The sequence below is a fragment of the Herbiconiux dendrobii genome, from assembly GCF_052048175.1.
In the GTDB taxonomy this organism is placed as follows: Bacteria; Actinomycetota; Actinomycetes; order Actinomycetales; family Microbacteriaceae; genus Herbiconiux.
The window spans coordinates 1-111,649 of sequence record NZ_JBLZQV010000008.1; the positions used below are offsets into that span (position 1 = coordinate 1).

The 111,649-nt window shown below is 71.1% G+C and carries 105 protein-coding genes, 1 tRNA gene and 1 other RNA gene (1 of these 107 cut by a window edge); 38 read left to right on the forward strand and 69 right to left on the reverse strand.

The window, feature by feature from the left end; all coding sequences use genetic code 11:
• Window positions 1–266 precede the first annotated feature (266 nt).
• The 3 genes from ACN4JJ_RS18715 to guaB1 all read right to left on the reverse strand — a co-directional run bounded on the left by ACN4JJ_RS18715 (window position 267) and on the right by guaB1 (window position 4,283).
• The gene (locus ACN4JJ_RS18715) at window positions 267–1,301 is read right to left on the reverse strand and encodes a hemolysin family protein (protein WP_440711414.1); all 1,035 of its coding nucleotides are present in this window, start codon (window positions 1,299–1,301) and stop codon (window positions 267–269) included.
• Entirely contained in the window at window positions 1,294–2,718 is a 1,425-nt protein-coding gene (locus ACN4JJ_RS18720; RefSeq protein ID WP_440711532.1) for a hemolysin family protein, read from the reverse strand. The genes ACN4JJ_RS18715 and ACN4JJ_RS18720 overlap by 8 nt, the downstream gene beginning before the upstream one ends.
• Window positions 2,719–2,843: 125 nt before the next feature.
• Complete coding sequence (gene guaB1 / locus ACN4JJ_RS18725) at window positions 2,844–4,283, reverse strand: GMP reductase (RefSeq protein WP_440711415.1); 1,440 nt, start codon at window positions 4,281–4,283, stop codon at window positions 2,844–2,846.
• Window positions 4,284–4,431: 148 nt separating this feature from the next.
• Here guaB1 and ACN4JJ_RS18730 point away from each other — a divergent pair, with 148 nt between their 5' ends.
• The gene (locus tag ACN4JJ_RS18730; RefSeq protein ID WP_440711416.1) at window positions 4,432–8,286 is read left to right on the forward strand and encodes a multifunctional oxoglutarate decarboxylase/oxoglutarate dehydrogenase thiamine pyrophosphate-binding subunit/dihydrolipoyllysine-residue succinyltransferase subunit; all 3,855 of its coding nucleotides are present in this window, start codon (window positions 4,432–4,434) and stop codon (window positions 8,284–8,286) included.
• Window positions 8,287–8,455: 169 nt separating this feature from the next.
• On the opposite strand, the gene ACN4JJ_RS18735 is transcribed toward ACN4JJ_RS18730, so the two are convergent.
• Window positions 8,456–8,695: a zf-HC2 domain-containing protein gene (locus ACN4JJ_RS18735; RefSeq protein ID WP_440711417.1), complete on the reverse strand. Its 240-nt coding sequence runs from the start codon at window positions 8,693–8,695 to the stop codon at window positions 8,456–8,458.
• Entirely contained in the window at window positions 8,692–9,333 is a 642-nt protein-coding gene (locus tag ACN4JJ_RS18740) for a sigma-70 family RNA polymerase sigma factor (RefSeq protein ID WP_440711418.1), read from the reverse strand. The genes ACN4JJ_RS18735 and ACN4JJ_RS18740 overlap by 4 nt, the downstream gene beginning before the upstream one ends.
• A gap of 65 nt (window positions 9,334–9,398) precedes the next feature.
• Between ACN4JJ_RS18740 and aroA the strand changes: the two genes are divergently transcribed.
• The 4 genes from aroA (at window position 9,399) to ACN4JJ_RS18760 (ending at window position 13,386) form a co-directional block, all read left to right on the forward strand.
• Window positions 9,399–10,757: a 3-phosphoshikimate 1-carboxyvinyltransferase gene (aroA, locus tag ACN4JJ_RS18745; RefSeq protein ID WP_440711419.1), complete on the forward strand. Its 1,359-nt coding sequence runs from the start codon at window positions 9,399–9,401 to the stop codon at window positions 10,755–10,757.
• Window positions 10,754–11,800 carry a ribosome small subunit-dependent GTPase A gene (gene rsgA / locus ACN4JJ_RS18750; protein ID WP_440711420.1) on the forward strand — a complete coding sequence of 349 codons (1,047 nt, stop codon included), beginning with the start codon at window positions 10,754–10,756 and terminating at the stop codon, window positions 11,798–11,800. The genes aroA and rsgA overlap by 4 nt, the downstream gene beginning before the upstream one ends.
• 122 nt (window positions 11,801–11,922) lie before the next feature.
• Window positions 11,923–12,777 (forward strand): inositol monophosphatase family protein, encoded by an 855-nt coding sequence (locus ACN4JJ_RS18755; RefSeq protein WP_440711421.1) that lies wholly within the window; start codon window positions 11,923–11,925, stop codon window positions 12,775–12,777.
• A 90-nt stretch (window positions 12,778–12,867) separates the two neighbouring features.
• Window positions 12,868–13,386, forward strand: a complete 519-nt coding sequence (locus tag ACN4JJ_RS18760; RefSeq protein WP_440711422.1) for a septum formation family protein — start codon at window positions 12,868–12,870, stop codon at window positions 13,384–13,386.
• 63 nt (window positions 13,387–13,449) lie between these two features.
• On the opposite strand, the gene ACN4JJ_RS18765 is transcribed toward ACN4JJ_RS18760, so the two are convergent.
• The gene (locus ACN4JJ_RS18765) at window positions 13,450–14,997 is read right to left on the reverse strand and encodes a S1C family serine protease (RefSeq protein ID WP_440711423.1); all 1,548 of its coding nucleotides are present in this window, start codon (window positions 14,995–14,997) and stop codon (window positions 13,450–13,452) included.
• A 95-nt stretch (window positions 14,998–15,092) separates the two neighbouring features.
• Here ACN4JJ_RS18765 and ACN4JJ_RS18770 point away from each other — a divergent pair, with 95 nt between their 5' ends.
• Both ACN4JJ_RS18770 and ACN4JJ_RS18775 read left to right on the forward strand, forming a co-directional pair.
• Window positions 15,093–15,755 (forward strand): histidine phosphatase family protein, encoded by a 663-nt coding sequence (locus tag ACN4JJ_RS18770; protein ID WP_440711424.1) that lies wholly within the window; start codon window positions 15,093–15,095, stop codon window positions 15,753–15,755.
• The gene (locus tag ACN4JJ_RS18775; protein ID WP_440711425.1) at window positions 15,752–16,255 is read left to right on the forward strand and encodes a MarR family winged helix-turn-helix transcriptional regulator; all 504 of its coding nucleotides are present in this window, start codon (window positions 15,752–15,754) and stop codon (window positions 16,253–16,255) included. The genes ACN4JJ_RS18770 and ACN4JJ_RS18775 overlap by 4 nt, the downstream gene beginning before the upstream one ends.
• Before the next feature lie 27 nt (window positions 16,256–16,282).
• Here ACN4JJ_RS18775 and ssrA read toward each other — a convergent pair.
• Window positions 16,283–16,681: a transfer-messenger RNA gene (gene ssrA / locus ACN4JJ_RS18780) on the reverse strand.
• A 126-nt stretch (window positions 16,682–16,807) separates the two neighbouring features.
• Here ssrA and ACN4JJ_RS18785 point away from each other — a divergent pair.
• Both ACN4JJ_RS18785 and ACN4JJ_RS18790 read left to right on the forward strand, forming a co-directional pair.
• A complete protein-coding gene (locus ACN4JJ_RS18785; protein WP_440711426.1) occupies window positions 16,808–17,491 on the forward strand; it encodes an SIMPL domain-containing protein in 684 nt (227 codons plus the stop codon).
• Window positions 17,488–18,429 carry an SDR family NAD(P)-dependent oxidoreductase gene (locus ACN4JJ_RS18790; protein WP_440711427.1) on the forward strand — a complete coding sequence of 314 codons (942 nt, stop codon included), beginning with the start codon at window positions 17,488–17,490 and terminating at the stop codon, window positions 18,427–18,429. The genes ACN4JJ_RS18785 and ACN4JJ_RS18790 overlap by 4 nt, the downstream gene beginning before the upstream one ends.
• 33 nt (window positions 18,430–18,462) lie before the next feature.
• On the opposite strand, the gene smpB is transcribed toward ACN4JJ_RS18790, so the two are convergent.
• From smpB to prfB, 4 genes are all read right to left on the reverse strand, one after another.
• Window positions 18,463–18,939 (reverse strand): SsrA-binding protein SmpB, encoded by a 477-nt coding sequence (smpB, locus tag ACN4JJ_RS18795; protein WP_440711428.1) that lies wholly within the window; start codon window positions 18,937–18,939, stop codon window positions 18,463–18,465.
• A 60-nt stretch (window positions 18,940–18,999) separates the two neighbouring features.
• Window positions 19,000–19,914 (reverse strand): permease-like cell division protein FtsX, encoded by a 915-nt coding sequence (gene ftsX, locus ACN4JJ_RS18800; protein ID WP_440711429.1) that lies wholly within the window; start codon window positions 19,912–19,914, stop codon window positions 19,000–19,002.
• Complete coding sequence (ftsE, locus tag ACN4JJ_RS18805; protein ID WP_440711430.1) at window positions 19,911–21,041, reverse strand: cell division ATP-binding protein FtsE; 1,131 nt, start codon at window positions 21,039–21,041, stop codon at window positions 19,911–19,913. Before ftsE ends, ftsX begins: the two co-directional genes overlap by 4 nt.
• A 111-nt stretch (window positions 21,042–21,152) precedes the next feature.
• A complete protein-coding gene (gene prfB, locus ACN4JJ_RS18810; RefSeq protein ID WP_440711431.1) occupies window positions 21,153–22,259 on the reverse strand; it encodes a peptide chain release factor 2 in 1,107 nt (368 codons plus the stop codon).
• A gap of 73 nt (window positions 22,260–22,332) precedes the next feature.
• Here prfB and ACN4JJ_RS18815 point away from each other — a divergent pair, with 73 nt between their 5' ends.
• From ACN4JJ_RS18815 to ACN4JJ_RS18825, 3 genes are all read left to right on the forward strand, one after another.
• Window positions 22,333–23,583 (forward strand): MFS transporter, encoded by a 1,251-nt coding sequence (locus ACN4JJ_RS18815; protein WP_440711432.1) that lies wholly within the window; start codon window positions 22,333–22,335, stop codon window positions 23,581–23,583.
• A gap of 73 nt (window positions 23,584–23,656) precedes the next feature.
• Window positions 23,657–23,738 (forward strand) — tRNA-Leu (locus tag ACN4JJ_RS18820).
• A 31-nt stretch (window positions 23,739–23,769) separates the two neighbouring features.
• Complete coding sequence (locus ACN4JJ_RS18825) at window positions 23,770–24,522, forward strand: DedA family protein (RefSeq protein WP_440711433.1); 753 nt, start codon at window positions 23,770–23,772, stop codon at window positions 24,520–24,522.
• Window positions 24,523–24,534: 12 nt separating this feature from the next.
• Here ACN4JJ_RS18825 and ACN4JJ_RS18830 read toward each other — a convergent pair whose 3' ends face one another.
• From ACN4JJ_RS18830 to murI, 4 genes are read right to left on the reverse strand one after another with little or no spacing between them, the layout of a single operon-like run.
• On the reverse strand, window positions 24,535–25,548 hold the full coding sequence (locus tag ACN4JJ_RS18830; RefSeq protein WP_440711434.1) for a cation diffusion facilitator family transporter: 1,014 nt from the start codon (window positions 25,546–25,548) through the stop codon (window positions 24,535–24,537).
• 46 nt (window positions 25,549–25,594) lie between these two features.
• Window positions 25,595–26,191, reverse strand: coding sequence for an RdgB/HAM1 family non-canonical purine NTP pyrophosphatase (gene rdgB, locus ACN4JJ_RS18835; RefSeq protein WP_440711435.1), 597 nt, complete (start codon window positions 26,189–26,191; stop codon window positions 25,595–25,597).
• An 11-nt stretch (window positions 26,192–26,202) separates the two neighbouring features.
• A complete protein-coding gene (gene rph, locus ACN4JJ_RS18840) occupies window positions 26,203–26,970 on the reverse strand; it encodes a ribonuclease PH (RefSeq protein WP_440711436.1) in 768 nt (255 codons plus the stop codon).
• Complete coding sequence (gene murI / locus ACN4JJ_RS18845; RefSeq protein ID WP_440711437.1) at window positions 26,967–27,803, reverse strand: glutamate racemase; 837 nt, start codon at window positions 27,801–27,803, stop codon at window positions 26,967–26,969. The genes rph and murI overlap by 4 nt, the downstream gene beginning before the upstream one ends.
• Before the next feature lie 71 nt (window positions 27,804–27,874).
• Between murI and ACN4JJ_RS18850 the strand changes: the two genes are divergently transcribed.
• Window positions 27,875–29,182, forward strand: coding sequence for a nicotinate phosphoribosyltransferase (locus ACN4JJ_RS18850; RefSeq protein WP_440711438.1), 1,308 nt, complete (start codon window positions 27,875–27,877; stop codon window positions 29,180–29,182).
• A gap of 36 nt (window positions 29,183–29,218) precedes the next feature.
• Here ACN4JJ_RS18850 and ACN4JJ_RS18855 read toward each other — a convergent pair whose 3' ends face one another.
• The 3 genes from ACN4JJ_RS18855 to ACN4JJ_RS18865 are packed head-to-tail and all read right to left on the reverse strand — an operon-like array spanning window position 29,219 to window position 32,318.
• Window positions 29,219–29,515: a DUF3039 domain-containing protein gene (locus tag ACN4JJ_RS18855; protein WP_440711439.1), complete on the reverse strand. Its 297-nt coding sequence runs from the start codon at window positions 29,513–29,515 to the stop codon at window positions 29,219–29,221.
• A gap of 35 nt (window positions 29,516–29,550) precedes the next feature.
• Window positions 29,551–31,122: a hypothetical protein gene (locus tag ACN4JJ_RS18860; protein WP_440711440.1), complete on the reverse strand. Its 1,572-nt coding sequence runs from the start codon at window positions 31,120–31,122 to the stop codon at window positions 29,551–29,553.
• Window positions 31,098–32,318: an ABC transporter ATP-binding protein gene (locus ACN4JJ_RS18865; protein ID WP_440711441.1), complete on the reverse strand. Its 1,221-nt coding sequence runs from the start codon at window positions 32,316–32,318 to the stop codon at window positions 31,098–31,100. Before ACN4JJ_RS18865 ends, ACN4JJ_RS18860 begins: the two co-directional genes overlap by 25 nt.
• 315 nt (window positions 32,319–32,633) lie before the next feature.
• On the opposite strand from ACN4JJ_RS18865, the gene ACN4JJ_RS18870 reads away from it, so the two are divergent.
• From ACN4JJ_RS18870 to ACN4JJ_RS18885, 4 genes are all read left to right on the forward strand, one after another.
• Window positions 32,634–33,326: a phosphocholine cytidylyltransferase family protein gene (locus tag ACN4JJ_RS18870; RefSeq protein WP_440711442.1), complete on the forward strand. Its 693-nt coding sequence runs from the start codon at window positions 32,634–32,636 to the stop codon at window positions 33,324–33,326.
• Between the two features lie 88 nt (window positions 33,327–33,414).
• Entirely contained in the window at window positions 33,415–34,209 is a 795-nt protein-coding gene (locus ACN4JJ_RS18875) for an ABC transporter permease (RefSeq protein WP_440711533.1), read from the forward strand.
• Between the two features lies 1 nt (window position 34,210).
• Entirely contained in the window at window positions 34,211–34,951 is a 741-nt protein-coding gene (locus ACN4JJ_RS18880; RefSeq protein WP_440711443.1) for an ABC transporter ATP-binding protein, read from the forward strand.
• A gap of 80 nt (window positions 34,952–35,031) precedes the next feature.
• Window positions 35,032–35,337, forward strand: a complete 306-nt coding sequence (locus ACN4JJ_RS18885; protein WP_440711444.1) for a hypothetical protein — start codon at window positions 35,032–35,034, stop codon at window positions 35,335–35,337.
• A gap of 10 nt (window positions 35,338–35,347) precedes the next feature.
• On the opposite strand, the gene ACN4JJ_RS18890 is transcribed toward ACN4JJ_RS18885, so the two are convergent.
• From ACN4JJ_RS18890 to ACN4JJ_RS18900, 3 genes are all read right to left on the reverse strand, one after another.
• Window positions 35,348–35,659 (reverse strand): helix-turn-helix domain-containing protein, encoded by a 312-nt coding sequence (locus ACN4JJ_RS18890; protein ID WP_440711445.1) that lies wholly within the window; start codon window positions 35,657–35,659, stop codon window positions 35,348–35,350.
• 94 nt (window positions 35,660–35,753) lie between these two features.
• Window positions 35,754–38,153, reverse strand: coding sequence for a GNAT family N-acetyltransferase (locus ACN4JJ_RS18895; RefSeq protein WP_440711446.1), 2,400 nt, complete (start codon window positions 38,151–38,153; stop codon window positions 35,754–35,756).
• Window positions 38,154–38,169: 16 nt separating this feature from the next.
• A complete protein-coding gene (locus tag ACN4JJ_RS18900; RefSeq protein ID WP_440711447.1) occupies window positions 38,170–38,664 on the reverse strand; it encodes an SRPBCC family protein in 495 nt (164 codons plus the stop codon).
• Between the two features lie 75 nt (window positions 38,665–38,739).
• On the opposite strand from ACN4JJ_RS18900, the gene ACN4JJ_RS18905 reads away from it, so the two are divergent.
• Window positions 38,740–39,030 (forward strand): hypothetical protein, encoded by a 291-nt coding sequence (locus ACN4JJ_RS18905; RefSeq protein WP_440711448.1) that lies wholly within the window; start codon window positions 38,740–38,742, stop codon window positions 39,028–39,030.
• Here ACN4JJ_RS18905 and ACN4JJ_RS18910 read toward each other — a convergent pair.
• Complete coding sequence (locus tag ACN4JJ_RS18910) at window positions 38,990–42,718, reverse strand: TM0106 family RecB-like putative nuclease (RefSeq protein WP_440711449.1); 3,729 nt, start codon at window positions 42,716–42,718, stop codon at window positions 38,990–38,992. The genes ACN4JJ_RS18905 and ACN4JJ_RS18910 overlap by 41 nt on opposite strands.
• 97 nt (window positions 42,719–42,815) lie before the next feature.
• Entirely contained in the window at window positions 42,816–43,442 is a 627-nt protein-coding gene (locus tag ACN4JJ_RS18915; RefSeq protein ID WP_440711450.1) for a TetR/AcrR family transcriptional regulator, read from the reverse strand.
• Between the two features lie 162 nt (window positions 43,443–43,604).
• Between ACN4JJ_RS18915 and ACN4JJ_RS18920 the strand changes: the two genes are divergently transcribed.
• On the forward strand, window positions 43,605–45,131 hold the full coding sequence (locus ACN4JJ_RS18920) for an MFS transporter (protein WP_440711451.1): 1,527 nt from the start codon (window positions 43,605–43,607) through the stop codon (window positions 45,129–45,131).
• Between the two features lie 243 nt (window positions 45,132–45,374).
• On the opposite strand, the gene ACN4JJ_RS18925 is transcribed toward ACN4JJ_RS18920, so the two are convergent.
• Together ACN4JJ_RS18925 and ACN4JJ_RS18930 are read right to left on the reverse strand one after the other, a co-directional pair.
• Entirely contained in the window at window positions 45,375–46,073 is a 699-nt protein-coding gene (locus tag ACN4JJ_RS18925; protein ID WP_440711452.1) for a PhzF family phenazine biosynthesis protein, read from the reverse strand.
• A 70-nt stretch (window positions 46,074–46,143) separates the two neighbouring features.
• Window positions 46,144–46,614, reverse strand: coding sequence for a hypothetical protein (locus ACN4JJ_RS18930; RefSeq protein ID WP_440711453.1), 471 nt, complete (start codon window positions 46,612–46,614; stop codon window positions 46,144–46,146).
• Window positions 46,615–46,781: 167 nt separating this feature from the next.
• On the opposite strand from ACN4JJ_RS18930, the gene ACN4JJ_RS18935 reads away from it, so the two are divergent.
• The gene (locus ACN4JJ_RS18935) at window positions 46,782–48,068 is read left to right on the forward strand and encodes a M18 family aminopeptidase (protein ID WP_440711454.1); all 1,287 of its coding nucleotides are present in this window, start codon (window positions 46,782–46,784) and stop codon (window positions 48,066–48,068) included.
• Here ACN4JJ_RS18935 and ACN4JJ_RS18940 read toward each other — a convergent pair.
• The 7 genes from ACN4JJ_RS18940 to ACN4JJ_RS18970 form a co-directional block, all read right to left on the reverse strand.
• Window positions 48,050–48,781, reverse strand: a complete 732-nt coding sequence (locus tag ACN4JJ_RS18940) for a response regulator (protein WP_440711455.1) — start codon at window positions 48,779–48,781, stop codon at window positions 48,050–48,052. The genes ACN4JJ_RS18935 and ACN4JJ_RS18940 overlap by 19 nt on opposite strands.
• A gap of 13 nt (window positions 48,782–48,794) precedes the next feature.
• Window positions 48,795–51,338 carry a DUF4118 domain-containing protein gene (locus tag ACN4JJ_RS18945; RefSeq protein ID WP_440711456.1) on the reverse strand — a complete coding sequence of 848 codons (2,544 nt, stop codon included), beginning with the start codon at window positions 51,336–51,338 and terminating at the stop codon, window positions 48,795–48,797.
• A 146-nt stretch (window positions 51,339–51,484) separates the two neighbouring features.
• Window positions 51,485–52,336, reverse strand: a complete 852-nt coding sequence (locus tag ACN4JJ_RS18950; protein ID WP_440711457.1) for an HpcH/HpaI aldolase/citrate lyase family protein — start codon at window positions 52,334–52,336, stop codon at window positions 51,485–51,487.
• A 38-nt stretch (window positions 52,337–52,374) separates the two neighbouring features.
• Window positions 52,375–52,497 (reverse strand): hypothetical protein, encoded by a 123-nt coding sequence (locus ACN4JJ_RS18955; RefSeq protein WP_440711458.1) that lies wholly within the window; start codon window positions 52,495–52,497, stop codon window positions 52,375–52,377.
• A gap of 78 nt (window positions 52,498–52,575) precedes the next feature.
• Entirely contained in the window at window positions 52,576–53,925 is a 1,350-nt protein-coding gene (locus ACN4JJ_RS18960; RefSeq protein WP_440711459.1) for an ion channel protein, read from the reverse strand.
• 169 nt (window positions 53,926–54,094) lie between these two features.
• The gene (locus ACN4JJ_RS18965) at window positions 54,095–55,828 is read right to left on the reverse strand and encodes a cation:proton antiporter (RefSeq protein ID WP_440711460.1); all 1,734 of its coding nucleotides are present in this window, start codon (window positions 55,826–55,828) and stop codon (window positions 54,095–54,097) included.
• Window positions 55,829–55,885: 57 nt separating this feature from the next.
• Window positions 55,886–56,359, reverse strand: coding sequence for a DUF2000 domain-containing protein (locus tag ACN4JJ_RS18970; RefSeq protein ID WP_440711461.1), 474 nt, complete (start codon window positions 56,357–56,359; stop codon window positions 55,886–55,888).
• 75 nt (window positions 56,360–56,434) lie between these two features.
• On the opposite strand from ACN4JJ_RS18970, the gene ACN4JJ_RS18975 reads away from it, so the two are divergent.
• Window positions 56,435–56,890, forward strand: coding sequence for an Lrp/AsnC family transcriptional regulator (locus ACN4JJ_RS18975; protein WP_440711462.1), 456 nt, complete (start codon window positions 56,435–56,437; stop codon window positions 56,888–56,890).
• Between the two features lie 3 nt (window positions 56,891–56,893).
• Here ACN4JJ_RS18975 and ACN4JJ_RS18980 read toward each other — a convergent pair whose 3' ends face one another.
• Window positions 56,894–57,346 carry a DUF3817 domain-containing protein gene (locus ACN4JJ_RS18980; protein WP_440711463.1) on the reverse strand — a complete coding sequence of 151 codons (453 nt, stop codon included), beginning with the start codon at window positions 57,344–57,346 and terminating at the stop codon, window positions 56,894–56,896.
• Between the two features lie 105 nt (window positions 57,347–57,451).
• Between ACN4JJ_RS18980 and ACN4JJ_RS18985 the strand changes: the two genes are divergently transcribed.
• Both ACN4JJ_RS18985 and ACN4JJ_RS18990 read left to right on the forward strand, forming a co-directional pair.
• Window positions 57,452–57,913, forward strand: coding sequence for an SRPBCC family protein (locus ACN4JJ_RS18985; RefSeq protein WP_440711464.1), 462 nt, complete (start codon window positions 57,452–57,454; stop codon window positions 57,911–57,913).
• A 61-nt stretch (window positions 57,914–57,974) separates the two neighbouring features.
• Window positions 57,975–58,649: a DnaJ family domain-containing protein gene (locus ACN4JJ_RS18990; protein WP_440711465.1), complete on the forward strand. Its 675-nt coding sequence runs from the start codon at window positions 57,975–57,977 to the stop codon at window positions 58,647–58,649.
• Window positions 58,650–58,693: 44 nt separating this feature from the next.
• On the opposite strand, the gene ACN4JJ_RS18995 is transcribed toward ACN4JJ_RS18990, so the two are convergent.
• From ACN4JJ_RS18995 to ACN4JJ_RS19010, 4 genes are all read right to left on the reverse strand, one after another.
• Window positions 58,694–60,175: a WD40 repeat domain-containing protein gene (locus ACN4JJ_RS18995; protein ID WP_440711466.1), complete on the reverse strand. Its 1,482-nt coding sequence runs from the start codon at window positions 60,173–60,175 to the stop codon at window positions 58,694–58,696.
• A complete protein-coding gene (locus ACN4JJ_RS19000; protein ID WP_440711467.1) occupies window positions 60,165–60,971 on the reverse strand; it encodes a TIGR03943 family putative permease subunit in 807 nt (268 codons plus the stop codon). Before ACN4JJ_RS19000 ends, ACN4JJ_RS18995 begins: the two co-directional genes overlap by 11 nt.
• Complete coding sequence (locus ACN4JJ_RS19005; protein ID WP_440711468.1) at window positions 60,964–62,019, reverse strand: permease; 1,056 nt, start codon at window positions 62,017–62,019, stop codon at window positions 60,964–60,966. The genes ACN4JJ_RS19000 and ACN4JJ_RS19005 overlap by 8 nt, the downstream gene beginning before the upstream one ends.
• Before the next feature lie 162 nt (window positions 62,020–62,181).
• The gene (locus ACN4JJ_RS19010) at window positions 62,182–64,521 is read right to left on the reverse strand and encodes an acyltransferase family protein (protein ID WP_440711469.1); all 2,340 of its coding nucleotides are present in this window, start codon (window positions 64,519–64,521) and stop codon (window positions 62,182–62,184) included.
• A gap of 238 nt (window positions 64,522–64,759) precedes the next feature.
• Here ACN4JJ_RS19010 and ACN4JJ_RS19015 point away from each other — a divergent pair, with 238 nt between their 5' ends.
• Window positions 64,760–65,977: a Na+/H+ antiporter NhaA gene (locus tag ACN4JJ_RS19015; RefSeq protein ID WP_440711470.1), complete on the forward strand. Its 1,218-nt coding sequence runs from the start codon at window positions 64,760–64,762 to the stop codon at window positions 65,975–65,977.
• Window positions 65,978–65,994: 17 nt separating this feature from the next.
• On the opposite strand, the gene ACN4JJ_RS19020 is transcribed toward ACN4JJ_RS19015, so the two are convergent.
• From ACN4JJ_RS19020 to ACN4JJ_RS19040, 5 genes are read right to left on the reverse strand one after another with little or no spacing between them, the layout of a single operon-like run.
• Window positions 65,995–66,660 carry a signal peptidase I gene (locus ACN4JJ_RS19020; protein WP_440711471.1) on the reverse strand — a complete coding sequence of 222 codons (666 nt, stop codon included), beginning with the start codon at window positions 66,658–66,660 and terminating at the stop codon, window positions 65,995–65,997.
• Window positions 66,657–67,400: a hypothetical protein gene (locus ACN4JJ_RS19025; protein ID WP_440711472.1), complete on the reverse strand. Its 744-nt coding sequence runs from the start codon at window positions 67,398–67,400 to the stop codon at window positions 66,657–66,659. Before ACN4JJ_RS19025 ends, ACN4JJ_RS19020 begins: the two co-directional genes overlap by 4 nt.
• Window positions 67,397–68,410, reverse strand: coding sequence for a hypothetical protein (locus ACN4JJ_RS19030; RefSeq protein WP_440711473.1), 1,014 nt, complete (start codon window positions 68,408–68,410; stop codon window positions 67,397–67,399). The genes ACN4JJ_RS19025 and ACN4JJ_RS19030 overlap by 4 nt, the downstream gene beginning before the upstream one ends.
• Window positions 68,407–69,015, reverse strand: a complete 609-nt coding sequence (locus ACN4JJ_RS19035) for a hypothetical protein (RefSeq protein WP_440711474.1) — start codon at window positions 69,013–69,015, stop codon at window positions 68,407–68,409. Before ACN4JJ_RS19035 ends, ACN4JJ_RS19030 begins: the two co-directional genes overlap by 4 nt.
• Window positions 69,016–69,043: 28 nt before the next feature.
• Window positions 69,044–69,610: an alternate-type signal peptide domain-containing protein gene (locus ACN4JJ_RS19040; RefSeq protein ID WP_440711475.1), complete on the reverse strand. Its 567-nt coding sequence runs from the start codon at window positions 69,608–69,610 to the stop codon at window positions 69,044–69,046.
• A 370-nt stretch (window positions 69,611–69,980) separates the two neighbouring features.
• On the opposite strand from ACN4JJ_RS19040, the gene ACN4JJ_RS19045 reads away from it, so the two are divergent.
• Window positions 69,981–70,883 (forward strand): helix-turn-helix domain-containing protein, encoded by a 903-nt coding sequence (locus ACN4JJ_RS19045; RefSeq protein ID WP_440711476.1) that lies wholly within the window; start codon window positions 69,981–69,983, stop codon window positions 70,881–70,883.
• Window positions 70,884–70,923: 40 nt separating this feature from the next.
• Here ACN4JJ_RS19045 and ACN4JJ_RS19050 read toward each other — a convergent pair whose 3' ends face one another.
• Complete coding sequence (locus ACN4JJ_RS19050; RefSeq protein ID WP_440711477.1) at window positions 70,924–71,586, reverse strand: CYTH domain-containing protein; 663 nt, start codon at window positions 71,584–71,586, stop codon at window positions 70,924–70,926.
• 34 nt (window positions 71,587–71,620) lie between these two features.
• On the opposite strand from ACN4JJ_RS19050, the gene ACN4JJ_RS19055 reads away from it, so the two are divergent.
• Window positions 71,621–72,517: an aminodeoxychorismate lyase gene (locus tag ACN4JJ_RS19055; RefSeq protein ID WP_440711478.1), complete on the forward strand. Its 897-nt coding sequence runs from the start codon at window positions 71,621–71,623 to the stop codon at window positions 72,515–72,517.
• On the opposite strand, the gene ACN4JJ_RS19060 is transcribed toward ACN4JJ_RS19055, so the two are convergent.
• Window positions 72,514–72,882, reverse strand: a complete 369-nt coding sequence (locus ACN4JJ_RS19060) for a winged helix-turn-helix transcriptional regulator (RefSeq protein ID WP_440711479.1) — start codon at window positions 72,880–72,882, stop codon at window positions 72,514–72,516. The genes ACN4JJ_RS19055 and ACN4JJ_RS19060 overlap by 4 nt on opposite strands.
• Before the next feature lie 113 nt (window positions 72,883–72,995).
• Here ACN4JJ_RS19060 and ACN4JJ_RS19065 point away from each other — a divergent pair, with 113 nt between their 5' ends.
• Complete coding sequence (locus tag ACN4JJ_RS19065; protein WP_440711480.1) at window positions 72,996–73,859, forward strand: SDR family oxidoreductase; 864 nt, start codon at window positions 72,996–72,998, stop codon at window positions 73,857–73,859.
• 16 nt (window positions 73,860–73,875) lie between these two features.
• Here ACN4JJ_RS19065 and ACN4JJ_RS19070 read toward each other — a convergent pair whose 3' ends face one another.
• From ACN4JJ_RS19070 to budA, 3 genes are all read right to left on the reverse strand, one after another.
• A complete protein-coding gene (locus ACN4JJ_RS19070) occupies window positions 73,876–74,841 on the reverse strand; it encodes an LLM class F420-dependent oxidoreductase (RefSeq protein WP_440711481.1) in 966 nt (321 codons plus the stop codon).
• A 94-nt stretch (window positions 74,842–74,935) separates the two neighbouring features.
• Window positions 74,936–75,565: an MOSC domain-containing protein gene (locus ACN4JJ_RS19075; protein ID WP_440711482.1), complete on the reverse strand. Its 630-nt coding sequence runs from the start codon at window positions 75,563–75,565 to the stop codon at window positions 74,936–74,938.
• On the reverse strand, window positions 75,525–76,259 hold the full coding sequence (gene budA, locus ACN4JJ_RS19080) for an acetolactate decarboxylase (protein WP_440711483.1): 735 nt from the start codon (window positions 76,257–76,259) through the stop codon (window positions 75,525–75,527). The genes ACN4JJ_RS19075 and budA overlap by 41 nt, the downstream gene beginning before the upstream one ends.
• 48 nt (window positions 76,260–76,307) lie before the next feature.
• On the opposite strand from budA, the gene ACN4JJ_RS19085 reads away from it, so the two are divergent.
• On the forward strand, window positions 76,308–77,183 hold the full coding sequence (locus ACN4JJ_RS19085; RefSeq protein WP_440711484.1) for a hypothetical protein: 876 nt from the start codon (window positions 76,308–76,310) through the stop codon (window positions 77,181–77,183).
• A 124-nt stretch (window positions 77,184–77,307) separates the two neighbouring features.
• Complete coding sequence (locus ACN4JJ_RS19090; RefSeq protein WP_440711485.1) at window positions 77,308–77,550, forward strand: hypothetical protein; 243 nt, start codon at window positions 77,308–77,310, stop codon at window positions 77,548–77,550.
• Window positions 77,551–77,590: 40 nt separating this feature from the next.
• On the opposite strand, the gene ACN4JJ_RS19095 is transcribed toward ACN4JJ_RS19090, so the two are convergent.
• From ACN4JJ_RS19095 to ACN4JJ_RS19115, 5 genes are all read right to left on the reverse strand, one after another.
• The gene (locus ACN4JJ_RS19095; protein WP_440711486.1) at window positions 77,591–78,877 is read right to left on the reverse strand and encodes a CDP-glycerol glycerophosphotransferase family protein; all 1,287 of its coding nucleotides are present in this window, start codon (window positions 78,875–78,877) and stop codon (window positions 77,591–77,593) included.
• Window positions 78,878–79,009: 132 nt separating this feature from the next.
• On the reverse strand, window positions 79,010–79,885 hold the full coding sequence (locus ACN4JJ_RS19100; protein ID WP_440711534.1) for a glycosyltransferase family 2 protein: 876 nt from the start codon (window positions 79,883–79,885) through the stop codon (window positions 79,010–79,012).
• Window positions 79,882–80,715: a CDP-alcohol phosphatidyltransferase family protein gene (locus tag ACN4JJ_RS19105; protein ID WP_440711487.1), complete on the reverse strand. Its 834-nt coding sequence runs from the start codon at window positions 80,713–80,715 to the stop codon at window positions 79,882–79,884. The genes ACN4JJ_RS19100 and ACN4JJ_RS19105 overlap by 4 nt, the downstream gene beginning before the upstream one ends.
• Window positions 80,712–81,788, reverse strand: a complete 1,077-nt coding sequence (locus tag ACN4JJ_RS19110; RefSeq protein ID WP_440711488.1) for a glycosyltransferase family 2 protein — start codon at window positions 81,786–81,788, stop codon at window positions 80,712–80,714. The genes ACN4JJ_RS19105 and ACN4JJ_RS19110 overlap by 4 nt, the downstream gene beginning before the upstream one ends.
• Before the next feature lie 110 nt (window positions 81,789–81,898).
• The gene (locus ACN4JJ_RS19115) at window positions 81,899–83,695 is read right to left on the reverse strand and encodes a S1C family serine protease (RefSeq protein ID WP_440711489.1); all 1,797 of its coding nucleotides are present in this window, start codon (window positions 83,693–83,695) and stop codon (window positions 81,899–81,901) included.
• Between the two features lie 185 nt (window positions 83,696–83,880).
• Here ACN4JJ_RS19115 and ACN4JJ_RS19120 point away from each other — a divergent pair, with 185 nt between their 5' ends.
• Window positions 83,881–85,077, forward strand: coding sequence for an aminotransferase class I/II-fold pyridoxal phosphate-dependent enzyme (locus tag ACN4JJ_RS19120; RefSeq protein ID WP_440711490.1), 1,197 nt, complete (start codon window positions 83,881–83,883; stop codon window positions 85,075–85,077).
• On the opposite strand, the gene ACN4JJ_RS19125 is transcribed toward ACN4JJ_RS19120, so the two are convergent.
• The 6 genes from ACN4JJ_RS19125 to ACN4JJ_RS19150 all read right to left on the reverse strand — a co-directional run bounded on the left by ACN4JJ_RS19125 (window position 85,074) and on the right by ACN4JJ_RS19150 (window position 91,907).
• On the reverse strand, window positions 85,074–85,961 hold the full coding sequence (locus ACN4JJ_RS19125; RefSeq protein WP_440711491.1) for a carbon-nitrogen hydrolase family protein: 888 nt from the start codon (window positions 85,959–85,961) through the stop codon (window positions 85,074–85,076). The genes ACN4JJ_RS19120 and ACN4JJ_RS19125 overlap by 4 nt on opposite strands.
• 44 nt (window positions 85,962–86,005) lie before the next feature.
• On the reverse strand, window positions 86,006–87,040 hold the full coding sequence (locus ACN4JJ_RS19130; protein WP_440711492.1) for a zinc-binding dehydrogenase: 1,035 nt from the start codon (window positions 87,038–87,040) through the stop codon (window positions 86,006–86,008).
• A 10-nt stretch (window positions 87,041–87,050) separates the two neighbouring features.
• The gene (locus tag ACN4JJ_RS19135; RefSeq protein ID WP_440711493.1) at window positions 87,051–88,262 is read right to left on the reverse strand and encodes a cytochrome P450; all 1,212 of its coding nucleotides are present in this window, start codon (window positions 88,260–88,262) and stop codon (window positions 87,051–87,053) included.
• A complete protein-coding gene (locus ACN4JJ_RS19140) occupies window positions 88,259–89,377 on the reverse strand; it encodes a 3-oxoacyl-ACP synthase III family protein (RefSeq protein WP_440711494.1) in 1,119 nt (372 codons plus the stop codon). Before ACN4JJ_RS19140 ends, ACN4JJ_RS19135 begins: the two co-directional genes overlap by 4 nt.
• A complete protein-coding gene (locus ACN4JJ_RS19145) occupies window positions 89,374–90,405 on the reverse strand; it encodes an NAD-dependent epimerase/dehydratase family protein (protein ID WP_440711495.1) in 1,032 nt (343 codons plus the stop codon). Before ACN4JJ_RS19145 ends, ACN4JJ_RS19140 begins: the two co-directional genes overlap by 4 nt.
• A gap of 83 nt (window positions 90,406–90,488) precedes the next feature.
• The gene (locus ACN4JJ_RS19150) at window positions 90,489–91,907 is read right to left on the reverse strand and encodes a F390 synthetase-related protein (RefSeq protein ID WP_440711496.1); all 1,419 of its coding nucleotides are present in this window, start codon (window positions 91,905–91,907) and stop codon (window positions 90,489–90,491) included.
• 72 nt (window positions 91,908–91,979) lie between these two features.
• On the opposite strand from ACN4JJ_RS19150, the gene ACN4JJ_RS19155 reads away from it, so the two are divergent.
• Both ACN4JJ_RS19155 and ACN4JJ_RS19160 read left to right on the forward strand, forming a co-directional pair.
• Window positions 91,980–92,720, forward strand: a complete 741-nt coding sequence (locus tag ACN4JJ_RS19155; protein ID WP_440711497.1) for a GAP family protein — start codon at window positions 91,980–91,982, stop codon at window positions 92,718–92,720.
• 188 nt (window positions 92,721–92,908) lie between these two features.
• On the forward strand, window positions 92,909–95,314 hold the full coding sequence (locus ACN4JJ_RS19160; RefSeq protein ID WP_440711498.1) for a glycoside hydrolase family 15 protein: 2,406 nt from the start codon (window positions 92,909–92,911) through the stop codon (window positions 95,312–95,314).
• 54 nt (window positions 95,315–95,368) lie between these two features.
• On the opposite strand, the gene ACN4JJ_RS19165 is transcribed toward ACN4JJ_RS19160, so the two are convergent.
• Entirely contained in the window at window positions 95,369–97,108 is a 1,740-nt protein-coding gene (locus ACN4JJ_RS19165) for a M20/M25/M40 family metallo-hydrolase (protein WP_440711499.1), read from the reverse strand.
• 162 nt (window positions 97,109–97,270) lie between these two features.
• Here ACN4JJ_RS19165 and ACN4JJ_RS19170 point away from each other — a divergent pair, with 162 nt between their 5' ends.
• Entirely contained in the window at window positions 97,271–97,594 is a 324-nt protein-coding gene (locus ACN4JJ_RS19170; protein WP_440711500.1) for a hypothetical protein, read from the forward strand.
• Between the two features lie 43 nt (window positions 97,595–97,637).
• A complete protein-coding gene (locus ACN4JJ_RS19175; protein ID WP_440711501.1) occupies window positions 97,638–98,573 on the forward strand; it encodes a DMT family transporter in 936 nt (311 codons plus the stop codon).
• On the opposite strand, the gene ACN4JJ_RS19180 is transcribed toward ACN4JJ_RS19175, so the two are convergent.
• From ACN4JJ_RS19180 to ACN4JJ_RS19190, 3 genes are read right to left on the reverse strand one after another with little or no spacing between them, the layout of a single operon-like run.
• Window positions 98,574–101,249 (reverse strand): MGH1-like glycoside hydrolase domain-containing protein, encoded by a 2,676-nt coding sequence (locus tag ACN4JJ_RS19180; RefSeq protein WP_440711502.1) that lies wholly within the window; start codon window positions 101,247–101,249, stop codon window positions 98,574–98,576.
• Window positions 101,250–101,269: 20 nt separating this feature from the next.
• Complete coding sequence (gene sufU / locus ACN4JJ_RS19185; RefSeq protein ID WP_440711503.1) at window positions 101,270–101,710, reverse strand: Fe-S cluster assembly sulfur transfer protein SufU; 441 nt, start codon at window positions 101,708–101,710, stop codon at window positions 101,270–101,272.
• Window positions 101,710–103,011, reverse strand: coding sequence for a cysteine desulfurase (locus ACN4JJ_RS19190; RefSeq protein ID WP_440711535.1), 1,302 nt, complete (start codon window positions 103,009–103,011; stop codon window positions 101,710–101,712). The genes sufU and ACN4JJ_RS19190 overlap by 1 nt, the downstream gene beginning before the upstream one ends.
• Before the next feature lie 207 nt (window positions 103,012–103,218).
• Between ACN4JJ_RS19190 and ACN4JJ_RS19195 the strand changes: the two genes are divergently transcribed.
• Window positions 103,219–103,683, forward strand: coding sequence for a DUF8821 family protein (locus ACN4JJ_RS19195; protein ID WP_440711504.1), 465 nt, complete (start codon window positions 103,219–103,221; stop codon window positions 103,681–103,683).
• Here ACN4JJ_RS19195 and ACN4JJ_RS19200 read toward each other — a convergent pair.
• Window positions 103,667–106,273 (reverse strand): excinuclease ABC subunit UvrA, encoded by a 2,607-nt coding sequence (locus ACN4JJ_RS19200; protein ID WP_440711505.1) that lies wholly within the window; start codon window positions 106,271–106,273, stop codon window positions 103,667–103,669. The two genes, ACN4JJ_RS19195 and ACN4JJ_RS19200, sit on opposite strands and share 17 nt — an antisense overlap.
• A gap of 73 nt (window positions 106,274–106,346) precedes the next feature.
• Between ACN4JJ_RS19200 and ACN4JJ_RS19205 the strand changes: the two genes are divergently transcribed.
• Window positions 106,347–106,769 (forward strand): arsenate reductase ArsC, encoded by a 423-nt coding sequence (locus ACN4JJ_RS19205; RefSeq protein ID WP_440711506.1) that lies wholly within the window; start codon window positions 106,347–106,349, stop codon window positions 106,767–106,769.
• Window positions 106,770–106,810: 41 nt separating this feature from the next.
• A complete protein-coding gene (gene chrA / locus ACN4JJ_RS19210; protein ID WP_440711507.1) occupies window positions 106,811–107,986 on the forward strand; it encodes a chromate efflux transporter in 1,176 nt (391 codons plus the stop codon).
• A 54-nt stretch (window positions 107,987–108,040) separates the two neighbouring features.
• On the opposite strand, the gene ACN4JJ_RS19215 is transcribed toward chrA, so the two are convergent.
• The 5 genes from ACN4JJ_RS19215 to ACN4JJ_RS19235 all read right to left on the reverse strand — a co-directional run bounded on the left by ACN4JJ_RS19215 (window position 108,041) and on the right by ACN4JJ_RS19235 (window position 110,728).
• Window positions 108,041–108,517, reverse strand: coding sequence for an SRPBCC family protein (locus ACN4JJ_RS19215; protein WP_440711508.1), 477 nt, complete (start codon window positions 108,515–108,517; stop codon window positions 108,041–108,043).
• Window positions 108,518–108,562: 45 nt separating this feature from the next.
• Window positions 108,563–108,727 carry a hypothetical protein gene (locus ACN4JJ_RS19220; RefSeq protein WP_440711509.1) on the reverse strand — a complete coding sequence of 55 codons (165 nt, stop codon included), beginning with the start codon at window positions 108,725–108,727 and terminating at the stop codon, window positions 108,563–108,565.
• Window positions 108,728–108,790: 63 nt separating this feature from the next.
• Window positions 108,791–109,318, reverse strand: coding sequence for a hypothetical protein (locus tag ACN4JJ_RS19225; protein ID WP_440711510.1), 528 nt, complete (start codon window positions 109,316–109,318; stop codon window positions 108,791–108,793).
• Window positions 109,315–110,463 (reverse strand): serine/threonine-protein kinase, encoded by a 1,149-nt coding sequence (locus tag ACN4JJ_RS19230; RefSeq protein ID WP_440711511.1) that lies wholly within the window; start codon window positions 110,461–110,463, stop codon window positions 109,315–109,317. The genes ACN4JJ_RS19225 and ACN4JJ_RS19230 overlap by 4 nt, the downstream gene beginning before the upstream one ends.
• A 4-nt stretch (window positions 110,464–110,467) precedes the next feature.
• Window positions 110,468–110,728, reverse strand: coding sequence for a DUF6458 family protein (locus ACN4JJ_RS19235; RefSeq protein ID WP_440711512.1), 261 nt, complete (start codon window positions 110,726–110,728; stop codon window positions 110,468–110,470).
• A gap of 180 nt (window positions 110,729–110,908) precedes the next feature.
• Between ACN4JJ_RS19235 and ACN4JJ_RS19240 the strand changes: the two genes are divergently transcribed.
• Window positions 110,909–111,580: an arsenate reductase/protein-tyrosine-phosphatase family protein gene (locus ACN4JJ_RS19240; RefSeq protein ID WP_440711513.1), complete on the forward strand. Its 672-nt coding sequence runs from the start codon at window positions 110,909–110,911 to the stop codon at window positions 111,578–111,580.
• Window positions 111,581–111,598: 18 nt separating this feature from the next.
• Here the strand turns inward: ACN4JJ_RS19240 and ACN4JJ_RS19245 are convergent, their stop codons facing one another.
• Window positions 111,599–111,649, reverse strand: the end of a protein-coding gene (locus tag ACN4JJ_RS19245; RefSeq protein WP_440711514.1) for a VIT1/CCC1 transporter family protein. Its footprint extends 687 nt past the window's final position; the window shows 51 of its 738 coding nt (coding positions 688–738); the start codon falls outside the window, past its right edge — the gene reads right to left on this strand; its stop codon occupies window positions 111,599–111,601.

The window sequence follows — 111,649 nt, forward strand, 5'->3', positions numbered from 1 at the left end:
CAACCGGGCAACCGCCACCATCTTGTCCGCCTCGAGTGCGGCTTGCCGACGGGTGATGTCCTCGACGTGATCAAGATCAGCATCGAAGGCGGCACGCGCGCCGATCTGACGCCGAGGCCCGGCATCCGTCGCGTCCGTCATCTCTATCATGAGATAAATTCAACCATCGACCACCGACACCGACCCCCGACAACCCGACCACACCCATCGAAGGCAAGCGCGAAGCGCGCGGCAGCCCCTTACGACCACCGCGCCACCCCGCGAACCTACCGCCGAGTAGCGTCCTGAACCTCGCCCACCAACTCCTCGATGATGTCCTCGAGGAACAGCACACCGGTAGTCGACCCCGACTCGGTGAACGACCGCGCCAGGTGCGCTCCCGACTTGCGCATCGAGGCCAGAGCATCCTCGAGGTCGGTCTTCTCGAACAGCGACGGCAGCTGCCGGATGCGCTTGGCGGGGATCGGGTCGTCGAACTCGTCGTCGTCGAGATCGATCACGTCTTTCAGGTGCACGTATCCCGAGGGCAGCCCCTCCGCATCCACGAGCACGTAGCGCGAGAACCCGTACTTGGCGACGGCACGCTCGACGTCGGCCGGCGTGGCCGAGTCGGGCAGGCTGACCAGCGACGAGAGCGGCACCGCCACCTCGGCCACGGTCTTGGTGGTGAACTCGAACGCCGCCGACAGCGTGCCGGTGTTGTCGGAGAGCACGCCCTCCTTCGTGGACTGCGCCACGATGGTCGACACCTCGTCGAGCGTGAACGCACTCGCGGCCTCGCTCTTGGGCTCCACCTTGAACACACGCAGCACGCCGTTCGCCGTGGAGTTCAACGCCACGATGATGAAGCGGAAGATGCGCGCGAATCCCACCAGCGGGGGCGCCAGCAGCAGCACCGCACGGTCGGGCACCGAGAACGACAGGTTCTTCGGCACCATCTCGCCGAACACGACGTGCAGGAACGACACGAGCGTGAGCGTGATGACGAACGCGACCGTGCCGATCACTTCTTCCGGCAGCCCGGTGAGGTGCAGTGGCACCTCGAGCAGGTGGTGGATGGCCGGCTCCGACACGTTCAGGATGAGCAGCGAGCACACGGTGATGCCCAGCTGGCTGGTCGCGAGCATGAGGGTGGCGTGCTCCATCGCCCAGAGGGCGGTCTTGGCACTGGCCTTGCCCTGCTCGGCGAGCGGCTCGATCTGCGAGCGGCGGGCCGAGATGACGGCGAACTCCGCGCCCACGAAGAAGGCGTTGCCGATCAGCAGCAGAACGAGCCAGAGGATCCCGAGCCAATCAGACATGGTCGGCTCCCTTCTCGTTGGTCACTGCTTCTCGTCTTGCAGCTTCGGTCGTGGCGGCTTCCTTCGTCACGGCCCGGTCGAAGTCGGCCCGGCTCTTGGCCAGGCCCGACCTGCTGCCGTCGGCATCCGGAACCTCCTCGGCGGGGGCGGGCATGAACCGGATGCGATCGATCCGCCGCCCGTCGAGACGCTCCACCCGCAGCGCTCCATCGGGAAGCACCACCGTGTCGCCGACCGCGGGAAGCCGGCCGAGCTCGCTCATCACGAACCCGGCGACGGTCTCGTACGGCCCGTCCTCCGGCACCTGGATGCCGGCCTGGTCGGCCAGCTCGTCGGGCCTGAGCGAACCGGGGAACGTGGTCGCTCCCCGGGATCGCACGACTCCAGCCCGGCTGCGGTCGTGCTCGTCGACGAGCTCGCCGACGATCTCCTCCACCAGGTCTTCGAGGGTGACGACGCCGGCGGTTCCGCCGTACTCGTCCATCACCACGGCCATCTGGTAGCCGCGCCCGCGCAGTTCGCCGAGCAGCACGTCGAGCTTCATGGTCTCCGGCACGCGGACGGTCTCGGTCATGATGGCCGTCACCGGCACCTCGGAGCGGCGCTCGCGCGGGATCGCCACCGCCTGCTTGACGTGCACGAGGCCCACGATGTCGTCGATGCCCTCGTCGATCACCGGGAACCGGGAGTGCCCGTTGGAGCGGGCGAGTGCCAGCACGGTCGCCGCGGTGTCGTCGCGCTTGACGCTCGCGATGCGGGGGCGCGGCGTCATCACGTCGGAGGCGTCGTGCGACGAGAACAGCAGCGTGCGGTTCAGCAGCGTCGCGGTGTCGAGATCGAGGCTGCCCTGCATCGCCGAACGGCGCAGCAGGGAGGACAGCTCCTCGGCCGTGCGCGCACCCGACAGCTCCTCCTTCGGCTCGATGCCGAAGGCGCGCAGGATGCCGTTGGCGCTGTTGTTGAGCAGCGCCACGGCGGGCCGGAACACGGCCGTGAACACCAGCTGGAACGGCACCACGATGCGCGCGGTCTTCAGCGGCAGCGCCAATGCGAAGTTCTTCGGCACGAGCTCGCCGATGATCATCGACAGCAGGGTGGCGAACACGATGCCGACGGTCGCGCTGAGGACGGGCACCACGGTCTCGGGGATGCCGAGCCCCAGCAGCGGGTCGCGGAGCAGGCTCGAGATGGCCGGCTCCATCGTGTACCCGGTGAGCAGCGTGGTGAGGGTGATGCCCAGCTGTGCGCTGGAGAGGTGCGTCGAGGTGTGCTTCAGCGCGCTGATGGTCGGCTGCATCCCCTTCTCACCGCGCTCGGCACGCGCTTCGAGATCGGAGCGGTCGAGGTTGACGAGCGAGAACTCGGAGGCGACGAAGAAACCGGTGCCGACGGTGAGCAGGAGCCCCACGCCGAGCATGATCAGCTCAAAGGCCACGGGAGCCTCCCGCGAGGAGGCGGCCGGAGGCGACTACCGCCGGCGGAGAGAGGAGGAACGGATGATGGGCAGAAGGAGGGTCGTCCATTGTCCCGCCGATTATACAGTCACCAGCTGACCGGCAACGCCTTCCCCTCCTCATAGCCCGCGGCCGACTGCGTGCCCACCACGGCGCGATCGTGGAACTCCGCCATCGTGGCCGCTCCCGCGTACGTGAACGAACTGCGCACCCCCGAGGTGATCATGTCGAGCAGGTCTTCGATCGACGGTCGCAGCGGATCCAGGTAGATGCGGCTCGACGAGATCCCCTCGGCGAACAGGGTCTTGCGCGCCAGCTCGTAGGCGTCGAGGCGGCCGAAGCGCTCCTGCACCGCCTTGGTCGAGGCCATCCCCCAGCTCTCCTTGTACAGCCGGCCGTCGGCATCCGCAGCCAGGGTGCCGGGCGCCTCGATGGTGCCGGCGAACCACGAGCCGATCATGACGGATGCCGCACCGGCGGCCAGGGCGAGCGCCACGTCGCGGGGGTACCGCACGCCCCCGTCGGCCCAGACGTGGGCGCCGAGCTCGCGCGCGGCCCCGGCCGTCTCGAGCACGGCCGAGAACTGCGGACGCCCGACCGCGGTCATCATGCGGGTCGTGCACATCGCACCCGGCCCCACTCCGACCTTCAGGATGTCGGCTCCCGCGTCGACCAGGTCGGCCACGGCTTGCGCCGTCACCACGTTGCCGGCCGCGATCGGCACGCCCAGGTGGGCGTCGCGCAGCGCCCGGAGCGCACGCAGCATCCCCTCTTGATGACCGTGGGCGGTGTCGACCACGAGCACGTCGACGCCGGCCGCCACCAAGGCGCGCGCCTTCTCGACCACGTCGCCGTTGATGCCCACGGCGGCGGCCACGCGCAGGCGCCCGTCCCCGTCGACCGCCGGACGGTAGATCGTCGCGCGCAGAGCGCTCGTGCGGCTCAGCGTCCCCACCAGGGCGCCGTGGCGCAGGATCGGCGCGAAGTCGATGTCGGCGGCCACCATGGCGTCGAAGGCCTCGCGCGGCCCGTCGATGTCGTCGGCCGAGATGGCGGTCAGTGCACCGTGCAGGAGGTCGCCGAGTCGAGCATCCGGAGGCGCCGTCGCCAGGCGGGACGCGGCGATGCAGCCCACGAAGGTGCCGTCGCTCTCGTGCAGCACGAGACCGTGACCGGGCACCGCGGGCACCAGGCGCAGCGCCTCCTCCACCGTCTGCGCCGGGTGGAAGGCGAAGGGCGTGTCGAACTCCACGGGCTGGTCTTTCACCCAGCGGATGGCGGCGGCCAGTTCTTGCAGCGGCATGTCCTGCGGGAGAACCCCGAGCCCGCCGCGCCGGGCGAGGGATGCCGCCAGGCGGGGACCGGTGACGGAGTTCATGTTGGCCGAGACGATCGGGATCGTCGCCCCCGTGCCATCCGTCGGCGCGAGCGAGACGTCGAGGCGGCTCGTCACCGCCGAGCGCGAGGGAATGAGGAACACGTCGGAATAGGTCAGATCGTTGCGCCCGGGATCGCCTGAAAACTGCATACGAACCACGCTAGCCCGCACCGCTGTGGCCCGAACAGGTGCCAGGAAGGTTTAGGCTTGAATACGCACGTGTCACGCGTGAAGACGCAGCGCAGCAGACACCGGCACGTGCCACGGACGTGAGGCAACGGAAAGTGGGCGATCGGCTTTGACCAGCCAGTTGACGGGTACGAGCACAGACGACGGAGCATCGGGAGAATTCGGGGCCAACGAGTGGCTCGTCGATGAACTCTACGAGCAGTATCTGACCGACAAGAATTCGGTCGACCAGTCTTGGTGGCCGGTTCTGGAGAGCTACCGCTCCCATGTCTCGTCGAAGGCGCAGTCCGAGGGCCAGGCCCCGGCCGGCAGCGCGACGCCGGCCGAGAGCGACGCCCCCGCCCAGGCGCCCGCCGCCGAGCAACCCGCGGCACCCGCCGGCCCCGACGCCGCCTCCCCGGCTCCGGTGGAGTCGGCCCAGACCGTGACCCCGCCCGTGCAGAGCGAGTCGGGTCAGATCGCGCAGGCCTCGGGGGCGGATGCCCGCCCCGCCACCCAGCCGATCGCCAAGACCACGAGCGTGGAGGCGAAGCCCCAGCCGATCCCTGCTGAGGCTCCGGCGCCCGCCGCCGCAGCCGACGCGAAAGCGGCCGAGCAGGACACGATCACCCCGCTCCGCGGCATGTCCAAGACGCTGGCCAGCAACATGGATGCCAGCCTCACCGTTCCGACGGCCACGAGCGTGCGCTCCATCCCGGCCAAGCTGATGATCGACAACCGGATCGTCATCAACAACCACCTGCGTCGCTCGCGCGGCGGGAAGGTCTCGTTCACCCACCTCATCGGCTGGGCGCTCGTGCAGGCGCTCAAGGAGTTCCCGAGCCAGAACGTCTACTACGACGAGGTCGACGGCAAGCCCTCGGTCGTCGCCCCGGCCCACGTGGGCCTCGGCATCGCGATCGACCTGCCCAAGCCCGACGGAACGCGCGCGCTCATGGTGCCCGGCATCAAGCGCGCCGACACCATGGGCTTCAACGAGTTCCTCTCCGCCTACGAAGACCTGGTGAAGCGCGCCCGCGCCAACAAGCTCACCGCGGCCGACTTCCAGGGCACCACGATCTCGCTCACCAACCCGGGCGGGATCGGCACCGTCCACTCCGTGCCCCGCCTGATGAAGGGCCAGGGCGCCATCATCGGTGCCGGTGCCCTCGAGTATCCGGCCGAGTTCCAGGGCTCCTCGCAGAAGGTGCTCTCCAACCTCGGCATCGGCAAGGTCATCACGCTCACCAGCACCTACGACCACCGGGTCATCCAGGGCGCCGGATCGGGCGAGTTCCTGAAGAAGGTGCACGAGCTGCTGCTCGGCCAGCGCGACTTCTACGAGAACATCTTCGCCGAGCTGCGCATCCCCTACGAGCCCATCCGCTGGGCCGCCGACATCGAGGTCGACCTCGCCTCGGCCATCGACAAGACCGCCCGCGTGCAGGAGCTGATCAACGCGTTCCGCGTGCGCGGCCACCTGATGGCCGACATCGACCCGCTCGAGTACCGCCAGCGCATCCACCCCGATCTCGACATCGCGACGCACGGACTCACCTTCTGGGACCTCGACCGCGAGTTCGTGACGGGCGAGTTCGGTCTCACCCGCCAGTCCTACCTGCGCGACATCCTGGGTGTTCTGCGCGACTCGTACTGCCGCAAGATCGGCATCGAGTACATGCACATCCAGGATCCCGCGCAGCGTCGCTGGATCCAGGAGAAGATCGAGAGGCCCTACGCCAAGCCCGGCCACGACGAGCAGATGCGCATCCTCGAGAAGCTCAACGAGGCCGAGGCCTTCGAGACCTTCCTGCAGACCAAGTACGTCGGCCAGAAGCGCTTCTCGCTCGAGGGCGGGGAGTCGACGATCGCGCTGCTCGACCGCATCATCCAAGGCGCCGCCGAGGAGGGCCTCGACGAGGTCGCGATCGGCATGGCCCACCGCGGCCGCCTGAACGTGCTCACCAACATCGCCGGCAAGACCTACGGCCAGATCTTCCGTGAGTTCGAAGGCACCCAAGACCCGCGCACCGTGCAGGGCTCGGGCGACGTGAAGTACCACCTCGGCACCGAGGGCACCTTCACCGCCAGCGACGGCAAGGAGATCCCGGTCTACCTGGCCGCGAACCCCTCCCACCTCGAGGCCGCCGACGGCGTGCTCGAGGGAATCGTGCGCGCGAAGCAGGACAGGAAGCCGATCGGCACCTTCTCCACCCTGCCGATCCTGATCCACGGCGACGCCGCCCTCGCGGGCCAGGGCGTCGTGGTGGAGACGCTGCAGATGTCGCAGCTGCGCGGCTACCGCACCGGCGGCACCATCCACATCAACATCAACAACCAGGTGGGCTTCACGACTCCCCCGTCGGAGTCGCGCTCCTCGGTGTACTCCACCGACGTGGCCAAGACCATCCAGGCGCCGATCTTCCACGTGAACGGCGACGACCCCGAGTCGGTCGTGCGGGTGGCGCAGCTGGCGTTCGAATTCCGTCAGCAATTCCACCGCGACGTGTTCATCGACCTGATCTGCTACCGCCGCCGTGGTCACAACGAGGGCGACGACCCCTCGATGACCCAGCCGCTGATGTACAACCTGATCGAGGCCAAGCGCTCGGTACGAAAGCTCTACACCGAGGCCCTCCTCGGCCGCGGCGACATCACCGAGGAGGAGTACGAAGACGTCCACCGCGACTTCCAAGACCGCCTCGAGCGCGCCTTCGCCGAGACGCACGCGGCGCAGACCTCCTCGATCCCGGTGATCACCGAGGACACGCAGGCGGTCTCCGACCTCGAGCGCCCCGAGTCGCAGCGCGACGACAGCACCACCGCTCCGTTCGAGACCGCGGTGGCGACATCCGCGATCCACCTGATCGGTGACGCCTTCGACAACAAGCCGGCCGGCTTCACGGTGCACCCGAAGCTGCAGCAGCTGCTCACCAAGCGCGTCGACATGAGCCGCAACGGCAGCATCGACTGGGCCTTCGGCGAGCTGCTCGCGCTCGGTTCGCTGCTCGTGGAGGGCACCCCGGTTCGTCTCGCAGGTCAGGATGCCCGCCGCGGCACGTTCGTGCAGCGGCACGCCGTGCTGCACGACCGGGAGAACGGCCAGGAGTGGCTGCCGCTCGCGAACCTCACCGAGAGCCAGGCCCGCTTCTGGATCTACGACTCCCTGCTGAGCGAATACGCGGCGATGGGCTTCGAATACGGCTACTCGGTGGAGCGACCGGATGCCCTGGTGCTCTGGGAGGCGCAGTTCGGCGACTTCGCCAACGGCGCCCAGACCATCATCGACGAGTTCATCTCGTCGGCCGAGCAGAAGTGGGGCCAGCGCTCCTCGCTCGTGCTGTTGCTGCCGCACGGCTACGAGGGCCAGGGTCCCGACCACTCCTCGGCGCGCATCGAGCGGTTCCTGCAGCTCTGCGCCGAGAACAACATGACCGTGGCGCGTCCGTCGACCCCGGCGTCGTACTTCCACCTGCTGCGCCGCCAGGCCTACGCCCGGCCGCGCAAGCCGTTGATCGTCTTCACCCCGAAGGCGATGCTTCGACTGCGCGGAGCGACGAGCTCGGTCGACGACCTCACCTCGGGCCGCTTCGAGCCGGTGATCGACGACGTGCGGATCACCGACAAGGGCGCGGTCACCAAGGTGCTGCTGCACTCCGGCAAGATCCACTACGACCTCGCCAACGAGTTGCAGAAGAACCCGAACGAGGCCATCGCACTGGTGCGTCTCGAGCAGTTCTACCCGCTGCCGCTCGAGGAGATCAACACGGTCGCCGCCCAGTACCCCAACGCCGAACTGGTGTGGGTGCAGGACGAGCCGCAGAACCAGGGCGCCTGGCCGTTCATCTGCACCGAACTGGCCAGCCGACTGAACGGTCGCACCATCTCGGTGGTCTCGCGTCCGGCCGCGGCCTCCCCCGCCGCGGGCAGCGCGAAGCGTCACGCGGTGGAGCAGGCCGAGCTCCTCACCCGCGCCCTGAGCTAGCTGCGTTAAGGGCCTCTCGCCGATGGCGAGGGGCCCTTAACGGTCGCGCCGGTCCCCGCCCGGCGCGAGGCGACATGTTCGGGTGCGGTCGCTGTCGCGGCCACGCCCTCACCCTGGGTCGTCGAGTCGGGCCTGAGACTTCGTCCGGGATGGGGCTAGTGGGACAGAGTTAGTGGGTCTGCAGGGTGCGGAGGCGCGCCATGAGCTGGTCGCGCAGCTCTTCGGGGGCGGTCTCCTTGCAGGCGCGCTGGACGGTCTGCGTCAGTACGATGCCGATGTGGAGTTCCGACTGGCAGCCCTCGCAGGTGGCCAGGTGGTCGCGGATGTCGGCCGCATCCGTCTTGCAGATCTCGTCGCGCAGATACTCTTCGAGCTCGGCACGGGCCTTGCTGCAACCGCAGTCAGTCATTTCTTGCTCCCTTTCACGGAGGCGACGGCCAGTCCGCGTTCACGTGCGTAATCGGTCAGAAGGCCCCGGAGAAGTCGTCGGCCACGATGCAGACGACTCATGACGGTGCCGACAGGGGTCTTCATGATGTCGGCGATCTCCTGGTAGGAGAATCCCTCCACGTCGGCCAGGTACACGGCAAGACGGAAGTCTTCGGGAATCGACTGCAGCGCCTCTTTGACGTCGCTGTCGGGCAGGTGATCGATCGCCTCGGCCTCGGCCGAGCGGCTCGACGACGCGGCCGTCACCGATTCGGCCGAACCGAGCTGCCAGTCCTCCATGTCGCTGGTGGAACCCTGGTACGGATCGCGCTGCTTCTTGCGGTACGTGTTGATGAACGTGTTCGTGAGGATGCGGTAGAGCCACGCCTTGAGGTTCGTGCCCTGTTCGAACTGGCCGAACGCCGAGTACGCCTTCACGAAGGTCTCCTGCACCAGATCCTGCGCATCCGCCGGGTTGCGGGTCATCCGCAAGGCCGCACCGTAGAGCTGATCGAGGAACGGGATGGCCTGCTCTTCGAAGAGGGCGCGGGGATCAGGGGTGGGAGTGCTCATCGTCGCCCAGTCTACGACCGGCGCATCCAGCACTGCAGTTGTCATCGGGCACGAATCCTTCTGGTTGTGTCAGCCTCCACGGATTTGCCGGCCGACTATTCTGATAACCGATGCCTGTCTCGAGAAATTCCATCCCGCAGTTCAACCCCTACGGCGATGACGCACCACAGACCGCCGAGGAGCACTGGGCCGCGCCCCGCGCTCACGCGCCTTTGAGCGCCACGCTGGCGCTGCCCGGCTCGAAGTCGCTCACGAACCGCGAGCTCGTGCTCTCGGCCCTGGCCGACTCGCCGTCGCTGCTGCGCGCTCCCCTGCACTCGCGCGACAGCGACCTCATGGTCGAGGCGCTGCGGGCGCTCGGCACCACCATCGTGGCGGTCGACGGCGAGGGCGGCTACGGCCCCGACCTGGCCATCACGCCGGCCGAGGAGCTGCTCGGCAGCACCACCATCGACTGCGGACTCGCCGGCACCGTGATGCGGTTCCTCCCGCCCGTCGCCGCTTTGGCCCTCGGCCCCACCACCTTCGACGGAGACGAGGGCGCCCGGCGCCGCCCGATGGCCACCACCATCACCTCGCTCCGCGCGCTCGGCGTCGACATCGGCGACGACGGACGCGCCGCCCTCCCCTTCACCGTGCACGGCCGCGGCCGGGTGGCAGGGGGCGAGCTCACCATCGACGCCTCCCGCTCGAGCCAGTTCGTGAGCGGCCTGCTGCTCACGGCGGCACGATTCGACGAGGGCCTCGACCTGCGGCACGAGGGCTCACGGCTCCCCTCGCAGCCGCACATCGACATGACCATCGCCGCGCTCCGCGCCCGGGGCGTGGAGGTCGAGAGCAGCGGCGACGGCCGCTGGAGCGTGCGTCCCGGCCGGATCGCCGGCGCCGAGGTCGACATCGAGCCCGACCTCTCCAACGCCGCCCCGTTCCTGGCGGCCGCGCTCGTGGCCGGAGGCAGCGTCACGATCACCGGCTGGCCGGAATCCACCACCCAGGTCGGTGCCGACCTCGCCGACATCCTGCCGCTGTTCGGCGCCACGGTGAGCCGGGACGGCGACCGCCTCACCGTCACCGGCGGCGAGAGCATCCGAGGCATCTCGATCGATCTGAGCACGGGCGGCGAACTCGCCCCCGCCGTGGTGGCTCTGGCCGCGCTCGCCACCGAGCCCAGCGAGATCACCGGCATCGGCCACATCCGGCATCACGAGACCGACCGGCTCGCCGCACTGGCCACCGAGATCAATGGACTCGGCGGCCGCGTCACCGAGCTGCCCGACGGCCTCGCCATCACCCCCGCTCCCCTGCACGGCGGCATCTGGCAGAGCTACGCCGACCACCGGATGGCGACCGCCGGTGCCATCATCGGCCTCGCGGTCGACGGGGTGCTGATCGAAGACATCGCCACCACCGCGAAGACGCTGCCGCAGTTCCCCGAACTCTGGCGCGGCATGCTCCCGGGTGGCGCATGAGCTGGTGGTCCGACGGTGAGGACGAGGACGACGACGAACTCGAGTTCGACGAGTCCCTGATCCGGGTGCGCCCGAACCCCAAGGGGAATCGGCCGCGCACGAAGACCCGTCCCGAGCACAAGGATGCCCTGGCGGGACGGATCATGACGGTCGACCGCGGCCGCTTCTCGGTGCGGATCCACCAGGACACCCCCGAGGAGCGGGAGATCACGGCCTCCCGGGCTCGGGAGCTCGGCCGCAACACCATCGTGACCGGCGACTGGGTCGACCTCGTGGGCGACACCTCGGGCGACCCGGGAACGCTGGCCCGGGTGGTGCGCGTGCACGAGCGCAGCACGCTGCTGCGACGGAGCGCCGACGACACCGACGAGGTGGAGCGGGTGATCGTGGCCAACGCCGATCAGATGCTGATCGTGGTGGCCGCCGCCGATCCGGAGCCGCGCGCGCGCCTGATCGACCGCTACCTGGTGGCCGCCTTCGATGCCGGGATCGCCCCCATCCTCTGCATCACCAAGACCGACCTGGCCGATCCCGCACCGTTGCTCGCGCAGTTCGACTGCCTCGACATCCGGGTGGTCACGCTCTCCCGCGACGCGGTGCCGATGGAGGAGCTGACCGACCTGCTGGTCGGCCGCACCACCGTCACCGTGGGGCACTCGGGTGTGGGCAAGTCCACCCTCGTGAACGCCCTGGTGCCGAGCGCGCTCCGCGCCACCGGCGTCGTGAACACGGTCACCGGCCGCGGGCGGCACACCTCCTCGTCGACGGTGTGCCTGCGTCTGCAGGCTCCCGACGGCCGGTCCGGGTGGATCATCGACACCCCCGGCGTGCGATCGTTCGGCCTCGGCCACGTGGATCCGGCGAACATCCTGCGCTCGTTCGCCGCGACCGCGCACGTGCCCGCGGGCGAGCCGCCCGACGGCATCCCGCTGAGCGAGGCGCACGACTGGGAGATCATCGACCGGGTCGAAGCCGGGGAGCTGGGCGAGAGCGGCAAGGCGCGGATGGAGTCGCTGCGCAAACTGCTCGACACGCGCGGCTGATCGCTGAGCGCTAAGCGCTAAGCGTCGGGCTGAGTGCCGGGCGCTGTGTGTCGGGCCGAGTGCCGGGCACTGCGCCGGGCGGCGTTCGCCGGGCCTCCCACCGCTCCCGCTAGCCTGGAGGCGTGACCGAGAACCAGCCCGCCGCCCCGCTTCCCTCCTCGCCCGAGCTCGCCGACGACCTCGCGCTCGCGCTGCGACTGGCCGACCGAGCGGATGCCGTCTCCCGCGCGCGCTTCCGGGCCACCGACCTGCACGTGACCACCAAGCCCGACCGCACGCCGGTGACGGATGCCGACCGCGCCGTCGAGCAGGCCATCCGCGACGAGCTCACCGCCTCACGACCCGACGATTCCGTGCGGGGTGAAGAGTTCGGCACGGGTGGCGGCACGACCGGCAGCATCCGGCAGTGGATCATCGACCCGATCGACGGCACCGCCAACTTCATGCGCGGGATCCCGGTCTGGGCGACGCTCATCTCCCTGGCCGTCGACGGCGTCCCCGTGGTGGGAGTCGTGAGCTCCCCAGCGCTCGGCCGCCGCTGGTGGGGCGCGCGCGGCCTCGGAGCCTTCACCACGGATGCTCTGGACACCACCCCCGATGTGGCCCGCCCCATCCGCGTGTCGGGTATCGGCACCCTCGCCGACGCCTCTCTCAGCTACAACAGTCTCAAGGGCTGGGACGACGAAGGCCGGCTCGACGACCTCACCCGCCTGAGCCGCGCCGTCTGGCGCACGCGCGCGTACGGCGAGATGTGGTCGTACATGATGGTGGCCGAGGGCCAGCTCGAGATCGCCGGCGAGTTCGACCTGCAGCCGTACGACATGGCCGCCTTGGTGCCCGTGGTGGAGGAGGCCGGCGGGCGCTTCAGCTCGGTGGACGGCGAGGAGGGCCCGTGGTCGGGCAGCGCACTCGCCACCAACGGGCTGGTGCACGACGAGGTAATCGCACTGCTGCGGAGCACGACGGCGCCGAATTGACCCGCTGAAGGGGTCACCCCCATAATGGTCACGCGGGGGCGCTCACAGGCTCCTCCCAGGCACCCCTCTTCCCTAGGTCCGGAGGCCATCATGGCGATCACCTCTTCCCCCCGTACATCCTCACGACTGCTCGCAGCGGCCGGCGCCGTTCTGGCTCTCGGTCTCACGCTGTCCGGCTGCACGGCGCTGTTCCCCAGCTCCGCCCCGCCGGCGACCGACTCCCAGACCGGTGAGGAGATCGAGCAGACCGACACCGACGTGTTCTCGCTCTCGGTCGGCGACTGCCTGAACGACACCGAGGGCACCGAGGTCAGCGAGGTGCCGACCGTCGACTGCGGCGCGGAGCACGACTTCGAGGTGTACTACGACTTCGAGATCGCCGACGGCGACTTCCCGGGTGACGACGCCATCAACGCCGAGGCGGAGACCGAGTGCCAGGCCGGCTTCGAGGACTTCGTGAAGATCGCCTACGACGACTCGATCTACGGCTTCACCTACTTCACCCCCACCGAGGGCTCGTGGACCAACGGCAACGACCGCCTGGTGTCGTGCCTGATCGGCGACCCGAACGGCAAGGTCACCGGCAGCCTCGCGGGCGCGGCCAAGTAGCCCACCGCCCCCTCGCAGCAGAAAGGGCCGGCCCCTCGGGGCCGGCCCTTTCGTGTGCTCCGATCAGAACGTCGCCGTGAAGCTTCCCATCACGTGCTCGATGGCCGGCAGGTCGGCCTCGCTCGCGATGGCGACCGTGACCACCAGCACATAGCTGGTGTCTTCGGGATAGGCGACGACGATCACGTAGTCGCTCTGCCCGCCGCAGCCCGAGTAGTACTGGTACTTTCCCGTGTAGACACCGTCGGAGTAGTCATCGGTCGAGCCGCTCGCGCACTGCGCGGTGAGGTTCGCGTAGGAGTCGAAGATCACCTGCGGGTCGCGTGACGCGGCATCCGTCGTCGGTGAGGCCTGGAGCGTGACCCCGGAGGTTCCCCAGCTCTCCTGGAACTGTTGCAGGTTCGTGCTGGCCCGCACGTCGAGGAACTCGCGCCCCGCCTCCGTGGTGACCGGCGCCCCGTCGACGTCAGCCCAGTCGGTGGGAACCTCCACGCTCAGCACCCCCGTGTCGTCGGTGATGGTGGTGTAGCTGCGCCCGTCGTCTTCGCCGGGCGAGGTCGACCCGATCCCCGGGATCGTGACCTGCTCGAGCTCTTTGCCGTTGAACTGCCCGCGGTAGAGGGTGTCTTCGGAGGGCCGGTAGACGTCGACGTCGATGGTGCCATCGGTTCCCTGGGTGCGGATGACGTCGCAGTACTCCTGCAGGGTGCCCTCGGCGGCAAGGGTCTTGCCGGCCATCCGCAGCAGCACGTCACCCGGCAGGAGCCCCGCGGCATCCGCCGGCGAGCCGGCCTTCACCGAGCTGACCCACACCCCGAGCGATTCGCCCTGGTCGTCCAGCGGCAGGGCCTGGGCGTTCACGCCGAGGCTCTGCACGTCGTCGCCGTCGATCAGCTTCTGCACCACCGACTCCGCCTGGTCGCGGTGGATGGCGAAGTTGGAGTCGAGATCGGCCACACTCGCGTAGTTGACGCCCACCACCTCGCCCTGCGGGTTGACCAGAGGGCCACCGGAGTTGCCGGGTCGGATCTTGGCGTCGTGCTCGATGGTGTGATCGATCGAGGCCCAGGCGGTCTGGCCCGCGGTGTCGTTCTTGGAGACGATGCCCTTGGTGAGGGTGAACTCGGGATCGCCGAGCGGGAAGCCGGCCGCGTAGACCTCCTCCCCGGTGGTGATGTCGCCCTTCTGCCAGCCGAGGAACGGGAAGCCCTCGCCGTCGACCTTGATGACCGCGAGGTCGAGGCACTCGGACGACCCCAGGATCTCGGCGTTGTACTCCGTGTCGCCCCCACCGACGTGCACCTTCATCGTGCCGGCTCCCACGACCACGTGGTTGTTGGTGACCGCGAGGCCGTCGGAGGAGATGAAGAAGCCCGAGCCGAGGCCCGCCTGCTCTTCGGTCTGCCCGTTGTCGGGGTTCGCGAAGGTGCCCTCCGACTCGATCTGGATGGTGGCCGACTGCACACCCGAGAAATCGGCCGCTCCGCCGGCACCCCCACCTCCGGAACTGCAGGCGGCGAGTGTGCCGCCGAGCAGCACGAGGGGTACGAGGGCGGCGATTCGGGTGGCCAAGGGTGGGCGCATGGTCGTCTCTTCCGGTCGGATGGGCATGAGGAATGCTCGAATAGAGGCAAGTCTAACCGAAACCGACGATTTGTCACCTCCATGTCAGGCGGCTCCCCGCGAGAGCCCCTAGGGTGGAACGGATGCGACTTCTCCTGATCCGCCACGGCCAGACCATCGACAACGTGAACGGTGCCGTCAGCACCGCCGTCCCCGGACCGGGACTGACCGATCTTGGGCTCCGACAGGCCGCCGCCGTGCCCGGAGCGCTCGGCGGTGAGCACATCGACGCCATCGCGGTCTCGACCATGCTCCGCACCCAGCTCACGGCCGCTCCCCTGGCCGCCGCGACCGGAATCGAACCGCAGGTCGTCGACGGCCTGTTCGAGATCACGGCGGGTGAGCTGGAGGGCCGCACCGATCAGGACGCCGTGCAGACCTACATGCGCACGATCTTCTCCTGGTGGACCGACTTCGAGGCCCGCATCCCCGGCGGCGAGAGCGGCACCGAGTTCCACGCCCGCTACGACCGGGCCATCACCTCGCTGTACGACGCGCATCCGGACGGCACGGTCGCGGTGTTCAGTCACGGAGCGGCCATCCGCACCTGGGCCTCCTGGTCGGCGCGCAACATCGACGCGGACTTCAGCCGCGGCCGCACCCTGGAGAACACCGGCATCGTGACGCTCGAAGGCTCACCCGCCGAGGGCTGGATCGCCACCCACTGGCAGGGCACCCCGCTCGGCGGAGCCGCTCTGGAAGACCTCTCGGCGCCCGACCCGACGGGTGAAGCGACCGCGAAGTGACCGCGACGCCGCCCCTGGACGCCACGCAGTTCGCCGTGTGGGCCGACTTCGTGCTGGCCTACACCCGCACCATGCGCCTGGTGGAGGGGCGCCTGCGCAGCAGCGTGCGCCTCACCTGGGCGCAGTACGACGTGCTCTACAACCTGCATTCCCACGCGGAGGGGCGGATGAACGTGGGCGAGCTGTCGAAGTCGCTGCTGTACTCCAGCGGATCGGCGAGCAACCTGATCCGCAGCATGGCGACGGCCGGTCTGGTGGAGCGCTCGGCGTCGCCGCAGGACCGCCGGGTGTCGATCGTCGCACTGACCGAGCTCGGCCGACAGACCGTGGAGACGGGCACGGCACAGGTTCTCGAGGTGGTGGGTGCCGAGTTCGCGGCGAAGCTCGGCGAGACGGAGCTGCCGGCCGTGGCGGCCTTCCTGCGCCGCATCCGTTCGGCGGACCCGGGGCTGCGCGAGCCGCCGTACGAGCTCCCGGCGCAGCTGGCACCGGAGAAGTGACCCGAACAACGTGCGACAGCGGCCGAATGGTGGAGATGGGGGGAATTGAACCCCCGTCCACTGCTGTGATTCTGCGCCTTCTACGGGCGTAGCCTGTACAGACGTTCTACTCGGCTCCGACCTTTGCTACAGGCACCTAGGTCGACGAGCCCAGCCACAGTGCAAGTCCCGCGTGGCCCTGAGACACAACCACGCAGCAATCTCTCTAGATAATGCCGGAACCCGGGTAGAGAGCATTCCCGGACCGACAGTTGCTAATTAGCTAGGAAGGAAGACCTAGGCCGCGAGGGCGAAGGTGGCCTTCTTGGCCGCAACAGTGCTGTTTGAATTGGCACTTATAGTTTGCAGAGATCGTTTACGAGATAACCCTGCATCCTCGACCCGCTTCTCGCAGTTTCGCAGGCAATGTCGAAACCGATCATCCCCCTGCCGGGTCGCTGTCGCACGCTGTTGAGTTGTCAAACACCGCCGGGCGAACCCGGAGCAGCCCTCCATCTTACGACATTCCTGGGCGACCCGGTTCATCCCGCCGCATGGAATATCGTGGAGACCATGCCTGAGACGATCATCACGGTGGCCGGGAGCCATCAGCTCCGCCACAATCCGGAGCGGGCGCGGGTGCGCATCGGCATCGGCTTCGAAGGCTCCAAGCGCGACAGCGTGCTCGCGGCCACCCGGGCCGCCCACGAATCCCTCGCCGGATCGCTGGAGACCCTCCTCGACGAAGAGGACGGCCCCGTGATCACCTGGCACTCGGAGGAGATCCGGGTGTGGGGCCAGCGGCCGTGGAGCCAGGACGGCACGCGACTGCCGGTGGAGTTCCACAGCGCGGTCTTCCTGGATGCCGAGTTCGACGATTTCGAGGCGCTCTCCGAGTGGATCGACGTCGTCTCCATCCGCGAGGGCATCGCCGTCGACGGGATCGAATGGCTGCTCTCGGAGGAGACGAAGGCCGACCTGGAGAGCGAGGCCCGGCAGGGGGCGATCTCCGACGCGCTCACCAAGGCCGGCGAGTACGCCCGGGCCCTCGGTCTCGGCGAAGTGACGCCGCTCTCGATCTCCGACCCGGGACTTCTGGAGAATCCGGGCGCGGCGGGGCACGGCATGCCCCTGGCGGCCATGGCCCGCTCGGCGGCGCCCTCGGGCGGCGGCATGGAGCTGCGGCCCAGCGCCCTGGTGATCGAGGCCACCGTGCACGCCCGCTTCTCGGCCGCGTCCCCGGTCGCACGATCGTGAGCGGCCCCGGGCCCACGCTGCCCGACCTGAGCGGCACGACCGTCGTGGTGACCGGAGGCACGGGCGGCCTCGGCTACTGGGAGACCGAGCAGCTGGCCGCCGCCGGCGCGACGGTGGTGATCGCCGCCCGCACGCCCGAGAAGGGCGAGGCCGCGCTCGCCTCGCTGCGCCGTCACGTTCCCGAGGCCGGCGAGCGGGCGAGCTTCGTGCGCCTGGACCTCGCCGATCTCGGCTCGATCGCCGCCGGCGCCGCCGAGCTCGCCGCCCTCCCCCGCATCGACGCCCTCGTCGCCAACGCGGGCATCCTGTCGACCGGCGGCGGCCGCGGCACCACGGTCGATCGTTTCGAGACCATGATCGGCACCAACCTGCTCGGGCACGCCGCCCTGATCGCCCGCCTGCTGCCCACCCTGCGGGCTCAGGATGCGGCCCGGATCGTGCACCTCGGCAGCATCAGCCACGAGTTCTTCCGCCTCGACCTCGAAGATCTGCAGAGCAACCGCACCCCGTTCCGCCAGTTCCGCAGCTACGGCCGCTCGAAACTCGCGGTGATGACCTACGCCTTCGAGCTCGACCGGCGCCTGCGCGCGGCCGACTCGACCGTGCTGAGCCTGGTGGCGCATCCGGGGTTCTCGGTGGACGAGCTGAGCCCGCCCCGCGACATCCTGCCGGCACCCAAGGCCGGCAACGCGGTCAGCCGGGCGGCCTACCGCCTGATCGGGCAGGGCAAAGACGCGGGCGCCTGGCCGATCGTGGCCGCTGCCACGGATCCGGCCGCGGCCGGCGGCCAGTACTGGGGCCCGGACGGCTGGCGACAGCTGAAGGGAGCTCCCGCCGTGGTGGGCGCGAAGACCTACGCCCGCGACGCCGCCACGGGCGGCGCGCTCTTCGCCCGCGTCGAGGAGCTCACGGGCGTCTCGCACGACCTCCCGGCCTGAACCCGGCTCTGCGAGCCGACAGGCGGCGAGGGATCAGTCGCCGAGGTTCCGTCGGCTGGACATGGCGCGGGCGGCCTCCCGCTTGTCCTGGCGCTCGCGCAGGGCCTGACGCTTGTCGTACTCGCGCTTACCCTTGGCCACCGCGATCTCGACCTTGGCGCGCCCGTCGCTGAAGTAGAGCTGCAGCGGCACGAGGGTGTAACCGCCCTCTTTGGTCTTGTTGTGGATCTTGAGGATCTGCTCCTTGTGCAGCAGCAGTTTGCGCTTGCGGCGGGGCGGATGGTTGTTCCAGGTGCCCTCGTTGTACTCGGGGATGTGCACGGCATCCAGCCATGCCTCTCCCGCGTCGATGTAGGCGTAGCCGTCGACCAGCGACGCCCGGCCCTCGCGCAACGACTTCACCTCGGTGCCGGTGAGCACAAGGCCGGCCTCGTAGGTGGTCTCGATGGTGTAGTCGTGTCGCGCCTTGCGGTTGGTCGCGACGACCTTCTGTCCGCGTTCGCGTGGCACGGGTACTCCTAGTGATCGATCTGACGGATGCTGCTGCCGGAAAACAGGCAGCCCACCATTCTAGACCCGCAGGTACCGGGTGATCGCGAACTTAGCGGACAGGGCCGCCAGAACGGCGCCCCCGACGATCAGGATCGGGATCACCAGGAACGCATCCGCATCGCTCACGAACGAGGTGAACGGAAGCTGCACGCTGAGGTAGCCCTGCACGAAGAAGCGCACGATCGCCCAGATGGCGACGCCCGCGAGCACCGAACCGATCAACGAGGCGATGATGCCCTCGAGGATGAACGGTGTCTGGATGAACCGGTTGGAGGCGCCCACCAGGCGCATGATGCCGAGCTCGCGGCGCCTCGAGAAGGCCGAGAGCCGGATGGTGGTGGCGATCAGCAGCACGGCGGCCACGAGCATCAGTCCGGCGATGCCGATGGCCGTGTAGCTGGCCGCGCTCAGGATCGAGAAGATCTGCTCCAGGTAACTGCGCTGGTCGGTGACGCTGTCGACACCGGCGAGGCCGGACAGGCTCTCGACCAGCACGTCGGACTGCGACGGGTCTTTCAGGTTCACCCAGAAGGTCTGGCTGAGCAGGTCGGCCGTCACGTACTCGGTCACCGGGTTGCCGGCGAACTGCTTCTGGAAGTTCTCGAAGGCCTGCTCGTGGTCTTCGAAGTAGTACTTGTCGATGAACGGCTGCAGCGTGGGCGAGTCGAGCTGCGCCTGCACGGCAGCGATCTGGTCCTGCCCGGCCTCACCGCCGGCGCAGTTCTCGCCACCGGACGTGGCGGTGCACATGTAGACCGCGACTTGGGCCTTGTCGTACCAGAAGTTCTTCATCTGGCCGATCTGCATCTGCAGCAGGATCGCCGCGCCCACGAAGGTGAGCGAGATGAAGGTGACGAGCACGACGGAGATGACCATCGAGACGTTGCGGCGGAGGCCGGTGCCGACCTCGCCCAGGATCAGTGCGAATCTCACGTCGTCGGCCCCACGTTCTGGTCGTTCGCCGGGTCGGCCGGGGCGCCGGGGGCGCGCAGGCCGAGCTTCTCGGCGAGGGTGAGCGACTCGGTCGCCGGGTCGGCCGGGCCAGGTTGCTGCTGCTCGGGGAGGTGCTGAGGGGGCATCGGCGGGGGCGCGTATTGCGGCTGGGCCTGCGTCTGCACGGGCACGGGCTGCGCCTGCACCGGAACGGACGGGGCCTGCGCCGCCTGCGAAGGTGCCGCCTGGGCCGCCTGCGCCGGCACGGTGACGGGCTCGCGCACGGCCGGCTGCTCGGGCACCGGGATCTGCGGCGGCAACGGCTGCACGGGGCTCGTATTGCCCCCCGAGGTGTGCGGGCGCGCCGGGCCGACCGGGCGCACGAGGCCGTCGCCCAGCGCGATCTCGGCGGTGAGGCCGCTGTCCTGCAGGGCGATCTCGGCGGTCATGCCGTAGCCGCCCTGGTCTTCGTCGCGCACGATCTGGCCGGTGACCAGCTCGATCACGCGGCGCTTCATGTGGTCGACGATCGCGTTGTCGTGGGTGGCCATGACCACGGTGGTGCCACCGGCGTTGATCCGCTCCAGAACGGTCATGATGCCGGCCGAGGTGGAGGGGTCGAGGTTACCGGTCGGCTCGTCGGCCAGCAGGATGGCGGGCTTGTTCACCACGGCGCGGGCGATGGCCACGCGCTGCTGCTCACCACCGGAGAGCTCGTGCGGCAGGCGGTTCGCCTTCTCGGCGAGACCGACCATCTGCAGAACATCCGGAACAGCCTCCTGGATGAAACCGCGCGACTTGCCGATCACTTGCAGGGTGAACGCCACGTTGTCGAACACGTTCTTGCCGGGCAGCAGCCGGAAGTCCTGGAACACCACACCGAGGTTGCGCCGGAAGTAGGGCACCTTGCGGTTGGAGATGGTGTTCAGGTCTTGACCGAGCACATGGATGCTGCCCGAGGTCGGCCGGTCCTCCTTGAGGACGAGCCGCAGGAAGCTCGACTTGCCCGACCCCGAGGCGCCCACCAGGAAGACGAACTCCCCGCGCAGGATCTCGAGGTCGATCGAGTCCAGGGCTGGCCGCTTGGTGCCCCGGTAGGTCTTGGTTACGCGATCAAACCGAATCATGACGTGATGACTCTAAGCAGGGTCATCCGGAATCGCGGGCACGACGCGCTGGAGGCCCCGATTCATAGGATTCACATGTTCGGATGCGGCGCCGACCGCCGGATGCGCGACTCAGTCGTGCTTTTGCTTACGCCACTTGATGCCGGCGTTGATGAAGCCGTCGAGGTCGCCGTCGAACACCGCCGAGGGGTTGTTGACCTCGTGGTCGGTGCGCAGGTCTTTGACCATCTGGTACGGCGCGAGCACGTAGCTGCGCATCTGGTCGCCCCAGCTGGCGGTGATGTTCCCCGCCAGCTCCTTCTTCTGCGCCGCCTCCTGCTCGCGCTGGATGAGCATCAGACGCGACTGCAGCACGCGCAGGGCCGCGGCGCGGTTCTGGATCTGGCTCTTTTCGTTCTGCATCGACACCACCGTGCCGGTGGGGAGGTGCGTGATGCGCACGGCGGAGTCGGTGGTGTTCACCGACTGGCCGCCGGGGCCCGACGAGCGGAAGACGTCGACGCGGATGTCGTTCTCCGGGATCTCGATCACGCCGGCCTCCTCGATCAGCGGGATGACCTCGACGGCGGCGAAGCTGGTCTGACGTTTGCCGGCCGCGCCGAACGGGCTCATCCGCACCAGACGGTGCGTTCCCGCCTCGACGCTCAGAGTGCCGAAGGCGTAGGGCGCGTCGATCTCGAAGGTGGCCGACTTGATGCCCGCCTCCTCGGCGTAGCTGGTGTCCATCACCGTGGTGGAGTACTTGTGCTGCTCGGCCCAGCGCAGGTACATGCGCATCAGCATCTCGGCGAAGTCGGCGGCATCCACTCCCCCGGCGCCCGAGCGGATGGTGATGACCGCGGGGCGGGCGTCGAACTCGCCGTTCAGCAGGGTCTGCACCTCGAGCTCGCCGAGCACCTTCTGGATGGCGGTGAGCTCGACCCTGGCTTCTTCGGCCGACTCCTCGTCGCCGGCCTCGTTGGCGAGCTCGATCAGCACCTCGAGGTCGTCGAGCCGGCTCTGGATGCTGTCGATCTTCGCCAGCTCGCCCTGCCGGTGGCTGAGGGCGCTGGTGACCTTCTGGGCCTTCTCGGTGTCGTCCCAGAGGTCGGGGGCGCCGGCCTCCTCGCTGAGGCGCGCGATCTCGGCCGTGAGGGCGTCGACGTCGACGACCGAGCGGATGTCGGAGAAGGTGGAGCGGAGGTGGGCGATCTGTTCGCTGAGGTCAAGGTCAAGCATTATGAGGAACAGTCTAGTGAGAGGGGCTGGGCGACAGCCCGGGTCACTGCTTAGCAGGCGTAAAGTAGTTGCAATGACGACTGCGACGGACGACGGCTTCCGGTTCCGGTCGATCGCCGTCCCCGCGCTCATCCCCTCCTTCCTCTTCGGCATCGGCGAGGGCGCCGTGGTTCCGGTCATCCCGGCCGTGGCCTCGGGCCTCGGGGCCGACCTGGCCGGAGCGGGCTTCGTGGTGGCGATGCTCGTGGTGGGACAGCTGGTGGGCGACATCCCGAGCGGGGCGCTGGTGGCCCGCATCGGCGAACGGGCGGCGATGATCGCCGCCGCCGTGCTGTCGATGGCCGCCATGGTGCTGGCCCTGCTCGCCCCGGGGATCGTGCAGCTGGCCGTCGCGGTCTTCGCACTCGGCCTCGCGGCCTCGACGTTCGCGCTGGCGCGCCAGGCGTTCATGACCACCTTCGTGCCCGCGCGCATCCGGGCCCGGGCCCTCTCGACCCTCGGCGGCTCGTTCCGGGGCGGGATGCTCGTGGGGCCGTTCCTCGGCGCCGGCCTGATCGCGCTCACCGGCTCGGTGGAGACGGCCTTCGGGGTGCAGATCGTGGCCGCACTGGCCGTGATCGTGCTCCTGGTGGTGATGCACGACCCGATGGCCGTGCGGGAGCGGGCCGCCCGTGCGGTACCGACCGCCACCGGCGGGATGCCCCTGGCGGCGAACCCGGGCCTGTTCCGCACCATCTGGCAAAACCGGGGCGCGCTGGTGCGGGTGGGCAGCGGCGCCGCCGTGGTCGGAGCCCTCCGCGCCAGCCGGATGGCCATCCTGCCGCTCTGGGCCGTGAGCATCGGGCTGGAGGCGCAGACCACCGCGCTGGTGATCGGAATCGGCGCGGCGGCCGACTTCGCGCTGTTCTACACCAGCGGCCAGATCATGGACCGCTTCGGCCGCCTCTGGAGCGTCATCCCCTCAATGGTGGGAATGGGCCTCGCCCTGATCGGGCTCGCCTTCACGCACGACCTCGGTGCCGCGGTGCAGTGGTTCGTGGCGATCTCGATCCTGCTGGGCGTGGCCAACGGGGTGGGCAGCGGCATCATCATGACGCTGAGCGCCGACCTGGCACCGCGCGCGAACCCCGCGCCGTTCCTCGGTGCCTTCCGGTTCACCGCCGACGCCGGTGCGGCCGCCGCCCCGCTGATCGTCTCCGCGGTCGTACTGGTGGCCTCGCTGCCGGTCGCCGCCGCGCTGATGGGCCTGGTGGGACTGGCGGGAGCCGGCATCCTGGTGCGGAACGTTCCGCGGTACGTGCCGCATCCGCGCGCCTCGAGCTGAACCGTCCCGCCGCGCGCGCCGCGTCGGCTGAGGATGGGCCGAACAAGCACCCCCTACACTGGAATTCGCCCTTGCGGGAGTGGTGAAATTGGCAGACACGCAGGATTTAGGTTCCTGTGCTTTCGAGCGTGAGGGTTCAAGTCCCTTCTCCCGCACTCGCATCGCTGTCGACTGGAGAAACCGCACGTGATTTCCGCCGTCCCCACCGCCCTCATCCCCTGGCTCGATCCCAACACACTGCTGGGCGGTGTCTTCGGCCCGGTGGCCCTGCTCGTGGTCTGTGCGATCGTGTTCGCCGAGACGGGGCTGCTGATCGGCTTCCTGCTGCCGGGCGACACCCTGCTGTTCTTCACCGGCGTGCTCGCCGTGGGCGGCAAGTTCGGCATCGACATCTGGTGGGTCTGCCTCGCGATCTCGCTGGCGGCCTTCCTCGGCGGTGAGGTGGGCTACCTGATCGGGCACAAGCTCGGCCCGCGCGTGTTCGAGCGCAAGGAGTCGGGCGTGTTCAGCGTGCGCAACGTGGAGCGCACCAATGCCTTCTTCGAGCGCTTCGGCGCCCTGGCCGTGATCATGGCGCGCTTCGTGCCGATCGTGCGTACCTTCGCCCCGATCGCCGCGGGCGTCGGGCACATGAACTACAAGAAGTACTCGCTCTACAACGCGATCGGCGCCCTCATCTGGGGCTCGGGCATCGTGCTGCTCGGCTTCGCCCTCGGCCAGATCGAGCCGGTGCGCGAGTTCACCGAGAAGTACCTCGACGTGGTGCTGATCGGCGTGGTGATCCTCACCGTCGTGCCGACCGTCTTCCACTACCTGCGCGAACGCAGCAAGGCCAAGAAGGAGGCGGATGCCGCCGTCTCCGAAGAAGTGGAGATCACCGGCGCCGCCGAGCGACTCACGCTCGAGCCCGAGGTGTTCGGCAACGACACCGACAAGTAGCCCCGTCGCCCCCTAGAGGTGCGAGTGGTCTTCGTGGCGGGCGTGCTCGGCGGGCTCGATCTGGAAGGTCGAGTGCTCCACGTCGAAGTGCGAGGAGAGGCAGCCGCCCAGGGCGTCGAGCAGGGGCCCCGTCTCGCTGCGCTCGAAGACGGCCCGTTCCACCACGACGTGCGCCGAGAACACGTACTGGCCCGAGGTGATGGCCCAGATGTGCACGTCGTGCACGTCGACCACGCCCGGCTCGTCGAGGATGTGCTGACGGATCGCCTGCACGTCCATGTCGGAGGGCGTCGACTGGTTGAGCACTCCGACGACGTCGCGCAGCAGCGAGACGGCCCGCGGCACGATCATGGCGGCGATCAGCAGCGAGGCGATCGCATCCGCCTTCTCGAAGCCGGTGGTGAGGATGACGATGGCGGCCAGGATGACGGCGATCGAGCCGAGTAGGTCGCCCAGCACCTCGAGGTAGGCGCCGCGCATGTTGATGGAGGTCTTCGCCCCGCCGCGCAGGATCATCAGCGACGTGAAGTTCGCCACCAGGCCGATCCCGGCCACGATCAGCATCAGCTGCCCCTTGACCTCGCCGGGCTCGGACGAGATCAGGCGGCTCACGGCCTCGAACGTCACGAAGGCGGCGACCACGATCAGGATCAGGCTGTTGATCAGGGCCCCGAACACCTCGGCGCGCTGGTAGCCGTAGCTGTGCCGCTCGTTCGCCGGGCGGGCCGCGACGATGGTGGCCAGCAGGGCGACGATCAGGCCGATCAGGTCGGAGAGCATGTGGCCGGCGTCGGCGAACAGCGACAGCGAGCCGGTGAGGAACGCCCCGAACGCCTCGACCACGAGCACGGTGGCGACGATCCCGATGGCGATCGACAGCCGCCGGCGGTTCGCCCCGGCGCCGTGGTCGTGCCCGTGCCCGCTGTGCCCGCCGTGGCTGCGCTCGGGAGCGCCGGCCACGTGCTCCGTGGCAGGGCCGCAGCCGCCGGCATCCGGATGCTCGGGGGGCTCGGTCTGATTCGTCATCACCACAACGCTAGCCGCCCGGAACACCGCGGGGCCACCGTTCGGCCTAGTCAGTAATGAGGCTCATTCTCAGCACCGGCAGGGCGGCGTCGAAGGCGCGTGCGCGGTGGCTGAGGGCGTTCTTCTGCTCGGCCGTGAGCTCGGCGGCGGTGACCTCCAGGCCCTCGGGCAGGAAGATCGGATCGTAGCCGTGCCCGCCGTCGCCGCGCGGTGCAGCGGCGATCGACCCCGCCCACTCCCCCGAGACGACCTGCTCGAATCCGGTCTCCGGCACGACCAGCGCGATGTGGCAGGTGAAGTGCGCCGAGCGGTGCTCGGGCGCGATGTCGGCGAGCTGGTCGAGCAGCAGCTCGAGGTTGGCCTGGGCGCCCCGGCCGTGGCCGGCCCAGCGTGCCGAGAAGATGCCCGGCGCCCCGCCCAGCACGTCGACGCAGATCCCCGAGTCGTCGGCCAGCGCCGGCAGCCCCGTGTGCGCCGCCGCGGCGCGCGCCTTGATCAGCGCGTTCTCGTCGAAGCTCGTGCCGTCCTCCACCGGCTCCGGGCCGTCGTAGGCCACGATCTCGAGCTCGGGCAGCATGGCGCCCAGGATGCCCTGGAACTCGCGCACCTTGCCGGGGTTGTGGGTGGCCAGCACCACGCGCATCCGTCGACCGCCTACTCGGCCGGTGCCGCGAGCACGGCGGTCTGCAGCTCGGCGAGCTCGGCGGTGCCGACCAGGGCGAGATCGAGCAGCTCGTTCAGCTCGCTGCGGTCGAAGGGCGCGCCCTCGGCGGTGCCCTGCACCTCCACGAAGAGGCCGCGGCCGGTCACCACCACGTTCATGTCGGTCTCGGCGCGCACGTCTTCGGTGTAGGCCAGGTCGAGCATCGGGGTGCCGTCGATGATGCCCACCGAGACGGCCGAGACCGAGTCGAGCAGAGGCTGTGACTTCTGGCCGATGAACTTCTTGGTGCGCGCCCACTCGATGGCGTCGACGAGGGCCACGTAGGCGCCCGTGATGGCCGCGGTGCGGGTGCCGCCGTCGGCCTGAAGCACGTCGCAGTCGATCACGATGGTGTTCTCGCCGAGCGCCTTCATGTCCACCACGGCGCGCAGCGAGCGGCCGATCAGGCGCGAGATCTCGTGGGTTCGGCCGCCGATCTTGCCCTTGACCGCCTCGCGGTCCATCCGGTCGTTCGTGGAGCGGGGCAGCATCGCGTACTCGGCGGTGACCCAGCCCTTGCCCGAGCCCGACTTCCAGCGCGGCACGCCGTTGGTGAAGGATGCGGTGCACAGCACCTTGGTCTTGCCGAACGAGACCAGCGCCGAGCCCTCGGCCTGGTCGCTCCAGCCACGCTCGATCGTGACGGTGCGCAGCTGGTCGTTCGTGCGGCCGTCCTTGCGGGGCTTGCTCGGGGCGGCGGATGCGGTGCTGTCGGTCACGGGTTTCTCCTGAGAATCGGGGGGATGGGGATGACGCCGGTCTCGACGAGTTCGACGGATGAGACTTCGGGGCCGAGGAAGTGCTCAGCCAGGCGGATGAACTCCTCGGCACTGCCGCCGGTGGCTTCGTAGCGGTAGCGGGGGCGGCCGGGCGAGGTGCGCTCGATGCCGGTACGCACGAGGGTGCGGTACACGTCGTTGGCGGTCTCGGTGTCACTGGAGACCAGGCGCACGCCCTCGCCCACGACGTAGGAGATGGCACCCTTCAGCAGCGGGTAGTGGGTGCAGCCGAGCACGAGGGTGTCGATGCCCTGGTCGACCAGCGGGCGCAGGTAGCCCTCGGCCAGTGCGACGAGCTCGCGGCTGGTGGTGTCGCCGGCCTCGACGTGCTCGACGAACTCCGGGCAGGCCTGGCTGAACAGCTCGAGGTGCGGGGCGGCCGCGAAGGCGTCGTCGTACGCCCGCGAGGCGATGGTGCCGGCCGTGCCGATGACGCCGACCTTGTTGTTGCGCGTGGTGGTGACGGCGGTGCGCACCGCGGGCTGGATGACCTCGATCACCGGCACGTCGTACCGCTCACGCGCATCCCGCAGCATGGCGGCCGACGCGGTGTTGCAGGCGATGACGAGCATCTTCACATCTTGCGCGACGAGGTCGTCGAGCACTTCGAGCGCGAAGCGCCGCACCTCGGCCAGCGGACGGGGCCCGTACGGCGAATGGGCCGTGTCGCCCACGTACAGGATGGACTCGTTCGGCAGCTGATCGCGCACCGAGCGCGCCACGGTCAGGCCGCCCACCCCGGAGTCGAAGATCCCGATCGGTGCATCACTCACGGGACAACAGCCTAGCCCGCGTGCCGGGCCCGCCCCTGCGCGCGGCCGCCGGCACGGCCTAAGCTCGGAGGGTGATCGCGTCCACCGCCCTGCTCACCGACCGCTACGAGATCACCATGATCGATGCGGCCATCCGCGCCGGCACGCACGCCCGCCCCAGCGTGTTCGAGGCCTACGGGCGCACGCTGCCGGGGCGCCGGCGGTACGGGATCGTGGCCGGCACCGGGCGGCTGCTGGAGCTGATCGGCCGCTTCCGCTTCGGCGACGCCGAACTCGAGTTCCTGCGGCGGGAGAACGTGGTGGCGCCGGCCACGCTCGACTGGCTCGCCGACTACCGCTTCTCGGGCACGATCCGCGGCTACCGCGAGGGCGAGGTGTACTTCCCGAACTCCCCCGTGCTCGTCGTGGAGTCCAGCTTCGCCGAGGGCGTCATCCTCGAGACCCTCATCCTGAGCGTGCTCAACTACGACTCCTCGGTGGCGGGCGCGGCATCGAGGATGGTCTCGGCCGCCGGTGGCCGGCCGATCGCCGAGATGGGATCGCGGCGTACGGGCGAGTGGTCGGCGGTGGCCGCCGCCCGCGCCGCCTACATCGCGGGCTTCGGCGCCACCTCCAACCTCGAGGCCGGCCGCACCTGGGGCGTGCCCACGATGGGCACCGCCGCGCACGCCTTCACCATGCTGCACGACTCCGAGGAAGACGCGTTCCGCGCCCAGGTGGCGGCCCTCGGATCGGGCACCACGCTGCTCGTGGACACCTACGACGTGCCCACCGGCATCGACACCGCCGTGCGCGTGGCCGGGCCCTCGCTCGGTGCCGTACGACTGGACTCGGGCGACCTGCTCACCCTCGTCCAGGCCGTGCGCCGGCAGCTCGACGGGCTCGGCAACACCGGCACGAAGATCACCGTCACCAACGATCTCGACGAGTACGCGATCGCCGCGCTGGCCGCGACGCCGGTCGACTCGTTCGGGGTGGGCACCTCCGTGGTCACCGGCTCCGGGCATCCGGCCGCCGGCATGGTCTACAAGCTCGTGGCGCGCCAGGGCGAGGACGGCCGGTGGGTGTCGGTGGCCAAGAAGTCGGTGGACAAGGCCAGTCACGGCGGCCGGAAGCATCCGGTGCGCCTGCTCGACGGGAACGGTGTGGCCACGTCGGAGACGATCTACGTGGGCGACTCCGCGCCGGCGGATGCGGCCGGCCGGGCCTTGCACGTGCCGCTGATGGTCGACGGGGTCGCCGATCCGGCCCTCCTGGGCGCCGCCGGGGTGCGCGAGGCGCGGGCCCACCGCGAGGCGGTGCTGCGCGAGCTGCCGGACCAGGCCTTCCGCCTGGCGGCCGGCGATCCGGTGCTGCCGACGGCCTACGTCACCGTGTGAGCCGACCCGTGGGGGGCATCCGCTCAGCCCGTTCGGCTACTCGTCGAGCAGGCGCTCGTAGATCTCCTTGCAGGTGGGGCAGATCGGGAACTTCTCCGGGTCGCGGCCCGGGGTCCACTTCTTGCCGCAGAGCGCCTTGACGGGCTTGCCGGTCATCGCCGACTCGAGGATCTTGTCCTTCTCGACGTAGTGCGAGAACCGCTCGTGGTCGCCCGGATCGATGTTCTCGGTGTTGAGCAGCTCTTCGAGCTCGCGGTCGAGGGTCGTGGTTCCGCCGCCGCCGTCGGGCAGGCCGCCCGGTTCGGAGACGCGAGCGCGTGCAGGATCGTCCATGCAGACGATTCTAGATCGTCTGCCGGAGCCCGCCGTCAGTTGCGCTGGGCGGCCGCGAGGATCTCGGGCCCGCGGCGGTCGAACAGGAAGGCACCCCAGGCGACCCCGACGATGAGCACCACGACGCCGACCCCGAGGCCGGTCCAGAGCGAGAGCCAGTAGTACGCGGGGTCGACGAACACGCCGAGCACGCCGTAGACGATGGTGGGCAGCGACAGCAGCACGGTGCCGACGAACGAGAACATCGGGGCGAGCACCGAGACGGCCCCGGTCGACTGCGGCTGGGTGAACGCCCCGTCGCCCGGCCGCGTGGCGGCGTACGGGAAGCGGGCCGAGAAGATGCTGCCGAGACCCAGGCCCACCAGCACGAGGCAGGTGCTCGTGCCGAGCACCGCGGGCAGGGCATCCAGCTCGTCGGCGAAGATCACGCTGAGGAACGAGCCCACGCCGATCAGCGGGATGGCGATCAGCACGGCCGGCAGCATCCGGCCGAGGCGGTCGGCCACGCCGAGGCGGCCGGCGGCGATGTGCAGCCAGATGGCGGTGTTGTCGAAGGCGACGTCGTTGTGCACCACCCAGCCGAGGAACACGCACATCAGCGGCACGGGCAGCAGCGCGGTGTACTCGATCGGCACCCCGACGAACACGAAGACGATCACGGCCACCAGCGGCACGACCGGCACGATCACGAGCTGCGCGTAGTAGCGCGAGTCGCGCGCCCAGTAGGTGAGCGAGCGGGCGGCGACGGCGCCGGTGGGCGTGGCGGGCGTGCCGCCGAACCAGCCGAGCCCGGCGTGCTCGCGCTCCGGGACGTCGCGGCCGGGCGTGACGACCATGAGCGCCACGAGACCCTTCCAGGCGAGCCAGAGCAGGCCGGCCGTGGCGAGGGCGATCAAAAGCTTCAGCACGGCGAACACCCACTGGCCGTTCGCCGCATCGGCGGGGACCGCCCAGACGGCGCCGAGCGGCGTCCAGCCGAGGATCTGCTCGAGCGAGCCGAAGAAGGTGCCGCCGTCGGCGCCCCAGCTCGTGATCATGAGCAGCAGCACGCCGGGGACGATCACCACGATCGCCAGCACGCCGACCACGGCTCCCACCTCACGGGCGCGCTTGGTGGCGAACGCGAAGGCGGCCAGCGAGACGGTGAGGCGCGCGCCGAGCACGCAGGTGACGGCGCCGAGCACGGCCGACAGCACGGCCAGCAGCGCCGATCCGGGCGACACCGACCAGGTGGCGATGGTGGCCAGGCTCAGCACGGTCACGAACAGCGCCGGGACGCTGAGGAAGGCGGCCGCGAGCAGGCCGAAGGCGATCCGCCCCTCGGGCACACCGAGCAGGGCGAAGGATCGCGGATCCATCCGGTCGCGCACCGAGAACACCAGCGGGATGAAGAAGAACCCGGCCACGACCAGGGAACCGCCGATCACGACCGCGTTGCGGGCGGTCTCGGGGCCGGCGTCGCGGAGCGAGAACAGCACCGCCACCAGGATGACGGTCATGATGACGCCGTAGGCCACCGCGATGATGATGCCGACCAGCTGAGGGGTGCTCCGCTTGAAGGTGTTGCCGAGAAGCCGGAGCTTCAGTCGGAGGAACTCAGCAACCATTCCATGCCTTCCGCGCTCTTGCGGCCGCCCGCGAGTTCGACGAACCGCTGCTCGAGCGTGCCGCCCAGGCGCACCTCGTCGACCGTTCCCTTGGCGAGCACCTCGCCCTCGACGATGATCGCGACCCGGTCGCAGACCCGCTGGATCATGTCCATGCTGTGGCTGGAGAGCACGACGGTGCCGCCTCCGGCGACGTACTTCTCGAGGATCTCGACCACGTTGGCCGCCGAGACCGGGTCGACCGACTCGAACGGCTCGTCGAGCACCAGCAGGCGCGGCGAGTGGATCATCGAGCAGGCCAGCGCGATCTTCTTCGTCATGCCCGCGGAGTAGTCGGCGACCAGGCGGCCCAGGGCGTCTTCGAGGCCGAAGGCGGTGGCGAGGTCGTCGCTGCGCTGGGCGACCGTGGCCGAGTCCAGGCCCCGGAGCGTGCCGGAGTAGTAGAGCAGCTGGCGGCCGGTGAGGCGGTCGAACAGGCGCAGGCGGTCGGGCAGCACGCCGATCAGGCGCTTCGCCGCCGCGGGATCGCGCCAGACGTCTTGCTCGAGCACGGTGATCGAGCCGCCGTCGGGGCGCAGCAGGCCGGTGACCATCGAGAGCGTGGTGGTCTTGCCGGCGCCGTTCGGGCCGACGATGCCGTAGAAGGAGCCGAGCGGCACGTCGATGTCGATGCCGGCGACAGCCGTGGTGCTACCGAACTTCTTCACCAGACCGGCGATCGAGAGCACGATGTTCGTGGGGTCGAGGTCGCGCACCACGGAGGGCGGGATGCTCGCGGCGGTGCGCGGACGGGCGGGCGTGCGCGGGGTGCGCGGCTTGGCCGGCGTGCGGGGGGCGGCCGCGGCGGCCGTTCCGGCGGGCTTGCGCTGCACGGGTTTGCGCGGCGTGGCCGGGCGCTTGGCGGGAGCCTTCGGCGGGACCGCCGTGCTGGGCTCGGCGGCGCCGATCGCCTCGGGCGGGGTGGCCGCGACGGGCTCTGCCGCGGTGACGTCGTCGACGGGCGGGGCGGCCGCATCCGGAGTCGCCTTCGCGGCGGGTTTGCGGGCCGGGGACTTGGCCGCCGCCGAGGTGGTGCGCTTCGCGGGCTGCCGCGCCGCGGTGGTGGCCGAAGCCGTCTTCGCCGGAGCCCGTCGGGGTGCGCGCGCGCTCCCAGAGGGCGCTCCTGAGGTGTTGGGAGTGTCCGACTCTGAGCTCACCGCACTAACCTATCAATCCCTCTTCGGCCCCGCACAGGCCGACGTCGCTCGTGCACGAAGCATCCAGTCTGACACTCCGGGCCCCCGATGGCCGCATCACGAAACAGAAACGATACACGTCGCATCCGTTGCCCCCGAAACGGTTCACAGTACACTGCAAACAGGCATGACGAGGTGTCTGGAATGTGTCCGTGAGGTTAACCGGGCCCGAACTCCGTCGATACGGTTGCTCCGGTCCCCCTCGATCTTCCGGGCCCTCCCGCCCGTGTTCCACGCATTCCTTCCCCCTCTCAGCGCAGACCGAAGGAGACCATCGTGACCACCCAGGTCGTCATTCTCGCCGCCGGGATGGGAAGCCGCCTCGGCCGCTCCCTCCCCAAGCCGCTCACCGAACTCAGCGACGGCCGTACCATCATGGGCCAGCAGTTCGAGAACATCCGCCACACCTTCGGCTCCGCCGCCAAGGTCACCGTCGTGGTGGGCTACAAACTCGAGCACATCATCGAGGCGTTCCCCGAGGCATCCTTCGTCTACAACGAGGAGTACGACCAGACGAACACCTCCAAGAGCCTGCTGCGCGCCCTCCAGGCCTCCGGTTCGGGCGGAGTGCTCTGGATGAACGGCGACGTGGTGTTCGACCCGGCCGTGCTCGACCGCACGGTCGCCATGATCGCGCGCGACCAGTCGTTCGTCACCGTCAACACCGCCAAGGTGTCCGACGAAGAGGTGAAGTACACCACCACGGCCGAGGGCTACATCGACGAGCTGTCCAAGACGGTCGTCGGCGGGCTCGGCGAGGCCGTGGGCATCAACTACATCTCGGCGCGCGACAAGGCGGCCTTCATCCGCCACCTGCAGCGCGTGAACGACCAGGACTACTTCGAGCGCGGCCTCGAACTCGCCATCGAGAAGGACGGCGTGCTCGTCGAGCCGATCGACATCTCCGACCTGTACGCGGTCGAGGTTGATTTCGCCGAAGACCTCGTACGAGCCAACCTCTACGTCTGAACCGGCCCGGCCCGGGCGGTCGGGCTAGAATCGGCCTCGATCCATTCCGAAGGGGCCCGACCACGTGAGCGCAGCGACACCATCGACGGTGGCTGGCGCCTCGGGCGGGCGGGCCTACGGCGGATGGGCGCGGTACCGGCGGTCGCTGTGGCTGCTGACGCGGCGCGACCTGCGGGTGCGGTACTCGACCTCGGCGCTGGGATACCTGTGGTCGATCCTCGATCCGCTGGTGATGGCCGGGATCTACTGGTTCGTATTCACTCAGGTCTTCGACCGCGAGGTGGGTACGCAGCCCTACATCGTGTTCCTGCTGACGGCACTGCTGCCCTGGATGTGGTTCAACGGCACGGTGTCGGATGCGACACGGGCCTTCCTGCGCGAGGCGAAGCTCATCCGCTCCACCAAGATCCCGCGCACCATCTGGGTGAACCGGCTGGTGCTCTCGAAGGGGATCGAGTTCGTCGCGAGCCTCCCCGTGCTCGCCGTGTTCGCGATCCTGGCGGGCGCGACCGTGAACCCCGGGCTGCTGCTGTTCCCCCTGGCGATCCTGCTGCAGGCCGTGCTGACCATGGGCGTGGCGCTGATCGTGGCGCCGCTCGTGGTGTTCTTCCGCGACCTCGAGCGGGCCGTGAAACTCGCCCTGCGGTTCTTGTTCTACGCCTCCCCCATCATCTACGGCACGCACGACCTGCCCGAGAACCTGCAGCCGTGGGCGGCCTTCAATCCGCTGAGCGGCATCTTCGCGCTGTACCGCACGGGGTTCTTCGCCGATCAGCTCGACTGGTTGCAGGTGGGCGTGGGGGCCGGGATGTCGGTGCTGCTGCTCGCCATCGGCGTGCTCGTCTTCCGGCGCTCCGAACGCGCCGTGCTGAAGGAGATCTGAGATGCCGGGGCGGGTCGTCATCGAGGCGAAGGGGCTGGGCATCCGGTTCAAGCGCAACCGGCGCGCGCGGCGCAGCTTCAAAGACCTGTTCGCGGGGCGTGGGCGGCGTGCTCGCCCCGACGAGTTCTGGGCGCTGCGCGGGGTCGACTTCACGGTGACCGCCGGCGAGGCTATCGGCGTGATCGGCCGCAACGGCCAGGGCAAGTCGACCCTGCTGAAGCTGGTGGCCGAGGTGGTGCTGCCGGATGAGGGGCAGGTGCGCGTGCTCGAGGGCGTCGCGCCGCTGATCGAGATCACGGGCGGGTTCGTCGACGACCTCTCGGTGCGCGACAACGTCTATCTCACTGCCGGGCTGCACGGCATGAGCCGCCGCGAGGTCGACGAGCGATTCGACTCGATCATCGAGTTCGCCGAGATCGGCGACTTCCTCGACACCCCGTACAAGCACCTCTCCAGCGGCATGCGGGTGCGGATCGCCTTCTCGGTGATCGCACAGCTGGAGGAGCCGATCATCCTGGTCGACGAGGTGCTGGCCGTGGGCGACAAGGGCTTTCGGGAGAAGTGCTATCGCCGCATCGAAGAGCTCCTGGCCGGCGGACGCACGCTGTTCTTCGTGTCGCACAACGAGCGGGACCTCCGCCGGTTCTGCACGCGCGGGCTGTATCTCGAGAAGGGCCGCCTGGTCTTCGACGGTCCGATCGACGAGGCTCTGGACCGATATGCCTCCGCAACGGGGGTGTGAATCAGGCGGAGTTATCCACAGGGGGCGTTCGAGGGGCCGGGGGCGGCCTGATCGTCGGTGGTCGGGGTTTCGGTGGGGGTATGGCACGCAGAACCGACCTCCTTCACCGCCCCGAACCCCTCGCCTACCCGGTGCCGCTCCGGCTCGACCGGCGTGACGCACCGCGCAGCTACCTGCTGCGCAACATCGGCGACGAGCCCCTGCGCGGGCTGTCGTTCACCCTCATCGGCACCGGCATGATGCGGGCGAGCCCGCCGCTGCTGCTCGCGCCCGGGCAGGAGGTGCGGCTGCGCATCCGCGGCTCGACCCTGCCGGTGTCGGCGGTGCTGATCATCCGGTGGTTCCGGCCGAACGACGACGAATACCTCTGGCGGGTGAGCTTCTGAGGCCGCGGGGTCAGCTCTCGCGGGCCTCGCCCTGCTCGCGGGCGCGGATGAGGTCGGCCACGGTGATCTTGTGCGGGCGATCGGGAAGCATGTCGGCCGTGAGGCCGTCGACCAGCACGGCCGGGTTGAGGTTCAGTGCGCCGGCGATCCGCAGGATCGTGTGCAGCGAGGGGTTGGCCTGGCCACGCTCGATCTTGCCGAGGTTCGTGAAGTGCAGGCCGGCCAGATCGGCCAGTTCCATCTGATTGATGGCGAACCGCTGTCGTTCATCCCGGATGCGGGCACCCAGCACACGGGCCGCTTCGGAATTGATCGAACTCACACCCCATGCCTACCTGCCGTATGTTCTGGCTACCAGAGCGCTTGATGCTCATGCGTTTGTACCTTTCTGGGCCGCGCCGGATTTCGTGCGCCGATCAGAGGCCTCGACGGCGCACCAGGGGAAGGGCGACGCGGCGGATCACCTGGTCGAGGAACCACCAGGCGAATCGCCGTACGGGCGGCAGATGCCTGGTGAAGACGGCCAGGTACTCGGTCTCGGCTTCGGCCCCCCGGTTGCGCTTGAAGTCGGCGACGCCGCTGGAGCCGTGCAGCCGCACGCCGGCCTCGTGCGCGCGCCGGGCGATCAGGTAACTGAGCATGCGGTACAGGCCCGCCTCCTGCGGGAGCGCGGTGTCGTAGCCCACGAACGGGGCGGCCAGGAAGCCGTTGGCGACGATCGTGCCGACGACGCCGTCGATCCGGCCGTCCCGTTCGAGCACGGTGAAACGGAGCAGGCCGCTGCGTTGAGCCGCCTCGACGAAGCGTTCGGTGTAGCGGGGGTTCAGGCGCGAGTACTTCTGCACGTAGAGCATCGAGTACAGCTCGGCGAGACGCCTCCGCACGGGCTGCGGGGAGACTCCCGTGGCGGGATCGATCGGCGCGTCCCGCACCCGGTAGCCCGAGTCGCGCAGCACGGCGGCGTCCCGTGCGGTGTCGCGGGGGCGCTCCCACTCGGTGCCGCGCGTCTCGGTGAAGAGCACGCTCCGCGAGGGGATCAGACGGTATCCGCATCGCCGCAGGACCTCGGGACGGATTCCCCCGCGGGCGTGGACGCTCCGCCAGCCCAACGCGAGCTCGGGGTGTGCGCGCGTCAGCCGCGCCGTCACCTCCGCGAGGGCCGCCTCCGGGAGCTCGGGCACCAGGTTGGTCGACACGGGAGCGTTGCCGAGCAGGAGGATGTCATCGGCCCGGCCGGCACGCAACACGCCACCCAGCAGGCCGACCACCGCGCCGCCGACGGCCCGCCACACACAGGAATCGAGCACGGCCAGCTCTTCGCGGGCGTAGTGCACGTAGTGCGAGATGGGTGAGGAGACGTAGCTGTCGGGTTCCGAGGCGCGCGCCCGCGTGGGCGTGGTGGCGGCCTTCGGGGCGCGCGCCCGCGTGGGCGTGGTGGCGGGTTTCGGGGCCGGCCGGGTCATGGGCAGGTCGAGACCGCCGATCCGGACCGTGCCGAAGTCGCATCCGAGGTTCTCGACCAGCGCGGACAGGCCACCCGCGGCGTCGACCTCGGCCGCCAGCCGGCGAGGCCAGTCCGAGCCGTCGTACCGGGTGGGAGGAAGTCCATCGGCGACCTCGGGCGGCGGGTGCGGCACACCGCGCGCTGCGCGCGGGGGCATGGCCTCGCCGTTCCACTCGATGTCGAGCGTGGAGGCGGCGAGGAGTGACACGCCGTTCTTCGCGGCAACCGAGCTCTGCACCGCGAGCGAGCGCAGCAGCACCGGGAACGGGATGCGGTCGCCGGGCTGGCTCAGAACATCGGGCGAGCGCACCTGGCGGGCGGCCTCACGGAGCTGCGCGAGTGAACGGATGCTCCTCGGGGCATACATCAGGTGCGGCAGGCCCAGGCGGGCCCCCTCGCGGCTCGGCCTGCCGGCCGATCGCCCGAGGAACGCGCCCGCGAGCCCATCGCCGGGAGCGAACAGGTGCACCCCGCTGGTGGCCCGGGGATTGCACTCCAGCACCTGGACGCCGGTGGCGGCGTGCATCAGATCGAGCCCGAAGTGTCCGGTCAAGGTCAGCGCCGAGGCGAGTCGCGCGGCTATCGAGCGCGCCTGCACCGAGAGCGGGTCGGCCTCGTCGAGACGCGCGAAGGCCACACCGGCTCCCCGGCCCGCCCGGGTGACCGGCCGGTAGGCGACGAACGCCGTGAGGCTCCCGTCGACCGCCACGGCATAGGTGCAGAACTCCTCGCCGGTCACGAACTCCTGCAGCAGCCAGCGCTGATCGGCATCGACCCTCGGCAGGGCAGGCAGATCGGCGCCGGCCGGCACGATGATCGCCTCGGCGCCGAAGCGGGAGAACGCGGGCTTCGCGATCAGCGCCGCCTCCGGGTTGCGACGTCGGACCGCGCTCCGCCGGCGCCAGGCGAACGAGGAGGCGAGCACCTCGGTCTGCGGATGCGCGATGTCCAGCTCGGTGAGCAGCTCGCCGAAGTCGGCCTTGTCGTGCAGGCGGCGCAGGACGGGCAGCGCGGGCGCGAACAGCCGGGCGCCGAGGCGGTCGGCCGATCCGGAGAGCCAGAAGATCTCCTCGCAGCAGGGCACGACCAGGTCGACGTCGTGACGGCGGGCGATCCCGTCGATCGCCCGGGCGAACTCGCTCGGGCGGAAGCGCGCGGAAGGCACCCGATAGGCGGCTCCGACCGCCGAGGAGCGCGAGGTGAGGGCGGGCTGCGAGTCGGCCACCACCACGAACGCGCCCTCCTCGGCGAAGCGCCGGGCCAGTTCGAGGGTGGCCGGCGCTCGGGAACCCGTGAGCAGGACCGCCGTCATCCGAGGGGTCGCCCGCTCACTCACGCCCCTCGGCGACCCGCACGCAGACGGCCAGGCTGCGGCGCATGTAGACCGACCAGAGCGGGCCGATGAGGCGGCGGACCACGAACCGGCAGCGCGGGCGCGGGCGGAAGCCGTACGACCAGCGGATGCGCGATCCGCCCCCGGGCAGCGGTTCGAACCGCCAGCGGGCCTGGGCGTCGGAGACCAGCCGGCCGAGGATCTTGGTGTAGTCGGTGACGCGGTAGTCGAAGACGCCGGTGGCGGCGGGATCCGCGGGCGGTTCGAAGCGCTGCAGGTGCTCACGGAAGCGGCTGCCGTCGGACAGGTGCACGGTGCGGGCCTCCCCCGGCGTGTTCCACGGGCCGGTCTGCTCCGACACGGCCACCACGGCCGGCAGAACGAGGTAGCCGGTGAAGAGGGTGGCGTCGTCGCGCGGGACCACGCGTTCGAAGGCCTCGGCCGGCGGGACCGCGGCCTCGGCGGCGGCTTCGAATTCGACGAGCTCCATCTGCACACCGTAGCGGGCCGCCACCCGGTGCGCTCCCCTACGCTGGGAGCATGCAGACCGAATCGGAGCGATGACATGCCCTCCTACCGCGTGACCATGATCGTCGGAACCCTCGAACTGGGCGTCAAGCCCGAGACCGTGCTGCCGACCCTCACCCAGGCGATCGCCGACTTCACGACCGTCGAAGCCTCCGACATCGCGATCGTCAACGGTGCTCCGCGCGTGACGGTGCGCTACACGGCCGACACCGACGAAGCCGCCTTCCTGATCGCCGAGCAAGGGATCGACGGCACCCGGGTCTCCGCCGAACCGATCGCCTGGCAGGTCACCCGCCAGGTGCACGGACGGTGGGAGCAGCTCGCGTGAGCCGCAGGAACGCCGAGAGCGTCGCCAGTTCGGACTCGTTCACCGGGAGGTGATCGGTGAGCGCCGGCGAGTAGACCAGGTGCGCCACCCACTTCGCCCGGGAGATCGCCACGTTCAGGCGGTTCTTCATCAGCAGGAACCCGATTCCCCTCGGCACCTCCAGCGCTGACGAGGCCGCCAGAGACACGATCGCCACCGGAGCCTCCCGGCCCTGGAACTTGTCGACCGTGCCCACCGAGACGCCGTCGAAGCCGGCCTCGGTGAGCCGGGCACGCAGCAGTTCGACCTGCGCGTTGTAAGGCGCCACGACGATGATGTCGGAGGGCTCGAGCGCGCGCCCGGACGCCTCGCCGGTGGCGCTGCCGACCCCGCCGCTGCCGTCGTGCTCGCCCGGGTCGCTCCAGCGCCGCCCGATGCTGTGCCGCACCAGTTCGACCACGCGCTCGGCCTCGTCGGCCGACTCGGTGGCGTTGCCGCGGTGCCGCACCGGGTGCAGGTGCAGCCCCGGTTCGACCCCCTCGAGCAGGCGATCGGTGGTGGCGGGGCGCTGCGCGTGCAGCTCGCCCTCGTAGGAGAGAACGCTCACGGGCTCGCAGACCTCGGGGTGCATCCGCCAGCTCACGTCGAGGAAGTAGCCGAGGGCCGGGGGCAGCACGTCGTGGCCCGCCGTCAGCCAGCCCAGCGCGGAGTCGTCGACGGGCTCCGGATGCGTGCCCTGGGTCACCTGCGGGAGCTGCTGAGGGTCGCCGAGCAGCAGCAGGTTGCGGGCGGCCACGCTCACGGCGATCGTGTTGGCCAGCGAGTACTGGCCGGCTTCGTCGACCACGAGCAGGTCGAGCTCGCGACGGCCGACCCGGGTGACGTTGCTGAAGTCCCAGGCCGTGCCGCCCACCACGACCCCGTGACCGCGGCCCCGGGCCGAGGCGAGGAAGCGGCCGAGCGCGTCCTTGCCGCGGAGCGCGGTGAACCGGGCCGACTCCGATTCGCTGGACTTGCCGACCCGCTCCGCGTCGACCCCGGCGGCCACGATCGCGTCGAGCATGTTCTCGACCACCGCGTGCGACTGCGCCACCACCCCCACACTCCAGCCGTGCCGGCGCACGAGGTCGGCCACGACCCGGGCGCCCGTGTAGGTCTTGCCGGTGCCGGGTGGGCCCTGCACGGCGAGGTAGGAGTGATCCAGCGCCAGGAGGGAGTCGCGGATGGCGTCGATCGTGCCGCGCGGCCCCTCGCGGACGGGCTCGAGAGAGCCGCCGTCGTGCCGGCGGGGCGTGGCCCGGCGCAGGATGTCGAGCGCTGCGTCGGCGGGGAACTCCGGCAGCGCGTCGGCCAGCTGCTGACCCCACTCCGCGATCGCGGACTGCAGGGAGGCCGTCTTCGGCGGTGCGGCCGGGGTGATGGCCACGGGCAGGGCCGAGTAGGGCTCGCCGTTCATCGGCAGCGCCTCCTCGATCAGGTAGCCGGTGGCGCCGCCCGGCAGCACGCCGGTGCCGCGCACCGTGCTGCGCTCGTGCGCGACCCGGTCGGTGCGGCGCGACCGCGGAGCCGGCCACGGATGCGGCGGGTCGTACACGAGGAACCGCCCGCGCATGCCCTCCTCGAGCCGGCTGCCGGGGGCCAGCTCGCCGCGCAGGCGCAGCATCCGCCGGTCGGCGCGCTGGCCCGGATTGCGGTACCAGTCGTCTTCGACGACGCCGGCTGTGACGACGAGCACGTCCCGGGTGTCGGCCCACTCCTCCATCGGCTGCTCGAGGCGGTTGAAGTGCTCCCACCAGAACGACTTGTCTTCGCGCCGGTGGTAGTCGATGGCCGCGGCGGCGAGAGCGACCGCCGTGCGGTCGGCGGGGTCGTGGAGGCCGCCCTCGCCGCCCTCCTCGCGCTCCAGGCGCTCGGTGAGAGCGCGGTGCAGGGCGCTCTGCTCGAACACCGGGCCGTCGTCGGCACCGGCCTCGTCGAGGAGCGGCGGCTGGTCATCGTCGCCCGCGGGGCCCACACCGCTCTCGGCCGCACGCTCCCGCAGCCAGTCGCGCAAGCGCAGGGTCGACACGCAGTCGTACTCGTTGTAGTCGGCGATCTCGCGCAGCTGGCGCTCGGCGGCGCGAGCAGCCGCCGCATCCGGCGAGCCCGCCACACCCTCGCCCGCGTCGCGCAGCTCGGTGTAGCGCACATAGGCCGTGATGGAGTCGGCCGCGTTCGTGACCTCGCTGTCGCGGTAGAGATCGCCCATGTAGAGCGGCTCGAGCTTCTTGAGACTGTACGACGACGAGCTCACGCGGATGCTCTTCTTGACCACCGGGTACAGATCGACGAGCACGTTGCGGCGCAGCAGTTCGTCGAGCTGCGCCTCCCCCACACCGTGCCGGGCGCAGAGCGACTGCAGGTGCGCCCGCTCGTAGTTGGCGTAGTGGTAGATGTGCATCGCCGGATGGGCGCGGAGGCGCTCGGTGACGTGGTCGAGGAACGCCCGGAGCGCCTCGCGCTCCTGGGCGTGGTCGTGCGCCCAGAACGGCCGGAAGAGGGTGCGACCCGGCCGATCCGGATCGTGCTCGACCAGACCGAACAGGTAGTCGAGACCCCACTCGGAGCCGGGCCGATTCCGATCGGCCGGCCCGGCCGGCCCCGCCGCCTCCGTGTAGAGCGGGTCGCCCTCGAAGTCGAAGAACACGTCGCCCTGATCGGGCTCGGGCAGGGCCGCGAGCGGCAGCGGGTCGTACACGCGGAAGGCCAGGCCGTCGCGGCCTTCGCTCTGCATCCTGGCCTGGTCGCGCAACGTGTCCAGCGTGGCGGGAGCGAGGCCGTCGACCGGCCCCGTCGAGGAGGCCAGCTCGTGCATCGTGGCGATGCCGGCGGCGTGCAGTCGCGCCCGCTGGGTGACCCGGATGCCGGCCACCTGCAGCACGTCGTCGTGCCGCTTCACCTCGGGCGCGCAGACCGCGCAGCGGCCGCAGACGGTATACCGCGGATCGCCCCACTCGACCGCCTCGGCCTCCAGCCGCTCGTCGAGCAGCGACTCCAGGCGTTCGCGGCGGTCCCGGTAGACCGGCAGGATGTCGGCGAGCCGATGGGTGGACCGGGACCCGTCGCCGAGCAGCAGGTGCACCTCGTCGCCGAGCGGCACGCCGAGACGCTCCAGCTGGTCGGAGTAGGCGGCGAGCTGCAGCAGAGCGGTGATCTTGGCGTGCCGGGCCAGCTTGGTGTCGTAGACCTCGTACCGCGGCGCGGCCTCGGGGGCGCCATCCGCGACCGACCCCGGCACCGGCACCGGCACCGGCGGGACCTTCACCAGGAAGTCGGCGAACCCGAGGAACCGGCCATCGAAGAACGTGCCCTGGAAGACCACGTCGGCACCCGCCCGCAGCGCCTCGAGCGTGACCTCCTGCTGGGCCAGGAGACCCGCGGGATCCGTGCGCTCGGGCCGATCGATCTCGGCCACACCCCGCGCCCCGACTCCGTCGAAGGCGCCGAACTCGGCCCGGAACCGCTCCAGCGCCCGCAACTCGTGCGCATCGCCCAGACGTGCCGTGCGGTCGAGCATCTCGTCGACGGGGTCGACGACCGGCTCGATCCGCCCGAGCTTCGCATCCAGCCGCCGCACGAGCGCGAACTCGCAGCTCGCGGCCGCGGTGAGATCGGTGGCGCTGTAGAGCACCGTGCCGGCCTCGCGGCCGTTCGCGCCGACGACGATCATCCGGCCTCACCTCCTGGTGCTGCCAGGCTATCCGCCGCCGCCGACACCGGGGCTCCGGGCTCTGGGCCGCGGGAGGGACGGTGCAGGTCGGCGCCGCTCAGTAGGGCGGACGGATGCCCACGGCCGGCAGGATGACGCCGTCGATCAGGTCGAGCAGGAACTCGCGGTCGACCGGCTTCTGCAGCACCATCGTGCGGTAGGCGGCCATCGAGGGCGAGACCATCGAGAGCGCATCGATGTCGCAGTCGGAAGGAATCTCGCCGCGCTCGATCGCCCGTCGGAACAGGATGCGGTTGACCTCGGCCCGGGGCTGCACGATCGCCTGGCTGATCGCCTCGGCCAGTTCGGGGGAACGGGTGAGCACCGACATCAGGCCCGCCATCACCTGCATCTTCTTCTCGGCGTCCTCGATCGAGCGCGGCTTGACCATCGCGATGAGATCGCCACGGAGGGTGCCGGTGTCGGGCAGTCGATCGGGGTCGAGGTCGTTCTTCTTCATGCAGGCCACGGCATCCACCACCAGCTCGCCCTTCGAGGCCCAGCGCCGGTAGAGCGTGGCCTTGCCCGCCTTGGCCCGCGTGGCGACCATGTCGATCGTCATCCCGTCGTAGCCCTCTTCGGCGAGCACCTCGAGGGCGGCGTCGAGGATCTCGGGATCGCGGGAGTGGTCGCGCTTGCGGCCGAGCCGGGGCGCAGCGGCTTCGGAGACATCGAGCTGCGTCATCGCGGCGGGCATCCCTTTCGGATCGTGGAGCGGTGGAACGGGAGCGAGCGAATCGCCCCTTCGAGTGTAGGCGTGCGGGTGTCTGCGTGAACATCACCTGAACTCATCATATCCGAAACTGTCGCTATCCGAAACCGTCAAGTTCCGTATATAGTGACCGTCATGTCTACGACCTCAGCCATCCCGAACGCGGCCTCCTCGCGCCGCTGGTGGACCCTCACCACCGTCGCGCTCGCGCAGCTCATGGTGGTGCTCGACTCCACCGTGGTGAACATCGCCCTCCCCGCCGCCCAGGCCGACCTCGGTTTCTCCGACGGCGACCGCCAGTGGATCATCACCGCCTACTCCCTCGCCTTCGGCAGCCTGCTGCTGCTCGGCGGGCGCCTCTCCGACCTGATGGGCCGCAAGCGCACCTTCATCATCGGCCTGATCGGCTTCGCCGCCGCCTCCGCCCTGGGCGGCGCCGCCGACAGCTTCGGCCTGCTGGTGGCCGCCCGTGCGCTGCAGGGGGCGTTCGGCGCCCTGCTCGCGCCCACCGCCCTGGCCGTGCTGACGACCACCTTCACCATCCCCAAGGAGCGCGCCCGCGCGTTCGGTGTGTTCGGCGCCATCGCCGGGGCCGGTGGAGCGGTGGGCCTTCTGCTCGGCGGCGTGCTCACCGAGAACTTCAACTGGCGCTGGAACCTCTACATCAACGTCTTCATCGCGATCATCGCGGTGATCGGCGCCATCCTGTTCGTCACCACGGTGGCGCGCAGCGGACCGCGGCCGAAGCTCGACGTGCCCGGCACCATCCTCGTCTCCGGTGCGCTGTTCGCCCTCGTCTACGGCTTCTCGAACGCGGAGACGGACGGCTGGGACTCGCCGCTGAGCTGGGGCATGCTGACCGCCGCGGGCATCCTACTGATCGCCTTCGTGCTCTGGCAGCGGAAGGCCGCGCATCCGCTGCTGCCGCTGTCGATCGTGCTCGATCGCAACCGCGGCGCCGCCTACAGCTCGGTGCTGATCGCCGGGGCGGGGATGTTCGGCATCTTCCTGTTCGTGACGTATTACCTGCAGGTGTCGCTCGGGTACTCGCCGATCCAGACGGGCGTGTCGTTCCTGCCGATGATCGGCATGCTCGTGCTGGCCGCCCAGCTCTCGACGAACATCTTCGTGCCGCGGTTCGGGCCGAAGATCATGGTTCCGGTGGGCATGGCGCTGGCCGCAACCGGCATGGTCCTGCTCACCCGCCTGAACCTCGACAGCACCTATGCGGCGGATCTGCTGCCGGCGCTGATGGTGCTCGGCTTCGGCATGGGCTCGATCATGCCCGCGTCGATCCAGACCGCCACGCTCGGGGTCGACCGGCAGTTCGCCGGCGTGGCCTCGGCCATGGTGAACACCAGCCAGCAGGTGGGCGGATCGATCGGTACGGCTTTGCTCAACACGCTCGCGGCGACCGCGGCCGCCGACTACGTCGCCTCGCACCTGCCCGCCTCCCCCGAGGTGCTGGGTGACGCCGCCGTGGCCAGCTACGCGGTCGTCTACTGGTGGGGCGCCGGCTTCTTCGTCTTCGGAGCCCTCCTGGCGGCCCTCCTCTTCCGCCGCCGTGGTCACGGCGCCTCCCTCACCCACGCAGCCCCCGCGCCGGACGCCGCCGCAGCCCCCGCTGCAGCAGTCGACGACACCCCCGTGATCGCCCACTGACCCCGCCCCCACCCGAAGTCCCGGGCCCACCCGAAGTCTCGAGCCCCGCCAGAAGCCTCAGGCCGCACGACAAAGTCTCAGGCCGTACCCAATGACCCAAGGTGAGCGTGTGGCCGCCGGATGCGAGCGAAGCCCGCGTCCGGCGACCGCGCGCTCACATGTCGCGGCTCGCCGGGCAGGGACCGGCGAGCCCCGGGAGCGCCGAGCGAAGCCCGGCGCCCCCGGCAACCAACACACCCCCAATTACCCCAACACCACGGGCGTGCTCGCGACACTCCTCCCGCCCACCGAAACCCGCCCGTCCCCCTCGACCCGAGTCACCACCCGCGACCCCACCCCCTGGTCGATCACCAGATCCCGCCCCAACACCGCAGTGATGCGGACGGCAGCGGCCCCGGTAGCTTCGTCTTCGGGAATGCCGAACTCCGGCGCGAACATGCGTGAGCGCAAATGCCCGGCGCTCTCGTCGATCCAGGCCCAGGCGTAGTGCTTCCCGGTGGCGAAGGCCCCGGGATCGAGCGCCTCCACCTCGGCGGCGCTCGCCAGCTGGTGCCACTCGAACTCCGGAGCCCACTCCGCGCGGCCGGTGATCCAGCTGAGGTCGCCGTCGTAGCGCACCGCCACCTCCCCGGCGCGCACAGCGAGCGAGGCGACCGGCAGGCCCTGCTGCGCCAGCCACCACGCCGTTCCCACACACGGGTGCCCGGCGAAGGGCAGCTCGTGCACCGGCGTGAAGATGCGGATCGTGGCGACCCGGCCCACGGCATCCGTCTCCGTCAGCACGTCGACGAAGACGGTCTCACTGAAGCCGAGTCGCGTGGCGAGCTCCTGCTCGCGGCCGCTGGTCGCAGCCGTGCTGCGGATCAGGCCGAGAGGGTTGCCGTGGGCGCCCTCCTCGTTCGTGAAGACGGTGACGACATCGACGGGGATCTCTGTGCTCATCGTCCGATTCTGCGGTGACATCGAAGCCTGTTCAAGAGGCCGGTCCCGGATGCGCGGCCCCTCGGCGCGGTCAGTCGCGCACGGCCACGTTCGGCGAGATCGGCGTCCAGACCGGGTCGACGGTCATGTACTCGGTGTGCAGCCAGTAGAGCTCGTCGTCGGACTCCAGCCGGAGCGTCGCACCGTGCAGCCCGAACTGCTGCGCCGAGACGCAGCGCGCCTGGGTGTCGGCCGCCTCGGCGACGAAGCACACGTCGTTGTCGCCGGTGACCCCCACCCAGAACTCCGTACCGTCGTGCTCGGTCAGCAACCGGTACGACGAGGGCACGATGTCGGCGTCGACCCCCTCGATCGTGGGCGGGAGCTCGCCCGAGGCGAGCAGCGTCCCGGAATCGAGGTGCGCCAGTTTGGACAGCGCCGCCGTGGGGTTGGCCGAGCATCCGGCCAGCACGAGCAACGCGGCGCCGACGAGAGCGGCGGCTCCGCAGGCCTTCACGACGGAACGGCCACGGGTGGATGCGGCCGTCTTTCGCGCGAGCATCCGGCTCCCCTTTCGCACGGACCGCCTGTCGGACGACGATCCCGGATCCGACGATAGGGCACGAAACCGACCGTCCGCTCGGAGCGGCATCCGCGCGCCGCAGAGGCGGAACGGCGCACCGGCCCGACGCAGCCGGAGTGGTCGATCCGGAGTGGTTGGATGGAGGGATGGCCGACACCTCCCCGCACCTCGACGACTTCGCCGACTTCCTCCGCGCCTCGCCCTCGTCGTACCACGCGGCGGCCGAGACCGCCCGGCGGCTGGAGGCGGCCGGCTCGACGCGCCTGGACGAGACCGCCGAGTGGACGGATGCAGCCGCGAGCCCGGGCCGCTTCCACGTCGTGCGCGACGGGGCGATCATCGCCTGGAGCGTGCCCGCCACGGCCGGCCCCGCGACCCCCTTCCGCATCCTCGGCGCGCACACCGACTCCCCCGGGTTCAAGCTCAAGCCGAAGCCCACGCTGGCCTCGCAGGGCTGGCTGCAGGCCGGCGTGGAAGTGTACGGCGGCCCGCTGCTGAACTCCTGGCTCGACCGCGAGCTCGAACTCGCCGGCCGGCTGGTCGCGCACGACGGCACCGAGCACCTGGTGCGTACCGGGCCGTTCCTGCGCATCCCGCAGCTGGCCATCCACCTCGACCGCGACGCCAACAGCGGCCTGACGCTCGACCGGCAGCGGCACACGACGCCGGTGTTCGGGGTGGGGACGGCCGGCGACGCCGACCTGGTCGGGATCCTCGCCGGCCTCGCGGGCCTCTCCGACGGCAGCGCGATCGCCGGGTACGACCTGCTCACCGCCGACACCCAGCCGCCCGCCCGCTTCGGCCTGGACGACACGCTGTTCGCCGCCGGACGGATGGACAACCTCAGCTCGGTGCACGCCGGTCTCACCGCGTTCCTCGCCGCCCCGCCGGCCGACGGGCACATCGGCGTGCTCGCCGCCTTCGACCACGAAGAACTCGGCTCCGAGTCGCGGTCGGGGGCCAGCGGGCCGTTCCTGGCCGACGTGCTGGGCCGCATCGGGGCCGCGCTCGGCGCGAGCGCCGACGAGCGGGCCCGATCCTTCGCCGCCTCGTGGTGCCTGTCGTCCGACGCCGGCCACGCCGTGCATCCGAACTACCCCGAGAAGCACGATCCGGCCAACCACCCGGTCGCCGGCGGCGGCCCACTGCTCAAGATCAACGCCAACCAGCGCTATGCGACGGATGCGCACGGGGCCGCGCTCTGGGCTCGGGCGTGCGCGCAGGCCGGCGTCGGCTACCAGGAGTTCGTGTCGAACAACACCGTGCCCTGCGGCTCGACCATCGGCCCGCTCACGGCGACCCGGCTGGGCATCCGCACCGTCGACGTCGGCGCGCCCCTGCTCTCGATGCACTCGGCCCGCGAGCTCGCCCACGTCGACGACCTCACGGCCCTCGCCGCGGCGATCACGGCCTTCTACTCCCCCGAGGCTTGACCCGGGGCGTCGGGCTCGAAACGGTAGCCCATGCCCGCCTCGGTGAGGAGGTAGCGCGGCTCGGCCGGCTCCGGCTCGAGCTTCTTGCGCAGCTGGCGCAGGTAGAGGCGCAGATAGCCCGTCTCCTTCACCGCCGGGGTGCCCCAGATCTCGGTGAACAGCTCGGCGTGCGTGATCAGGCGGTGCGGATGCCGCACCAGCAGCTCGAGGATCTTCCACTCCGTCGGCGTGAGCCGGATGGCACCGCGCTCGCCGTCACGCGTCACGAGGTGCGCGGCCAGGTCGACGGTCACGTCGCCGAAACGCACCACGGGCTTGTCGTCGGAGGCGGAGCCGGGGCCGCCGCCGGACGCCGACACCGAGCGCCGGGTGAGCGCGCGCACCCGGGCGAGCAGTTCGTCGATGGCGAAGGGCTTGGTGACGTAGTCGTCGGCACCGGCATCCAGGGCGTCGACCTTGTCGTAGGAATCGGTGCGGCCCGACACGACGAGGATGGGCAGCTGCGACCAGCCGCGAACCGCCCGGATGACCTCCAGGCCGTCCAGGGCCGGCATCCCCAGGTCGAGGATGAGCAGGTCGGGCGGATGCTCGGCCGCGGCCACCATCGTCTCGCGCCCGTCGGCGGCGGTGCGCACCTCGTGGCCCTGTGCGCCGAGGGTCACCCGCAGCGCGCGCAGGATCTGCGGGTCGTCGTCGGCGATCAGGATCTTCATCGTGCCGAGTCTCTCATCCGCCGGCCGCCCGCAGCGTCACGACCATGGTCGATCCGCCACCCGGCGTGTCCTCGAACTCCAGTGTTCCGCCCATCCCCTCCGCGAAGCCCTTCGCGAGTGCGAGGCCGAGGCCGAGACCGGTGGAGTTGTCGGTGTCGCCCAGCCGCTGGAACGGCACGAAGATGTCGTCGCGGCGCTCCTCGGGCACGCCCGGGCCGCGGTCGATCACCCGCAGCTGCACGGAGCCGGCGAAGACGGATGCCGCGATCACCACCGGTTCACCGTCCGGCGCGTAGCGCAGCGCGTTCGAGAGCAGGTTGACCAGCACCCGCTGCAGCAGCACCCGGTCGGCCACGAGCGCCGGGACGGCGGCGGGGATCTCGAGCACCACGTCGTCGGGGCCGAGTTCGAGCTCGTCGACGGCGCCGGCGAGGAGATCGTCGACGTCGACCTCCTCGAGGGTGACGGCGAGGGCGCCGGCCTGCACGCGGCTGACGTCGAGCAGGTCGGTCAGCAGCTCGGCGAGCGAGCGCAACCCGGTCTCGGCGGTGTCGAGCAACTCGTCGCGGTCGGCTGCGGACAGGTCCGCCGCTCCGGGCTGACGCAGCCCTGTCACCGCCGCGGTCGCGGCCGCCAGCGGCCGGCGCAGATCGTGCCCCACGGCGGCCAGGAGCGCACTGCGCACCCGGTCGGCCGCGGCGAGCGGCGCCATCTCGCGCGCCGCCTCTTCGAGGTCGGCGTGCTCCAGCGCCGCGGCGAGCTGCGCCACGATCACCCCGAGCAGCCGCCGGTCGGAGGCGTCGAGCGTGCGCCCGCGCAGCTCGAGCACCGAGCGCTCGTCGATCGTCACGACGACCGGACCGGTACTCCGGTGCCCGGTCGCGCCCGTCGCGCCCGGCGCACCCGCAGCATCCGTCGCGCCCACCGCATCCGGGAGCGGCTCGCCGTCGCTCGCGAGCACGCGCCCGTCGTGCCGCAGCCGCACCCCGGTGAGCCCGAAGGCCTCGCGGGTGCGCGTCACGAAGGCCTGGAACGCGTCCTGCCCGCGCAGCACCTCCCCCGCCACGCCCGCCACCAGCTCCGACTCGGCCGCCGAGCGCCGGGCCGCCTGCGACCGCCGCGCCGCCTGGTCGACCACGATGCTCACCAGCACCGCGATCACCACGTACAGCACCAGCGCGAGCAGATGCAGGGGCTCGTCGACCGTCACCGTGTAGAGCGGGTCGACGAAGAAGAAGTCGAGCGTCAGCCCGCTCAGCACCGCCGCGAACAGCGCCGGCCAGATCCCGCCGATCAGGGCCACGACCACCACCAGCAGCTGGTAGCTGAGCACGTCGGAGGTGATGGAGTCGTCGTTCCGGAACGACGACAGCAGCCAGGTGAGCAGCGGACCGCCCACCACGGCCAGCACGAAGCCCAGGATGCGACGGCGGAGCGTGAGCGACCCGCGTGCCGTGGGCAGCGAGAGCCGGCGGCCCGCGGCCGAGTGCGTGACGATGTGCACGTCGATGTCGCCGGACTCGCGGATGACGGTCGCCCCGATGCCCGGACCGGTCACCAGCGCCGCCAGGCGGCTTCGGCGACTGACGCCGATCACGAGCTGCGTGGCGTTGCCCGCCCGGGCGAACTCCACGAGCGCCTTGGGGATGTCGGCGCCCACCACCTGGTGGTAGCTACCGCCGAGACTCTCGACGAGTGCCCGCTGGCGTTCCAGTGCACCGGGGTCGGGCTCGCGCAACCCGTCCTGGCTCGTCACGTGCACGGCGAGCAGCTGCCCGCCCGAGGAGCGCGCCGCGATGCGGGCGCCGCGCCGGATGAGCGTCTCCCCCTCGGCTCCGCCGGTGAGCGCCACCACGACGCGCTCGCGGGCCTCCCACGTGTCGGCGATCCCGTGCGCGGTGCGGTACTCCCGCAGCGAGGAGTCGACCTCGTCGGCCAGCCAGAGCAGCGCCAGCTCGCGGAGGGCGGTGAGGTTGCCGAGCCGGAAGTAGTTCGACAGCGCCGCATCGATCCGCGCCGCCGGATACACCAGCCCCTCGGAGAGGCGATCGCGCAGGGCCGCCGGAGCCAGGTCGACGACCTCGATCTGATCGGCACCGCGCAGCACGGCATCCGGGACCGTCTCGCGCTGGGGCACCCCGGTGATCTGCTGCACGACGTCGTTCAGCGACTCGATGTGCTGGATGTTCACGGTGGAGATGACGTCGATGCCCGCGTCGAGCAGGGCGGTGACGTCGCGCCAGCGCTTCTCGTGCGTGCTGCCCGGGGCGTTCGTGTGCGCGAGCTCGTCGACCAGCGCGTAGTCGGGGGCGCGGCGCAGCACGGCCTCGAGGTCGAACTCCGGCAACGGCACGCCGCGGTGCGTGACGGTGCGCAGCGGCACGGTCTCGAGGCCCAGGGTCATCGCCTGCGTGGCCGCCCGCCCGTGCGTCTCGACGACCGCGATCACCACGTCTTTCCCCGCCGCCTTCAGCCGGCGGCCCTCCTCGAGCATGGCGTAGGTCTTGCCGACGCCGGGGGCGGCGCCGAGCAGCACGCGCAGTCGGCCCTGCTTCATGACGGTGTGCTCAGGTCGCAGGAGTGACGGAGGACCGCCGGACCCGGCGTGGCCGCGTCGAACTCAGGAGTGAACGCGTCGAGCGGCGCGGCGAGAGCGGCAGCATCCGTCGCCGTCGCCCGCCGCACCCGCATCCGAGGCCGCCGCTACGCCTGCGGGTTGATGTTGAAGGCGCGGGCCAGCTTGTCGATCTTCTGGGCGCGGCCGAGGCGGGGCAGGTCGCTGCCGTCGCGGATGACGCGGCCACGGGCCTCGAAGTCGGCCAGGAAGTCGCGGGCCCAGGTGACGTCGGAGGAGGTGGGGCTGATGACCTCGTTGATGACGGGCAGCTGGTCGACGTCGAGGCAGAGCTTGCCGGTGAGGCCGAGCGCGACCGTGACGGCCGACTGCTCGCGCAGCACCGGGTGGCTCGAGGAGACCGTGGGGCCGTCGATCGGGCCCGGCAGGTTGCCGATGCGGCTCGCCACCACGAGGCGCGAGCGCGGGTACGCCATGGCCAGGTCGTCGGCGCTGGTGCCGGTGTCGCGGCGGTAGTCGCCGCTGCCGAAGGCCAGGCGGAAGGCGCCGCGGGCGCGGGCGATGGTGGTGGACTCCTCGATGCCGAGCGCCGACTCGATCAGGGCGAGCACGGGGGTGGAACCGCCGAGGCGGTCGTAGGTCTCGGTGACGTCGGCCGCCGACTCGGTCTTCGCCAGCATGACGCCGCGGAGGCCCGGCACGCCCTTCAGCGCCTCGACGTCGTCGCCCCAGAACGGGGTGGTGTGGTCGTTGATGCGCACCCACGCCGAGCCGCCGCCGCTCAGCCAGTCGACCACGTCGCTGCGCGCACCGTCTTTGTGCTTGGGATCGACCGCGTCTTCGATGTCGAGCACGACCTGGTCGGCCCGCGAGCGTGAGGCGGAGTCGAACTCCTCGGTGCGGTTCGCGGAGACGAGCAGCCAGGAACGGGCGATCTCCGCCCCGATGGTCGATTCGGACGAGAATTCGGAGTGAGTCACCCGTCAAGCGTATACGGCCAGGGAGCCCCGCCCCGGTGTCAGAGCGCTTCCACGTCCCACTGCTCGATGCTGAAGCCCCAGGAGGTGGTGCGGTCCATGGCGCTGATGGCGGCGTCCCGGCTGGCGAAGACACCGATAATGTCGCGCGTCCACTCGGTCATGTCCAAGACCACCCAGACCTTCACGCCGCCTCCGTACCCGCTCGCTGTGCTGCCGCCCTCTCGGGCTCAGCAACGAACCTACGCTGGGGCGCCGGATAACGGAGCGGCGGATTCCGGCGGAGCGGGGTGCACGATCATCTCCGGCGCCCGGGAGACCAGCAGCCACACCGGCAGGATGGCGATGCACAGCACGGCGAGGACGGTGACGCTGCCCGCCACCGCGACCGCGATGAACAGGGCGATCCAGCCGTCGCGCGCGATGGCGAGCACCATGCCCATCACGCCCGCGGCGATGGCCACGGTGACCGGGATCGACGGGATGAGCGCGGTGGCGAGCAGGCCGACCGCCGTTCCGATGAACACCGCCGGGAAGATGCGGCCGCCCCGGAAGCCCGCCGCGGCCGCGATCACCAGGGCCACGAGCTTCACCGCCACGATCAGGGCCAGCTGACCGGCGCTGTAGTCGGCGCGGTCCACCGCCAGCTCGCCGGTCTGCTCCAGTCCCTTGAACAGCGTGATCGGACCGCCGACGGCGCCGAGGACGCCGAGCAGCACGCCGCCCAGGGTGACGTAGAAGACGGGGTCGCGCAGCATCCGGAACGCCCCGTGCAGGGCGGGGAAGACGCTCGCGGCGGCGATGCCGAGGCCGGCGGCGACGGCCGCGATCACGGCGGCGCTCAGCAGGTCGACGGCGGCGATCGAGTCGTAGGCGGGCAGCGGCACGGTGAGCGACGGATGCGCGAGCAGGGTCATCGTGAGCGATCCCGCGGCGGCCGCCAGCAGCGGGAGGAAGAGCTTGTCCCACAGGGCGCCTTCGCCGCCGAGCGTGCCCACCACGCCGGTGAACACCAGCGCCGCGGCGACCGGGGTGCCGAACAGCGCGCCGATCGTGGCGGCGGCCGCCAGCATCACCACGAGGTTCGGCGGGATGACCGGCCAGAGGCGGGCGAGCAGGGCCACCAGGATGCCGGTGTTGATGGCGATGATCGGGTTCTCCGGGCCGAGACTCACGCCACCGGCCAGACCGATGACGGCCACGAGGGCGAGCGAGGGCAGCGCCTTGAGCGGCAGCGGCGGGGCGATCAGCTCGGTCGTCGCCGAGTCGCGGCCGCCGTGGCCGGGCACGAGCAGGAGCACGAGGCCGACGACTAGGCCGGTGATGCTCAGCACGCCGAAGATCCACCAGCCGGCCGAGGGATCGATGCCGAGCGCCGCCGGGAGCGCGGTCCAGATGCCGTGCTCGGCGAGGGCGGAGATCTCGTCGATGGCGTAGAGGATGAGGGCCGAGACGACACCCACGAGGATGGCCGGGATCGACAGCCGCAGCAGGCGGCGCGCGACGGTGCCGCTCGGGCGATCCTGCTCCCCCGTGATGGTCACCCTGCCGCGGGGTGCCCCGCTCGTGCCGTCCGCCCCGGGCTCCGCCATCGCGCATCCTGTCGCCGGCCCGTGCCGTGACGGGCGATCGCTCCCGGATGGCCCGCTGGCCATCCCGCTCCCGACCCTAGCGGCGGGCACGGTCGCCCGGCTACGGCGAGGCGGTCGCCGGGCGGGAGGCCGTGGTCAGTGCTCGCTCGATCTCAGCGCTTGCCCGATCTCAGTGCTCGCTCGATCCGGCGCGCCGTTGCAGTCGGGTCTCCTCGAGGTCGAGCAGCGCCTGCGCCTCGGCCAGCACCCGCGAGGGGTAGGTGCCCTGCGAGCGGATCTCGAGCAGCCGCTCGCGCTCGGCGGCCACCACCACGAGCCGCAGCTCACGGAACTGCTGGTGCGGCCGCTCCTCCTGCGACCGCGTGCTGCGCGTGCGCTCCCAGGCGGCCTCGGTGCGCAGGAACGACGACTGCCGCACCCGTTCCAGCACGTCGGGGTCGATGGGATTGGTCTCGGGGGCTTCCTGCGCGCGGTCGTCGAGCGCCTCGAGCCCGGAGGCGCTGATCGTCTCCAGCAGACCCGCGAGCTCCTTGCGGTCTTCGCGGGCGTCGATCCCCTCCACCTTCAGCCACCGGATGAGCCACGGCAGCGTGCCGCCCTGCACGACGATGCTGACGACCGCGACGGTGAACGCGATCAGGATGAGCTGCGGCCGGTACGGGGTGTCGTTCGGCAGCGACTGCGCCGCCGCGAGCGTGACCACTCCGCGCATGCCCGACCAGCCGAGCACCATTCCCCCGCGCCAGTCGATGCGGTCTTGCCGCAGCACCTCCAGGTCGGCCCGGCGGCGCTCGTAGTCGCGCTCGAGCCGGTCGCGCACGCGCGCCTGCCGGGCCGAGGCCACCGGGTGGGTGCGGAAGTAGTAGAGGGCGAGCAGAGCACGGTAGGTGCTCTTCTCATGTCGTCGTTCCCGGCGGGAGAGGCCGTAGACGAGCGGGCCGATCCAGAGGTAGCGGATGGCGATCAGCATCACGGTGGCGATCAGGCCGATGCCGATCGAGGTCCAGACGCCCAGCACGGTGTCGTCGACGTCGTCGATCAGCGTGCGGATCTCGAGCCCGATCAGCAGGAACACGCCGTTCTCGAGCAGGAACTGGATGGTGCGCCAGTTGATCCGATCGCTGATCCGCGACTGCGGCGAGAAGTGCTTGGGGCTCGCGTGCCCGGTGTAGAGGCCGGCCACGACGACGGCGAGGATGCCCGAGGCGTGCAGGGCCTCGGCCGGCATGAAGGCCACGAAGGGCACGGCGAGCGAGAGCGCCGTGTCGAGCACCGAGTCGTTGAGCTTGGAGCGGATGAACACGGTCACGAAGCCGGCGGCGAGACCGATCAGCACGGCGATGACCACTGCGTAGAAGAAGTCGAGCACCCCGGCCCACGGCGTGCTGAGCGCGCCGGCGGCCGCGGCGACGGCCGTGCGCAGCAGCACCAGGGCGGTGGCGTCGTTCACCAGGCCCTCGCCCTCCAGCAGGGTCAGCAGGCGCGGGGGCAGGCCGAGGCGACGGCCGATGGAGGTGGCGGCCACGGCATCCGGAGGGCTGATGATGGCGCCGAGGGCCACGGCGGCTGCGAAGTTGAGATCGGGCAGCATCGTGTAGAGCAGAAAGCCGGTGGCGAAGGCCGTGACGATGACCAGCACCACCGAGAGGCTCGCGATCGGTGCGAGGTTGCGCCGGAAGTCGATGATCGGCACGCTGATCGCGGCCGCGTACAGGATGGGCGGCAGCAGTCCGTCGAGGATGATCTCGTGCGGCACCTCGACGTCGGGCACGCCCGGCAGGTAGGAGAGGCCGACGCCCACCAGCACGAGGATGATGGGGGCGGCGACCCCGAGCTTCTTCGAGAAGGCGGCCACGCCGACGATGACCGCCACCGCGACGATCCCGTAGACTCCCAGCTCCATCTGTCAAGCCTACGGGGCTGCGGGTGCCGCCCGGTCGCGAGGCGGCTGTCGAGGCGCCTACAGCAGGCGCAGCTTCTTGACGATCCGGTCGACGGATGCCCGCTCCCCCACGATGCTGAGCGCGAGCGCGGCGAGCTCTTCCGGGTCGGTGCCGGCGAGCGTCTCGAGGTACTCGTCGTAGACGCGGGTGGTCTGCGCGCTCAGCGGCATGTCGGCGAGCCACACGCCCTCGGCGGCCACCGCCTTGGTCCGGGCGCCGGCGAGCTTCTCTGCCGAGGCGCCGAGCACCGTGCAGCCGGCCCAGGCGAGCCCCGGATGCTCGTACCCGCTCGCGTCGGTGCCGGCCGGACCCTGCAGGCCCTCGATCGCCGCCCCGGTCGCCGCGGCCACACAGGCCACCGCGTTCGCCTGCTGACCGCGGGCGAGGGACTCGTCGACCACGATCACCCACTTGAGGCGGGCCGATCGGGTGGACTCGGCGGTGAGGATCTCGTGCGGAAGGTACGAAGGGATGACGTCGTTCGGATTCACGCCGTAATGCTAAACAGCTATCCGAATCGCATACAATTCATCCGTACTTAATCCGGCGAAACGGGCGGAGCTGCGATGCTCGACGAACTAGATACGGCCATCCTGCGCGAATTGCAGACGGATGCCCGCCGCACCAATCGCGACATCGCGGCCGCCGTCGGCGTCTCGCCGACCACGGCACTCGACCGCACCCGCGGGCTGCGGGACCGAGGCGTCATCCGCGGCGCGAGCCTCGACGTCGACCTGCCCTCGATCGGGCGGGGCGTGCAGGCGATGATCGCCGTGCGCATCCGTCCGCCGTCGCGCCGGAACATCGAGGGCTTCCGCAACTGGGTGAGCGAGCTGCCCGACACCCTCGGCGTGTTCGTGACCTCGGGCAACGAGGACTTCCTCGTGCACGTGGCGGTGGCCGACAACGAAAGCCTCTACGCCTTCGTGATCGACCGCCTCACCGAGCGGCCCGAGGTGGCCGACGTGCGCACCTCCGTGGTGTACGAGCACCTGCAGAACCGCCGCATCCGCCCGCTGTGAGTGTCAGCTGCCGGGCGGGCCCGCGACCAGCGCGACCACGGTGAGCACCACCACGACCAGCACGCCCGCGACCACGAACAGCCACGGATGCCGCAGGAACCAGCGCAGCAGCCGGTCGATCGGCCGGGCGTCCCGGGGGTCGTCCCCGGCCTGGGTGCGCCAGGGGCCGGCGAGCCGCCGGCGGCGCTCGAGCCAGGCGTCCATCACGAGCGTGCCGTAGGGCGGGATGGCGGTCAGGGCCGCGATCAGGATGAGCCACCAGCGCCAGCGCTGATTGAGCCCCACCACCACGGAGGCCACCACGAAGGCGATGAACACCACGCCGTGGCTCAGGCCGATGGCGAAGAAGAACGGGATCTCGACGCCGGTGGCCCGCACGACGATGGCGCTGAGCAGGGCCGTCCAGGTGATGGCCTCGGCGATGGACACGGTGCGGTACAGAGTGCGGGGAGACATCGCCTCCACGCTAGCAGCGTGCGGCTGAGCGCCCGGAGGGCCAGCATGGGGAGGACGGGCAGCGCGGCGCCGCACGCTCCGCGCACCCGACGGAGAGGAACGATCATGATCGACACCTACAAGGGCTTCAGCCTCAAGCGCGAGTACGACGCCACCCCCGAGCAGGTCTGGCAGGCCTGGACGGATCCCGACCGGATGGCCGAGTGGTGGCATCCGGCGGGCCTGCACACGCCGCGGGAGTCCGTGACGGTCGACCTGAAGCCGGGCGGCCGCTACGCCTACACGATGGTGCACGACGTGAACGGTGAGGAGCACCCCACGGGCGGCGTCTACCGCGAGATCGTGCCGGGCGAGAAGCTCGTGTTCACCTGGGGCGAGCCGGACGGCGATCCCGACGACACCCCGCTGGTGACGGTGGGCATCCGTTCCCTCGGTGAGCTCACCCGCGTGACCTTCGACATCCGCGGGGTGGACGGCATGGTGGGCGACGACAGCTACCACGACGGCTGGGAGAGCGCGCTCGACGAGCTCGCGCAGTACCTGGGCCAGACCCCCGTAGCCGGCTGAGGTCGGTCGAGGAGGGGTCGAGCCGGGTGCGGGACTGAGCGCCCCGTTCTAGCCTTGACGTATGGCAGGAGGGCGGGAGCCGCAGCAGCGGCCGGAGCAGCGCGACTCGAGGCTGGCCGCGGCACGGTACCGCGTGGAGCGGCTCGACGACGGACTCGATGACGGGCCCGATCCGGCGGAATCCGGTGCCGCGACAGCGAGCGGCCGCGTCTCCCCCGAGCCCGACCCCACCGGTGACGCCGGCCGCCCCACGCTCGAGCAGCGGGCCTCGTTCGTCGAGATCCAGATCCAGCAGGCCATCCGTCGCGGCGAGTTCGACGAACTGCCGGGTGCCGGCAAGCCCCTCGCCGGGCTCGGCCAGACCTACGACCCCGACTGGTGGATCCGGCAGAAGATCGAACGCGAACGCCTGACCGGTCTCGGGCCGCCCGCCCTCACCCTCCGCACCGAAGACGCGCAGCTCGACGAGAGGATGGATGCGATCGCCCACGAGGCGGCCGTGCGCGAGCTGCTGACCGACTTCAACCGCCGGGTCGTGAACGCGCGCCGGCAGTTGCAGGGCGGGCCGCCGGTGGTCACGCCCACGCGCGATCCCGAGCTCGAGGTCGCCCGCTGGCGGGAGCGCCGCACGGCCCGGGCGCAGGCCGCCCGCGAGCAGCGCGAGCGCACGGAGGCCGAGTGGGCCGCGCTCCCCTGGCGCGAGCGTCGCCGCCGCCGGCGCGCCGAACGGCGCTGACCGGCCGGCGCTGACCGGGACTGACCGGCGGGCGGGGGTGGTGCCTACTGACACCAGTCGGGGAGGAACCCGGGCACCCCGCGCGTGGTCACCCCGTCGGCGATACGCACGAACCACGTCGTCATGTCGGAGTAGCCGGGCAGCGCGTAGCCGTCGCTCAGGCTGTCGGCGGCGATCGTCTCCACCGCCAGGTACTGCCCGTTCGGCGACACGCAGAAGCCGCGCACCCGCGCCCCCTGCGCGGCCGGGCGGAACAGTTCCCGGGTGCCCGACGCATCCGCGTACAGGATGACCGACCCGAGCACCGGGCTCGCCGCGGAGTAGTCGACCTCGTCGTACTGCCGGATGGTCACGCCGTCCCGCAGCGTCACGATCGTGCCGGGATAGAACGACGGATCGACCTCCGGCGCGGTCTGCTCGAGCGGCTCCACGGCGCCGGTGGTCAGGTCGATCGTGGACGTGCCCGCGGAGTCGGCGACGATCAGCGTCAGCTCGCCCGGCAGGAACCCGCGCAGCTCGGTGTGGCGGCCGAGCGGCGTCGGCGGCCTCACCCCCAGCGCGTCGAGCAGGTAGAGCTGCTGGTCGGTGCCCTGCGCCACGATCGAGGACGTGCCGGGCACGAACGCCCAGTCCACCACGCGCAGCGGAGCCCCGTCGAAGCCCGCGACCTCCTCGGCCCGCCCCGTGGTGCCGAGCGGGTCGAACACGAAGAGCGTGTTCTGGTACGTGCGCCCCGTGGCATCCGTCGCCCCGTTCACCGTGAAGCCGAACAGGTGCGCCGAGGTCGACGCCGAGAGGTTCTGGATGCGCCCGCCGGCGGGGGTGAAGACCGTGGCGGGGGCCGACCCGTCGACCGAGACTTGCAGCGTCGGGGTTCCGGCGTCGTCGAGCGTGATGGCGGCCAGGGCCGTGTCGGTGGCCGCGTACTGCTGGATGCGCGGCGCCTCGAACGCCACCTGGCTCGACGAGTCCGCCCCGGCGGCGAGGGTGGAGCGCAGCACCTGGTCGGTGGGCTTGCCGGCGCCGGCATCCGCTCCCCCGCGCCGCAGCAGGCTGTACACCTGCACGTCGGGCGTGCGGAAGGTGTAGTCGAGCGCTCCGGTGAGGCCGGTGGCCGTGCCGCTCACTCCGTTCACCCGCACCCGGTACTCGGTGGCGTAGTCGAGGATGCCCGAGAAGGTCAGGGTGATGTCGGCCCCGGATGCCTCGACCGAGAACGGGGCCGCGGGCTCGACCTCGACCTGCCCCTGGTCGACGGGGCCGATGGCCTGGTCGGCGTGCAGCACGAGCTTCTGGCCGTCGCGCGCGATGCTGGCGCCGAGGTTGATCGAGGCCGACCCCAGGGTCGGGCCGCGCAGCACGGCGGCCGCGCCGAGTCCGCCCGCGACGAGGGTCAGCACCAGGAAGGTGATCAGGCTCGTGCGCCGGAACCGCTTCAGCGCGCGCTGGCCGGCGCGCGAGAACTCGGCCGGCAGACGCTCGTCCGGCCTGTGCGGAGCGCCGGGGGCGGACGACTCAGTAGACATACGGCTCCGCGGGCTGCTCGACGGTCTGCACCGAGGCGGGCTCGAGCACGATCGCCTGCGCGCTCGTCGTGCTGGGGTTGGTCGCGAACCCACCGCTGACGGTGACCCAGCTGTCGACCGGATGCTCGGCCTCCCACCCGGGAAGGTACACCGGCACGCCCACCGGCTGGGCGTCGACGGCGCAGCAGGTCACCACGAAGCGGGCCACGTAGAACACGTCGTCGGGATCGGTGGGATCGGGCGTGACGAAGCCGGTCAGCGTGGCCGACTTGCCGGCGAAGTACTCCTCGCCGGCGCCCTGGCGCAGGATGGAGGCCCAGTCCTTCACCGTGAAGTCGGCGGTGTCGCCGCCGGTGAGCTGCGGGGTGTCCGCGGCGTCCGAGACGGCGGCGGCGTTGTTCAGGTCGCGCTGGTCGACCGTGGCGGTGGTGAGCGTGGAGGGCGGCACGACGAGCAGGGCCACGACGGCGCCGACCACGACGAGCGCGGTGAGGGCGGTCCAGAGGGTGCTTCGGGCGGAACCGGACCCTGCGCTCGCGGAGTGGTCGTGCCCGCGGGCGTGATCGTGGTCGTGGTCGTGGCCGTGGCCGTCGGCATCCTGAGCCGCTCCCGGAACGAATGCGAAAGCGGCGAGCACCATGATGCCGCCGAGCACCGCCATGACCACGGTGAATTCGTAGTAGCGCGGATGGATGTACAGCCCGAGCTGCCCCGTCACGGCCAGCCAGACGATGGCCACGATGCCGATCAGGCTGAGCACGATGCCGCGCCAGCGGGACAGGATGCGATCACGCAAGGAGGTTCACCCCGAATCCGAGTGCGAGGCTCGCTAGAGCGACGAGGCCGATCAGGCGCGCGAGCGCCGCCGTCGTGAAGGTGGTCTTCATCAGGGTGACCATCTTCACGTCGACCATGGCGCCGAACACGAGGAAGGCCACGATGCCGCCCGGCAGGAAGGTCGAGCCGAAGGCGAGGATGAAGAAGGCGTCGACGTTGGAGCAGATGGCGATCACGAAGGCGAGGATCATCAGCGCGAGAACCGACCAGATCGGGTTGCCGCCGAGCGCCACCAGCACGTCGCGGGAGAGCCCGACCTGGATGGCCCCGGCGATCGCCGAGCCCACGAGGAGGGCCGGCAGCATCGTGGAGGTCTCCTCGGCGAAGGCGAGGGCGGCCCGGCGCGCCGTAGGCACGAAGCCGCGGCCGCCGGCCGTGGACGGACCGTGCCCCGAGGCCTCGAGCCGGCAGGCCGCGTCGAAGCGGGGTGTCAGCAGCGAGCGCGGGTCGGGGTGCTTGCTGAACAGCCAGCCCACGAGGTTCGCGATCACGAAGCCGCCGGCGATCCGGCCCACCAGGATGCCGTCGTCCCAGCCGAAGGCCTGGTACGTCGTGACGATGGTGACCGGGTTCAGGATCGGCGCCGCGAGCAGGAAGGTCATCGCCTCGGGAACGCTGAAGCCCTTCATCATGAACCCGCGCGCGAGCGGCACGTTGCCGCACTCGCACACCGGCAGCAGCACGCCGACCAGCGAGATCGTCACCCGGCGCAGCGCGGGACTGCGCGGCATCACCCGGTGGATGAAACGCTCCGGCACCCAGAACCGCACGGCGATGGAGATCAGGATGCCGAGGAACACGAACGGCAGCGACTCGATCACCACGCTCGTCGACAGCGTCACGAAGTCGCGCAGCCGATCCGGCAGCGCCTCCGGCGCCCACCCCGCCGACACCAGCCGCAGCACCACGAGCCCCGCCGCGATCACCGCTCCGACCACGAGCCCCCGCATGGGCGCCCGCCGCCGCCCCGTCCCCCGAACCCCCGGGACGATCAGCTCACGAGTCACGCAAATAAGCGTAAATCATCCCCGCGCCGCCCCCGACGCCGGCGCGGTCGGCGGTGGCGGTGGCGGCCGATTGGATGGACTTCACTCCCTGAAACGGATACACCCTCCATCCGATCGCCCACGAAGCCCGAGTCTCCATCCATTCGACAAGGGTGAGCGCAGCTAGAACAGCCCTTGGGCGCGCAACTCCCACCGGATCGCCGGCGCGATCCGCTGCGAGTACTCCGGCGTGAGGTGCACGGTGTCGTACTTGGTCGGCGTCGTGCCGGCGAAGGCCGGGCAGAAGCCCTGGGCGCAGCTGAAGCCGAGCGAGCTGACGTAGTGGTCGCCGGTTCCGGAGGCGGCCAGCGCCGCGGTGGTGGCCGCCTCGAAGTCCAGCCAGGCCTGATCGACCCCGGCGTTGCAGTCCTGCGGGCTCGACACGGGCGAGTAGCAGCGGCCGAGGTCGACGCCGAGGGGCGGCGGCGCCAGGTAGACGACCCGGCCGGGGGTGCCGTATCCGGCGGTCTCGGCCAGGGTCGACTCCACGATCTGGTTCGTCGACAGCGGCGTGCCGTCGGCGGCCTTGCCGAGCGCGAACGCGTTCGCCACCACCACGAGCTGTGGGGAGTCGGCGGCGATGCGCGCCGCGATGTCCTGCTTGCGCTGGGGGCAGGCATCCATCACCCCGTCGCCGCCGTTCTGCACGAGCACCTGGGTGAAGCGGCAGCCGTAGAGGCCGATGGTGGTGATCTTCCACTGGCCGCCGCTGTCCTCGGCGAGCGCCTTGAAGGCCGGCGCGTAGGCGAGCGCGGTGGAGTCGCCCACGAGGTACAGGTGGTTGGGGGCGTTGCCGTCACCCCAGGTGCAGCGGCCGAAGTCGGGGGTGGAGCCGGGCGCGAAGCAGTCCTTGGCCGCGTTGCGGCTGGAACCCTCGGAGATGGCGGAGTCCATCGACGGCGAGAGGTCGCCCGGCCAGGCGCTCGCCGCGGCGGCTGCGTACAGCTCGCTCTGCAACTGGTCTTCGGGGTTCACCTCGGCGGCGGGGTCGGCCGGTGCCGGATCGGCCGGCGCCCCGTCTCCCGCATTTGCCCCGGGCGACGGATCGCCTCCGGCCGCTACCGCCGCAGGCCCGTTCCCGGGCAGGTTCAAGGCCAGTGGCCCCTGCCCGCGCAGCGACAGCTGCACCGTCACGGCGACCACCACGACGATCGCGACCAGGCCGATGGTGGAGAAGATGAACTGCGCCCCGAAGCGGTCGCGCCACGCCTGCCAGGCGTCGCGGCGGGCCTCGCGGGCCAACTCGCGCCTCGCAGCCGGCTCGGGCGTCGCATCCGGCTCCCCCGCAGCCTCCGGCTCCCCCACGGCATCCGGCTCCGGCGCTCCCCGCAGCCACGGCGAGCGGTGCAGCGGCTGCTCCACCAGGTAGTACGACACGCTCGCCAGCGCGAGCCCGAGGCCCAGGATGATCGGCACCGTCGCCGGGTTGCCCTCCGGCAGCAGCATGAGGGCGAACACCAGCACGGGGTAGTGCCACAGGTAGAGCGAGTACGAGATGTCGCCGAAGAAGCGGCTGACCGGGTTCACCAGCGGGAACAGGTGCCGCTGCGGGCCGCCCGCTCCGGCCGCGATCACCAGCGCGGTCGCCACCACCGGCAGCGCCGCCCACGGGGCCGGGAACGGGAGCGCGTCCGAGATCACGAAGAACGAGGCGATGACCCCGGCGAGTCCCAGCCAGCCGAGCAGCACGCGCAGGGCGGCGGGCATCCGTGCCAGCACGGGCAGCGCCACCGCGAGCAGGGCGCCGACGCCGAGCTCCCAGCCCCGGGTGAGGGTGGAGTAGTACGCCAGGATCGGCGAGGAGCCGGTCTGCAGCATCGCGAGCGCGAACGAGGCGCCCACGATCACTACGAGCGCCCCGCCGACGAGCAGGCGCACGCGCCGGAACCGGGCCGCCCGGTCAGCCGCGTCCGCGTCCGCCCCGCCACCGCCACCAGCACCGGCACCACCGCGACCACCGCGTCCCAGCGCGATCAGCACCAGCAGCAGCACGATCCCCGGCCACACCAGGTAGAACTGCTCCTCCACCGACAGCGACCAGAAGTGCTGCAGCGGCGACACCGCATCGCCCGCATGGAAGTAGTCCGTGCCCTCGGCGGCGAAACGCCAGTTCACCACCAGCAGCAGCGACGACACGGCATCCGTCACCGTCTCCCAGAAGCGCGGCCGGTTGAACAGGAACCACGCCACGGCGACCGTGATGGCGAGCACCACCACGGCGGCGGGCGCGATGCGCCGGATCCGCGTGGCGTAGAAGCGCCGGAGGCTCACCCGGCCGTACCGCTCGGCATCGCGCAGCAGGAGCCCGGTGATCAGGAATCCCGAGATCACGAAGAACACGTCCACACCCACGAAGCCGCCGGCGGGCCAGCCGGTGACGTGTGCGAGCACGACGGCCACGACGGCGAAGGCGCGCAACCCCTGGATGTCGGCGCGGAAGGCCGTCGGGTGGTTCGGGGTCACTGTTCTCCATCTCGGTTGAGAGCGCTCTCGCGCTCGGCCAGAGAGGATACTATCGTCCCGGCGGAAACACGGGTGCCCCGACGCAGCCGCACCCGCGGCGCACCCGCCCCGCGCGGGCCTGTCGGGCACCGGTATGATCGATACCGGTGCGCCGGGAAGTCTGGTCGGCGGAGGACCGCCGGGGTCCTTCCTCCCCATCCGCGTGCCCCCACGGCCCGTGTCAGGAAAGGCATCCGCCATGGTCCACAGCCGCACGGCCTTCATCCGCTCCGAACGCGTCGCCGCCGTGCTGCTGCTCGCCGCCGCCGCTCTCGGCCTGCTCGCCGCCAACACCGCTCTCGGCCCGGCCCTGATGGGGGTGCAGGATGCCCACCTCGCCATCCCGGGCACCCCGCTCGACCTCTCGGTCGGCCACTGGATCAGCGACGGACTGCTCGCGGTGTTCTTCTTCGTGGTGGCGGTCGAGCTCAAGAACGAGTTCACCGTCGGTCAGCTCAACTCCGTGTCGAAGGCGGTGCGCCCGGCCATCGCCGCGCTCGGTGGCGTGCTCGTGCCGGCCCTGATCTACCTGGCCGTGACCGCCGGATCGGGCTACGAGGGCGGCTGGCCGATCCCCACGGCCACCGACATCGCCTTCGCGCTGGGAGTGCTCGCCGTGTTCGGCACGGGCCTGCCGTCGCGGTTGCGCATCTTCATCCTGGCGCTGGCCATCCTCGACGACATCGTCGCCATCCTGATCATCGCCGTCTTCTTCACCACCGCCCCGAACCTGGCGCTGCTCGCCGCGGCCGCCGTGGGGGTGGCCGCCTTCGGGCTGCTCAGCCGCCTGCTGCTCACCGCCCGTCTTCAAGGCTCCCCCGGGCTCCGGATGCTCGTGGCCGTCGCCCTGGTCGCGATCGCCCTGGTGACCTGGGCGCTGGTGTACCTCTCCGGCGTGCACGCGACGATCGCGGGAGTGGCCCTCGGCCTCGCGATGGTGCGCGTGCCGGCGATGCATGTGCGGCACGCGCTGGAACCCGTCACCAACGGCGCGATCCTGCCCCTGTTCGCCTTCTCGGCGGCCCTGGTCGCCATCCCGCAGGTCTCGCCCGCGCAGCTCGCCCCGCCGTTCTGGGGCATCCTGATCGCCCTGCCGGTGGGCAAGCTGATCGGCATCTCGATCGGCGGCTGGCTCGCCGGGTTCGTGGGCCCGCGCGAGCGGCGCCCGCACCTCGCCCTCCCGGCGCTCGTCACGGCCGGTGCGCTCGGCGGTGTGGGATTCACGGTGTCGCTGCTGATGAACGAGCTCGCCTTCGCCGATTCCCCCGAGGTCGCCGATGAGGGAACGCTCGCCGTGCTGCTCGGCTCGGCCGTCTCGATCGTGCTCGCCGCGGTGCTCGTCTCCCGCCTCGCCGCCCCGTACAAGCGGCTCCGGATGCTGCGCGCCCTCGCGCTCGGCAAGCGGGCCCGGGCCTGACACCCGGACGGGCGCGGTCAGCCGCGCTGCCGGCGGCGCGCGCGGCGCCTCTCGCGCACGGCCGACAGCACCATCCACCCCGCGTACCCGAACAGGGCGGCCACGGCCACCGGCACGATCACGCTCCGGGCCTCGCCGTTCACGGCGGTGTTCACCCAGCCCAGCAGCGGGACGCTGTACCAGAGCGTGCCCACCACCTGCACCTCCTGCACGGGGTTCTCGTCGGGCAGGTCGTTGTTGTCGCCCTTCGTGGTGAACAGGATCGAGCCGTTCGAGGACATCGTCTTCGCGATCACCCGGTGGCTGATCACCCCCGGTTTGCCCGACTCGATCTGGTAGGTGAGCACGTCGCCGATCCGGATGTCCTGCACCGGCACGGGACGCACCACGACGAGGGTACCCGGTGGCAGGCCCGGCTCCATCGACTGCGTGAGCACGGTGAGCGGTCGGCCGCCGACGAGGGCGGGCAGCGCGACGGTGACCACGGCGAGCGCCAGCACGAGCAGCAGCACGGCGGCGCTCACGGCGACGCCGAGGTAGTGGGCGAGCGACTTCTCGCCGTCCCGAGACGCACCGGCGGCATCACCGGGCGTGCCCGGCCCACCTGCTGCACCCGGAACCCGCGGGCGGCCGGGCGCGGCCCGGTGACGAGCGGCGGGGGCGGGCGCCGGAGCGAGCGTCACGGCCGTGGCCTCCGCTCGCGCCGGCGCCGGTTCGAGCGGGCGAACGCGAGCACGGTCAGCAGTCCCGCCACCAGGCAGCCGGCACCGGTGACGATCATCGGCAGCACCTCCTGCCCGGTCAGCGCGATGCCCTCCGCCCCTCCGCCGTCGCCGGTCGGGAACGCCGGCACGACCTGTCCGCCCGCGCAGTCCGCCGCGGCGGACGCACCGGAGTCGGCCGGATCGCGCAGCGTCACCACGAAGTCGAGGTTCGCCTGCGCGTCGGCCCCGTCGCGATCCGGTGTCGAGGGATCGAAGGTGAGCGCGATCTGCAGGGAGGTCTGCTCCCCCGGCGCCAGCACGGGCCCCTCGAACACGAGGGCGCACCCGGCAGCGGCGGTGAAGGCGATGCCGGAGGTCTGCGCGGCGTCCGTCTCACGGGCCGAGACGCCGAGGGCGCCGGCGAGCGCCGGGCTGCTCGCCCAGGCCCCGGTGCCGCTCAGTCGCAGCGCGCCCTCGTAGGGGCTCGCGTTCCTCACCCACAGCGTGGCCGTCACCACGTCTCCCGGCACGATCAGGGGTGGGGCGGCGAACAGCGGATCGGCCGATTCCCGCGCGAAGTCGACGCCGTTCAGGCTCACCTCCACGCCGCGTTCGTCGGCAGCCGAGGCGGGCGGGACGGATGCCGCCGGCACGACCGCGAGCGTTCCCAGCACGACGGCCGCCGCGAGCGCGCCCCGCACGGGGCGCCTCCGGATCACGCGGGACACTGCACGCTCAGCAGGGGCAGCAGCCCGTATCGCATCACGAGGGTCGCCGAGGCCACGGAGGTGGTGCCGTAGACCGAGTCGGTGGTGGTGACGACGACGTTCTTGGTACCCGAGGTGAGAAAGCCCAGCACGCCCAGGTTGAGTGCGTTCACCTGCACCGAGACCGTCGCGGCCCCGGCGGCCGGCGTCACCTGCTGGATGGAGGCGCTCGCCGCCGTGTCGAGGCGCAGGTCGTACGACGCGGCCCTGACCGTGTCGACCCCGTTGGCCGCCCCGTAGGTGACGGCGTTCCAGGTGAGCGTGGCGTATCCGGCGATCGTGAGGGTTCCCGGGGTGGTGACGCAGCTGATCCCCGTGGGCGCAGCCACCTGGAACACCGACTGGGTGAAGGCGGGCGCACTGACGCTGGTGGTCCAGTTGGTGCCGACGCGACCGGTGAGCGTCAGCACGGGCGACACCGTCTTGCCCTGCTGGAGCGCCACCGTGCTGTTCAGCGAGGTGGCCACGCAGAGCGTGACGGCCGCTCCGATCGCGACGGAGCCGACCCCGGCCGGCAGTGCGGGCGGGGAGGCGAGCGTGCCCGCCGTCGTGCCCGACGACGGGATGGCGCTCGCGCAGGCTCCGGATGCGCCCGCCCAGTAGGTGACCGTGATCAGCGCGGGATAGGCCCCCGTGTTGCCCGACCACGCCGCCGAGAGGGTGAGCGGCGACGAACCCGTGTTGGTGAACACCACGGGTGCGATGACCAGGTTCGCGTTGCTCGCGGTCGACGGCGTCGCGGTGGTGAAGCGGTACTCCTTCTGCAGTGCGGCGGTGCCTGCGACCGTGACCGCCGCCGTCGCCGCGTTGGCCGTGCCGCCCAGCGGGACGGCAGGGACGGTCCAGAACGCACTGGCCGTTCCGCCGGCACCGCTGATGGCGAAGACGGCCAGGAAGACGGCGACGAACGTGCGCCACGGCAGGCCGGTGCGGGCTCGGCTCGGGCGGCGACCGGCGGTCATACCTGTCTCCCGTCGATCTGCACCGTGAAGGTCGCCGGGGTGTCGCCCCGCGCCCCGTCGGGCGCCGCGACGGGCAGGGTGACGGTGACGCAGATCACGGCGGTACCGGTCTTCGGCAGCGAGAACGCGAGGTCTCCGGCGGTGGCCGACGGGATGGTCCCCGTCCAGGTGGAGGTCGTGGTGCCGGCCGTGCAGGCGGCCGCGGAGGCGGCCACGCCGACGCCGAGGGTGAGGGCGCCCGAGAAGCTGTTGGCCGTGCTGGTGAGCGTCACCCCCGTGACCCGCAGCTTGAGCGGGATGTCGCCGACGCTCGTGATGACGGCGGATGCGCGCCGCACCTCGCCAGGGTACATCGCGGTGGTGGGCAGGCTCAGTGCGGTGGTGACCGACATCGAGGCCGTGCCGGCACGCAGCGAGCCGCCCGCGGGCACGGCGGCCGAGGAATTGAGGAACGCGTACGTGCCGCCCGACGCCGTGACGGCGAGCAGCACGGCCGCGCCGGCGGCCGCCGCGAACAGCAGCAGCCGGCGCCGAAGGGAGGTCTCGGGAGCAGCACGACGACCGTGGCGGGGTCGGACGCGCCGCCCCGCCACGGTGGTGCTCATGGATGCTCCGTTGATCGCGAGCCGTGGATCAGAAGGTCTGCGTCAGCGTGACGTTGAAGTTGCTGAGGTTGACCGCGCCCGTCTTCGCATCGTTGTACTGCCCCGCGGTGCCCGCCGGGAAGGTCAGCGTGGCCACCACGGTGACGACACTGGTCACCGGTGCCGCACTGGCGTTGACGGTGTAGGTCGGGCCGGTGCCCGTGATGCCGGTTCCGGTCGCGGTGAGCACGGCGGTGTCGGTGAGCGCGCCCGCCAGAGCCACGTCGGCGGCTCCGGCCGTGGCGGCCGTGACCGACTGCGTGCCCATGGCGAGCGTGGCGGTGAGATGGTTTCCGACGGCGGTGACCGTGAGGTCGTCCGTGTAGGTGAGCACGTCGCCCGGCACGATCTTGTAGGTGGCGATGTTGATCGTGTTGTTGGCCTGGTCCTTCCAGACACCGGCCGTCCCGTCGTTGACGACCTTCAGGTCACCCGCGGTGATGGTGCCGCCCGAGATGGCGGCGGAGGAGTTCCAGAACGCGAAGGTCCCGGCTCCCCCGAGCAGGAGGGCGATGCCGGCGGCTCCGGCGATCGCGGCCTTGGTGAGCTTGTTCATGCGGTTTCTTCCTTTCGAGACGCCCATCCGGCGTAGCTGAGCGACGGACGTCGCGCGAGTTCGTGCACCCAGTGTCGCCAGCGCGCCGAGGCCGATCCAGACACTGATCGACGGATGTCGCTTCGGTGACCCTCCCTGGCGCAAAGATGACGGGAGCCATCGGGGTTCGCTACTGAGGCACTACCGAGACGCCCCCGAACGGGGGGATACGGCCCGGATTCCGCGGGGACGGCCCGCCGTGGATACCGAGCAACTACCGGTACGGGGCGCCTCCACGCGAGACCGACCTAGCGTGGAGAAGGCACGCGGAATGGGAAAGACGGAACGACGCACGACGGATCACACGAGCGGACTCGCGGAGGTGAGCAGGATGGCAGGAGCACCGGACCGGCGGGACGTGCCGGCCCGCCCTGAGAGCCTGTCCCGACGCGACCTGCTGCGCCGGCACTGCCTGCGCACCTCCGTGATCGGGGAGATCGCCGTGTGGATGATCCGTCTGCCGGCGGGGTCGACCGTGGTGCGGCCGACCCCGCCCGGTGAGCCGCGCTCCGTGCACCTGCTGCTTCCGGTCGACGAGGCGATCGCGGTGCGCGAGCGCGGCGGCGAGCAGTACGTCGTGAACCGTCGTGACCTCGGCTGGCTGCCGAGCTGGAGCCTCGCGGCCGTGCACGCCGCGCGCAGCTGCGAGCTCGCCTGGGTGGAGCTGCCGAGCCGACTGCTGGACGCGCACTCGGGGCTGCGCGCCCCGGTTCCCGCGCATCCGGCCCCCGGCTCACCGCTGGTGCCGCCGGTGCGGGCCTTTCTGCAGACGGTCGTCGCGGGCGAGCACGAGCTCGATCCGCTCGCCGCGCGGCTCTTCGAAGACCTGCTGGGCTCGCTGGTGGAGGGGCTGATGATCCAGGCCCGAGGCACCTACCCCGACCGCGGACGGGTGCGGCCGACCCTGCACGCGCAGGCCGTGGAGCACATCGCGGCGCTGCGCGAGAACCCCGAGCTAAGCCCGGCCCAGATCGCGCGGAGCCTGCGCATCTCGGTGCGCCAGCTGCAGCGCTCGTTCGAGGAGGCCGGGAGCACGGTGGCCTCCGAGATCCGCCGCCAGCGGCTCGCCGCCGCCGTGGCGATGCTCACCGACGACGCCTTCGACGGCCTGACGGTGGCCGAGATCGCGGTGCGCTCCGGATTCCGCAACGACGCCGAGCTGCGGCGGGCGCTCGCGGCGGGCGCCGGCCCCACCCCCACCGAGCTGCGCAGCCGGCGCCCCGTGGGGGTCTAGCGACGAAGGCCTCCCGTGACCGACGCCTCGCCGGCCGCGTCTAGCGACCGAGACCGGTCCGGCCGAGCGCCTGGGCGAGCTTGGAGACGCTCGGCGACACCGTTGCTCCGGCGTGCAGCAGGCGCTGCTCGATCTCGTCGAGCAGCGCGGTGCGCCCGTCCACCGTGGCCGGCGCGGCGGGCCCGAGCTCGGCCTCCCACTCCCGCCAGGCACGCTCGGTGCCTTCCCGCGAATCGACGGTGCGCACGAGGTCGTCGGCGAGCTCGGCCACCACGGCGCCCTCGGCGTCGAGCAGATCGGTGATGCGGCGATCGGTGCTCACCTGCGCCAACGGGGTCAACGGCGCCTCGCCGACGTGCTCCCGCACGGCCTCGCGCACGGGCTCGGGGACCTCGTCCGTCTGCGAGCCCTCCCCCGCCGCCGCCAGCGGCCACTGCAGCTCGGTACGCCCCTCCGCGGCCGGCAGCTTCACGTGCCACCCCTCGTCGTGACCGCCGCGGCGCACCCGAAGGGCGATCCGCTGCCGGGCCAGGGCGAGGTCGGCGGTGTCGAAGTACACCGCCTCCAGGCGGACGGATGCCGAGGACTCCGCGCGCACCGCGGGCGTGCCGACGGACTCGCCGACGCCCGCGAGCTCGGGCAGCTCCGCGTCGGCACCGACGGCGTACTTGCGTTCGATCTCGGTCTGCACGGAGTGTGCCATCGGGGTGATCTCCTTCCGGGAGGACACTGGGGGCGTGCCTCTTCCCCTGCTCATTCTGGTCACCCGCCCGGTCGCCGGCCCAATCGGCGACGCGGAGCCCGCCGGGCCGGGCTTCGTGCGGGCCGATGCCGCGCAGCCGCAGCTCAGCGTTCTCGACCTCGGAACCACCCGGGGCGACGGTGTGTTCGAGACGGTGATGGTGTCGGCCGGGCACGCTCCGGCGATCGACGCCCACCTGCAGCGATTCGGCGCCTCGGCCGCGCTGCTGGACCTGCCCGAGCCGGATGCCGCCGTCTGGCGCGCGGCCTTCGACGCGCTGGTCGAGGCGGCGGGCACGACCTTCCCCGATGCGCCGGTACTCGCGGTCAAGCTCGTGCTCACCCGCGGCATCGAGGGCGCCGATCAGCCCACCGGCTGGCTGACCGCCCGCCCGGCGCCGGACTTCCGGGCGGTGCGCGAACGCGGTGTGCGGGTCGTCACGCTGGACCGCGGCTACCGGCACGACGTCGCCGCCACCTCGCCGTGGTTGCTGCAGGGTGCGAAGACGCTCTCCTACGCGCTGAACTCGGCCGCTCTGCGCGAAGCGGCACGGCGGGACGCCGATGACGTGATCTTCCTCAGCTCCGACGGCTTCGTGCTCGAGGCGCCCACGGCCAGCGTGCTGGTGCGCGAGGGCGACCGCATCCTGACGCCCACGCCCGAGCTCGGCATCCTGCCCGGCACGACGCAGCGCCGAGCCTTCGAGTTCTTCGCCGAGCAGGGGCTGCAGACCGGGACGGTGCGGATGCGGGCCAGCGAACTCGCGCGGGCCGACGCCCTCTGGCTCGTCTCCAGCGTGCGGCAGGCGGTGCCGGTGATCGAGCTGGACGGCAGCCCGCGGGGCGTCGACGCCGAGCTCACCGCCGGGCTGAACCGGTACCTGGCGACCTAGGCGGCATCCGCTCGCCCGGTGCGCCCGACGTTCTGCCCCACCCAGCGCACGAGCGGGATGAGCACCTCGCCCAGCTCGGCGCCGAGCGCCGTGAGACTGTAGTCGACCCGCGGCGGCACGGTGCCGTGCGACTCGCGCCGGACGAACCCGTCGCCCTCCAGCGCCCTGAGTGTCTGGGCGAGCATCTTCTCGCTGATGCCCTCGACGTAGCGGTGCAGTTCGCCCCAGCGCATCGAGCGATCGGCCAGGGCCACCAGCACGAGCACACCCCACTTGCTGGTGACGTGGTCGAGCACCACCCGGCTGGCGCACCCGGCGGCGAAGGGGGTGGGCTCGCCGATGGCGTCCCAGATACGATCGGTCATCCGACTAACTTACCAAAAAGTGGGTACAACCCGTCGGGAAGCATCCTGGCGATCGCGCGGTTCACCCCTTCGAACGGCGTGCGGATGCGGGCCGCGGATAAGGAGATCAGAACATGACCATCATCGTCACCGGTGCCACCGGCCACCTCGGACGCCTCGCCGTCGAGCACCTCCTCGCCCGGGGCGTCGCCGCCTCCGACCTCGTGGCCGCCGGCCGCAATCCCGAGAAGCTCGCCGAGCTCGGCGCTCTCGGTGTGCGCACCGCGAGCATCGACTTCACCGACCCGGCCTCCCTCGACGCGGCCTTCGCCGGCGCCGACGCCCTCGTGCTGGTCTCGGCCAGCGAGCCGGGTCAGCGGATCAGCCAGCACACCAACGCCGTCGAGGCCGCGAAGCGGGCCGGCGTCGGACGGATCGTCTACACCAGCGCCCCGCAGGCCACCACCTCCACGCTCGTGCTCGCGCCCGACCACAAGGCCACCGAAGAGCTGATCACCGCCTCGGGACTGCCCTTCACGATCCTGCGCAACAACTGGTACAACGAGAACTACGCCGGCTCGTTCGCCCAGGCGGTCGCCTCGGGCGAGCACCGCGCGGGCACCGGCGAGGGCCGGGTCGCCAGCGCCTCGCGCTCGGACTACGCCGAGGCGATCGCCGCGGTGCTGACCGGCGGCGACCACCTTGGCAAGGTCTACGAGCTCTCGGGCGACCACGCCTGGAACGGCGAGGAGTTCGCCGCGGCCGCCGCCGAGGCATCCGGTCGCCCCGTGGAGTTCGTGCCGGTGAGCTTCGACGAGCAGGTGGCGGGCCTCACGGCCGCCGGTCTCGACGAGGGGACGGCGGGCTTCGTGGCGACGCTCGACGCGAACATCGCCGCCGGCGAACTCGCCACGGTCACCCCCGACCTCGTGACCCTCATCGGCCACCCCACCGTCCCGCTCGTGGACTACTTCCGCACGCAGGCCGCCACGGCCTGACCTCCCCGGCGCACGGTCAGAGGGCGCGGAGCTTCTCGAGCAGGGGCTCGGCGACCTCGGCCAGGAACTCGTCCTGGCCGGCGTCGCCGACCTGCACGATCGCCACGTCGGTGAAGCCGGCGTCGAGGTACGGGCGCACGCTCTCGGCCAGCTCGTCGAGGTCGGGGCCGCAGGCGATCGATCCCGCCACGTCGTCCTCCCGCACGAACTGGCTGGCGGCGGCGAAGCCGGCGGGCGTCGGCAGGTCGGCGTTCACGGCCCAGCCGCCGCCGAACCAGCGGAACTGCTCGTGCGCCTGCGCGATCGCGGCCTGCTTGTCGCGGCCCCAGCAGATCGGGATCTGGCCGATCGAGCGGGCGGGCTCACCGGCCGCCTCCGTCCACCCCTTCACCAGATCGGCATCCGGTTCCACGGCGATCAGGTGGTCGCCGTACGGGGCGAAGCGTTCGATGGACTTCGGACCCGAGACGGCGAGCCCGAGCGGCACCCCCTCGTCGGGCAGGTCCCAGATGCGCGCCGAGTCGACGCGGAAGTACGCGCCGTCGTAGGTCACGAGCTCGCCGGTGTGCAGCTCGCGGATGATCTGCAGGGCCTCCTCGAACATGTCCTGACGGGCGTCGACCGCCGGCCAGCCCTCACCCACCACGTGCTCGTTGAGGTTCTCGCCCGAGCCGAGGCCCAGGATGAAGCGGCCCTCGGACAGCAGCTGCATCGTCGCCGCCTTCTGCGCCACGACCGCCGGGTGGTAGCGGATGCTCGGGCAGGTCACGTAGGTCGCCAGCTCCACCCGCGAGGTGGCCTGGGCGACGGCGCCGAGCACCGTCCAGGCGTAGGGCGCGTGCCCCTGCTCGGTGAGCCAGGGCGAGTAGTGGTCGCTCGACACCTCGAAATCGAAGCCCGCCTGCTCGGCGGCGACGGCGTACCGCACGAGCTCCCGCGGTCCGCTCTGCTCGGTCATCAGGGTGTAGCCGAAGCGCGTCATGGTGATCGTCCTCTCTGGTCGGTCGGACCACCGTCACACCGGTCGCGCGATCGCGCACGGGGGTTGCGCTCGGGAATCGACCTGGTAGGGCCGGTCAGAGGAGGGTGGGGGCGTGCCGCAGGTCGAGCGGGGCGCGCAGCACCGCGCGGCCGAGGCGCAGGCGGCCGTCGGTGAGCGGCTCGCAGCGCACGCCGCCGCGGCCGCGCAGCGCCCGGTGGGCGCCCGGTGCCAGCACCACGTCCATCCAGGCGCAGGGGTTGGCCGGGCGGTGCCCCTGGAAGAGCACCGGGCCCGATCCGGAGTCCAGGCTGAACGGCGTGCGGGTCAGGCGGTCGATGTCGACGCCGCGCAGGATGATGTTGCGCCGGGTCGCGGCCGGGTCCAGCGGATGCGGCACACCGAGGTCGTCGCGCACCCGGTCGAGCGACTCCTCGGCCATCACGGTCACCAGCGCGGTCTTGTGCGCTCCGCGGCCGAAGAAGCGGTCGCCGACGATGCCGCGTCCCTCCCGCAGCTCGATCTGCTCGCGGGCCTCGGATGCCGCCTGGGCGGGCAGCGGGGCCGGTCCGTCGGCGGGCCGGCCGTCGTAGCGGTGCAGCGGCGAGGCCAGCAGGTGCACGATCTCCACCTCGTGCGCGATCCAGCCGTCGCCGTCCGGCGATGCGGTGGGGGCGACCGAGGTGTCAGTGCTGATGGTCGGACTCCGCGTGCCGGATGGCGGCATCCGCCCCCTCCGGGTCGAGCTCGGCCGCCAGGTACTCGGGTGAGGCCGGCAGGTGCACGGTGACGCCGTAGTAGGTCTCGACGGCCAGTTCGCCCGTCGCCCCGCTCAGCCCGAGCACGTGGCCGCCCTGCCGACCGGTCTCGTCGACGAAATGGAAGTGCACCCCCGCCACGGTGACGCCCTGGAACGCCTGCGGCGCGACGAAGCCGAGCAGCGTTCCCGTCACGTCGCTCAGCACGTTCTCGCGCTGCGTGTGCACCGCCTGCGCCAGCGGCAGGTACGGCTTCTCCTGCCGCACCGCCTCGCGCAGGCTGATGCTCGCGAAGTGCGCCTCGAAGCGCACGGCGTGGAACAGGTTGGGGCTCGGCACCAGGGCCGCCACCTCGGCCGCCAGCGACTCGACGTCGGGCACGGCCTCGACCAGCTCGGTGCGGTCGGGGTCGAAGTCGACCACCTCGGCGAACGGGACGGTGTCGCCCGGGTCGAGCAGGCTCACGCTGCCGTCGCCGTGGAACTGATGCCACACGCCGCCGTGCAGCACGAGCTCGCCGTCCATGTGATCGCCGCAGCCGAGGCCGAGCGTGCCCGCCCGCGAGACCTCCTCGAGGGTGAAGACCCCGTCGAAGAGTCCGGCCACGAGGGCCTCGACCAACGAGAACTGCTCCACGACCTTGCGGGGGTGTTTTCGGCGCATACCGTGCATTCTCGCGCACTATCCAGCGGAACACAGCAGAGTAGAAGCATGCCCACCCGACTCGAACGCAACATCGACCGTCTGCTGAGCGTGCACCGGCCCGCCGTGCTGGCGCACCTGCGCAGCATCCGTCGCCTGCACCCCCAGGCCTCGCCCGAGGAGCTCCTGGTCATCCTGGAACGCCGCTACGTGGCCGCCGTCACCACCGGCGGCGCCGCCGTGAGCGCCAGCTCGATGCTGCCGTTCGTCGGCACCGGCATCTCGCTGGGCCTCAGCGCGGCCGAGACCGCGGGCTTCCTGGAGACCACGGCCCTGTTCGCGCAGTCGGTCACCGAGGTGCACGGCTTCGCACTGGAGGACCCCGATCGCTCCCGCGCCCTGGTGATGACGCTCTTGATGGGCAAGGCCGGCAGCGACCTGCTCAAACAGATCGCCGGGCAGGCCACCGGCGGGGTGGGGCGCAACGCCTACTGGGGTCAGGTGGTGACCAGCGGTCTGCCGCAGTTCGTGGTGGGGCCGGTCGCCGATCAGCTGAAGAACCACTTCGTGCGCCGCTTCGCCGTGGGGCAGGGCACGAACGTGATCGGGCGCGCCATCCCGTTCGGCATCGGGGCCGCGATCGGCGGTGTGGGCAACCTCATGCTCGGCCGCACGGTCATCCAGAGCGCGCGCACCGCGTTCGGCCCGCCGCCGTTCACGTTCCCGGCCGAGCTGGCGATCACGGTGAAGGCGCCGAAGCCGCCGAAAGAGCTCAAGCAGAAGGCTCCGAAGGCCTCGAAGGAGCCCAAGGCCCCGAAGGAACTGGGTCCGGGCAATCCGGTCACCCGCCGGCTGCCCACGCTGCCGCGGCGCCGGAAGGTGATCACGGAAGCGCCGCTGCCTCGCGACGGCCGCGCCGACCCGCCCGCCGACATCCGCATCTGACGGTGCCGCTGCGGAACGTGCCGCCCGGACCAACCTGGTGGTATCCTGGTAGTTCAGCCGGGTCGCATCAAGATGTGATCCGACGGCGAATCGTGGCCAGGTCGAGATCGGTGAGGGAGATGTCATGAGAAGACGCATCACCGCCACCCTGGCGGGCGCCGTACTGGCGCTCGTGTCGATCGTGGGCCTCGGCGCTTCCGCCGCCTTCGCCGCGGTCTCGTCCGCCGATGACGCGACGCCGCAGCCGAGCCTGGCGCAGACCGGCTACGACTTCACCCCCATGCTCATCACGGCAGCGGTGTTCCTGCTGATCGCGGGCGTCGCGGTGGTCGTGGCGAAGTACGCGCTCACCCGCCGCAGCAGCTAGGGAGCGGCGACTTCCCGCTGCCCCGAAGTGCTGACTGCCGCTAGCTGCGCTCTTCGGCGTCCGCCTCGGCGGAGACCTCGCGCAGATCGACCGGCTCGTCCCGGGCGTGCAGCGCCGCGTGGCGGTCCCACTCGGCCAGGAGCTGATCGATCGCCCTGTGGAAACGGCGCGTGGCCGCGCCCGGCGTGGTGTCGCCGAAGTAGTGCGTCACCCAGCGGCCGAGCCGCACGTTCGCGGCCGAGTCGTGCGAGACCTGCTCGACCCGCGCCAGGGCGTGGGGTGCGTCTTCCACCGTCAGCCACTCGCAGTCGGAGAGGTAGCCGCCCGTGTCGATGGCGGCCTCCGGAGAAACCGGGCGGGTGATCAGCAGCGGCTTGCCCGTGGCCAGCCGGTCGTAGACCATGGCCGAAATGTCGACCACGGCCACGTGGGCCGCAGCGAGCTGCCAGCCGAGCTCGGCGCCGGTGTCGTACACGTGCTGGGCCGCGGGATCGTCCGCGTTGGCGGCGTGGATCGCGGCCACGATCGCCCGGTCGGCCGCGGCGTACGCCGGGTCGAGCACGCCGCTGCGCGGATGCGGCCGGTAGATCAGGCGGTGCGCGGGCGACGCCAGCACGTCGCGCACCAGGGCCTCGCCGTGGGTCGCGATGGATCCGTAGGCGGCGGCCGAGCGGTCACCTTCCCAGGTGGGCGCGTAGAGCACGACCGTGCGGCCGTCGGCCGGGAACGGCGTGGCCCCGCGGTAGTGGTCGGCCTGCGGGCGCCCGATCGGCAGGGCCCGCTTGTCGAAGTCGAAGTCCCAGAGCACGCGCTGCAGCCGGGCCACCGCCGCGTCGCCGGCCACGAGCGAGTAGTCGTAGGCCTTGAACTGGTTGGTGGTCATGTACATCTTGTCGCTCTCGCCGTGATTGACGAAGACGTGCCAGCGGCGCCCGTAGCGCATCATCTGGAAGTTGCGGGCGTTCTGGTTGACGTACAGCACGATCTTGAGCTCGTGCTCGAGCAGGAAGTCCTCGAGATCGCTGACCTTGCGGACGTAGGCCACCGGGATCGGCGACTCGGCCAGCAGCGCACTCGTGCCGGCGGGGCTCCGGCTCAGGATGACGACGGGGTGCGTCTTGGCCAGCTCGACCAGTGGGGCGTACCACTGGCGCATCTGGTAGAGGTTCACCGGGGCGTCGGCGAAATAGACGCCGATCACGAAGCGGTTGCGCGGCAACGGCGCCCGGGCGGCCAGCTGCGCGGCCAGCTTCGAGCGCACCGCGCGCCCTCTCAGCAGCTCGCGGAGCGCTCCCCAACCCAGTTTCGCATCGCTCAGAACACCCACCCGTCAAGGCTAACCAGGCGCTTTCGGCGCGCCGGACGGATGGGCCCGCGCGGCCGGCTTCTTTAGGCAATCGTGACCTTGACCCGCGGCGACACCCGGACCCGCACCGCAGTCCGACCGCAGCCGGCAGGCTCAGACGATCGGGGGTCGGCCGGCGCGGGTCATCCGCAGCACCGTTCGCCAGGAGATCGGCCGGCGGCCGCCCGGGGCCGTGCGCCAGCCTTCGGCCCAGCCGCCGAACCAGGCGCGGAGGGCCGCCGGGCGGCGGGCCCAGCGCAGAACCTGGATGCCCGTCCAGCTGCCGACGTACAGCGGCGCCAGCACCCAGGGCAGGTTGCGCTTGGCCAGCCACACCCGGTTGCGCGCGTTCAGGCGGTAGTAATACGCATGCCGGGTCGGCTCGATCGCCGGATGGTTCGCCACCAGCTCGCCGTCGTACCAGGTGCGCAGGCCCTGGTCCCACACCCGCCAGGCCAGCTCGATGCCCTCGTGGGCGTAGAAGAACGGATCGGCCCAGCCGCCGGTGGCGTCGAACACGGCCCGGGGCAGCAGCACGGCGCCCTCCCAGACCGAGAAGACGGGTCCGGATGCCGTGGCCTCGCCCTTGCGGATGCGCGGCACCCAGCGGCGGGGGTTGGTGACCCCCGAGGGATCGACCACGCGCGGTTGCAGCAGCCCGATGCCCGGGTCGCGCCGCATACGCTCGACGGCCTCCACCAGGAACAGCGGCGAGGGCAGGCTCGCGTCATCGTCGAGGAAGAACACGAACTCCCCCGCCACGGCCCGGGCACCCGCGTTGCGGCCGGCCGGGATGCCGACGTTCTCGGGCAGGGCCAGGGTGCGCACCGCACCCGGAAGCCCCTCGGGCTGCCAGCCGTTGCCGACGCAGAGGATGTCGAGCTCGACACCGCGCTGGGCGAGCAGCGAATCGACGGCTCGGAGCAGGTCGTCGGGACGGCGGCCCTGGGTGAGCAGCACGACCCCGATGGTGGGAGCGGCGCCGCTCAGGAGCGCACCCGCTTGGAGGCCATGATCGCCACGAAGTGCCCGATCAACGCCAGGATCGACAGCGGCACGAGCGCGACCAGCAGCACGCGGTCGGCGACGATCGGATCTCCGCCGGCACCGGCGACGAACAAGCCCACGACCGCCGTGGCGAAGATCAGCATCGTCAGCTCGACCGAGTGGTACAGCCGGTGGAACGGCACGAACCGGGCGGCCCGCCGCAGCCGCGCGACGAGCGCCTGCGAGGGCTCCGACTCGCCCTGCTTGTCGGCCAGCTTCTCGAGCCCGGCGTTGGCCCGGGCCACGTGCACCATGTCGTTGAGCGCCTTGTTCAGCACGATCACGAGGGCCAGCAGGAGGCCCAGGGTCGTCCAGAAGTAGTCCTCCGGCGCGTCGAACGGCAGGCCGGCGGCCCGGAGGCCGAGCGCGATCGGGATGAGCGACTCGGTCGTGTAGTGCCCGACCTTGTCCAGGAACACGCCGGCCGGCGACGAGGTGCGCCGCCAGCGGGCGACCTCGCCGTCGCAGCAGTCGACGAGCATCTGCAGCTGACCGAGCACGAGCGCGAGGGCCGCACCGCCGATCCCGGGGATCAGCAGGGCCGCGGCCGTGGCCCAGCCGGTGAGGATCATCAGGCCGGTCACCCCGTTGGCCGAGATCGAGGTCTTCAGCAGCAGCCAGGTGACGTACGGCGACAGCCGGCGCAGGTACAGCGACGCCGTCCAGTGCTCGGCGTTGCGGCGGCCGCGCACCTCGGGCGGCTGGGCGACGGCCTTCAGCTGGGCGATCGACTCCGGACGCCCGGCAGCGGGGTGGGATGGGGACACAGTCACCTTCCCGTGTGCGCCGTGATGTTCTTCGTCAGCGTGAGGAATCCGAGGATGAAGCCCAGCCCCCAGCTGAAATGGATGCACGGCAAGACTACGAGAAACCAGAGGCCGCTGCGAATGCCCGCCTGCCGCGCGGCGCTCACGGCGGCCACCACGACGAACAGCAGATAAACGACGGGGACCACGAAACCGATGGTCAGGATCGCGCCGGCCGTCTCCGATCCGCTCGCCGTGAGGATGAGGCCCAGGATGCCCGCCAGCAGTCCCAGCAGGGCCACGGCGACCGTCACCGGCGGCACGAAGTACTTCAGCGCGTTGGCGCTGAAGAAGCGCCGCGCGAGCTCCCCGCGCCAGAGGCCGGTGGAGAAGAACTGCCGGGCGAGGCGCTCCAGCGACGGCCGCGGGCGGTAGATGACGACCAGGCGCGGCGTGAACCACACCACGCCGCCGGCGGCGCGCAGGCGGCGGTTGAGCTCCCAGTCCTGCCCCCGGCGGATGTCTTCGTTGAAGAGCCCGACGCGCATCAGCCACTCACGCTGGAACACGCCGAGGTACACCGTCTCGGCCGGGCCCTCCTGGCCGCCCACGTGATGGGCTCCGCCGCCCAGGCCCGCCTTCGACCCGTAGGCCACTGCGACGGCCCGCTCGAACGGGGTCGTTCCCTCGGCCTTCATGATGCCGCCCACGTTCGCCGCGCCCGAGCGCAGCAGCGCCTCGACGGCGACGCGGGTGTAGTGGCGCGGCAGCAGGGAGTGCGCGTCGACGCGCACGACCACCGGGTACGCGGACGCGAGGATGGCCACGTTCAGGCCGCTGGGCGTGGAACCCGTGGGGTTCTCGATCACCCGGATACGCGGGTCGACCACGGCGAGCCGCTCCACCAGCTCCGTGGTGCCGTCGATGGAGGGGCCGAGGGCCACGATCACGTCGAAGGGGCCGGTGTAGTCCTGGTCGAGCAGGCTCGCGATCGCGGCCTCGACGTGCGTGACCTCGTTCAGCACCGGCATCACGTAGGAGACACCGGGACGCACATCCGGAGCCGGGCGGCCCGGGGCGTGCTCGTAGGGGTCTGTCATCGGATCCGCTCGTCGTGCCGGAACGCGGAACGGGGCCGGCGGGCCACCGTCGCGCAGTGCGACGACGAGCCTACCAGCCCCGTTCTCACGCCCCGAGGGGCGCTCGTCCGCTACTGGGCGAGCTGCCCGAGGGTCACGTCCACCGTCTTGGAGCTCGTGCCCCGGGTGTAGGTGAGCTGCGCTTCGCCGCCCGCGGGCTGGGTGCGCACGAGCGCCGTGAGGTCGATCGAGTCGGTGACGGGCAGGCCGTTGAAGGCCGTGACCACGTCGCCGGCCTGCAGGCCCGCCTTCTCGGCGGCTCCCCCGCTGGTGACCGACTGGATGAGGGCGCCCGCGGTGGTGCTGTTCTCCGCCGAGGCCGCGTCTCCCACGGTCGCCCCGAGCAGGCCGTGGGTGGCCGAGCCGTTCGCGATGATCTCGTCGGAGACCCGCTTGACCAGGTTGGCCGGGATCGAGAAGCCCACGCCGATGTTGCCCGACTGCGAACTGCTGTCGCTGGAGCCGGCGCTCGCGATCGCCACGTTGATGCCGATCAGCTTGCCCTCGGAGTCGAGCAGGGCACCACCGGAGTTGCCGGGGTTGATCGCCGCGTCGGTCTGGATGACCGAGAGCGAGATGCTCGACTGCGGGGTGCTGGGGGTCTGGGTCTGGCTGTCGCCGCCCTGGCCCGGGATGTCGAAGTTCCAGAAGTCGTACGGGCCCTGGTCGCCGTTGCCGTTGCCGTCGTCCGGGGTGGGGTTGGTCTCGGTGTCGTCGGGGGCCGCCGAGGAGGCCACCGTGATCGAGCGGTTCAGCGAGCTCACGATGCCGTTGGTGACCGTGCCCGAGAGGCCGAGCGGGGCGCCGATCGCGATCGTGACGTCGCCGACGTTGAGCTTGGAGGAGTCGCCGAACTCGATCGGGGTGAGGCCGGAGGCATCCGTCAGCTTGATCACGGCGAGGTCGGCGACCGGGTCGGTGCCGACGACGGTGGCCTTGTAGATCTTGCCGTCGTTGGTCTGCACCTGGATGTCGGGGCTCGCGGTCTCGCCGTCGAGGGTGACGACGTGGGTGTTCGTGACGACGTAGCCGTCGTCGGAGAGCACCACGCCGGATCCGGTGCCGGCCGCCGAGCTGGCCGAGACCGAGATGGTGACCACCGAGGGCGAGGCCTTGGCGGCGACCGCGGTGACCACGTTCGCGTCGTCGGGGTTGTTGACGGTGATGCTGGTGGGGCTCGAGGCGGTGGAGCTGGTGCTGCCGCCGTTCTGGCTCACGACCCAGGCGGTGACACCGGCGCCGGACGCGCCACCGATCAGGGCGCCGATGGCGAGGGCGGCCACGAGCGCGACGCCGCCGCGGCGCTTCTTCGGAGTCTTGGGGGCCGTGGCCTGGTTGGCGTAGGCACCGGATGCGGCGTAGAGCGCCGAGTTGAAGTTCGGGTCGGGCACGGCGCCGTAGGGCTGGGTGCCGTTCGGCGGGGTGCCGAAGGAGCCGCCGCCGTAGTTGGCGACGGGGGCCTGGGGGGCCGCCTGGCCGTGCGGGGCCTGCTGCGCGACGGGCTGCTGCGGTGCGGTCGGCGGGTAGTACGGGGCCGGCGCCTGGTACTGCGGGGCGGCGGGCTGCACGGGAGGCTGCGCCACGGGCTGCTCGGCGGCGGGGTAGGCCGGGGGGACGACCGCGGTGGTGGCGTCGTTGCCGGAGGTGGGGGTGCTGGAGGCGGGGGTGACCGGCGCGACCGGCTCGGCGATCGGAGTGGTCTCCGCGGTCGCGGCAGGCGCGACGGGGGTGGTCTCGGCGACGGGGGTGGTCTCGGCGACGGGCGCGTCGATGCGCTCGGTCGCGGCCGTACCCTCGGACGAGGCGTCGTGCTGTGCGCCCTCGGCGTCCGCGGGAGTGCCGTCGTGGTTCTCGGTGCTCTCTGACATGGGTTGGTGCTCCTTCCAAGCACTCGCAAGCATCCTCACCGAAGCTGAGGGTTCTCTATGGACGGGCTGTACGCAGTCTGCCGTCTGCTTATGACTCAGCCCTCAAAGCCCGACGCAGCCCGGGGCACTAAGTTGGAACCCGGACCGACCCGACCGGAGCGGACCGACCCGAGGAGCACCAGAACATGACGATCAGCGGATCCTGGCAGCGCACCGCGCGCGGAGCAGGCCTGCTCACGCCCGACGGGCGCATCGCCTCCACCATCTTCGCCGAGATGAGCGGCCTGGCGAATTCCACCGGGGCCATCAACCTGGGCCAGGGCTTCCCCGACGAGGACGGCCCGCACGAGGTGCTCGACGCCGCCCGCCGCGCGATCGCCGACGGCGTGAACCAGTATCCACCGGGAATCGGCATGCCCGTGCTGCGCGAGGCGATCGCCGCGCACCAGCAGCGCTTCTACGGCATCGGCGCCGACCCCGACCGCGAGGTGCTCGTCACGGCCGGCGCCACCGAGGCGCTCGCCGCGACCATCCTGGCGCTGGTCGACGACGGCGATGAGGTGGTGACCCTCGAGCCCTTCTACGACGCCTACGGCGGACTGATCTCGCTGGCCCGTGGTGTGCACAAGACCGTGCCGCTGCGCCGCCCCGACCTGCTGCCCGACCACGACGAGCTGCGCGCCGCCGTGACCGACCGCACCCGCATCATCCTGATCAACAACCCGCACAACCCCACGGGCACGGTGCTCCCGCTGGAGACGCTCGAGCTGGTGGTCGAGCTCGCGCACGAGCACGACGCGATCATCATCACCGACGAGGTGTACGAGCACCTCACCTTCGGCGTCGGCCACATCCCCGTGGCGAGCCTGCCGGGCGCGCGGGAGCGCACGGTCACCATCTCCTCGGCCGGCAAGACGTTCAGCACCACCGGCTGGAAGATCGGCTGGATCGTCTCGACCCCCGAGCTGGTGACGGCCGTCCTGGCCGTGAAGCAGTTCCTCACCTATGTGAACGGTGCGCCGTTCCAGCCCGCCGTGGCGCTGGGGCTCGGCCTGCCCGACTCCTTCTTCGAGGGCATCGCCTCAACCCTCGAGGCGAAGCGCGATCTGCTCTCCCAGGGGCTGGTGAAGGCCGGCTTCGACGTCACCATCCCTCAGGGCACCTACTTCGTGGTGGCGGATGCCGCCCCGCTCGGGTACCCGGATGCCGCGACCCTGTGCCGCGAGCTCCCGGCCCTGGCCGGCGTGGTCGGCGTGCCCATCAGCGCCTTCTGCCACGACGAGCTGGCCGCGGAGTACTCCTCCCTCGTGCGCTTCGCCTTCTGCAAGAAGACCGACGTGCTCGAGCGGGCCGCCGCGCAGCTCTCCCGCCTCTCCCGCTAGACCGGCTCGACGCGGAAGCGGCGGAGGGCGAGCGCAGGGTTGACCTGTCGCACCTCGTCGATGCGGCGGGGGTCGACCCAGGCCACCGCGACGTCTTCACGCTCGGCGAGGGAGGCGATGGTGACGCCCATCGGGTCGACGACGAGGCTCGCGCCGACGCCGATCGGCGGGGTCTGGTCGGCCGCGGCCACGTAGATGGTGTTCTCGAGGGCCCTCGCCGTGACGAGGCTTCGCCAGTGGTGCTCCTTGAGCGGGCCGCGCACCCACTCGGCCGGCACCGCGATGAGGTCGGCGCCGGCGTCGACGAGACGGCGGGACACCTCGGGGAACCGGATGTCGTAACAGGTCTGCATCCCGACGGTCACACCCAGGATCGAGAAGGTCTGTGGCTCCTCGATCTCGGCCGCCTCCACCCAGTCGCTCTCCCGCCCGCCGAAGGCGTCGTAGAGGTGCAGCTTGCCGTAGCTCGCGACCAGGCCCTCGACCGGCGAGACGGCCACCAGGAGGTTGCGGAAACGGCGCTCGTCGGTACCGCGGGCGACCAGCCCGGCGATCAGGTGTACGTCGAGCTCGGTGGCGAGTTCGGCCAGTGCGGTGACGAAAGGGCCGCCCAGGTCTTCGGCGTTCTCCACCAGAGCGGGGCCCAGCGGATCGACGAAGTACGAGGAGTACTCGGGGAAGACGACGAGGGATGCGCCGCGTGCCACAGCAGTGCGGGCCAGACGGGCGATCGTGGCGAGATTGGCGGCCTTGTCGGGGCCAGGCGCGAACTGCGCGACGGCGACCCCGAATCCGGGCTCCCCGCGCACGGCCTCGTCCGGAACGATCTCGCCCTGCACCACGTCGCCGGGCTCGCTCCGCAGGATCTCCTGATGTTCGGTCATCGTGCTGCTCCCTCGCTCACAGTCCCAAGCTCACAGTCGCACGCTCACAGTCGTGCCATCGCCTTGATCGCGCGACGCTCGTCCATGGCCGCATACCCCTCGGGAAGCTGCTCGAAGCCGACCTCGAGGTCGAACACCTTCCCGGGCAGGATGCTCCCGGCCAGCACGTCGTCGAGCAGCTCGGGAATGTAGGCCCGCACGGGCGCGATTCCCCCGCCGAGGCCCACGTTGTTGTAGAAGGCGATCGAGAGCGGCAATTCGGCGTCGTGCGGCACGCCCACGAAGCCGACGCGCGACCCGGGCCGGGCGATCGCGAACGCCGTGTTGAGCGACTCGCCGGTGCCCACGCACTCGAGCGTCGCATCCGCCCCGAGTCCGCCGGTGAGTTCGAGCACGGCCTCCACGGCCGCCTCGCCGCGCTCCTCGATCAGGTCGGTGGCCCCGAACTCCGTGGCCAGCGCCTGCCGGGCCGGGTTGCGGCTGAGGGCCAGGATGCGCTCGGCACCGAGCCGGCGGGCCGCCAGCACCCCGCTGAGCCCCACGGCGCCGTCGCCCACCACCGCCACGACGGAGCCGGGCCGCACGCCCGCGCCCACAGCCGCGTGGTGGCCGGTGCCGCAGACGTCGCTGAGGGCCAGCAGGTGCGGGATGAGCGCGTCGTCGGGCCGCCCGCCGGGCACCACCACGAGCGTGCCGTCGGCCTGGGGCACGCGCACGTACTCCCCCTGGCCGCCGTCGACCCCGCCGGCACCCCAGTACCCGCCGTGCACGCACGAGGAGGTGATGCCGTTCCCGCAGTGCGCGCAGACGCCGTCGCTGTACATGAAGGGGGCGATCACGAAGTCGCCGACGCTCAGATGGCCGACGTCGGTGCCGATGGCCTCCACGACGCCCACGAACTCGTGGCCCACCCGCGACCCGGCCTTGCGAGGGGTCTCGCCCCGGTAGTACCAGAGGTCGGAGCCGCAGACGCAAGTGGCGACCACCCGCACGATCGCATCGGTGGAGTGCTCGATCTCGGGATCGGGAACGGTCTCGACCGACACGGATCGGACGTCGTGGAACAGCAGTGCGCGCATGCTGTCGACTTTACCGGCGGGCCAGGCACAGGCGCGCGTAGCCCGGAATGAGGGTGCTGCGCTGCGCGCGCCGTCCGACGATGCGCAGCGGGGCCTCGCGAGCCGCGTCGAGAACGGCGTTGAGGGTCACGCCGATCTGCGCCAGGGCGAGCGGGGCGCCCATGCAGAAGTGCGCGCCCGCGCCGAACCAGAGCTGCTTGAGCGAGGCGGCGGGATTGCCCACCGGGTCGAAGGATCCGGCCGCGCGGTCGGCCAGGAACGTCGCCAGCACCATCCGGTCGCCCGGTCCCACCCGCACCGGGCCGACGGTCGCCTCGGCGGCGACGCTGCGCAGCATGACGGGCGAGGGCGTGGTGACGCGCAGCCCTTCGGCCACGGCGGCATCGACCAGAGCGCGATCGTGCGCGAGCCGATCGAGCCAGCCCGTGTCGGCCAGCACCGCGACCAGGCGCGGGAGGTAGGAGACGAGCGTCTCGGTGCCGGTCAGCACGAAGGCGCCGACCGCGCCCATCGCCTCGTCTTCGCCGAGACCGAGCTCGCGCATCCGGCCCGGCACGGTGTCACCGCCCGCCCTGTAGGCCGCCCGGGCGTGCCGGGTGAGCTCGTCGAGCACCTCGCGCGCCTGCGCGACCTGCGCCGGTGTGAAGCCCGGCCGGGTGAGCCGCACGAAGCCGGTGATCGCCGAGATGCGAGCGAAGAGCTCCTCCCCCACGACCTCGCGGTCCAGGCCCACCAGGCGGCTGATGACCTGCCCGGCGTACTCGCGCACCTCGGCCACCAGGTCCACCGTCTCGCCCGCGACCAGCCGCCCGGTCAGCGCGCGGGCCTGGCCGCCGATCGTGCCCTCGGTGAGAGCGGAGACGAAGGCGGGCGCGAACAGGGGGCCGATCCGCCGTCGGAGCGCCGCGTGATCGACGCCCTCCATGTTCAGCAGCACCGCGGGGCCGAGCACGGGCGTCCAGAGATCGGCGGGCGACCCCGGGCCCGTCTTGGTGAAGCGGGCGGTGTCCAGCAGCACGCCGCGCAGCAGCGCCGCATCCGTCACCACCACACCCACGCCGGGCACCCGCAGCACCGGCCGTCGGATGCGCGCGAGCAGCGGGTAGGCCAGCGGATGCGCGGCCCGCTGCACGCGCTCCTCCCAGCGGCGCTCGGCACCGCGGGGCGCGGGCGGCGGCGCGGCCGCGCCCGGCGCATCCGGAGTCGCCGGGGCGAGGCTCACAGCCGCACCACCATGGCGCCGAGCGAGATGCCGCCCGCCAGACCCACCAGCGCGATCAGGCTGCCGGGCCCGACGAGCCCCCGCTCCCTCGCCCGCAGCAGTTGCAGCGGCAGGCTGACGGAGGCGAGGTTTCCGTGCTCGGCCACGGTCAGCACGGTGCGCGCCGGATCGACGCCCAGCACCTCGACGATGCTGTCGTGGTACGACGCGGCGACCTGGTGCACGGCCACGAAGTCGAGTTCGCCGATGTCGTGGCCGAGACCCGTGACGAGGTCGCGCACGAGGCCCACGCCGAGTTCACGGAAGGCGCTCTGCAGGGCGGCGCCGTCCATGTCGAAGTAGCTACCGCCCTCGGCGTGCGGGTTCACCGAGCCGCCGGTGGGCAGCGTGCCGACCGCCCAGTGCTCGGAGTGCGCCACGAAACGGCTGCCGAGGAGGCCGGCGGGCGGCTCGCACCCCGGATGCGGCAGGGAGTCCGGCTGCATCGCGGCCTCCGGATGCGGCACGCGCTCCAGCAGCACCGCCGCCCCGCCGTCGCTCATCGTGTACCCGGCGAACGAGCGCAGGAACTGCTCGGGGCTCTCGAGCCGCCAGCGCACCGCGTGGGAGGGCTGCTCACCGCTGACGATGAGCACCCGGCGGTACTGGCCGGCCGCGATCAGGGCATCCGCCACCTGCATCGCGTTGAGCACGCTGTTGCAGGCGTTCTTGACGTCCATCACGGGGCAGCCGAGGCCGAGCTTCGCCGAGACGATGTGGCTGGTGGCGGGCTCGATCATGTCTTGGCTCGCGGAGGCGAACAGCAGCAGGTCGACCGGGCCGGGCGACTCGGCGAGCACCCGGCGGCCGGCCTCGGCGGCGAGGTCGGAGGTGTTCCACCCCTCGGGGCGCAGGTGCACGCGTTCGACGCCGGTGAGTCGGGCGATCAGCCCGGTGGGCGGCTTCAGGCCCGGGTTGAGATCGCGCAGACGCGCCTCGGTCTCCGCCGTCGTGCGCGTCTCGGGAGGCAGGTAGACGGCGATCCCGGCGATGCGCGACATCGGCAGATCCGTCCGGTGCATCGCGGGACCCCGTTCGGAGCGCAGGATCGGCGGGGCGTCGAGGTGCACGCTCATCCGAGTCCCTCCGCTCGCGCCTCGGCCACGACGCGCTCGAGGTTCTCGGCCACGACGCGCTCGAGCCCCTCGGCCACCGTCACCGCGGGCGCGCCGAGCAGCTCGCGGCACAGCCGGGCGTCGAAGGTCTTGGTGAAGGCGTACACGATCACCGAGTATCTCGTGATCGGCGGTTCGCTGCCCGGCCGCAGCATCCGCCACGCCGCTTCGACCACCGTGGCCGCCCACAGCGCACCCCGGCGGGACACCGTGCGGCGGGGCAGCGCGACCCCGATCCGCTCCAGCAGGCCGAACACGGTCGGCTGCAGCGCCACCGGCTCGCCGTTGGTGACGGTCAGCGTGCGACGGTTCAGCGCGGGGCTGGTCAGCGCGGTCACCAGATGCTCGACCAGGGTGTCGATCACCACCAGATCCGACAGCACCGCACCCGACCGTGGCGGCCGGATACGGGGAAGCCGGCCCGCCCGGGCGGCCGTCACGAATCGGGGCAGCAGGGTGGTGTCGCCCGGCCCGAACACCGCTCGCGGCCGTAGCACCACCCACTCACCCGGGTACTGCTCCACCAGCCGCTCGGCCGCCCGTTTGGACGCGGCGTAGGCGTTGACGAACGGCCCGTCGGCGGGCGCGTCGTCGGGCACCATCGCCTGGTCGCGGGCCCGGTAGAGAACGGATGCCGTGGAGATGAACACGAGTCGCGGCGGGCGGGGCAGCGAGCGGGCGTAGTCGAGCACGGCGCGGGTGGTGTCGACGTTGGCGCGCTCGAACTCGGCGCGGCTCCCCCACGGCGAGCTGTGCGCGGCGGCGTGCACGATCACGGCCGGGCCGCCGGACGCACCCGGATGCGCGCCCGCCCAGGCCGCGCCGAGGGCACGGGCCGCATCCGGAGCCGCCAGGTCGACCGCGCGGTAGCAGGGGTCGTCGATCGCCCGGCGTCCGATCCCGAGCGGCGCGAAGGCGGAGTCGCCCGTCAGCCTGCGGAGCAGGGCCCCACCGACGAAGCCCGACGCGCCCGTCACGAGCACCGCCACGGGGTGCGCCGACCGCGGGCACCCCGGCTGCGCGCCCGCGCCAGGGTCCGGTTCCGCGCCTGCGCGCGGCATCCGCTCGCCGCTCACCGCGCGCCCTCCTCGTGCACGATCCGCCGCACCTTCACCCCGGGCTCGGGCTCCGTCCAGTCGTCGAGCACTACTGTTGCACGGCATTCGTAGCGCTCGAACAACGCCTCGAGCGCGGCCACGGCCCGCGAGGCGCCGTCGTCGGCCGATACGTCGAGCGCGAGATGCACGTCGAGGCCGCGCTGACGGATGCGCCAATCGGCATACGACTCCGAACCGAGCATGAGAGCCTGGCGCACGGCATCCGGGAACACGTCCACCAGGCGGCGGCCGTCGAGGTGGGGCAGCCGGAGCACGGCGTCGTGGCGGCCGTCGACCGCCGCGATCACCGCTGTCACCCGCCCACAGGCGCAGCGTTCGGGTGCGGCGCGATCGACCCGCAGAACGTCGTCGAGGCGGTACCGGGCGATGACCTGGGTGCGCCGGTCGAAGTCGGTCACCAGCGGGGTGAAGCGGGTGTGCTGCTCGTCGAGCCACTCCCGCTCGATGTGCACCGACTCCTCGTTCAGGTGCAGCGCCCCGGCCTCGCAGGTGAGGGCGAGCAGCCCCTCGGTCGCCTGGTACACCTGGCGCAGCGGCGCATCCCAGACGCTCCGGATCAAGGCGGCCGTGTCGGGCTCGAGCACCTCCGCCACGGAGATCACCAGCCCGGGAGCGAGCGCGGAAGCGGGCGCGTCGTCGCCGTCGCCGGCCAGCGCGAGCGCGCGCAGCACCGAGGCGGGCGCCACGAGGATGTCGGGGCCGTGGCCCGCGGCGGCCAGTCGTGCGAGGTCACGGCGATGCACCTCGAGCGGCTCCGTGAGGTCGAAGAAGCCGAACCGCACCCGCGAGCTCGCCACCGACTCGTAGAGGTTGCCGCCCGCGCGCAGGAAGAAGGCGATGCGCAGCGGCGGGCGCCACGGGAGCACGAGGCGGGCGAGCATCGGCCCGGTCAGCGTGCGGCCGAGCACGGTGCCGGCCCAGAGCATCCGCTCGCGCGGGCTCACCAGGAACGCACCGCGCCGCCCCGAGGTGCCGCTGGAGAGCCCGACGGTCACGTCGCCGGCCACGACCGGCCGGAAGTCGCGGGTGTGCTCGGCCTCGAGCGCCACGCCGAGGGCGTCGGCGAGCCGTACTCCCCGCGTGTTGAGCGCGTCGAAGTGCTCGAGCAGCACGCTCTTGTCGACCACGGGCAAGGCCTCGAGCCGTCGGGCACGCCGCGGCGTGGCCGAGGTGCGCTCGGCGTAGAAGGGCGCCCGCGGCAGGTCACGCGCCAGAAAGCTCCGGATGCGCCGCCTCTGCCACGCGTCCAGTAGGGCCCGCGAGCGGAAGCGATACCCCCACCGCGCACGCACGAAGCGCACGAGCAGCAGCCCGACCAGCGCGCGGTCGCGGGCGCCGCCCCGGGCGCTGTCTCCCATCGGCGGCCGAGTCACCCCGCCAGGATACGCGGCCGGTGCGAGCCCGAGGGCACGGGAGACGGTGCCGCAGCCTCTTAGACTGGCGGCATGGCGGCGATCATCGGACACATCCTGCCGCTCGCGCTCGGCGTGGCGCTGAGTTCGGTGCCGATCGTGGTGATGGTGCTCATCCTGCTCTCGCCCCGCGGCCGCTGGTCGAGTCTGACCTACCTGATCGGCGCCACGGTCGGCCTGATCGGCCTGACGGCGTTGTTCACCGCCATCGCCTCGTTGCTGCCGCCGGTCTCCACCGATCAGAAGAGCCCGCTGTTCGCGACGATCGAGCTGGTGCTCGGCGCCGCTCTGCTCGTGATGGCCTCGATCCGCTGGCGCTCCGCGCGCCGCCGCCGCCACCGCGAGGCCGCAGCCTTGCCGCCGGCCGGCACGAGCGAGGCCGACGACCTGGCGGCGTTGGCCGCCGATCGTACCGAGGGCCCGCCCGCCTGGATGACCAAGGTCACGAGCCTCGGGCCGATCCCTTCGCTGGGCGTGGGCTTCGTGCTCATGCTGCGACCCAAGAACCTGCTGCTCACCATCACCGCGGGTGTGGCGATCGCGGCGGGCAACGTGCCGCTCGGCTCGACGGTGGTGGCCATCGCGATCTTCGTGGTGCTCGGCATCTCGACGCTCGCCGCTCCCATCATCGTCGCCGTGGCCGATCCGGCCCGGATGCGCAGACCGCTCGAGGAAACCCGCGTCTGGATCGAAGGCAACAGCGCCACCGTCACGACTCTCGTGCTGCTCGTGCTCGGCACTGTGATCATCGGCAGCGGCCTGGCCCGGTTCTGAACAGCTGTCCCGTTTCCTCGAGGATTCTTCATTATCGAGCCGGATTCGGCTAAGGTGCATTCCACCCGCAGAGCCGCGGGTCTCTCACGAAAGCGCCCTCGATGCCCCGAACCCACAGTCCCCGAACCCGCAGTCCCCGAACCCGCAGTCCCCGGCCCCGATCGGCCGGCGTCATCCTCACGGCCGCAGTGGCCGCCGCCACGGTCACCGGCACCCTCGCCCTCGCCGCGCCCGCGCAGGCCCTGCCGCCGGGCGACGCCCCCGGTGCGCCCGGGGTCGCCGCCACCTGGACCAGTGGCCAGAAGCAGGGCCTCGGCACCGCCACCTCGCTCGACTCGAAGGTCTGGTACACGCTCGGCGCCGGCACGGCCACCGAAATCTTCTACCCCAGCATCGACCGGCCGCAGACGACGGATCTGCAGTTCATCGTCACCGACGGCAGCTCGCGCACGAGCGTCGAACGCGACGACACCACCCATCAGATCGTGCTGGCCGATCCGCACGCTCTGGAATACCGCCAGGTCGACACGGCGAAAGACGGCTCCTACCGCATCTCCAAGACCTACATCACCGATTCCTCACGAGCCTCGGTGCTCATCGCCACCCGGTTCGAGCAGCTGAGCGGCACCACCCCGCTGCACCTGTTCGTGCTCTTCAACCCGTCCATCGACGGCAACGGCAACGACGACACCGGCTCGGTCTCCGGGCCGGCCTCGGCCCCGGTACTCACCGCCACCGGGGGTGGCAGCACCACCTCGGCCCTGGCCTCCTCGGTGCCGTTCGGCTCCGTCTCCAACGGCTACAGCGGATCGGCCAGCGACGGCTTCGTGCAGCTGCGCGACGCCCACACACTCTCCAGCCGGTACCCCACCGCGTCGACGCCGGGCAATGTGGTGCAGACCGCCGAGATCCCGGTGGCCCGCGACACGACCTTCGCCCTGGGGCTCTCGTTCGGCACGAGCGCCGCAGCCGCGGTGTCGACGGTGCAGGCCTCGCTCTCCGCCGGCTTCGGCGACCGCGAGATCGCCTACCGCACCGGATGGCAGAGCTGGTTCTCCACCCTCAAGCCCGACCCCTCGAGCGTGACGCGCGACCCCGAGCTGCAGAAGCAGTACGACGTGGCCCTGATGGCCATGAGCGCGCACGAGGACAAGACCCACCGCGGCGCGTTCGCCGCCTCGCTCTCCACCCCCTGGGGGCAGGCCAACAGCGGATCCACGCCCGGCTACCACGCCGTCTGGGCCCGAGACCTCTACAACACCGCGTCGGCGCTGCTCGTGGCAGGCGATCGCGCGGCGGCCACCCGGGCGCTCGACTACATCCTCACCGTGCAGGAGAGGGCCGACGGCTCCATCCCGCACAACTCGATGGCCGACGGCTCGAGCACCGGCCTCGACGGCCTGCAGTACGACGAGTTCGCCTTCCCGGCCGTGCTGGCCGGCCGACTGGGGGCGACGGATGCGTCCCGCTGGGTGAAGATCAAGCTCACGATGGACTACCTGGTCTCCCACGGCCCGTCCACCCCGCAGGAGCGCTGGGAAGAGCAGTCCGGGTACTCACCGTCCACGATCGCGGCCGAGATCGCCGGGCTGGTCAGCGCCGCCGACATCGCCCGGATCAACGGCGACACCGCCTCCGCGAAGCGCTACCTCGACACCGCCGACCTCTGGCAGGCGAGCATCGAGTCGTGGACGGTGACGCACACCGGCACGATCGCCACACCGCACTACGAGCGGATCGACCCGATCGGGCAGCCCGACACCGGCTCGGTCGTGAACGACACCAACGGCGCCGGCTCGAAAGACGCGCGCGACCTGATCGACGCCGGCTTCCTCGAGCTCACCTCGCTCGGCGTGAAGCCGGCCGACGACCTCGTCGTGGCGGCATCGGTGGGCGTGGTGGACTCCACGCTCAAGACCACGACGCCGTCCGGCCCGGCGTGGTACCGCTACAACCAAGACGGCTACGGCGAGCACGCCGATGGATCGCCCTTCAACGGCACCGCCGGGGGCATCGGCCGGCCCTGGCCGGTGCTCACGGGCGAGCGCGGCCAGTACGAGGTGGCGAACGGCCGCGACGGCGCGCCCTACCTCGCCTCGATGGCCGCGGCGGCGAACGAGGGGTACCTGATCCCCGAGCAGGTGTGGGACTCCGCAGCGCTCGGCCACTTCACCCCGGGCGAAGCCACCGACTCGGCCGCCCCGCTGGCCTGGGCGATGGCGAAGTACGTGCTGCTGGCCAACTCGATCAGTGCCGGCCGGAACGTCGAGACCCCGGCCCTGGTGTCCGCTCGGTACGCCGGTGCCATCGACACCACCTTCACCGAGCGCGCCAGCACGGTGTGGGGCGAGAACGTGTTCGTGGTCGGTAGCATCCCGGCGCTCGGCAACTGGGATCCGGCGAAGGCCATCCGCCTCTCCAGCGCCGGCTACCCCGACTGGTCGGTTCGCGTGAGCCTGCCGGCCGGCACCGCGATCGAGTACAAGTTCATCAAGGTCGACGGGGCCGGCAAGGTCGTCTGGGAGTCCGGCAGCAACCGCCAGAACACCCTGCCCACCTCCGGCGACATCACGTACACGAGCAGCTGGAAGTGAGAACGACGAAGGGCCCGTCCGGCGCGAACCGGGCGGGCCCTTCGGCTGTCTCCGCTAGGCGGAGTGCTGGTCGCGCGTCGGTGCGGCCGTCGCGCTCGCACCCTCACGCCGGCGCAGCACCGTCACGATGACTCCCGCGCCGAGCATCAGCACGGCGATCGGCAGCACCAGCAGCGGGTCGATCGGCGCCGATCCGGAGCCCGTCGCAGCCAGCTCCGACCCGGGGCCGGAACCGGCCGGAGCCGCGGCACCCGGACCGGTCGTCGGCGCCGGAGTCGGCCCCGGTGTGGCCGTCGGCGTCGGGACGACCGGCGGCAGCACGCCGTTGATCGCCGAGGTGTCGTTCGCAAGCGATCCGGTGACCGAGGCGATGGCGCCGACCATGATGCCGAGCGCCTCGGGGTTGACGTTCGTGATGTCGTCGGCGGCCGAGTGGTAGTTCGGGTCGTGCGTGATGCCGGCCGTGCCGCCGAACAGCGCCACCTCCTCCTCGGTCTTCACGTCATCCGCTCCGGTGAACAGGCCCGAGGCCGGCACTCCATAGGTGATGAAGGCGTCGTAGTCGCTGCGGGCGTCGAAGGCCGTGTCGATCCACGGCTGACCCGAGGCGTCGAAGTAGTCGGTGAGCGCCTTCTCGGTGGCGATCGACCCCTCCGGCACCTCGACCGGCGCCTCATACGTCGACTGGTCGGCGTCGTACACGCTGATCACGTAGTTCGGCGAGGCGACCATGTCGAAGTTGAGGTAGGTCGCGATCTCGTCGAGCACCACCGGGTCGTTCTCGGCCAGGTCTTCGACGTAGTGGGTCGAGCCGACCAGGCCCACCTCCTCGGCGCCCCACCAGGCGAAGCGCACCTGATTGTTCAGCGGGCCGGACGCGGCCAGCTGCACCGCGGTCTCGAGGATGGCGGCCGATCCGCTGCCGTTGTCGTTGATGCCGGGACCCTCGGGCACCGAGTCGAGGTGCGCCCCCAGCATGACCACGTTCGTCGGGTCGCCCGTGGGCGTCTCGGCGATGATGTTGAAGGTGTCGACCGTGGTGGTGGTCTCCTGCAGCTGCAGGTCGACGGTGACCGGATCGCCCGCCTCGAGCGCGGCCAGCACGGCGGCGCCCTCGCTCTGGGTGATGCCGACCGAGGGCACGAACTCGGGCGACTGCTCGCCCAACGTGCCACTCAGCGGCCCGTCCTCGTTGTTGTAGACCAGGATCGCTACGGCACCGGCCTCGGCGGCCGCGAGCGACTTCTCGGAGAAGGCGCAGACGCCACGGCTCACCACGGCGACCGTGCCGGTGGCGTCCGTGCCGCCCCATTCGGCGGCGTCGCAGCCGGTGGGCGTGACCGGGACGCTGACCTCGGCGCCGACGATGCCCTCGGCCGGCGTGGCCGTCGTGCCCTCCATCGGGATTCGCTCGGGCTCGGCGGGCTCGCCCTCGGCCGGCGGCTCGAGGTCGGTGGTGGTGCCGAGCAACGTGATCGAGAAGGCGTCGATCACCTGCGTGGTGGCCTGGAAGTCCTGTCGCACCGGCGCGTAGCCGGCGTCGGTGAGCACCTGTTCGATGTACTCGCCGCTGGCCTCGTAGCCCGCGGTGCCGATCGCGCGGTTGCCGTCATTGGCCTCCGCGATCGACTGCAGGGCCTCGAGGTGGGCGGTGACTCCGGCGACGGTGACGCGGCTCTCGAGATCGTCGGGGTCCACGGCGAAGGCGGCTTGCGAACCCAGCCCCACGACGGCGGCGATCATCACCCCCGTTCCGGTACCGATCGCTGCGAGTCTCCGATGACGTCTGTGCACGTGGTTCTCCCCTTGCTCCGTGAACGTTTGTGGAAGAATACCCGCATTCGGGGGGCAGATCACAAGCCTTAACGCAATCGAAACAGCGCAGCATGCAGCCGTAACACGGCATCCGGATCGCCGTACACTCGAAGGCAGAGCCGGCCGGGAGGCGATCAACGGATGCGCGACGACGATCCCACGAAGATGAACACGCAGTCGTCGCTGACAACCTCCACGGGCACGATCTGGTTGGTGACCGGTGGCCTGATGACGGTCATCAGCGTGGTGCTGCTCTGGGCCATGCAACAGCTCGACTCACGGGGCGTCGCCCTGCTCGCCATCGTCGTCCTGCTGCTGCTCTACGTGGCGATGGTCGAGATCCGGCTGCTCGTGCGGCGGTTGCGCACGCGCCTGCTGCTGATGGCGGTGGTCTTCGGCGCCATCGCCCTGGTGGCACTGGCCGCCGTGGTCGCGATCGGCACGTCAGAGGCGTTCCCGGCCTGAGGCGGTTCGACGGCGCTTCCCGATATTGTGTAACAATTGCCGGATGCTGCCCGTCTTCGCCGTGCTCCTCGCCGCGATCGCGTTCGGCACCACCGGCACGGCCCAGGCGTTCGGGCCCACCGAGGCGGGTGCCGGGTCGGTGGGTGCGGCGCGCATCCTGATCGGCGGCGGCCTGCTCGGGGTCGTCGCGATCGTGCTGCGGCTCCGGTCGCCCACGCCTGCTGCGTCGCGAACCGGCCGGGCCTCGACGCGGCGCCTCCCCTCTTGGCTCCTGGTCGCCGTCGGCGCGCTCGGCGTGCTCGCCTACCAGCCCGCGTTCTTCGCCGGGACGAGCGCGAACGGGGTCGCGGTGGGCACGGTCGTGGCCCTCGGATCGGCGCCCGTGCTCACGGGCCTGCTCGACTGGGCGCTGCACCGGCGCTTCCCCGGCCGCCGCTGGCTGATCGCCACGGTCGTCGCCACGGCGGGCGTGACGCTGATCAGCGGCCTGCTGGGGAGCGGCGCCGAGGGCGGCTCGGGCTCCATCAGCCCGCCCGGCATCCTCGCCTCCCTCGGCGCCGGCGCCTCGTACGCCGTCTACACCCTCGCTGCGAAGGCGCTGCTGCAGCGCGGCTGGGGCGCCACCCCCACGATGGGCACCGTGTTCGGCGTGGCCGCGCTCGGCAGCATCCCGCTGCTGCTCGCGGGCGACGCCTCGTGGCTCACCACTCCCGAGGGCCTCGCGATGGCGCTCTGGCTCGGCGTGGTCACCACCGCCCTCGCCTACCTGCTGTTCGGCTGGGGACTCGCGCGCCTGCCGGCCGCCACGGTCTCCACGCTCACCCTCGCCGAACCGCTGACGGCGACCGTGCTCGGAACGCTCGTGCTCGGCGAGCTGCTCTCGGGTCAGGCGGTGGCGGGTCTGATCGTGCTCGCCGCGGGCCTGGTCATCCTGGCGCTCCCGGCTCGGAGTCGGCGGGCCGCCCTGGCCGGCGCATGATCAGGACGGCCGTCGCGTGACGATGAGGTGGGCCACCAGCGCGGTCCACCCGGTCTGGTGCGAGGCGCCGAGCCCCTGCCCGGTGTCGCCGTGGAAGTACTCGTAGAAGGCGATGTTGTGCCGCCACCGCGGATCCGTCGAGAGCAGCGGATAGCGGGCATCCGAGGGTCGTGGTCCGCCGCCTGCGGGCTCGACGAAGAGCGAGATCAGCCGCTTCGAGAGGTCGTCGGCGATCTCGCCGAAGCTGTGCTGCCGCCCCGATCCGGCCGGGTACTCGACCGTGTGCCGCTCCCCCAGGCTCGAGTCGTAGCCGCGCAGCGACTCGATGATCAGCACGTTCAGCGGGAACCACACCGGCCCGCGCCAGTTCGAGTTGCCGCCGAACAGTCCGGAGGTGGACTCCCCCGGTTCGTAGTCGACGACCGCCTCGACGCCGTCGACCTCCACCCGGAACGGATGCTCGCGATGCCAGGCGGAGATGCCCCGGATGCCGTGCGGCGAGAGCATCCCCTCGGGATCGAGCGCCTTCGCGAGCACCCGTTCGAGCCGTTCGGGCTCGACCAGGGCGAGCAGGCTCGTCACCTCGCCGCCCTCGTCCACGCTGCGCACCTGCACGAACTTCGCCAGCGAGGGGTTGCGCTCGAGGTACGCGAGCCCGCGCATCACGAACTCGGCGAGCCGCCCATCCTGCTCGCGCACGTACACCAGCGCGGCCGCCACGGGAACCAGGCCCACCAGTGAACGCACCTTCATCGGCACCACGCGCCCGTCGGCCAGGTGCAGCATGTCGTAGTAGAACGCATCCTCGTCGTCCCACAGCCCGGCGTCGTTGGCCGAGCCCGCGATGGCCAGGAAGTGCTCGAAGAACTTCGTCGCCACGTCTTGGTAGGCGAGGTCGTGGTCGCTCAGCAGCAGCGCGATGTCGAGCAGGTGCAGCGCGTAGGTCGCCATCCACGCCGTCGAGTCGGCCTGCTCGAGCACGCCCACCTCGGGTGGCAGCGTCGAGCGGTCCAGCGGCGCGATGTTGTCCAGGCCCATGAACCCGCCCTCGAACAGGTTGTTGTCGCCGTGGTCCTTATTGTTCGTCCACCAGGTGAAGTTCATCAGCAGCTTGTGGAAGGTGCGGCCGAGGAAGTGGAAGTCGCGCGATCCGTCGATCTCGAACACCCGCAGCGCCGCCCAGGCCGAGATGGGCGGGTTCACGTCGCCGAAGTCCCACTCGTAGGCCGGCAGCTGGCCGTTCGGATGCATGTACCACTCGCGCAGCATCAGCACGAGCTGCGCCTTGGCGAACTCGGGGTCGATGTGCGCCATCGTGACGCAGTGGAACGAGAGGTCCCAGGCGGCGAACCACGGGTACTCCCAGGGGTCGGGCATCAGGATGACGTCGTGACCGGAGAGGTGCCGCCAGTCGCCGTTGCGCACGCCCGGGCGCCCGGCGGGCGGCGGCGGGGAGGTGGGGTCGCCGTCGAGCCAGCGGCGCACGTCGAAGTGGTAGAACTGCTTCGACCAGGTGAGGCCGGCGAAGGCCTGGCGGGCGACGGCCTTCTCCTGGTCGCTCGCCTCGGTCGGGATGACACCGGCGTAGAACGCATCAGCCTCGGCCTCGCGGAGGGATCGCACGGCCTCGGCGTCCTCGAACGCCGACGCCGCCTCCGGGGCATCCTGAACCGCACTGAGACGCAGCCGGATGACACGCTGCTCCCCCGCCGGCACGGTCACGGCCTGGTGGAAGGCGGCCTTCGTGCCCTCCCGGTCCGGGTTGACAGTGGGCGCGCCGGTGATGACGTGGTCGTTGATGCCGTCTTTCGGATACGGCGTCTGCGATGTGGCGCCACCGAACAGCTTCGCGAGGTTGCTCTCGTTCTCGCAGAACAGCATCTCGACCGGGGAGTCGTCGTCCCCGAGCATCCGCAGCACCAGGTCGTCGGCGCCCGGCCGGTGCGCGAGCATGCCGCCGTCGTGGGCGCGAACGACGGGCTTCGGCGCCGGGTCGAGCTCCCACGACCACACGTTCCGGAACCAGAAGCTCGGCAGCACGTGCAGCGTCGCCGCGTCGGGCCCGGCGTTCTCGAGCGTGATCGTCATCGTGAGGTCGTGCGGGCCGGCCTTGGCGTAGTCGACGGTGACGACCCAGTAGTGGCCCTCGTCGAAGACGCCGGTGTCGACGAGCTCGAACTCGCCCTCGTCCTTCGAGCGGGATCCGTTCACCTCGATCAGCTGCTCGTAGGGGAACGCCGCCTGCGGGTAGTGGTAGCGCCAGCGCTGGAAGGAGTGCGTGGGGGTGCCGTCGAGGTACCACCAGTACTCTTTCGCGTCTTCGCCGTGGTTGCCCTCGGGGCCGGAGAGTCCGAACATCCGCTCTTTCAGGATGGGGTCGGCGCCGTTCCAGAGGGCGAGGCCCAGGCACCAGCTCTGGTCGCGGTCGCAGAAGCCGGCCATGCCGTCTTCGTTCCAGCGGTAGGCGCGGGAGCGGGCGTGGTCGTGCGGGAAGAAGCGCCAGGCATCGCCGTCGGCGCTGTAGTCCTCGCGCACCGTTCCCCAGGCGCGCTCGGCCAGGTAGGGCCCCCAGTCGCGCCAGTCACCGCCGGTGACCTTGCCGGTGCGGGAGGACTGCTCGTCCGCCTCGCTGAGGCGTCGGCGTTCGGCTCCGTGGTGCTCGGCTGCTGAGGTCACGCTCGCAGTCTAGGGCGCAGTCAGCCCTGCGCCAGGGCGTCTTCGAGCGCCACCCACGGAAGCATCGCGCACTTGATGCGGGTGATGTAGCGCGAGACGCCGCCGAGCGCGACCGCGTCGCCGAGCAGCTCCTCGTCGCCCTCGAGGGCGCCCTTGGACTGCATCAGCTCGCGGAACGCGCCGATCCGCTGCTCCAGCTCCTCGGCCGAGAGCTCGTCGACCAGGTCGGCCAGCAGCGAGGCCGAGGCCGTGGAGATGGAGCAGCCCTGGCCCTCCCAGCTGATCGAGGCGATCCGTCCCGCCTCGCCGCGATGCACGTTCAGGGTGACCTCGTCGCCGCAGGTGGGGTTGATCTGGTGCGAGGTTCCGGATGCCGCATCCCGCAGCCCGTAGCCGTGCTTCTCTTTGGCATGGTCGAGGATGACCTGCTGGTAGAGCCCTGCGAGCTCGCGCGAGGCCATCAGGCGACCCGGAAGAAGGATCGGACCTCGGCCACGGCCTCGATCGCCGCATCGACGTCGGCGTTCGTGTTGTAGAGGTAGGCGCTCGCGCGGGTGGTCGCGGTGATGCCGAAGCGGCGGTGCACGGGCTGGGCGCAGTGGTGGCCGACCCGCACAGCGATGCCGCGGTCGTCGAGGAACTGGCCCACGTCGTGCGCGTGCACCCCGTCGACCACGAAGCTGGCGAGACCGACCCGCTCGATGCCCTCGGCGCCCGCGGGCGCGCCGGCCGGGCCGAGCACGCGCACGCCCGGGATCGCGGAGAGCCCGTCGTAGAGGCGGCGGCCGAGGGTGGCCTCCCAGCCGTTGATCTGCGCCATGCCCACGGCGGAGAGGTAGTCGATCGCGTTCGCCAGGGCGATCGCCTGCGACACGCGCTGGGTGCCCGCCTCGAACCGCATGGGCGCGGGCAGGAACTCGGATTCGGTGAGCCCGACCGTGGTGATCATCGATCCGCCGGTGAGGAACGGCGGCAGCGCGTTCAGCAGCTCGGAGCGCCCGTAGAGCACGCCGACCCCGGTGGGCCCGAGCATCTTGTGGCCGGAGAAGACGGCGAAGTCGACGTCGAGCTCGCGCAGGTTCAGCGGCATGTGCGGGGCCGACTGGCAGGCGTCGAGCACCACGAGGGCACCGTGCGCGTGCGCGAGCGCGACCAGCTTGGCCACCGGGTTCACGGCACCGAGGACGTTGGAGACGTGCGCGAAGGCGACGACCTTCGTGCGCGGCCCGATCAGCTGCGCGGCCTCGTCGAGGCGGAGGCGCCCGTCGTCGTCGAGGCCGATCACCTTGAGCGTGGCACCCGTACGCAGGGCGAGCTCCTGCCAGGGCACGAGGTTCGCGTGGTGCTCGAGCTCGGTGACCACGATGTCGTCGCCCGCGCCCAGCCGGAACCGCTCGGCGGCCGCCCCGCCGCGCCCCGCGGTGGCGTTCGACATCCCGTACGCGATCAGGTTGATGCCCTCGGTGGCGTTGGAGGTCCAGACGATCTCGTCGTCCCCCGCCCCCACGAAGCGGGCCACCGTGGCGCGGGCGTTCTCGAACAGCTCGGTGGCCTCACCGGCGAGGGTGTGCGCGCCGCGGTGCACGGCCGCGTTGCTCTCCTCGTAGTAGGCCCGCTCGACGTCGATCACGCTCTGCGGTTTCTGCGAGGTGGCGCCGGAGTCGAGGTAGACCAGCGGATGCCCGTTCACCGACCGCGACAGGATCGGGAAGTCGGCGCGGATCCGTTCGACCTCCGCCTCCTCCAGTGTCGCCGAACTCATCGGGTGGTCCAGGTCGATCGGGTGGTCCAGGTCAATCGTCACAGCAGCCTCATACGTCGTTTTCGGTGTCCCTCCATTAGATCACCGTCGTCCGACCCCGATGTCGCCGTGGACGGGCGATCGAGCAGTTTCGGAGAAGACCTGAGCGGGGCTGCTCGCTACATTTGAAGCCAGAGCCGCACTCGCGGGTCGTGGAAGGACTGCATCATGTCGTACGTCGTGGACTTCGTCACCGTGTCCCCGGTCGGGCTGGAGTCGTCGCCCGTGGTCGACGCCCTCGCCGGTCTCCGCGCCAACGAGGCGCGCTACTTCAAGAACAAGTACGACCACGTGTTCACCACGGAACCCGCGAGCGAGGCCGGGGACATCATCGAATGGGTGCACGGCATCATGAAGGACGAACGCGATCTCGTGATCGCCTCCACGCCGCTGGAGGCGACCGAGTTCGTGGTGGAGGGCACCCGCTGGTCGTACGTGTTCTACGAGAGCGGCCTCTCGATCAACGTGCTGTACAGCCTGGAGGACGGGGGCAAGCGCGCGGTCGGCTTCAAGCTCTCCGACGGCATGGAGGTGCCCGAGGAGCTCGCCGACAAATTCAAGTTCGCGCGCCAGAAGTCCAAGCTCGCCGGCACGATCCGCGGTTCCTACTTCGTGATCAAGAAGGAGCACTGACTTTTCGGCCCACCAGGGCGGCCTTGAGGAACGGCGCCGTCAGGCTCGCCGTGTCGGCGGCGACCTCCTCCGGCGTGCCCTCGGCGATCACCTGCCCGCCGGCATCCCCCGCTCCCGGTCCGAGGTCGATGACCCAGTCGGCTTCGGCGACCACGCGCATGTCGTGCTCGACGACGATGACGGTGTTGCCGCCGTCGACGAGTCGCTGCAGGTGCCCGATCAGACGATCGGAATCGGCCGGATGCAGTCCGGATGTCGGCTCGTCGAGCAGGTAGAGGGTGTCGCCGCGCTGGGCACGGCGGAGTTCGGACGCCAGCTTGACGCGTTGCGCCTCACCGCCGGAGAGCTCCGTGGCCGACTGGCCGAGGGAGATGTAGCCGAGACCGACGTCCAGGAGCGCGTCGAGATGCTGCAGCACCTCGGTGTCGCCGTCGAAGAACTCGCGCGCGTCGCCCACACTCATCGCGAGCACGTCGGCGACGGTCTTGCCACGCAGCCGGATCTCCAGCGTCTCGGCGTTGTACCGCGTGCCCGCGCAGGCGGTACACGGCGCGTGCACGGTGGGCAGGAACAGCAGCTCGACCTCGATCATGCCCTCGCCCTTGCAGACGGGACACCGGCCGCTCGGGAGGTTGAACGAGAACCGGCTGGCGCCGTAATGGCGCCGGCGCGCTTCGGGCACGGCGGCGAAGCGGCTGCGGATCTGGTCGAAGACGCCCGTGTAGGTGGCCACGTTCGAGCGCGGGGTGCGTCCGATCGGCTTCTGCGTCACCTGCACGATCCGGCGGAGGCGATCCGCCGGCCCTGAGGCGTGGCCGGAGGTCGTCGTCGGCGACCCGGAGACCAGCGGATCCTCCAGGGCCGGCTCCGCATCCGCCTCGACCTCGTCGGCGACGCTGGAGAGGTCGGCACGCAGGAGGTCGGGGATGCCGTGGTTGATCAGCGTCGACTTGCCGGACCCGGACACACCGGTGATGGCCGTGAAGGCCCCCAGGGGGAAGGCCACCGAGACATCCGCCAGGTTGTTCCGCCTGACATCGCGAAGGACGAGTTGCGCGTCACCGCTGCGACGCCGACGCTCCCCGGCCGGTGCCGCCTCCGGGCCCGGGTCGCCGAAGAGGTAGCGGCGGGTGACGGATGCCTCCACCTCGCGGAGACCCTCGATCCGGCCGGAGTAGACGACGGTGCCCCCGGCCGTGCCCGCCCCGGGACCGATGTCGACGATCCAGTCCGCCTCCCGGATGACGTCGAGCGAGTGCTCGACGTAGAAGACCGTGTTGCCCGAGTCGCGGAGGCTCCGGAGGATGCGCAGCAGCGCCTCGGTGTCGGCGGGGTGGAGCCCGGCCGACGGTTCGTCGAGCACGAACACCACACCGAACAGGCGCGAGAGCACCTGGGTCGCCAGCCGCATCCGCTGGAGCTCCCCCGACGACAGTGTCATCGTCGTGCGATCGAGGGTGAGATAGCCGAGACCGAGGTCGATGATCGGCGACAGCCGGCCCAGCAGTTCGGAGGCGAGGCGCTGGGCGGCGAGCCGCTTCTCCGGAGCGAGCTCCGGCTGCTCACCGCCTCCATCGCCCTGCGGCGCCGATCGCCACCCCGGGAGCAGCACGGCCTCCATCAGGCGGGCGACCTCACCCAGCGGCATCGACGAGATCTCGGTGATGTCGGCGCCCTCGAAGGTGACGGCCAGGGCTTCCGGCTTGAGCCGCTTGCCGTGACAGGCCGGGCACCGCACACTGACCATGAACTCGGCGGCCCGCTGGCGCATCCGCGCACTCTTGGAGTTCGCGAAGGTGTCGAGCACGTAGCGCTTGACGCCGAGGAACGTGCTCATGTACCTCGGGTCCTCCCCCGCGGCCACCGCCTTCCGCACCTCGCTGGGCGAGCGGTCGGTGAACACGGGCACCTGCGGCGACTCCTCGGTGAAGAGCACCCAGTCCCGTCGGTCACGAGGGATGTCCCGCCAGGGCACGTCGATGTCGTAGCCGAGCGAGATCAGGCTGTCCTGGAGCTGCTTGCCGTGCCAGGCGGTCGGCCAGGCCGCCAGGGCCCGGTCGCGGATCGACAGCGAGTCGTCGGGCACCATCAGGTCTTCGGGCACGTCGTAGATGCGACCGAGGCCGTGGCAGGCCGGGCAGGCGCCCTGCACGGTGTTCGTCGAGAAGTCCTCCGCCAGCAGCATCGGTGCCCCGGCCGGGTAGGTCCCCACCCGGGAGAACAGCATGCGCACGACGTTCGCGACCGTCGTCGCACTGCCGACCGTCGAGCGCGCGCTGCCGCCCGTGCGACGCTGGGGAAGAGCCACCGCGGGCGGCAGACCGTCGATCGAATCCACGTCGGGCGCGCCCACCTGGTCGATGAGGCGCCGCGCGTAGGGGGCGACCGACTCGAAGAACCGGCGCTGCGCCTCGGCGTAGACGGTGCCGAAGGCGAGCGAGCTCTTGCCCGATCCCGACACGCCGGTGAAGGCCACGAGTGCGTCGCGCGGGATGTCGACGTCGACGTCACGGAGATTGTGCTCGCGCGCCCCGCGCACACTGACCCCGTCGAATCGCGTTCCGGTCGGGTGGCCGTGATTGATGCCCATGCCCCCATGCTCTCACCGTGAGATGTGACGGCCGTTTCCCGGCTGTTCATCCTCACCGACTATCTTGGGCGCCATGAGTGGTCTCCCCGAAACGTCTCGCCCGGTCGTGTTGTTCGTCTGCGTGCACAACGCCGGGCGCTCGCAGATGGCCGCCGGGTTCCTGGAGGCCCTCGCCGGCGACCGGATCGACGTGCGCTCGGCCGGCAGCGAGCCCGCCGCATCCCTCAACCCGGTCGCCGTGGAGGCCATGCGCGAGGCCGGGATCGACATCGCCTCGCGCACTCCCGCGATCTTGCGGACGGATGACGTGCGCACCGCCGATGTGGTCATCACGATGGGCTGCGGCGACGCCTGCCCGATCTTCCCCGGCAAGCGCTACGAGGACTGGGAGCTGACCGACCCGGCGGGCAAGCCGATCGAGCAGGTCCGCCCCATCCGCGACGACATCGAGTCCCGAGTGCGTGTCCTCGTCGACGAGCTCGCGCCCACCCGGTGACCCGGGAGCCCTCCGCACCGGGAGCCGGGCCGCGCGGATCGGTGCCTGAGGTTCTGGGCGCCTTCGCCAAGCTGGGCGTCACGTCCTTCGGCGGTCCGATCGCGCATCTCGGGTACTTCCGCGACGAGCTGGTGCAACGCCGCTCCTGGCTGCGCGACGACGAGTACGGCGATCTCGTGGCGCTGAGCCAGTTCCTCCCCGGGCCGGCGTCCAGCCAGGTCGGCTTCGGCCTCGGACTGCAGCGGGCGGGCATCCTCGGGGCGATCACGGCATTCCTCGCCTTCACCCTGCCCTCCGCAGCCCTGCTCGTGGCCTTCGCCTACGGGGCTCCGCTCTTCGACGGAGTCGTCGGCGCGGGGGTGCTCGCGGGGCTCGGGATCGTGGCCGTGGCGATCGTGGCACAGGCCGTGTGGGGCATGGCCCGCACCCTCGCGGCCGACCGCACCCGCGCCTCGATCGCGGTGGTCGCGGCGTTCAGCGCGCTCCTGCTCGCCGGGTCGATCGGCCAGGTCGCGGCGATCGCGCTCGGTGCGGTGCTCGGAGTGCTGCTGTGCCGAGAGGCTCCGGATGCCCGCACCGCCCTGATCCGGTTCCCCGTGTCGCGCACGGCCGGCTGGATCTGCCTCGCCGTGTTCGTGCTGCTGCTGGCCGGCCTGCCGGCACTCGCCGCCGCCACCGGCTGGGGTTCGATACAGCTCTTCGACACCTTCTACCGCGCCGGCGCCCTCGTGTTCGGCGGCGGGCACGTCGTGCTCCCGCTGCTGCAGGCGGGAGTCGTCGACCCGGGCTGGGTGACGCCCGAGCAGTTCATCGCCGGCTACGGCGCCGCGCAGGCGGTGCCGGGGCCGCTGTTCACCTTCGCCGCGTATCTGGGCACCCTCTCCACGGTCGGCCCCGGTGGCGTCGCCGGTGCGGCGATCGCGCTCGCCGGGGTCTTCCTGCCCGGTTTCCTGCTGCTGCTCGGGGTGCTGCCGTTCTGGAACACCTTCCGCTCGCGCGCGTGGGCGCAGGCGCTGATGCGCGGCGCGAACGCGGCCGTGGTCGGCATCCTCGCGGCGGCACTCTACGACCCGGTCTTCACGACCGCCGTCACCGGCCCGGGCCCGTTCGTGCTCGCACTGCTGTGCTTCGTGCTGCTGATCGCCTGGCGGCTGCCCGCCTGGGCGGTCGTGATCGTCGGCGCACTCGGCGGCATCCTGCTGTCGCTCCTGGCCTGACGGACCGGCGCGATCCGCCCCGGCCGGGAATGGTCAGGCCGGGCGCGGCCCGGTCTAGTCGGCGGTCTTGGCGTCGACCGAGCGGAGTGTCACGTAGGAGTGGCCGGGCGGATCGTCCTGACCCTCGACGTGCTGCGCGAACGCCCGGAGGGCCGCCTTCAGGGCGCGGTCGTCGACGCCGAGCGCCGCCGCGCCGCGGGCGGCCGCGGTCGACGGCGTCCAGACGATGGTGACGGTGAGCGTCGTCCGGCGCTCCGCCGTCTCCTCGAACACCGCCGTGCCGACGAAGTCGACGTCACCGGTGATGGCACGCCAGCGCACGCGCTCCTCGGGGAGCTGTTCGATGATCTCGGTGTCGAAGTCGAGGCTGCGACCTCCGATCGAGAGGGTCCAGTGACTGTAGAAGTCGGAGCTGACCGTCACCTCGCGGACCGCGGGCATGAAGCTCCCGAAGGTTCCGACGTCGAGCCACCGTTGGTAGACGGCGGCGATCGGAGCGTCGATCGTGACGGTGTGCTGTGCTTCGGTCATCGGCCGAATCCTTTCCGAGAACGGACCCTCTCGATCGTGGGGACGTCAGACGCGACGGTTGCCGGTGAGCAGCCGCACCAGGAACACGATGACGGCGAGCACGAGCAGGATGACCCCGACCCAGAGCAGGAAGTTCAGCGACGAGACGAAGCCGCCGGTGAACAGCAGGATGACTGCGATGACCGCGATGACGATGAGCAGGATGTTCACGGTGTTTCTCCTTTTGTTGGGGATGACGGCCGTCGGCCGCTGTCGCCGCCGGGAAGGCGGACGCTATTTGTTCTTGCCTTTTCCGTTGTCGTTGCCGTTGTTTCCGTTTCCGTTGCCGTTTCCGTTGCCGTTTCCGTTGTTCCCGTTCCCCGGCGTGCCGGTGCCGGCGGGATCCTCGGTATCGGCCGGCACGGTCTCGACCGGAGCCACCGGGTCGGCGGGGGCCGTGGTCTCGGCCGGAGCGGTCGTCTCGGCGGGGGCGGTGGTCTCGGCCGGAGCGGTCGTCTCGGCGGGTGCCGGCTGGAGGTCGGCGCGCACGAGATCGAGCGAGTCCTGGATGTGCCCCGCGCGGGCTGCGGACAGCTCGCCCGATGCGCTGGCCCGGTCGAGCTGCCTCTGGAGTGCATCGAGCGTCGCGAGCGACCCCGCGGTGTCGCCCGCGGCGGCCTGGTCGGCTGCGGTGACGATCGTGGATTGCATGAGCTCGCTCGTGCCGACCGTGATGTCGGGAGCCGCTGCCGCGCATCCGCTCGTTCCGAGAACCGACGCCAGAAGGATCGCGCCCACGATCGACGGGATACGGCGCCTCATCGCGTCACCGAGTCGAGGAGCTGCTGCAGGTGTGTACCCAGAGGCTCATCGACCTGGGGCAGCTGGGGTGCGGGTGCCGGGCTCGACGCCCCGAGCGCCCAGATCAGGATTCCGACGATCACCGCGAGCACGATCAGCGCCACCACGATCGCGATCACCCGCACCCGGCGCCGGCGCTGCGGATCCGCTGCCGAGGCGAGCGTCGCGGTCTCCGCGTCACTCGCCGCCGGTGCGAGCATGACCAGAGTCTGCGGTTCCAGCGTCAGCGGTTCGAGTGTCAGAGCGCCCGTGGGGGTGGGGTCCGACGATCCGAGACCGCGGGCGGCCACCACCACCTCGAGCGCCGACGGCCGCTGCTCGGGATCACGGGCCGTCATCGCCGTCAGCAGCGATCGCCAGGGGTATCCGAACTCCCCCGGGATGACGGGGTCGCGGGTCAGCCGGGCGAGAGCGGCCTCGTGGGTGCCGGTCTGCGGGAAGGCGCGTTCGCCCGTGAGCGCCTCGAGCAGCACGAGGCCGAGAGCGTAGATGTCCGAGGCCGGCGCCGGCTCCGCACCGCGCACCTGTTCGGGACTGAGGTAGGCGGCCGTCCCGACCAGCGTTCCCGGCGTGGTGAGACGCGTCGAGTCGATGAGGTAGGCGATCCCGAAGTCGGCCAGCTTCGCCCGGAACTCCTCACCGGGAACGTGCGAGGGGCGCAGCAGCACGTTCGACGGCTTGATGTCGCGGTGCACGATCCCGGCCTGATGCACGAGGTGCAATGCATCCGCGAGATCGCGTGCCATCGACGCCACGTCGTCGGGACGCAGAGGCGCCTCGGCGAGGCGCTGGCGCAGCGTCGGTCCGTCGACGTACTCCATCACCAGGTAGTTCGGCCGATCCGACGCGATCTGGGCGTCGAACAGAGTCACCAGCGAGTGATGGTCGAGCGAGGCCAGCAGCCTGGTCTCCGAGGTGCTGCGGGCCGCGTCGGCGGCGGACTCGCGGAAGATCTTGACCGCCACCGTGCGTCCGAGAACCTCGTCGCGGGCGCGGTGGACCACGCCCATGCCGCCCGCGCCGACCTTCTCGTGGAGGAGGTAGCGGCCATCGAGCACCTCGCCGGTCTCCGGAGAGTCGGCGGGCTTGAGGTCGGACGTGGTCACGGATTCAGACCAGCGGGTCGTTGCTGTCGCGCGTGCTGCGGGTGACCTGCTCGCCGCTGGCGGGGTCCACCGCGGTGCGGGTCGTGGCGACCGTCTGACGGCGGCGCAGCACGAAGATCAGGCTGATCAGGAACACGACGACCCCCGCGCCCATCAGGATGTAGCCGATCAGCGAGAGGTCGACGACCCCGCCCAGATCGAGGTTGACCGCGAAGGCCAGAATCGCTCCGATGACGAACAATGCGATTCCTGTGCCGATACCCATGATCTCCTCCGATCCTCGCGGCGAGCTCTTCGCCGCGTCCAGGCGCCGGGTGATGACGATCAGGTCTGGAAATCACCTGATGATCGATCGGCCCGGGTCGCCGTCTGAAGTCATGCCTACCATGATTGAGTCAACAGCGATTGAGCCAATTCCGAACACGGAAGTCGAGAGCGAGCGATCATGACCGATCTGAAGCGCCGTGTGGGGATCTTCGCCGCCCTCGCCGATCCCACCCGTCTTCGCATCGTGGATCTGCTCACCCTGGGCGATCTCTCCTCGTCGGAGATCGAGCTTCTGCTCGAGCTCCGGTCGAACCTGGTCGCGCACCACCTGCGCGTGCTCGAGAAGGCCGGCATCGTCAGCCGCACGCGCTCGGAGTTCGACAAGCGCCGCAGCTACATCGGCCTGCGAACCGAGGTGTTCGACACCCTGACCCCCGGCAGCGTCGAGGTGCCCGAGCGGGTCGTGTTCGTGTGCACCGCCAACTCCGCCCGGTCGCAGCTCGCCGAGGCCATCTGGCGGGATGCCAGCCCGATCCCCACCACCTCGGCGGGCGTCCTGCCGGGTTCGTCGGTCAATCCGGGTGCGGTCGACGCGGCCGCGCGGCACGGCCTGCAGATCGACGGTGACCGCAGCCCGCAGCACTTCAGCACGATCCTGGCCGACCACGATCTCGTGATCACGGTCTGCGACAGCGCGCACGAGCAGCTGAGCGGCGTCGACGACCTGCACTGGTCGATCCCCGACCCGGCGCCCATCGGCACCGCCGAAGCGTTCGACAGCGCCTTCGCCCTGATCACGCGGCGCATCCGGGCGCTCTCGTCGCGCCTGAGGAGCGACCCGGCCGCCTAGCCGAGCGCGAAAGCGGTCCTAGACCGCGCCGGAGGCGCCGAGCAGGGTCCCGACGCCGTAGGTGGCCGC

Bases quoted from the DNA above. Each gene is read 5' to 3' on its own strand.
- ACN4JJ_RS18715 (WP_440711414.1), bottom strand. From the start codon at position 1,301: ATGTCTGATTGGCTCGGGATCCTCTGGCTCGTTCTGCTGCTGATCGGC.
- ACN4JJ_RS18720 (WP_440711532.1), bottom strand. From the start codon at position 2,718: ATGCTCGGCGTGGGGCTCCTGCTCACCGTCGGCACCGGTTTCTTCGTC.
- guaB1 (WP_440711415.1), bottom strand. From the start codon at position 4,283: ATGCAGTTTTCAGGCGATCCCGGGCGCAACGATCTGACCTATTCCGAC.
- ACN4JJ_RS18735 (WP_440711417.1), bottom strand. From the start codon at position 8,695: ATGACTGACTGCGGTTGCAGCAAGGCCCGTGCCGAGCTCGAAGAGTAT.
- ACN4JJ_RS18740 (WP_440711418.1), bottom strand. From the start codon at position 9,333: ATGACAACTGCAGTGCTGGATGCGCCGGTCGTAGACTGGGCGACGATG.
- aroA (WP_440711419.1), top strand. From the start codon at position 9,399: ATGCCTGTCTCGAGAAATTCCATCCCGCAGTTCAACCCCTACGGCGAT.
- rsgA (WP_440711420.1), top strand. From the start codon at position 10,754: ATGAGCTGGTGGTCCGACGGTGAGGACGAGGACGACGACGAACTCGAG.
- ACN4JJ_RS18760 (WP_440711422.1), top strand. From the start codon at position 12,868: ATGGCGATCACCTCTTCCCCCCGTACATCCTCACGACTGCTCGCAGCG.
- ACN4JJ_RS18765 (WP_440711423.1), bottom strand. From the start codon at position 14,997: ATGCCCATCCGACCGGAAGAGACGACCATGCGCCCACCCTTGGCCACC.
- ACN4JJ_RS18770 (WP_440711424.1), top strand. From the start codon at position 15,093: ATGCGACTTCTCCTGATCCGCCACGGCCAGACCATCGACAACGTGAAC.
- ACN4JJ_RS18785 (WP_440711426.1), top strand. From the start codon at position 16,808: ATGCCTGAGACGATCATCACGGTGGCCGGGAGCCATCAGCTCCGCCAC.
- ftsE (WP_440711430.1), bottom strand. From the start codon at position 21,041: ATGATTCGGTTTGATCGCGTAACCAAGACCTACCGGGGCACCAAGCGG.
- prfB (WP_440711431.1), bottom strand. From the start codon at position 22,259: ATGCTTGACCTTGACCTCAGCGAACAGATCGCCCACCTCCGCTCCACC.
- ACN4JJ_RS18815 (WP_440711432.1), top strand. From the start codon at position 22,333: ATGACGACTGCGACGGACGACGGCTTCCGGTTCCGGTCGATCGCCGTC.
- ACN4JJ_RS18830 (WP_440711434.1), bottom strand. From the start codon at position 25,548: ATGACGAATCAGACCGAGCCCCCCGAGCATCCGGATGCCGGCGGCTGC.
- rdgB (WP_440711435.1), bottom strand. From the start codon at position 26,191: ATGCGCGTGGTGCTGGCCACCCACAACCCCGGCAAGGTGCGCGAGTTC.
- ACN4JJ_RS18855 (WP_440711439.1), bottom strand. From the start codon at position 29,515: ATGGACGATCCTGCACGCGCTCGCGTCTCCGAACCGGGCGGCCTGCCC.
- ACN4JJ_RS18860 (WP_440711440.1), bottom strand. From the start codon at position 31,122: ATGGTTGCTGAGTTCCTCCGACTGAAGCTCCGGCTTCTCGGCAACACC.
- ACN4JJ_RS18880 (WP_440711443.1), top strand. From the start codon at position 34,211: ATGCCGGGGCGGGTCGTCATCGAGGCGAAGGGGCTGGGCATCCGGTTC.
- ACN4JJ_RS18885 (WP_440711444.1), top strand. From the start codon at position 35,032: ATGGCACGCAGAACCGACCTCCTTCACCGCCCCGAACCCCTCGCCTAC.
- ACN4JJ_RS18895 (WP_440711446.1), bottom strand. From the start codon at position 38,153: ATGACGGCGGTCCTGCTCACGGGTTCCCGAGCGCCGGCCACCCTCGAA.
- ACN4JJ_RS18900 (WP_440711447.1), bottom strand. From the start codon at position 38,664: ATGGAGCTCGTCGAATTCGAAGCCGCCGCCGAGGCCGCGGTCCCGCCG.
- ACN4JJ_RS18905 (WP_440711448.1), top strand. From the start codon at position 38,740: ATGCCCTCCTACCGCGTGACCATGATCGTCGGAACCCTCGAACTGGGC.
- ACN4JJ_RS18910 (WP_440711449.1), bottom strand. From the start codon at position 42,718: ATGATCGTCGTCGGCGCGAACGGCCGCGAGGCCGGCACGGTGCTCTAC.
- ACN4JJ_RS18915 (WP_440711450.1), bottom strand. From the start codon at position 43,442: ATGACGCAGCTCGATGTCTCCGAAGCCGCTGCGCCCCGGCTCGGCCGC.
- ACN4JJ_RS18920 (WP_440711451.1), top strand. From the start codon at position 43,605: ATGTCTACGACCTCAGCCATCCCGAACGCGGCCTCCTCGCGCCGCTGG.
- ACN4JJ_RS18925 (WP_440711452.1), bottom strand. From the start codon at position 46,073: ATGAGCACAGAGATCCCCGTCGATGTCGTCACCGTCTTCACGAACGAG.
- ACN4JJ_RS18930 (WP_440711453.1), bottom strand. From the start codon at position 46,614: ATGCTCGCGCGAAAGACGGCCGCATCCACCCGTGGCCGTTCCGTCGTG.
- ACN4JJ_RS18935 (WP_440711454.1), top strand. From the start codon at position 46,782: ATGGCCGACACCTCCCCGCACCTCGACGACTTCGCCGACTTCCTCCGC.
- ACN4JJ_RS18940 (WP_440711455.1), bottom strand. From the start codon at position 48,781: ATGAAGATCCTGATCGCCGACGACGACCCGCAGATCCTGCGCGCGCTG.
- ACN4JJ_RS18945 (WP_440711456.1), bottom strand. From the start codon at position 51,338: ATGAAGCAGGGCCGACTGCGCGTGCTGCTCGGCGCCGCCCCCGGCGTC.
- ACN4JJ_RS18955 (WP_440711458.1), bottom strand. From the start codon at position 52,497: ATGACCGAGTGGACGCGCGACATTATCGGTGTCTTCGCCAGCCGGGAC.
- ACN4JJ_RS18960 (WP_440711459.1), bottom strand. From the start codon at position 53,925: ATGGCGGAGCCCGGGGCGGACGGCACGAGCGGGGCACCCCGCGGCAGG.
- ACN4JJ_RS18965 (WP_440711460.1), bottom strand. From the start codon at position 55,828: ATGGAGCTGGGAGTCTACGGGATCGTCGCGGTGGCGGTCATCGTCGGC.
- ACN4JJ_RS18975 (WP_440711462.1), top strand. From the start codon at position 56,435: ATGCTCGACGAACTAGATACGGCCATCCTGCGCGAATTGCAGACGGAT.
- ACN4JJ_RS18980 (WP_440711463.1), bottom strand. From the start codon at position 57,346: ATGTCTCCCCGCACTCTGTACCGCACCGTGTCCATCGCCGAGGCCATC.
- ACN4JJ_RS18985 (WP_440711464.1), top strand. From the start codon at position 57,452: ATGATCGACACCTACAAGGGCTTCAGCCTCAAGCGCGAGTACGACGCC.
- ACN4JJ_RS18990 (WP_440711465.1), top strand. From the start codon at position 57,975: ATGGCAGGAGGGCGGGAGCCGCAGCAGCGGCCGGAGCAGCGCGACTCG.
- ACN4JJ_RS18995 (WP_440711466.1), bottom strand. From the start codon at position 60,175: ATGTCTACTGAGTCGTCCGCCCCCGGCGCTCCGCACAGGCCGGACGAG.
- ACN4JJ_RS19015 (WP_440711470.1), top strand. From the start codon at position 64,760: ATGGTCCACAGCCGCACGGCCTTCATCCGCTCCGAACGCGTCGCCGCC.
- ACN4JJ_RS19030 (WP_440711473.1), bottom strand. From the start codon at position 68,410: ATGACCGCCGGTCGCCGCCCGAGCCGAGCCCGCACCGGCCTGCCGTGG.
- ACN4JJ_RS19035 (WP_440711474.1), bottom strand. From the start codon at position 69,015: ATGAGCACCACCGTGGCGGGGCGGCGCGTCCGACCCCGCCACGGTCGT.
- ACN4JJ_RS19040 (WP_440711475.1), bottom strand. From the start codon at position 69,610: ATGAACAAGCTCACCAAGGCCGCGATCGCCGGAGCCGCCGGCATCGCC.
- ACN4JJ_RS19045 (WP_440711476.1), top strand. From the start codon at position 69,981: ATGGCAGGAGCACCGGACCGGCGGGACGTGCCGGCCCGCCCTGAGAGC.
- ACN4JJ_RS19050 (WP_440711477.1), bottom strand. From the start codon at position 71,586: ATGGCACACTCCGTGCAGACCGAGATCGAACGCAAGTACGCCGTCGGT.
- ACN4JJ_RS19060 (WP_440711479.1), bottom strand. From the start codon at position 72,882: ATGACCGATCGTATCTGGGACGCCATCGGCGAGCCCACCCCCTTCGCC.
- ACN4JJ_RS19065 (WP_440711480.1), top strand. From the start codon at position 72,996: ATGACCATCATCGTCACCGGTGCCACCGGCCACCTCGGACGCCTCGCC.
- ACN4JJ_RS19070 (WP_440711481.1), bottom strand. From the start codon at position 74,841: ATGACGCGCTTCGGCTACACCCTGATGACCGAGCAGAGCGGACCGCGG.
- ACN4JJ_RS19075 (WP_440711482.1), bottom strand. From the start codon at position 75,565: ATGCCGCCATCCGGCACGCGGAGTCCGACCATCAGCACTGACACCTCG.
- budA (WP_440711483.1), bottom strand. From the start codon at position 76,259: ATGCGCCGAAAACACCCCCGCAAGGTCGTGGAGCAGTTCTCGTTGGTC.
- ACN4JJ_RS19085 (WP_440711484.1), top strand. From the start codon at position 76,308: ATGCCCACCCGACTCGAACGCAACATCGACCGTCTGCTGAGCGTGCAC.
- ACN4JJ_RS19090 (WP_440711485.1), top strand. From the start codon at position 77,308: ATGAGAAGACGCATCACCGCCACCCTGGCGGGCGCCGTACTGGCGCTC.
- ACN4JJ_RS19110 (WP_440711488.1), bottom strand. From the start codon at position 81,788: ATGACAGACCCCTACGAGCACGCCCCGGGCCGCCCGGCTCCGGATGTG.
- ACN4JJ_RS19115 (WP_440711489.1), bottom strand. From the start codon at position 83,695: ATGTCAGAGAGCACCGAGAACCACGACGGCACTCCCGCGGACGCCGAG.
- ACN4JJ_RS19120 (WP_440711490.1), top strand. From the start codon at position 83,881: ATGACGATCAGCGGATCCTGGCAGCGCACCGCGCGCGGAGCAGGCCTG.
- ACN4JJ_RS19125 (WP_440711491.1), bottom strand. From the start codon at position 85,961: ATGACCGAACATCAGGAGATCCTGCGGAGCGAGCCCGGCGACGTGGTG.
- ACN4JJ_RS19130 (WP_440711492.1), bottom strand. From the start codon at position 87,040: ATGCGCGCACTGCTGTTCCACGACGTCCGATCCGTGTCGGTCGAGACC.
- ACN4JJ_RS19140 (WP_440711494.1), bottom strand. From the start codon at position 89,377: ATGAGCGTGCACCTCGACGCCCCGCCGATCCTGCGCTCCGAACGGGGT.
- ACN4JJ_RS19155 (WP_440711497.1), top strand. From the start codon at position 91,980: ATGGCGGCGATCATCGGACACATCCTGCCGCTCGCGCTCGGCGTGGCG.
- ACN4JJ_RS19170 (WP_440711500.1), top strand. From the start codon at position 97,271: ATGCGCGACGACGATCCCACGAAGATGAACACGCAGTCGTCGCTGACA.
- ACN4JJ_RS19175 (WP_440711501.1), top strand. From the start codon at position 97,638: ATGCTGCCCGTCTTCGCCGTGCTCCTCGCCGCGATCGCGTTCGGCACC.
- sufU (WP_440711503.1), bottom strand. From the start codon at position 101,710: ATGGCCTCGCGCGAGCTCGCAGGGCTCTACCAGCAGGTCATCCTCGAC.
- ACN4JJ_RS19190 (WP_440711535.1), bottom strand. From the start codon at position 103,011: ATGAGTTCGGCGACACTGGAGGAGGCGGAGGTCGAACGGATCCGCGCC.
- ACN4JJ_RS19195 (WP_440711504.1), top strand. From the start codon at position 103,219: ATGTCGTACGTCGTGGACTTCGTCACCGTGTCCCCGGTCGGGCTGGAG.
- ACN4JJ_RS19200 (WP_440711505.1), bottom strand. From the start codon at position 106,273: ATGGGCATCAATCACGGCCACCCGACCGGAACGCGATTCGACGGGGTC.
- ACN4JJ_RS19205 (WP_440711506.1), top strand. From the start codon at position 106,347: ATGAGTGGTCTCCCCGAAACGTCTCGCCCGGTCGTGTTGTTCGTCTGC.
- ACN4JJ_RS19215 (WP_440711508.1), bottom strand. From the start codon at position 108,517: ATGACCGAAGCACAGCACACCGTCACGATCGACGCTCCGATCGCCGCC.
- ACN4JJ_RS19225 (WP_440711510.1), bottom strand. From the start codon at position 109,318: ATGAGGCGCCGTATCCCGTCGATCGTGGGCGCGATCCTTCTGGCGTCG.
- ACN4JJ_RS19235 (WP_440711512.1), bottom strand. From the start codon at position 110,728: ATGGGTATCGGCACAGGAATCGCATTGTTCGTCATCGGAGCGATTCTG.
- ACN4JJ_RS19240 (WP_440711513.1), top strand. From the start codon at position 110,909: ATGACCGATCTGAAGCGCCGTGTGGGGATCTTCGCCGCCCTCGCCGAT.